Origin of the sequence: Methylotenera sp. L2L1 (genome assembly GCF_000744605.1) — a bacterium.
Taxonomy (GTDB): Bacteria; Pseudomonadota; Gammaproteobacteria; order Burkholderiales; family Methylophilaceae; genus Methylotenera.
In genome coordinates this window covers 460,871-576,213 of the sequence record NZ_JQMG01000001.1, presented here as the reverse complement: position 1 = coordinate 576,213, position 115,343 = coordinate 460,871, and the positions used below count along the sequence as shown (strand labels likewise).

General features: G+C 44.1%; 111 protein-coding genes, 1 tRNA gene and 1 other RNA gene (1 of these 113 cut by a window edge). 76 read left to right on the top strand and 37 right to left on the bottom strand.

Annotated elements, in window-relative coordinates; genetic code table 11:
• Together FG24_RS02745 and FG24_RS02740 are read left to right on the top strand one after the other, a co-directional pair.
• Positions 1 to 127, top strand: the 3' portion of a protein-coding gene (locus FG24_RS02745) for a superoxide dismutase (protein ID WP_036300741.1). Its footprint begins 599 nt before the window's first position; the window shows 127 of its 726 coding nt (coding positions 600-726); the start codon falls outside the window, past its left edge; its stop codon occupies positions 125 to 127.
• A gap of 10 nt (positions 128 to 137) precedes the next feature.
• Positions 138 to 590 (top strand): chromate resistance protein ChrB domain-containing protein, encoded by a 453-nt coding sequence (locus tag FG24_RS02740; RefSeq protein ID WP_036300738.1) that lies wholly within the window; start codon positions 138 to 140, stop codon positions 588 to 590.
• Positions 591 to 1,104: 514 nt separating this feature from the next.
• Here the strand turns inward: FG24_RS02740 and FG24_RS02735 are convergent.
• The 5 genes from FG24_RS02735 to FG24_RS12370 form a co-directional block, all read right to left on the bottom strand.
• Positions 1,105 to 1,632: a DUF3617 domain-containing protein gene (locus tag FG24_RS02735; RefSeq protein ID WP_036300736.1), complete on the bottom strand. Its 528-nt coding sequence runs from the start codon at positions 1,630 to 1,632 to the stop codon at positions 1,105 to 1,107.
• 204 nt (positions 1,633 to 1,836) lie between these two features.
• The gene (locus tag FG24_RS02730; protein WP_235189711.1) at positions 1,837 to 4,701 is read right to left on the bottom strand and encodes a bifunctional diguanylate cyclase/phosphodiesterase; all 2,865 of its coding nucleotides are present in this window, start codon (positions 4,699 to 4,701) and stop codon (positions 1,837 to 1,839) included.
• 30 nt (positions 4,702 to 4,731) lie between these two features.
• Positions 4,732 to 5,919, bottom strand: coding sequence for a hypothetical protein (locus FG24_RS02725; protein WP_051901401.1), 1,188 nt, complete (start codon positions 5,917 to 5,919; stop codon positions 4,732 to 4,734).
• Between the two features lies 1 nt (position 5,920).
• A complete protein-coding gene (locus tag FG24_RS02720; RefSeq protein WP_051901400.1) occupies positions 5,921 to 6,352 on the bottom strand; it encodes a hypothetical protein in 432 nt (143 codons plus the stop codon).
• 236 nt (positions 6,353 to 6,588) lie between these two features.
• The gene (locus FG24_RS12370; protein ID WP_051901399.1) at positions 6,589 to 9,375 is read right to left on the bottom strand and encodes a PAS domain S-box protein; all 2,787 of its coding nucleotides are present in this window, start codon (positions 9,373 to 9,375) and stop codon (positions 6,589 to 6,591) included.
• A gap of 277 nt (positions 9,376 to 9,652) precedes the next feature.
• Between FG24_RS12370 and FG24_RS02710 the strand changes: the two genes are divergently transcribed.
• From FG24_RS02710 to xerD, 23 genes are all read left to right on the top strand, one after another.
• Complete coding sequence (locus FG24_RS02710) at positions 9,653 to 10,165, top strand: MarR family winged helix-turn-helix transcriptional regulator (protein ID WP_036303869.1); 513 nt, start codon at positions 9,653 to 9,655, stop codon at positions 10,163 to 10,165.
• A gap of 24 nt (positions 10,166 to 10,189) precedes the next feature.
• Complete coding sequence (locus FG24_RS02705; protein ID WP_036300735.1) at positions 10,190 to 10,567, top strand: YybH family protein; 378 nt, start codon at positions 10,190 to 10,192, stop codon at positions 10,565 to 10,567.
• 55 nt (positions 10,568 to 10,622) lie between these two features.
• Positions 10,623 to 11,540, top strand: coding sequence for a DMT family transporter (locus tag FG24_RS02700; protein ID WP_036300732.1), 918 nt, complete (start codon positions 10,623 to 10,625; stop codon positions 11,538 to 11,540).
• 136 nt (positions 11,541 to 11,676) lie between these two features.
• A complete protein-coding gene (locus tag FG24_RS02695) occupies positions 11,677 to 12,402 on the top strand; it encodes a YebC/PmpR family DNA-binding transcriptional regulator (RefSeq protein WP_036300730.1) in 726 nt (241 codons plus the stop codon).
• A gap of 32 nt (positions 12,403 to 12,434) precedes the next feature.
• A complete protein-coding gene (gene ruvC / locus FG24_RS02690; RefSeq protein ID WP_036300726.1) occupies positions 12,435 to 13,001 on the top strand; it encodes a crossover junction endodeoxyribonuclease RuvC in 567 nt (188 codons plus the stop codon).
• A 256-nt stretch (positions 13,002 to 13,257) separates the two neighbouring features.
• Entirely contained in the window at positions 13,258 to 13,836 is a 579-nt protein-coding gene (gene ruvA / locus FG24_RS02685) for a Holliday junction branch migration protein RuvA (protein ID WP_036300724.1), read from the top strand.
• Positions 13,837 to 13,929: 93 nt separating this feature from the next.
• Positions 13,930 to 14,985 (top strand): AI-2E family transporter, encoded by a 1,056-nt coding sequence (locus tag FG24_RS02680; RefSeq protein WP_036300722.1) that lies wholly within the window; start codon positions 13,930 to 13,932, stop codon positions 14,983 to 14,985.
• A complete protein-coding gene (gene ruvB / locus FG24_RS02675) occupies positions 14,982 to 16,019 on the top strand; it encodes a Holliday junction branch migration DNA helicase RuvB (RefSeq protein ID WP_036300718.1) in 1,038 nt (345 codons plus the stop codon). Before FG24_RS02680 ends, ruvB begins: the two co-directional genes overlap by 4 nt.
• A gap of 2 nt (positions 16,020 to 16,021) precedes the next feature.
• Positions 16,022 to 16,432 (top strand): tol-pal system-associated acyl-CoA thioesterase, encoded by a 411-nt coding sequence (gene ybgC / locus FG24_RS02670; protein WP_036300715.1) that lies wholly within the window; start codon positions 16,022 to 16,024, stop codon positions 16,430 to 16,432.
• 119 nt (positions 16,433 to 16,551) lie between these two features.
• The gene (gene tolQ / locus FG24_RS02665; protein ID WP_036300713.1) at positions 16,552 to 17,226 is read left to right on the top strand and encodes a protein TolQ; all 675 of its coding nucleotides are present in this window, start codon (positions 16,552 to 16,554) and stop codon (positions 17,224 to 17,226) included.
• A 54-nt stretch (positions 17,227 to 17,280) separates the two neighbouring features.
• Positions 17,281 to 17,676, top strand: a complete 396-nt coding sequence (locus FG24_RS02660) for an ExbD/TolR family protein (RefSeq protein ID WP_036300710.1) — start codon at positions 17,281 to 17,283, stop codon at positions 17,674 to 17,676.
• Positions 17,677 to 17,699: 23 nt separating this feature from the next.
• Complete coding sequence (locus FG24_RS02655) at positions 17,700 to 18,518, top strand: TonB C-terminal domain-containing protein (RefSeq protein WP_036300708.1); 819 nt, start codon at positions 17,700 to 17,702, stop codon at positions 18,516 to 18,518.
• Between the two features lie 103 nt (positions 18,519 to 18,621).
• Positions 18,622 to 19,926: a Tol-Pal system beta propeller repeat protein TolB gene (tolB, locus tag FG24_RS02650; RefSeq protein ID WP_036303867.1), complete on the top strand. Its 1,305-nt coding sequence runs from the start codon at positions 18,622 to 18,624 to the stop codon at positions 19,924 to 19,926.
• A 44-nt stretch (positions 19,927 to 19,970) separates the two neighbouring features.
• Complete coding sequence (locus FG24_RS02645; protein WP_036300706.1) at positions 19,971 to 20,540, top strand: OmpA family protein; 570 nt, start codon at positions 19,971 to 19,973, stop codon at positions 20,538 to 20,540.
• 37 nt (positions 20,541 to 20,577) lie between these two features.
• Entirely contained in the window at positions 20,578 to 21,375 is a 798-nt protein-coding gene (locus FG24_RS02640) for a YbgF trimerization domain-containing protein (protein WP_081880923.1), read from the top strand.
• Between the two features lie 141 nt (positions 21,376 to 21,516).
• Positions 21,517 to 22,155 (top strand): 7-carboxy-7-deazaguanine synthase QueE, encoded by a 639-nt coding sequence (queE, locus tag FG24_RS02635; RefSeq protein ID WP_036300705.1) that lies wholly within the window; start codon positions 21,517 to 21,519, stop codon positions 22,153 to 22,155.
• Positions 22,152 to 22,832, top strand: coding sequence for a 7-cyano-7-deazaguanine synthase QueC (gene queC / locus FG24_RS02630; protein ID WP_036300702.1), 681 nt, complete (start codon positions 22,152 to 22,154; stop codon positions 22,830 to 22,832). The genes queE and queC overlap by 4 nt, the downstream gene beginning before the upstream one ends.
• Positions 22,833 to 22,967: 135 nt before the next feature.
• Positions 22,968 to 23,414: a 30S ribosomal protein S16 gene (gene rpsP, locus FG24_RS02625; RefSeq protein WP_019897173.1), complete on the top strand. Its 447-nt coding sequence runs from the start codon at positions 22,968 to 22,970 to the stop codon at positions 23,412 to 23,414.
• 36 nt (positions 23,415 to 23,450) lie between these two features.
• Positions 23,451 to 24,002, top strand: coding sequence for a ribosome maturation factor RimM (gene rimM, locus FG24_RS02620; protein WP_036300701.1), 552 nt, complete (start codon positions 23,451 to 23,453; stop codon positions 24,000 to 24,002).
• 30 nt (positions 24,003 to 24,032) lie between these two features.
• Entirely contained in the window at positions 24,033 to 24,770 is a 738-nt protein-coding gene (gene trmD / locus FG24_RS02615; RefSeq protein ID WP_036300700.1) for a tRNA (guanosine(37)-N1)-methyltransferase TrmD, read from the top strand.
• A 75-nt stretch (positions 24,771 to 24,845) separates the two neighbouring features.
• Positions 24,846 to 25,241 carry a 50S ribosomal protein L19 gene (gene rplS / locus FG24_RS02610; RefSeq protein WP_019897188.1) on the top strand — a complete coding sequence of 132 codons (396 nt, stop codon included), beginning with the start codon at positions 24,846 to 24,848 and terminating at the stop codon, positions 25,239 to 25,241.
• 162 nt (positions 25,242 to 25,403) lie between these two features.
• Positions 25,404 to 25,937, top strand: a complete 534-nt coding sequence (locus FG24_RS02605; protein WP_081880922.1) for a methylated-DNA--[protein]-cysteine S-methyltransferase — start codon at positions 25,404 to 25,406, stop codon at positions 25,935 to 25,937.
• Positions 25,934 to 26,857 carry a site-specific tyrosine recombinase XerD gene (xerD, locus tag FG24_RS02600; protein WP_036300695.1) on the top strand — a complete coding sequence of 308 codons (924 nt, stop codon included), beginning with the start codon at positions 25,934 to 25,936 and terminating at the stop codon, positions 26,855 to 26,857. The genes FG24_RS02605 and xerD overlap by 4 nt, the downstream gene beginning before the upstream one ends.
• Before the next feature lie 326 nt (positions 26,858 to 27,183).
• Here xerD and FG24_RS12365 read toward each other — a convergent pair whose 3' ends face one another.
• Both FG24_RS12365 and folB read right to left on the bottom strand, forming a co-directional pair.
• Entirely contained in the window at positions 27,184 to 27,837 is a 654-nt protein-coding gene (locus FG24_RS12365; RefSeq protein ID WP_051901398.1) for a hypothetical protein, read from the bottom strand.
• A 27-nt stretch (positions 27,838 to 27,864) separates the two neighbouring features.
• On the bottom strand, positions 27,865 to 28,218 hold the full coding sequence (gene folB / locus FG24_RS02590) for a dihydroneopterin aldolase (protein ID WP_036300693.1): 354 nt from the start codon (positions 28,216 to 28,218) through the stop codon (positions 27,865 to 27,867).
• A 197-nt stretch (positions 28,219 to 28,415) separates the two neighbouring features.
• On the opposite strand from folB, the gene plsY reads away from it, so the two are divergent.
• A complete protein-coding gene (plsY, locus tag FG24_RS02585; protein WP_036300691.1) occupies positions 28,416 to 29,057 on the top strand; it encodes a glycerol-3-phosphate 1-O-acyltransferase PlsY in 642 nt (213 codons plus the stop codon).
• A 76-nt stretch (positions 29,058 to 29,133) separates the two neighbouring features.
• Here plsY and tsaD read toward each other — a convergent pair whose 3' ends face one another.
• The gene (gene tsaD / locus FG24_RS02580) at positions 29,134 to 30,156 is read right to left on the bottom strand and encodes a tRNA (adenosine(37)-N6)-threonylcarbamoyltransferase complex transferase subunit TsaD (RefSeq protein WP_036300689.1); all 1,023 of its coding nucleotides are present in this window, start codon (positions 30,154 to 30,156) and stop codon (positions 29,134 to 29,136) included.
• A 172-nt stretch (positions 30,157 to 30,328) separates the two neighbouring features.
• Here tsaD and rpsU point away from each other — a divergent pair, with 172 nt between their 5' ends.
• From rpsU to FG24_RS02540, 8 genes are all read left to right on the top strand, one after another.
• Positions 30,329 to 30,541 (top strand): 30S ribosomal protein S21, encoded by a 213-nt coding sequence (gene rpsU / locus FG24_RS02575; protein ID WP_015833002.1) that lies wholly within the window; start codon positions 30,329 to 30,331, stop codon positions 30,539 to 30,541.
• Between the two features lie 9 nt (positions 30,542 to 30,550).
• Complete coding sequence (locus tag FG24_RS02570; protein WP_036300687.1) at positions 30,551 to 30,994, top strand: GatB/YqeY domain-containing protein; 444 nt, start codon at positions 30,551 to 30,553, stop codon at positions 30,992 to 30,994.
• Positions 30,995 to 31,116: 122 nt separating this feature from the next.
• The gene (dnaG, locus tag FG24_RS02565; protein WP_036300685.1) at positions 31,117 to 32,856 is read left to right on the top strand and encodes a DNA primase; all 1,740 of its coding nucleotides are present in this window, start codon (positions 31,117 to 31,119) and stop codon (positions 32,854 to 32,856) included.
• Positions 32,857 to 32,949: 93 nt separating this feature from the next.
• Entirely contained in the window at positions 32,950 to 34,887 is a 1,938-nt protein-coding gene (rpoD, locus tag FG24_RS02560) for an RNA polymerase sigma factor RpoD (RefSeq protein WP_036300683.1), read from the top strand.
• 26 nt (positions 34,888 to 34,913) lie between these two features.
• A tRNA-Ile gene (locus tag FG24_RS02555) sits at positions 34,914 to 34,992 on the top strand.
• Between the two features lie 293 nt (positions 34,993 to 35,285).
• Positions 35,286 to 35,840 carry a formaldehyde-activating enzyme gene (gene fae / locus FG24_RS02550; protein ID WP_036300680.1) on the top strand — a complete coding sequence of 185 codons (555 nt, stop codon included), beginning with the start codon at positions 35,286 to 35,288 and terminating at the stop codon, positions 35,838 to 35,840.
• An 841-nt stretch (positions 35,841 to 36,681) separates the two neighbouring features.
• Positions 36,682 to 38,211, top strand: coding sequence for a sensor domain-containing diguanylate cyclase (locus FG24_RS02545; RefSeq protein WP_235189710.1), 1,530 nt, complete (start codon positions 36,682 to 36,684; stop codon positions 38,209 to 38,211).
• A 205-nt stretch (positions 38,212 to 38,416) separates the two neighbouring features.
• Entirely contained in the window at positions 38,417 to 39,541 is a 1,125-nt protein-coding gene (locus tag FG24_RS02540) for a sugar phosphate nucleotidyltransferase (RefSeq protein ID WP_036300675.1), read from the top strand.
• 97 nt (positions 39,542 to 39,638) lie between these two features.
• On the opposite strand, the gene FG24_RS02535 is transcribed toward FG24_RS02540, so the two are convergent.
• The 3 genes from FG24_RS02535 to pip all read right to left on the bottom strand — a co-directional run bounded on the left by FG24_RS02535 (position 39,639) and on the right by pip (position 43,647).
• Positions 39,639 to 41,168 carry a 2OG-Fe(II) oxygenase family protein gene (locus FG24_RS02535; RefSeq protein ID WP_036300672.1) on the bottom strand — a complete coding sequence of 510 codons (1,530 nt, stop codon included), beginning with the start codon at positions 41,166 to 41,168 and terminating at the stop codon, positions 39,639 to 39,641.
• 50 nt (positions 41,169 to 41,218) lie between these two features.
• Positions 41,219 to 42,526, bottom strand: coding sequence for a YhjD/YihY/BrkB family envelope integrity protein (locus tag FG24_RS02530; protein ID WP_036300669.1), 1,308 nt, complete (start codon positions 42,524 to 42,526; stop codon positions 41,219 to 41,221).
• 164 nt (positions 42,527 to 42,690) lie between these two features.
• On the bottom strand, positions 42,691 to 43,647 hold the full coding sequence (gene pip / locus FG24_RS02525) for a prolyl aminopeptidase (protein WP_036300666.1): 957 nt from the start codon (positions 43,645 to 43,647) through the stop codon (positions 42,691 to 42,693).
• 301 nt (positions 43,648 to 43,948) lie between these two features.
• Between pip and FG24_RS02520 the strand changes: the two genes are divergently transcribed.
• The 5 genes from FG24_RS02520 (at position 43,949) to FG24_RS02500 (ending at position 49,872) form a co-directional block, all read left to right on the top strand.
• Entirely contained in the window at positions 43,949 to 45,820 is a 1,872-nt protein-coding gene (locus FG24_RS02520) for a PQQ-binding-like beta-propeller repeat protein (RefSeq protein ID WP_036300663.1), read from the top strand.
• A 444-nt stretch (positions 45,821 to 46,264) separates the two neighbouring features.
• Positions 46,265 to 47,182 (top strand): quinoprotein dehydrogenase-associated putative ABC transporter substrate-binding protein, encoded by a 918-nt coding sequence (locus FG24_RS02515; protein WP_036300659.1) that lies wholly within the window; start codon positions 46,265 to 46,267, stop codon positions 47,180 to 47,182.
• A 131-nt stretch (positions 47,183 to 47,313) separates the two neighbouring features.
• Entirely contained in the window at positions 47,314 to 47,817 is a 504-nt protein-coding gene (locus FG24_RS02510) for a c-type cytochrome (RefSeq protein ID WP_019897225.1), read from the top strand.
• Between the two features lie 102 nt (positions 47,818 to 47,919).
• Positions 47,920 to 48,444, top strand: coding sequence for a c-type cytochrome (locus FG24_RS02505; RefSeq protein WP_036300657.1), 525 nt, complete (start codon positions 47,920 to 47,922; stop codon positions 48,442 to 48,444).
• A gap of 90 nt (positions 48,445 to 48,534) precedes the next feature.
• Entirely contained in the window at positions 48,535 to 49,872 is a 1,338-nt protein-coding gene (locus FG24_RS02500; protein WP_036300655.1) for an NAD(P)/FAD-dependent oxidoreductase, read from the top strand.
• 102 nt (positions 49,873 to 49,974) lie between these two features.
• On the opposite strand, the gene lplT is transcribed toward FG24_RS02500, so the two are convergent.
• From lplT to moaA, 8 genes are all read right to left on the bottom strand, one after another.
• The gene (lplT, locus tag FG24_RS02495; protein ID WP_036303864.1) at positions 49,975 to 51,135 is read right to left on the bottom strand and encodes a lysophospholipid transporter LplT; all 1,161 of its coding nucleotides are present in this window, start codon (positions 51,133 to 51,135) and stop codon (positions 49,975 to 49,977) included.
• A 73-nt stretch (positions 51,136 to 51,208) separates the two neighbouring features.
• A complete protein-coding gene (locus tag FG24_RS02490) occupies positions 51,209 to 52,606 on the bottom strand; it encodes a PhoH family protein (RefSeq protein ID WP_036300652.1) in 1,398 nt (465 codons plus the stop codon).
• 201 nt (positions 52,607 to 52,807) lie between these two features.
• Positions 52,808 to 53,263, bottom strand: a complete 456-nt coding sequence (locus tag FG24_RS02485) for a peroxiredoxin (protein WP_036300650.1) — start codon at positions 53,261 to 53,263, stop codon at positions 52,808 to 52,810.
• 142 nt (positions 53,264 to 53,405) lie between these two features.
• The gene (locus FG24_RS02480) at positions 53,406 to 54,890 is read right to left on the bottom strand and encodes a sensor histidine kinase (RefSeq protein WP_051901397.1); all 1,485 of its coding nucleotides are present in this window, start codon (positions 54,888 to 54,890) and stop codon (positions 53,406 to 53,408) included.
• A 17-nt stretch (positions 54,891 to 54,907) separates the two neighbouring features.
• Positions 54,908 to 55,642: an energy transducer TonB gene (locus FG24_RS02475; protein WP_036300646.1), complete on the bottom strand. Its 735-nt coding sequence runs from the start codon at positions 55,640 to 55,642 to the stop codon at positions 54,908 to 54,910.
• Between the two features lie 164 nt (positions 55,643 to 55,806).
• A complete protein-coding gene (gene moeA, locus FG24_RS02470; RefSeq protein ID WP_036300642.1) occupies positions 55,807 to 57,081 on the bottom strand; it encodes a molybdopterin molybdotransferase MoeA in 1,275 nt (424 codons plus the stop codon).
• Positions 57,082 to 57,176: 95 nt separating this feature from the next.
• Entirely contained in the window at positions 57,177 to 57,773 is a 597-nt protein-coding gene (gene mobA / locus FG24_RS02465) for a molybdenum cofactor guanylyltransferase MobA (protein ID WP_036300641.1), read from the bottom strand.
• The gene (gene moaA, locus FG24_RS02460; RefSeq protein WP_036300639.1) at positions 57,774 to 58,787 is read right to left on the bottom strand and encodes a GTP 3',8-cyclase MoaA; all 1,014 of its coding nucleotides are present in this window, start codon (positions 58,785 to 58,787) and stop codon (positions 57,774 to 57,776) included. It abuts the gene before it with no gap.
• Positions 58,788 to 58,901: 114 nt separating this feature from the next.
• On the opposite strand from moaA, the gene FG24_RS02455 reads away from it, so the two are divergent.
• From FG24_RS02455 to FG24_RS02435, 5 genes are all read left to right on the top strand, one after another.
• Positions 58,902 to 59,384: a formate dehydrogenase subunit gamma gene (locus FG24_RS02455; RefSeq protein ID WP_081880920.1), complete on the top strand. Its 483-nt coding sequence runs from the start codon at positions 58,902 to 58,904 to the stop codon at positions 59,382 to 59,384.
• On the top strand, positions 59,381 to 60,934 hold the full coding sequence (locus FG24_RS02450; RefSeq protein ID WP_036300633.1) for a formate dehydrogenase beta subunit: 1,554 nt from the start codon (positions 59,381 to 59,383) through the stop codon (positions 60,932 to 60,934). Before FG24_RS02455 ends, FG24_RS02450 begins: the two co-directional genes overlap by 4 nt.
• A 9-nt stretch (positions 60,935 to 60,943) precedes the next feature.
• Complete coding sequence (gene fdhF / locus FG24_RS02445; RefSeq protein ID WP_036300631.1) at positions 60,944 to 63,808, top strand: formate dehydrogenase subunit alpha; 2,865 nt, start codon at positions 60,944 to 60,946, stop codon at positions 63,806 to 63,808.
• A 93-nt stretch (positions 63,809 to 63,901) separates the two neighbouring features.
• Positions 63,902 to 64,639 carry a formate dehydrogenase accessory sulfurtransferase FdhD gene (fdhD, locus tag FG24_RS02440; protein ID WP_235189709.1) on the top strand — a complete coding sequence of 246 codons (738 nt, stop codon included), beginning with the start codon at positions 63,902 to 63,904 and terminating at the stop codon, positions 64,637 to 64,639.
• 21 nt (positions 64,640 to 64,660) lie between these two features.
• On the top strand, positions 64,661 to 64,879 hold the full coding sequence (locus tag FG24_RS02435) for a formate dehydrogenase subunit delta (protein ID WP_036300623.1): 219 nt from the start codon (positions 64,661 to 64,663) through the stop codon (positions 64,877 to 64,879).
• 122 nt (positions 64,880 to 65,001) lie between these two features.
• Here the strand turns inward: FG24_RS02435 and FG24_RS02430 are convergent, their stop codons facing one another.
• The 5 genes from FG24_RS02430 to FG24_RS02410 form a co-directional block, all read right to left on the bottom strand.
• Positions 65,002 to 66,654 (bottom strand): ArnT family glycosyltransferase, encoded by a 1,653-nt coding sequence (locus FG24_RS02430; RefSeq protein ID WP_036300620.1) that lies wholly within the window; start codon positions 66,652 to 66,654, stop codon positions 65,002 to 65,004.
• A 144-nt stretch (positions 66,655 to 66,798) separates the two neighbouring features.
• Positions 66,799 to 67,041: a type B 50S ribosomal protein L31 gene (locus FG24_RS02425; RefSeq protein WP_019897248.1), complete on the bottom strand. Its 243-nt coding sequence runs from the start codon at positions 67,039 to 67,041 to the stop codon at positions 66,799 to 66,801.
• Positions 67,042 to 67,160: 119 nt separating this feature from the next.
• The gene (gene rho, locus FG24_RS02420; protein WP_015832965.1) at positions 67,161 to 68,420 is read right to left on the bottom strand and encodes a transcription termination factor Rho; all 1,260 of its coding nucleotides are present in this window, start codon (positions 68,418 to 68,420) and stop codon (positions 67,161 to 67,163) included.
• A gap of 156 nt (positions 68,421 to 68,576) precedes the next feature.
• Positions 68,577 to 68,903: a thioredoxin TrxA gene (trxA, locus tag FG24_RS02415; RefSeq protein ID WP_015832964.1), complete on the bottom strand. Its 327-nt coding sequence runs from the start codon at positions 68,901 to 68,903 to the stop codon at positions 68,577 to 68,579.
• 235 nt (positions 68,904 to 69,138) lie between these two features.
• Entirely contained in the window at positions 69,139 to 70,710 is a 1,572-nt protein-coding gene (locus FG24_RS02410) for a hypothetical protein (RefSeq protein ID WP_036300613.1), read from the bottom strand.
• Positions 70,711 to 70,879: 169 nt separating this feature from the next.
• Between FG24_RS02410 and FG24_RS02405 the strand changes: the two genes are divergently transcribed.
• Positions 70,880 to 71,356 (top strand): TlpA disulfide reductase family protein, encoded by a 477-nt coding sequence (locus tag FG24_RS02405; protein WP_036300611.1) that lies wholly within the window; start codon positions 70,880 to 70,882, stop codon positions 71,354 to 71,356.
• A gap of 76 nt (positions 71,357 to 71,432) precedes the next feature.
• Here FG24_RS02405 and FG24_RS02400 read toward each other — a convergent pair whose 3' ends face one another.
• From FG24_RS02400 to FG24_RS02385, 4 genes are all read right to left on the bottom strand, one after another.
• A complete protein-coding gene (locus FG24_RS02400) occupies positions 71,433 to 71,750 on the bottom strand; it encodes a DUF3579 domain-containing protein (protein WP_036300609.1) in 318 nt (105 codons plus the stop codon).
• A 267-nt stretch (positions 71,751 to 72,017) separates the two neighbouring features.
• Positions 72,018 to 72,587: a BON domain-containing protein gene (locus tag FG24_RS02395; RefSeq protein ID WP_036300608.1), complete on the bottom strand. Its 570-nt coding sequence runs from the start codon at positions 72,585 to 72,587 to the stop codon at positions 72,018 to 72,020.
• Positions 72,588 to 72,656: 69 nt separating this feature from the next.
• Positions 72,657 to 73,016, bottom strand: coding sequence for a YraN family protein (locus tag FG24_RS02390; protein WP_036300606.1), 360 nt, complete (start codon positions 73,014 to 73,016; stop codon positions 72,657 to 72,659).
• A gap of 9 nt (positions 73,017 to 73,025) precedes the next feature.
• The gene (locus FG24_RS02385; RefSeq protein ID WP_036300604.1) at positions 73,026 to 74,648 is read right to left on the bottom strand and encodes a penicillin-binding protein activator; all 1,623 of its coding nucleotides are present in this window, start codon (positions 74,646 to 74,648) and stop codon (positions 73,026 to 73,028) included.
• A gap of 6 nt (positions 74,649 to 74,654) precedes the next feature.
• On the opposite strand from FG24_RS02385, the gene rsmI reads away from it, so the two are divergent.
• The gene (gene rsmI, locus FG24_RS02380) at positions 74,655 to 75,506 is read left to right on the top strand and encodes a 16S rRNA (cytidine(1402)-2'-O)-methyltransferase (protein ID WP_036300600.1); all 852 of its coding nucleotides are present in this window, start codon (positions 74,655 to 74,657) and stop codon (positions 75,504 to 75,506) included.
• Between the two features lie 44 nt (positions 75,507 to 75,550).
• Positions 75,551 to 76,582, top strand: coding sequence for a dihydroorotase (gene pyrC, locus FG24_RS02375; RefSeq protein WP_036303862.1), 1,032 nt, complete (start codon positions 75,551 to 75,553; stop codon positions 76,580 to 76,582).
• A gap of 216 nt (positions 76,583 to 76,798) precedes the next feature.
• On the opposite strand, the gene FG24_RS02370 is transcribed toward pyrC, so the two are convergent.
• Positions 76,799 to 77,032 (bottom strand): VF530 family DNA-binding protein, encoded by a 234-nt coding sequence (locus FG24_RS02370; protein WP_036300596.1) that lies wholly within the window; start codon positions 77,030 to 77,032, stop codon positions 76,799 to 76,801.
• A gap of 108 nt (positions 77,033 to 77,140) precedes the next feature.
• Here FG24_RS02370 and FG24_RS02365 point away from each other — a divergent pair, with 108 nt between their 5' ends.
• The 24 genes from FG24_RS02365 to FG24_RS02255 all read left to right on the top strand — a co-directional run bounded on the left by FG24_RS02365 (position 77,141) and on the right by FG24_RS02255 (position 102,553).
• Entirely contained in the window at positions 77,141 to 77,440 is a 300-nt protein-coding gene (locus tag FG24_RS02365; RefSeq protein WP_036300591.1) for a flagellar basal body protein, read from the top strand.
• 40 nt (positions 77,441 to 77,480) lie between these two features.
• The gene (locus FG24_RS02360; RefSeq protein WP_036300579.1) at positions 77,481 to 77,675 is read left to right on the top strand and encodes a YjfB family protein; all 195 of its coding nucleotides are present in this window, start codon (positions 77,481 to 77,483) and stop codon (positions 77,673 to 77,675) included.
• 289 nt (positions 77,676 to 77,964) lie between these two features.
• An RNA gene (gene rnpB / locus FG24_RS12465) (RNase P RNA component class A) lies at positions 77,965 to 78,338 on the top strand.
• A 726-nt stretch (positions 78,339 to 79,064) separates the two neighbouring features.
• Entirely contained in the window at positions 79,065 to 79,511 is a 447-nt protein-coding gene (gene mraZ / locus FG24_RS02355) for a division/cell wall cluster transcriptional repressor MraZ (protein ID WP_036300574.1), read from the top strand.
• A complete protein-coding gene (gene rsmH, locus FG24_RS02350) occupies positions 79,508 to 80,590 on the top strand; it encodes a 16S rRNA (cytosine(1402)-N(4))-methyltransferase RsmH (protein ID WP_369797024.1) in 1,083 nt (360 codons plus the stop codon). The genes mraZ and rsmH overlap by 4 nt, the downstream gene beginning before the upstream one ends.
• On the top strand, positions 80,587 to 80,901 hold the full coding sequence (gene ftsL, locus FG24_RS02345) for a cell division protein FtsL (RefSeq protein WP_036300572.1): 315 nt from the start codon (positions 80,587 to 80,589) through the stop codon (positions 80,899 to 80,901). The genes rsmH and ftsL overlap by 4 nt, the downstream gene beginning before the upstream one ends.
• Entirely contained in the window at positions 80,901 to 82,625 is a 1,725-nt protein-coding gene (locus FG24_RS02340; protein ID WP_036300570.1) for a peptidoglycan D,D-transpeptidase FtsI family protein, read from the top strand. The genes ftsL and FG24_RS02340 overlap by 1 nt, the downstream gene beginning before the upstream one ends.
• Positions 82,622 to 84,085 (top strand): UDP-N-acetylmuramoyl-L-alanyl-D-glutamate--2,6-diaminopimelate ligase, encoded by a 1,464-nt coding sequence (locus FG24_RS02335; protein ID WP_036300568.1) that lies wholly within the window; start codon positions 82,622 to 82,624, stop codon positions 84,083 to 84,085. Before FG24_RS02340 ends, FG24_RS02335 begins: the two co-directional genes overlap by 4 nt.
• A complete protein-coding gene (locus tag FG24_RS02330; protein ID WP_036300566.1) occupies positions 84,082 to 85,434 on the top strand; it encodes a UDP-N-acetylmuramoyl-tripeptide--D-alanyl-D-alanine ligase in 1,353 nt (450 codons plus the stop codon). The genes FG24_RS02335 and FG24_RS02330 overlap by 4 nt, the downstream gene beginning before the upstream one ends.
• A 19-nt stretch (positions 85,435 to 85,453) precedes the next feature.
• Entirely contained in the window at positions 85,454 to 86,557 is a 1,104-nt protein-coding gene (gene mraY, locus FG24_RS02325; RefSeq protein ID WP_036300560.1) for a phospho-N-acetylmuramoyl-pentapeptide-transferase, read from the top strand.
• 54 nt (positions 86,558 to 86,611) lie between these two features.
• The gene (gene murD, locus FG24_RS02320) at positions 86,612 to 87,970 is read left to right on the top strand and encodes a UDP-N-acetylmuramoyl-L-alanine--D-glutamate ligase (protein ID WP_036300559.1); all 1,359 of its coding nucleotides are present in this window, start codon (positions 86,612 to 86,614) and stop codon (positions 87,968 to 87,970) included.
• Positions 87,967 to 89,130, top strand: coding sequence for a putative lipid II flippase FtsW (gene ftsW / locus FG24_RS02315; RefSeq protein WP_036300558.1), 1,164 nt, complete (start codon positions 87,967 to 87,969; stop codon positions 89,128 to 89,130). The genes murD and ftsW overlap by 4 nt, the downstream gene beginning before the upstream one ends.
• Entirely contained in the window at positions 89,127 to 90,218 is a 1,092-nt protein-coding gene (gene murG / locus FG24_RS02310) for an undecaprenyldiphospho-muramoylpentapeptide beta-N-acetylglucosaminyltransferase (protein ID WP_036300557.1), read from the top strand. The genes ftsW and murG overlap by 4 nt, the downstream gene beginning before the upstream one ends.
• Positions 90,215 to 91,660: a UDP-N-acetylmuramate--L-alanine ligase gene (murC, locus tag FG24_RS02305; RefSeq protein WP_036300556.1), complete on the top strand. Its 1,446-nt coding sequence runs from the start codon at positions 90,215 to 90,217 to the stop codon at positions 91,658 to 91,660. Before murG ends, murC begins: the two co-directional genes overlap by 4 nt.
• Positions 91,657 to 92,547 (top strand): UDP-N-acetylmuramate dehydrogenase, encoded by an 891-nt coding sequence (murB, locus tag FG24_RS02300; protein WP_036300555.1) that lies wholly within the window; start codon positions 91,657 to 91,659, stop codon positions 92,545 to 92,547. Before murC ends, murB begins: the two co-directional genes overlap by 4 nt.
• Positions 92,547 to 93,452, top strand: a complete 906-nt coding sequence (locus FG24_RS02295) for a D-alanine--D-alanine ligase (RefSeq protein ID WP_036300554.1) — start codon at positions 92,547 to 92,549, stop codon at positions 93,450 to 93,452. The genes murB and FG24_RS02295 overlap by 1 nt, the downstream gene beginning before the upstream one ends.
• Positions 93,442 to 94,269 (top strand): cell division protein FtsQ/DivIB, encoded by an 828-nt coding sequence (locus FG24_RS02290; protein WP_036300552.1) that lies wholly within the window; start codon positions 93,442 to 93,444, stop codon positions 94,267 to 94,269. Before FG24_RS02295 ends, FG24_RS02290 begins: the two co-directional genes overlap by 11 nt.
• Positions 94,270 to 94,288: 19 nt before the next feature.
• Positions 94,289 to 95,527, top strand: a complete 1,239-nt coding sequence (gene ftsA, locus FG24_RS02285; RefSeq protein WP_036300550.1) for a cell division protein FtsA — start codon at positions 94,289 to 94,291, stop codon at positions 95,525 to 95,527.
• Positions 95,528 to 95,622: 95 nt separating this feature from the next.
• Complete coding sequence (gene ftsZ, locus FG24_RS02280; protein ID WP_036300547.1) at positions 95,623 to 96,801, top strand: cell division protein FtsZ; 1,179 nt, start codon at positions 95,623 to 95,625, stop codon at positions 96,799 to 96,801.
• A gap of 211 nt (positions 96,802 to 97,012) precedes the next feature.
• The gene (lpxC, locus tag FG24_RS02275; protein WP_036300545.1) at positions 97,013 to 97,942 is read left to right on the top strand and encodes a UDP-3-O-acyl-N-acetylglucosamine deacetylase; all 930 of its coding nucleotides are present in this window, start codon (positions 97,013 to 97,015) and stop codon (positions 97,940 to 97,942) included.
• 67 nt (positions 97,943 to 98,009) lie between these two features.
• Entirely contained in the window at positions 98,010 to 98,192 is a 183-nt protein-coding gene (locus tag FG24_RS02270; protein ID WP_019897288.1) for a hypothetical protein, read from the top strand.
• A complete protein-coding gene (locus FG24_RS02265; RefSeq protein ID WP_036300543.1) occupies positions 98,185 to 100,203 on the top strand; it encodes a transglycosylase SLT domain-containing protein in 2,019 nt (672 codons plus the stop codon). The genes FG24_RS02270 and FG24_RS02265 overlap by 8 nt, the downstream gene beginning before the upstream one ends.
• 140 nt (positions 100,204 to 100,343) lie before the next feature.
• The gene (locus FG24_RS02260; protein WP_036300541.1) at positions 100,344 to 101,291 is read left to right on the top strand and encodes a complex I NDUFA9 subunit family protein; all 948 of its coding nucleotides are present in this window, start codon (positions 100,344 to 100,346) and stop codon (positions 101,289 to 101,291) included.
• Positions 101,292 to 101,344: 53 nt separating this feature from the next.
• Complete coding sequence (locus tag FG24_RS02255) at positions 101,345 to 102,553, top strand: multifunctional CCA addition/repair protein (protein WP_036303859.1); 1,209 nt, start codon at positions 101,345 to 101,347, stop codon at positions 102,551 to 102,553.
• A gap of 95 nt (positions 102,554 to 102,648) precedes the next feature.
• On the opposite strand, the gene FG24_RS02250 is transcribed toward FG24_RS02255, so the two are convergent.
• From FG24_RS02250 to FG24_RS02220, 7 genes are all read right to left on the bottom strand, one after another.
• Positions 102,649 to 102,870 (bottom strand): DUF2788 domain-containing protein, encoded by a 222-nt coding sequence (locus FG24_RS02250; RefSeq protein WP_036300540.1) that lies wholly within the window; start codon positions 102,868 to 102,870, stop codon positions 102,649 to 102,651.
• A 9-nt stretch (positions 102,871 to 102,879) separates the two neighbouring features.
• The gene (locus tag FG24_RS02245; RefSeq protein ID WP_036300528.1) at positions 102,880 to 103,530 is read right to left on the bottom strand and encodes a PIN domain-containing protein; all 651 of its coding nucleotides are present in this window, start codon (positions 103,528 to 103,530) and stop codon (positions 102,880 to 102,882) included.
• Positions 103,531 to 103,541: 11 nt separating this feature from the next.
• Positions 103,542 to 104,099 (bottom strand): nucleoid occlusion factor SlmA, encoded by a 558-nt coding sequence (gene slmA / locus FG24_RS02240; RefSeq protein WP_036300525.1) that lies wholly within the window; start codon positions 104,097 to 104,099, stop codon positions 103,542 to 103,544.
• A gap of 29 nt (positions 104,100 to 104,128) precedes the next feature.
• Entirely contained in the window at positions 104,129 to 104,758 is a 630-nt protein-coding gene (locus FG24_RS02235; protein ID WP_036300522.1) for a pyrimidine 5'-nucleotidase, read from the bottom strand.
• Positions 104,759 to 104,865: 107 nt separating this feature from the next.
• Entirely contained in the window at positions 104,866 to 105,750 is an 885-nt protein-coding gene (argB, locus tag FG24_RS02230) for an acetylglutamate kinase (protein WP_036300521.1), read from the bottom strand.
• A 61-nt stretch (positions 105,751 to 105,811) separates the two neighbouring features.
• Entirely contained in the window at positions 105,812 to 107,428 is a 1,617-nt protein-coding gene (argA, locus tag FG24_RS02225; RefSeq protein ID WP_036300520.1) for an amino-acid N-acetyltransferase, read from the bottom strand.
• A 117-nt stretch (positions 107,429 to 107,545) separates the two neighbouring features.
• Positions 107,546 to 108,058 (bottom strand): class I SAM-dependent methyltransferase, encoded by a 513-nt coding sequence (locus FG24_RS02220; RefSeq protein ID WP_036300519.1) that lies wholly within the window; start codon positions 108,056 to 108,058, stop codon positions 107,546 to 107,548.
• A 135-nt stretch (positions 108,059 to 108,193) separates the two neighbouring features.
• Here FG24_RS02220 and FG24_RS02215 point away from each other — a divergent pair, with 135 nt between their 5' ends.
• Positions 108,194 to 108,577 carry a surface-adhesin E family protein gene (locus FG24_RS02215; RefSeq protein ID WP_036300518.1) on the top strand — a complete coding sequence of 128 codons (384 nt, stop codon included), beginning with the start codon at positions 108,194 to 108,196 and terminating at the stop codon, positions 108,575 to 108,577.
• A gap of 29 nt (positions 108,578 to 108,606) precedes the next feature.
• Here FG24_RS02215 and FG24_RS02210 read toward each other — a convergent pair whose 3' ends face one another.
• Positions 108,607 to 109,353 (bottom strand): 16S rRNA (uracil(1498)-N(3))-methyltransferase, encoded by a 747-nt coding sequence (locus FG24_RS02210; RefSeq protein ID WP_036300511.1) that lies wholly within the window; start codon positions 109,351 to 109,353, stop codon positions 108,607 to 108,609.
• A 102-nt stretch (positions 109,354 to 109,455) separates the two neighbouring features.
• Between FG24_RS02210 and FG24_RS02205 the strand changes: the two genes are divergently transcribed.
• From FG24_RS02205 to tkt, 4 genes are all read left to right on the top strand, one after another.
• Positions 109,456 to 110,022, top strand: coding sequence for a thioredoxin family protein (locus FG24_RS02205; protein ID WP_036300509.1), 567 nt, complete (start codon positions 109,456 to 109,458; stop codon positions 110,020 to 110,022).
• An 8-nt stretch (positions 110,023 to 110,030) separates the two neighbouring features.
• Positions 110,031 to 111,848, top strand: a complete 1,818-nt coding sequence (locus FG24_RS02200; RefSeq protein ID WP_036300507.1) for an AMP-dependent synthetase/ligase — start codon at positions 110,031 to 110,033, stop codon at positions 111,846 to 111,848.
• 118 nt (positions 111,849 to 111,966) lie between these two features.
• On the top strand, positions 111,967 to 113,040 hold the full coding sequence (locus FG24_RS02195) for a Gfo/Idh/MocA family protein (protein ID WP_036300505.1): 1,074 nt from the start codon (positions 111,967 to 111,969) through the stop codon (positions 113,038 to 113,040).
• Positions 113,041 to 113,267: 227 nt separating this feature from the next.
• The gene (gene tkt / locus FG24_RS02190; RefSeq protein WP_036300502.1) at positions 113,268 to 115,253 is read left to right on the top strand and encodes a transketolase; all 1,986 of its coding nucleotides are present in this window, start codon (positions 113,268 to 113,270) and stop codon (positions 115,251 to 115,253) included.
• Positions 115,254 to 115,343 lie beyond the last annotated feature (90 nt).

The following is a 115,343-nucleotide window of genomic DNA, read 5'->3' as shown; positions in this document are numbered from 1 at the left end:
ACTGGATGTATGGGAGCATGCCTATTACCTCAAGTATCAGAATCGTCGGGCTGAATATATAAACAGCTTATTCAGCATTATTAATTGGGGAAATGTTACAGCCAGATTTGATGCAGCCATACGTTAGGAGTTAAGTGATGAAATGGGTTACACGTGAACGTCCAAAAATTGACCGTATTGCTTGCCCTTGGCTGATAGCAAAGTTCATAGACAAAGCACCTGAGTTTTTATATGTACCTAGCAGCGATGTGCTTAAAGTTGCAGAAGTAACAGGAGCGACTCCTTATGACATCCCCAATGTTGAGTTTTCCCATGTTGGTGAACTTTGCAGCTTTGATGCCTTCCTCAAGAAGTACAATCTGAATGACCCTGCATTGCTACAACTTGCAGCGATTGTACGAGGGGCTGACACTTCTAATCTTGACCTTACACCTCAATCAGCAGGGTTGTATGCAATTTCTCTAGGTTTATCGAAAAGCTACTCGGATGACCATGAGATGCTTAAGTATGGGATGGTTATGTATGATGCTTTGTATGCGTGGTGTAAAGATTGTCAACAAGAGTCTCACAATTGGCCACCGACCAGTTAGACTTGATTATTATCATTGCAAGGTAGGCTATGTATGTCTTGGATTGTTACTAATACTTACTAACGGCTGGTGTCGTTGTTCTCGTGTCAGAGGTAGCAAAACGTAGTGACAAGCTTGGAGGATTTGTAGCAGCGCTGCCACTAGTCACGACTCTAACGCTCATCTGGTTGTTTGTTGAGCAACAGCCGCAGGAAAAGATTGCTAATCATGCTTGGTATCAGAATTTACATAAAAAACATCACCTGCCAACTACAATAAACGTTTGCTTAAGCACAAATGACACATTTCTTTCATATTTCTAACATATCACTTTAATATTTTGAAACTAAACTGATGACAAGTTAAATGTATTAAGTAAAGCGAGGTGTGTCATGAGTAGACTGTTGTGGAATATGCTGATTGAGTGCTTAAACTGGGGCTTAGTGGCTATATTGATAGGGTTCTATATCACTGGCATTTTTGCTTAGCGGTCACTGTCTATCAGCGTGACTGATTGTTTTGTTGGATAACCCGATTATTTTGATGTTTTTGTATTTTCACAGCTGTTAGCAAGCCATTTTCCATTCACATTGGCTTGCTCATTCACTGGGGTGTTCTGGATAGACCCGCTAAAATGCGTCACGCCAGAAAAGGTTTCGGCATTTGTAAAACTTCCTTCTGCAGTGCCATTGCCATTTAGTTCGGTGTTCGCACATGTAAATGCCATATGATAGTAATTACCATTCTGTGTCACTTTCTTAACGGAGCATCCAGCCTGATTTTGAACAGCGCCAGGTAGTATTTTTTGTTGAGCCATCTCTTGAGTAATGCAGGTTGTGGATTTTGCCGCACCATTGTTAATTTCCGGCACATCGAAGCCATACTCTTTGGCTAACGCATTTAAGCTATTCATTTGCTCTGCTGGAATCTGTGACGCAAAATTTAAAAGGTCAGAGGTCGTGGTGACTTCCCATAGCCCTGGTTTGATTGAAATGTCTGCGGCGTTTACATGGGCTGCAAAAGACATAGAGGTTAAACTAAGTACAAATAAACAACGACGCATTTAATATCCTATATAAGCAAGTTTTACTATCAGTAAGTTTTACAGTACTGAGAAAGCTTTATCACTACTTAGTTCAGCGTGCCTATCAATCATCTGATTGTATTTGCGCAAGGTGACACAACCAACCTATTAATTTCGGTTCAACTTTTCGATGGCTTGGAAAGGTTATTGCCATGAAGGTGCTGCCATGAGGGCGAGTGGGTATTAGCGTGTGAGGCATTCTTTCAGTCGCGCCTCAAACGCATCAATCGGCAGAGGTCTACCAAATAAGTAGCCTTGATAGCAATAGCAGCCATTATCCAATAGAAGTTGCCTTTGCTCCTCTGTCTCCACCCCTTCGGCGATGACATTCAGGTTTAAGGTATGCGTCATTGCAATAATGGTGCGCACAATCGCTTGGTCGCTTATATTGTTGGTAATTTCATGCACAAAAGACTGGTCAATTTTTAATTGATCAATCGGCAGGCGCTTCAAGTATTGTAAAGATGAATAGCCAGTTCCAAAGTCATCTAAGGAAAACTTGATACCAATCTTTTGCAGAGCATGCATGGTGGCAATCGTTTTATCCAACTCATTCACCAGCATACTTTCGGTGAGTTCTAATTTCAGTAACATAGGGTCGATAGCATTTTTCTTCACAGCCGAGGCTACCTGCGCGACAAAGTTATCTTGCAGAAACTGTTGGGCACTGACATTGACTGATAGCGTTAAATGCTTAGTTTTCGCTGATTTCTTCCATACTTTCAGCTGGGCACAAGCGCTATCTAACACCCATTTTCCTATAGGAACGATCAGCCCAGTTTCTTCTGCGATTGGTATAAATTCATAAGGCGATACCATGCCTCGCTTTGGGTGTTGCCAGCGGATTAAGACCTCTGCACCCAAGGGTGTGCCAGCAGTATCAACCTGAATCTGGTAATACAATACGAACTGCTTAGCGGTGATCGCCTGATTAAGTTCGCGTTCAAGCGTGACATAAGCCGTAAGCCTTTCCTGCATTTGCGGGTCATAGAAGCAGATGCTGTTGTTACCATTGCGCTTCGCTTGGTTGATTGCGATATCTACTTGTTTTAGCAACTCTTCCGTATCTTTATCCAACTCGTTGAATAAGCAGATTCCCACACTTATCGAGTTTTGGTACGAGTGTGTTTGTAGCTGAAACGGCAGGTTAAGCTTTTGTTGAATTTTTCTAACAATACGCTCAACCTGTGCCGCGGATTCAACAGCCTTAGTGCTTAGATTTTCCAGCACCACAATAAACTCATCGCTCCCAATACGGGATACTGTGTCACCTTCACGGATGCAGGATATTAATCTTTTAGACACCTCTTGCAACAATACATCGCCTACTTTATGCCCCAGTGTGTCGTTGATTGATTTGAAGTTATCAAGGTCAATAAAAAGTAGCGCTCCATGCTGGCCGCTGCGGTTGCTGGCACTTAATGCATGTTTCAGTCTATCAATCAATAAGCGTCTGTTTGGTAGGTTCGTTAGTACATCATAGTTTGCAAGATGATGAATCACTTCCTGAGATTTTGTTTGTTCGGTGATATCCATACCCACAGATAAAAGAATAGCTTCACCTTTGATGTCATCCTGAAGGCAGGTATGTCCCCAAGATATATTTCGCGATGTTTGGTCTGATGCAATTAATACGGTTTTATGGGCGTAACTATATAGCTTGCTGCTTGCAACCTCGGTTAATTTACCTTTTAGTGCTGAAAACTCACTTTTCGGTAAATCACTGTACATGAGGTCGCCTGTATTTTTCCCTGTCAGCGTCACTCCAAACTGGTTAATTGATAAAATACGTCCATCTATGCTGGTTGTGGCAATAATGGCTTCAGCTTGATTCAGTAGCTTAGTAGCAAAGTCTTTTTCCTTTGAAACTTCGTTAAAAAGATTGTTCAGTGAAAGGTTCTTTTCAATAACTTCGTGTTCTAGTGATTCGAGCTTATAAGATAAATCGATAGCAGACTGATCCAGTATGTCGACTTCATCTTTTAAGCGGTGAGGGTGTAGTTTTATGTTGGAGCGTAACGCTTGAAATGCTCCTTGCCCTAAGAGCGGAATGGAGGATGCAATTCTGCGCAAGCGTTTTAGTGGAATGCTCAGCAGCACATAAAGTAATGCGAGTATCAGCACCGCCGCAACCATTGCGAATATCATCACCTGTTTGCTGTTCTTTTCTACCACCGCCAAATCATCTGCAATATTCTCGATTACAATCAATTGCATGTTGCCAGTCCAATGTGGAGTATCAAGCTTAACTAAACTGATTTCATATACATTGTCTGCGTCAGAGTAACGTACAGGTTTTTTCGATAGCGCTGAGAATGAGTAAACGTTTGCAACCTGTGTAATGAGTGGAATCAAAAGCTCTGGGCTGGACGCTGCCGCAACACGCATTCCCCATAGGGGATTTTGAATGTTGCTTGAGTCCGATGCAAAAACAATCGCCAAATCGGCATTAGATGTTTTTTTAAATGATAAAACAGCATCCGCCAGCGATGCCCCAATTGAAAATGCGCCGGCAACTTCACCTTTTTGCAATATTGGGGCAAATGCATAAATGCTGCACGTATCGGCACATTCAATTAATCCATTTGAAACTTCTTTATTTAAAATGGTTTCCCAGTTTTTTTTCCATGATTCCGATTGCCATGATCCTTGATGCGAGGATAAGTTGTTATGTACTTCGTCACCCCATGTAGCTATCACATGGCCATCAGGCGCATAGAGCTTGGCGTTATCAACGCCCATGTCTATTTGGAAACTTGACCAGAAACTTTCAAAATAACGGTAAAAAGCTGGGCTGTCATATTTCATGAGCCCATGATTCATATTGATAAAAGTTGGTAGCGTGGCAGCCAACTGCCGAACCCGCTCAACATTCATGCTAATTAAGCCATTAATTTGCTTAGCATGCTTGATTTGCGCTTCTTTTCGAGTCTGCTCAAATTGAAGTAGGAGTTGGTGTTGAAAGTAATATGAGCTGGCAATACTAAGGATTGCAGAAACGCTAAACAGAATAAGCAGTAGTTTCCAGCGTAAACTGAGAAAGCGCATATGATGAGTCACTTGAGTCTGCACAGTATATCAAAACCGCCAAGAACCCATCAACATCAGCATATCCCACTTACGTTCCATGGCGCGTGGATTTGTGTTGTCCAGCGTTGATAGCCATCCCGTTCCATCAATGTGATGCCACTCTCCCCTCACCATAAACGTAGGTGTTACATCATAACGTAGGCCAAGCATCCAGTCTTTTGCAAAGAACGTATGTGCAGGCAAGCCTGTTGCGGCCGAGAGCTTTTTACCATCGCGATCACTTTTGTTATTAAAGCTAGCATCATAGCGGGCCACTGCTTGCAAAGAAGGAGTCAGTTGATAACTACCCTGAACATAATACCCCTCAATCACATTGCTAAAGTTTGGTGCAAAATTTCTTGTAATGGATGACTTCATTTGTGAATACTCTGCTGTCAGCTCCCATTTTTCATTACTGTACTGTGCAGAAATAATTTTTGGATCTAAGTGCTCAAACAAATTTGGGTCAGCCTCATGCGACCTTGCGTTATATTTAAGATCTAAATTCGCAGCACTAAAGGCCAGTCGTAAGCGGTCATCCGGTGTAATGTACATGATACGTATTAAGCGAGAAGGTTTGTCAGACTCCATCTTTCCCGGTTCGTCTTTTCTGAGAAATGTCGCCTCACTACCTCTATCTACGTTGGCATTACCTACTACCATATCAATATTGATGGCGCCTAAACTGCCCTCGCGATTAAGATAGATGCCCACCCCATCAGATGAAAGTGCAAGGCTACGTGCTTTATCAAAGTAAATAGATTGAGGCAATATAATGCTAGGGCGTGTAAATGCAACGTCACGCGTAGGCGTATAAAGACCAAACGGATTCTTGACGCGTCCTAACCTGACGCCGAACTGAGTGGTTTCACTCGCATATGCTGTGTAATCCACTAAAGCGTAATCCAGTAATAAACCTTTTTCGTTGACATTCCCTGCGTCTAATTGAATGACCTGTGAAGAAAACTGCAAATCGGGTCTGGGTCTATATGAAGCGTTGATGCCGATTTCACGGAAGTTGAAACTGATGCTATTAGAGCTATCTCCATAAAAATTATTATCTGTCGTGGACACGATGCCTTGGGTCGCAAAACCGTGAATTTGTACTTTGCCGTTATCAAACTCTAAGGCTCGTAGAGGGGCTGAGCATATGGCGCCTAATATAAGCACTATCCAAATAGCGTAGATTCGTAACATATCAGCGCACCTCAACCATACGTATTTTGATACCATCAATTTTAGCCTTTGGTAGGTAGCCAATCGCCCCTGGGGTGTTGGCAATATTGGTCATCATTTGATCTATATTGGCCACTTCGCGAGGCGCTTGTCCAGTGCCGGAATAAACCTGACGGTCCCAAGCAGAACGGAGTTTATAGGGAAAGGTCTCTAAAATTTCTTTTGCAAAAATGAGGTGGTGTGCGCTTCTGTCAGGTAGTACAAACACAACAACTGGGCTGCCATCAGGCCATTGTCTTGCTTTCATGCTGAATATTTGACGGGAAAAACTGCGTGAGATATGGTTGTCTGCAATATTCTGATTAACAGCTAAAACGATATCCTCGTCACTTGCCGCAACGCTACCGTTAATCAATAACAAAATAGATAAGATAGGAGCTTTATTAAAGATCATTGCTGATTTTAAGCGCGCATATGATGCTTCTAGCTCTTAACTAACACTAGGGTTTTGATTTTGATAAACATAATCGAAATTAACCTTGTTATTATTTTGCAAGTCTTCTATAAGTTTAATATATCCGATACTGATATATTTTGTCTATCAATATCATGACAATTCATGTCGGGAAATTGAGATAATGATGATATCTAATCATTAGTATGAGTAAAAACCTATAGCAACACAGTCCACTATAACTGATTATTTTCACTAAATACTACATTGTTTCGAGAGGACTCTTTAGCTTGATACATGGCCCCGTCAGCTATTTTAATGAGTGCCTCTTTGCTCGTATTGTTTTCCCCTGAAAATAATACAACACCTATGCTGGCTGTGCAGTGATGCACTGCGATGGTTTCCTTGTTTTCATCATTGATTACTTTGATGTAATAAGGCTCAGATAAGCTTGAACGAATTTTTTCAGCAACTATTGCTGCTTGAGATTTTGCTTTTACTTGGTTTGAACTGATTTTTGTAATAATCGCGACAAACTCATCGCCTCCCATGCGAGCCACCGTGTCCATTTCACGCACGCAATTTTTTAAACGATTGGATACTTCAATCAATAATTGGTCGCCGGCTTCATGTCCCAGCGTATCATTCAGCGGTTTAAAGTTATCTAAATCTAAGTAAATCAATGCGCTGTATAGATGGCTACGCTTACTTGCCATCAGTATTTGGTCCATACGGTCTAGTAATAGTCTGCGATTGGGTAGGTCCGTTAGCATGTCATGTAGCGCAAGCTGTTGAATTTTTTCTTCCATTTTCTTACGTTCTGTAATGTCAATGAACGTGGCAATAGCACCTACCATCACTCCTTCTTCAAAAATAGGACGAGACCAATATTCAACGCTGATGGCTTGGCCATCCTTACGCCAAAATACTTCATCAGCACAATGAATCTCTATATTATTTTTATAAGCAGAATAAACCTTACACGTATCAGCTGGGTAGTCACTGCCATCAATGTGCGAATGGTGAATCAGTGTGTGTATGTGCTTGCCGATAATTTCATCGGCATGCTGAAAGCCAAGGATTGTCAGGAACGAGTTGTTCACAAACGTGCAATTTCCGTCAACATCAACGCCGTAGGCGCCTTCTGCCATTGACTGTAGTAGGTTGTTTAGCTGCTCATTTGATTTTTTAAGTGCTGACTGTACTTGTTTCTTTTCTGTAATGTCTACTTTTAGCGCGACGTAATGAGTTGTCTTGCCACTATCATCAAGCACTGGTGAGATGTAAGCTTCTTCGTAATAAATTTCACCATTTTTACGTTTGTTAATAAACTCACCAGTCCAGTTTTGGCCTAGCGCCAGTTTAGACCACATGTCATCATAAACTGATTTATCGGTGAGCCCTGATTGTAAAATTCTAGGGTTCTTCCCAATCACTTCATCTGGGTTGTAACCAGCCTCTTTTGTAAAGGTTGGGTTTACATATTCGATTTTAGACTCAAGATTGGTAATCGCAACAGAGGTAGGGCTTTGCTCAATGGCTGTGGATAATAGGCGTAGTTTAAGTTCATTATTCTTGCGCGCCGTAATGTCATGAGCAATTCCAAAGATGCCAATTAGGTGACCATTGCTATCAATCAAAGGTGCTTTTTTTGTTTCAAACAGGCCATGGTAACCTCCGTCAGCAAAGGTAAGCCATTCTTCATTGACGGTAGTTTTGCCAGCTATCATGGCTTTACGGTCATGATCTCGGAAAAAATCAGCGAGATCCTTATCAACAAAGTCATAATCAGTTTTGCCGATAATATTGGCTTCTGTCGTACCAAAAAAGCGCTCAACCATGGTGTTGCAAGAAATATACACACCGTTTATATCTTTTAGCCAGATGAGGTCTGGAATAGTCTTTAATAAAATTGATAAGTGAGCTTCTCTTTTCTCCAGAGCTTCCAATAGGTTGTTAAAGCTCTCAATCAGTTCGCCAATTTCATTGTGCGTTTCAATCGGTAATGGTTTGTGCGAGCCGCCTGATTTTGATAGTGCAGTTAATTTTTTCACTGTGGCGAACATTGGTGCAAGTTCACGCCTTAACATCCACCAAGTTAAACCTGCCGCAATAAAGGTAATGAAAGTTGCAATCAAAAAGATATGCACTTTTAGTTTTCTAATGGCAGAAAAAGCTTCATGCGTAGGTAATCCGGCAACAATGAACCAATCAGAGATGGGTACTCTTTTCGATGTGATCAGTACTTCCACACCTAATGGGTTAATTGAGATATCGGTTTCATCAAAGCCTGCTACATGTCGATCAGTCAGTGCATTAGCGCCATGTTGGGGTAGTGGCTGCATAATACGGCGCTTATCGGTACCTGTAATCACCAATCTGTTTTTAGCATCTTCCAGCAGTAAGTATCCAGATTTGCCATAATTGTTTTGGAAAATCTTATCTAAGAAATTTGGCTTTCCTAGTGTGGTCACGCCAAGAATAGCGCCTATTGTTTTACCGTCTTTGTTTTTAATCGGGACCACGACATTAAATAGTGGCTCTTTGATTACAGTGCCAATCACAGGTTTGGATATGCTGGACTCTCCTCTTTTCAGAGCAGCTACAACAAACGCTCTCTTAATGTAGCTAACGCCAATTCTATCAACTGACAAAGGGACTGAGGCAATAGCGATACCATTTGCATCAAGGATGAATGCGCCAGCATTGAAGTTGCTTTCAATTGCTACCTGGTTTTCTAATAATGTTTGAAGTTCGGTTTGGTTGCTTAGTGATTTTTGAGCGGCTATTTCAGCAATTTTATTTAAAAGTGCTACGCGACTACTCAATTCTTCGTTAATCTGGCTTGCTAATAAAGACGCAACAGACGACTGCTGATAACCCAGCTCTTTTTCCAAATCTTCATATAGTTTTTGTATATTTAGAAACGAAAGTAGCCATATGCCAATCACAAAAATTGTGATGGTAAATAATGTGACCCTAGTCTTAATAGAGCGAAGGTGAAGAATGCTAAGGCTGGACATGATGAGTTTTTTTATTTTACTTCTTTAGCCATACTACACCTATCAAATATGAATCTAAAGAACAAATCAACCTAAATCCTATAAATAATAGGGGTTTAATTGATATGTGTTCGTAAATTGGCTTTATGTGACTTAAATGTGACATTTTTGTGAATTTTATTTTGATTTTTCTGAGTTGGTGTTAGCGCCAATCTAGCTATCCATCACTTACATTAAGACAAATCTATTTAATAGGGGGCTTGACATAGTTAGCCAGCTAATTATAATGTTCCTAATTATGCTAGAACTTAAAGATTTACCCACGACAGGCGTGCTCCATAAATTTGCTGAACGATATCCCGATGCGGATATCACAGCAGTGTCGAGCTTTTTGCATTTGCTGCGCGTTGCAACCGACTTGTCCATCGCATTGGATACTTGTTTAAGTAAGCATGGTTTGTTGCAGGGGCGCTGGTGGGTGCTTATTTTGCTGATGCGTGAGGATTCTTACACCTCAACACCATCGGTGCTTGCAAATAAAGCTGGTGTCACGCGCGCCACGATGACGGGCTTAATCGATGGTTTAGAGCAAGGCGGTTTGGTCGAGCGTGTATTTACAAAAAGTGATAGGCGCAGTGTGTTGATTCACCTCACTGACGCAGGACAAGCCAAGCTGGATGCTGTGATGCCAGATTACTACCAAAGATTGAGGCTGTGTATGAAAGGTCTCAATGAAGCGCAACGCATCCAATTAGAACAGATGTTAGATTTAATTAATCTAGGCATCCCAGAATTAACCAAGCAAAAGTAATTTATTTGATAATCAGGAGTCATCATGAGCAATATTCAGCAACAAATCAGTGAAATCAATCAAAATTTCGACCATGCATTTAATACCAAAAACTCAGCAGCTATTAGTGCCTTATACGACGCAAGTGCAGTGGTGATGCCAGCGCCAGCAGGTGAGCCGGTGGTGGGTGCTGCGGCAGTTCAATCATTTTTCCAAGGGCTTATTGATGCTGGGGTGATTGAGCATCAGCTAACCTTGCTTGATGCCGTTGAAGATGGCAATCTCGCTTACCAGCGTGGTAAGTGGGCAGGTGCGATGCTTAATGAGCAAGGCGAAAAACAAACCTTTGGTGGTAACGTGCATTTGGTTTATCGCAAACAAACTGAGGGTGGCTGGAAAGCAGTCACGCATATTTGGAACTAAGCAGTTCGCGGAAGTAAACGATTAAGCCATCGAAAATATAAGGCGTAGAAAATATATGGAAAATAGTACAAAAAACACCATTAGTGCATTTGTTGCGCTGATCGTACTCACCATTATTTGGGGCTACAACTGGGTAGTGATGAAAAGTGCCCTGCAATATGCAGGCCCATTTCAATTTGCTGCCTTACGCGTCTTTTTAGGTGCAATTGTATTATTTGTTGTGATCTATGCCACCAAACGACCCTTGGGTCTTAAAGAGTTTCCTACCATGCTGGTATTGGGTTTGTTGCAGACGGTTGGCTTTACAGGCTTATTGGTTTGGGCATTGGTAGAGGGTGGCGCGGGTAAAACTGCCGTACTTACTTACACTATGCCATTTTGGGTGATGCTGTTTGCTTGGCCGATGCTGGGCGAGAAAGTGCAAGGCTGGCAGTGGCTAGCAGTGATCTCTGCTGTGTTCGGCATGCTGCTGATCTTTGACCCTTTGCATATCAAAGCAGATGGCTTCAGTATGTTCTTGGCAATCGTCTCAGGTGTGTCTTGGGCGCTGTCTGCCATTATTTCTAAAAAACTACATCGACGTAGCCCGCATCTGGATTTATTAAATCTGACGGCTTGGCCTATGTTGCTAGGTTCTATTCCGATGGTTGTTGTTGCGTTTATCGTACCTGCTACCCCCATTCAATGGACAGGCTACTTTATCGGCGCTGTATTGTTTAATGTGTTTTTGAGTGGTGCATTGGCTTGGTTATTATGGCTGTATGCCTTGCAGATATTACCTGCTGGTGTGGCCAGCATGGCGTCCATGCTGGCACCAGTGATTGGTGTGCTGGCGGCGTGGGTGCAGTTAAATGAAGTGCCCAATCGTATGGAGTTGATTGGCATGGTATTAATCGCATTATCGTTAGTGATTATTTCTTTTGTCAGCATTAAAAAACACGCCCCTGTTGATCCCGCAATTGGGCAAGAGTAGGGTTGAGTGAATAGAATCTAGGGGTTTAGCACATACAAGCTGTTGACCTTCACTTTTCCCTCATCTAAAAGCCTGTAATTTGGGTAAACGCATGTGATAAAATCTGTCTTATTTAGTTGGAAATTAGGATCTAAACATGGCAGGTCACAGTAAGTGGGCAAATATTCAACACCGCAAAGGTCGCCAAGACGCAAAACGCGGTAAGATTTTTACTAAAATCATCAAAGAAATCACGGTATCAGCACGTCTAGGTGGCGGTGATCCTAATATGAACCCACGGCTACGTGCGGCCGTTGCCTTGGCAAAAGAAGAAAACATGCCATCGGATAACATTACACGTGCGATTAAAAAAGGGACGGGTGAGTTAGAGGGCGTTAGCTACGAAGAAATCCGCTACGAAGGTTACGGTATCAATGGTGCCGCCATCATTATCGATTGCTTAACTGATAATAAACAACGCGCGGTGATGGATGTGCGTCATGCTTTGAGCAAACACGGCGGTAATTTAGGTACCGATGGTTCTGTTGCTTTTATGTTTAAGCACTGCGGCAGCTTGGTGTATGAGCCAGGCACCTCCGAAGATAAGGTGATGGAAGTCGCACTGGAAGCTGGCGCTGAAGATGTGGTAACTAACGATGATGGCAGTATTGAGGTGATTACACCACCAGCTGATTTTGTGGCCATTAAAGAAGCACTTGAGGCCGCGGGTCTCAAGGCGGTGATGGGTGAAGTGACAATGAAACCTGATGCTGAAGTTGTCTTTACCGGTGACGATGCGGTAAAAATGCAGAAAATTCTGGATGCACTGGAAGACTTAGATGATGTGCAAGATGTTTACACATCTGCTGTGATTGAAGAATAAATCTGCATGACTAAAACAACTGGTGGCAGGCTTTGAGCGTTACCCGAATTCTCGGTATCGACCCAGGCTTGCGCCTGACAGGCTTTGGCGTGATTGAAAAAGTAGGTGAGAAAATCACTTACATTGCCAGCGGCACCATCAAAACCGCCAGTGCTAAAAAAAGCAAGGTAGAGGGTGACCCAGAACGTGAAGAGTTGCCAGCACGGCTTAAAATCATCTTAGACGGATTGTTCGAAGTTATCGATACTTATCAGCCTAATCAGGTGGCGATTGAAAAAGTGTTTGTGAACGTTAATCCGCAATCTACTTTGTTGCTTGGGCAGGCACGTGGTGCTGCCATTAGTGCTGCGGTGATTCGCAATTTAAGCGTTGCCGAATACACTGCGCTACAAGTGAAGCAGGCGGTTGTTGGTAATGGTCATGCGCAAAAAGAGCAAGTGCAAGAGATGGTGAAGCGCTTACTCAAGTTGCCCGCTGCACCAAAGCCTGACTCTGCTGATGCGCTTGCTTGTGCAATTTGCCACGCGCATGGCGGTCAGGGCTTGGGTTTGATGGCTACTGCCGGTTTCCGTGTACGAGGCGGTCGGTTGGTTGGGTGAGCACACTGGCATTACGGCCATTTTCAGCGACATTTACTAACGCTCCTTTCTCTGTTGTTCGATAAACAACAACTTCTCTTTCTCCCGAGCCGCTTAATTTTTTGGCTTAGCATGTTTAGTGATATGGTCGCTTGCCGTTAATATGGTTTGTCTCTGGATTAAAATGTCAGTCATCATTTCCAGAGATTAAATCTGCACTTGCTGAGATGTTCAGCCATGCGTTATTGTTTGTTATTATTTAGTTACGGAATGCCCTATGATTGGTCGATTAAGCGGTACCTTGTTAGAAAAAACACCACCTTTGGTTTTAATTGATTGCAATGGCGTGGGGTATGAGTGCGAAGTGCCCATGAGCACTTTTTACAATTTGCCAGCGATTGGTGAAAAAGTGGTCATGCTTACCCACTTTGTGGTGCGGGAAGATGCCCAGTTATTATATGGTTTTGGCACCACTCAAGAACGTGCCACATTTAGGCAGTTACTCAAAGTCAATGGAATTGGCGCTAAGTCTGCACTGTCTATTTTAAGCGGGCTGTCGATTGATGACTTGGTGCAAGCTGTGGCGCTACAAGAGCCAAGTATGCTGACACGCGTACCGGGCGTTGGTAAAAAAACAGCTGAGCGCTTGTTGTTAGAGTTAAAAGACAAGTTTACGATTGATGGTGTAGCCGCCATGAGTGAGCATCAACCGAAATCTGCTACTAGCGATGTGCTTAATGCTTTGTTGGCACTTGGCTATAACGAGCGCGAGGCAGTTGCTGCAGTGAAATTGTTGGATAAAGAAGTGAGTGTGACGGATGGGATTAAACAAGCATTAAAGTTACTTTCAAAGTAGTATGCGTGATGATGCAGGGGCGTGCTGTTCAAGTGCAAATATTGACTAGTGGATACTTGCCAAAATGCCCACTATATTTTTTGAGTATCCAACATGATTAATACAAACCAAATAGCCCGTATCACGTTGATATCGCTACTCATCGTAGGGTGTGCCTTCGTGCTTTATCCGTTTATGCCCGCGATGCTGTTTGCTGCGGTGATCTGTGTGTTTACTTGGCCGTTATACCAACATATATGGCGTTTATTAAGTAAGCGAGATACGCTTGCAGCTGTCACCATGACATTGTTACTGTTATTCGCACTCATCTTGCCAATGGCTTATTTGGCCGTAAACTTGGCGGACTCAGCCACGGTATTGCTTGATGAAGCACAATCAGCTTTACAGAGTTTGCAACCTACGGCACCAGATTGGCTAAAAAGTCTGCCAATCATCGGAGAGCAATTGGCTCAATCTTGGCAACGTGCCCTTGTTAGCCATGAAGAACTCATGCGCTTGCTAGATCACTATTCAGAACCAATCCGAGCATTTTTATTGCAAGCAGTGCAATTGTTCATGGGCGGATTTTTGCAATTGATACTCGTCGTGTTTATTGCTTTCTTTTTTTATAGAGATGGTGCGTATCTAGCCAATATCATCACAGCGATTGTACGTAGACTGGGCGGTGATTTCGGGCAAGAAATGTTAGCTTTGTCGTGCAGTACAGTAAAAGGCGTGATGCTGGGGGTTTTTGGTACGGCGCTGGCACAAGCCAGTGTTGCATTATTTGGGTTTTGGCTGGCGGGTGCGCCGATGCCGATGTTGTTGGCACTAGCTACCTTTTTCTTATCAGTGATTCCAGTCGGGCCGCCGTTAGTATGGGGTGGTGCTTCACTATGGCTGTTTAATCATGGTGATCAAGGGTGGGCAATCTTTTTACTGATTTATGGCCTACTTGTGATTAGCACCGTGGATAATATTATTAAGCCAATTTTAATTAGTCACACATCACGTTTGCCACTACTGCTTGTTGTATTGGGCGTATTGGGCGGAGTGCTGATGTTTGGTTTTATCGGCATTTTTTTAGGGCCAACATTATTAGCGGTTGGTTTAACACTCGTTTCACACTGGATAGCGTTGCAAAATAAGAGAGCAGATGAAGTAGTATGATAGAAACTGATCGTTTAATCGCCCCGGATGTTGTCAGCCCGCAGGAGGAAGCGCTAGAGCGCGCACTTCGCCCCAAGGTGCTGGATGAGTATATCGGGCAAGAAAAAGCGCGAGCGCAACTAGAAATATTTATCAATGCAGCACGTGGACGTAGCGAAGCGCTGGATCATGTATTGCTGTTCGGACCTCCAGGTTTAGGCAAAACAACACTGGCACATATTATTGCCAAAGAAATGGGCGTTAATATGCGTCAAACCTCTGGCCCTGTGCTGGAGCGTGCGGGTGACTTGGCTGCGCTGCTTACCAACCTAGAGCCAAACGATGTGCTGTTCATTGATGAAATACACAGGCTATCCCCGGTGGTAGAGGAGATTTTATATCCGGCAATGGAAGACTACCGCCTTGATATCATGATAGGCGAAGGCCCTGCTGCACGTAGCGTCAGATTAGATTTACCACCATTTACCTTGGTAGGTGCAACCACACGCGCCGGTATGCTCACCAATCCGCTGCGTGACCGCTTTGGCATCGTGTCGAGATTAGAGTTTTATACTTCTGAAGAGTTGGGTCGTATCGTACAGCGTTCCGCAGGCTTGCTTGATGTGGAAATGGTTGATACAGGCGCACTGGAAATTGCGAGACGCTCACGTGGTACGCCACGTATTGCTAACCGCTTATTGCGTCGTGTACGCGATTACGCTCAAGTCAAAGCGGATGGTAAAGTCAGTGCCAGTATTGCAGATGCTGCACTTCAAATGCTGGATGTCGATAAACTTGGCTTTGATGTAATGGATAGAAAATTACTGCTAGCCGTACTGGAGAAATTTGGTGGCGGGCCTGTAGGTTTGGATAACTTGGCTGCCGCGATTGGCGAAGAGCGCGACACAATTGAAGATGTACTGGAGCCGTATTTGATTCAGCAAGGCTTCTTAATGCGCACCCCGCGTGGTCGGGTGGCAACCAGTCAGTCGTATCAACATTTTGGTTTGCCAGTGCCGGGCGTTATCGCTAATGGTGAGTCTTGGCAGGAGTAGCAATGTCTTTAAGTAAGTTTAGTTGGCCTGTGCGTGTGTATTATGAAGACACTGATGCTGGCGGTGTCGTTTATCACTCTAATTATTTAAACTTCATGGAGCGCGCCAGAACCGAGTGGTTGCGTGCATTGGGATTTGAACAAACAACATTGAAAGATGGTCTCGGTATTATTATCGTTGTGCACAGCCTGTCTATTACCTTTAAAAAGCCAGCGTATTTTAATGACATGCTTGAAATCCACTGTGATATCGTTAAAATCGGTCACGGCAGTATTGAGCTGGCACAAACGATCATGCGTGATGGTGCATTGTTGATTAGTGCTCATGTGAAGGCTGCCTTTGTAAACGCCGCAACCTTTAAGCCTGTCGGGATTCCAGCGCACATAAAACAAGCCATGCTTGAAAAAAGTTAGGCTTGAAAAAGTTTAGCCATATTTAATTTGGCAGTATTTGGATTATTCAAAATCATGAGTAGTGCAGTTCATCATTGCAGTACGTCATAAAAAAGCAGTAGATAAAAAGTGGAGAAGTTATGAACGCAAGTAGTGATATGTCCTTTTTTAGCTTGATCGCGGGCGCAAGTTTGCCTGTGCAGCTCGTGATGCTGATTTTAATCATCACCTCATTATTTTCATGGTGGTATATCTTTATTAAAGTAGCTACCGTCAAGCGCGCAGAGCGTGACGCAGAAGATTTCGAGGATACTTTCTGGAGCGGTGGTGACCTTAATAAATTGTACGACGTGATTACTGCTAATCGTCGTAAGCCACAAGGTATGGCAAGTATCTTTGAAGCTGGGTTTAAAGAATACGCGCGTCATAAACAGCAAACGCGTATGGATGTTTCTGATGTGATGGAAGGCTCACGCCGTGCGATGCGCGCAGCTTTTAACCGAGAGATGGATGAGCTTGATGCACACTTACCATTTCTAGCCTCCGTTGGCTCAGTCAGTCCATATATTGGCTTGTTCGGCACCGTATGGGGCATTATGAACGCATTTAGAGGCTTGTCTAATGTCGCGCAAGCAACACTCACCCAAGTAGCACCAGGGATTGCTGAAGCGTTGGTGGCAACTGCAATTGGTTTGTTTGCGGCGATTCCGGCTGTGATTGCATACAACAGATTTGCAAGCTCAGTGGATAGACTTTCAGTGCGTTACGAAAGCTTCATGGAAGAGTTTACTAATATCCTACAACGTAAGTCTTAACATGATGAGTCACTTAGTTATTATGCTAAAACGGTTTTTAATAGGAGTTGCGCGATGAGCAGAACTCGTAAACGCCGCATGATGAATCAAATCAATGTTGTGCCGTATATCGACGTGACCTTGGTTTTGTTGGTTATTTTTATGGTGACAGCACCCATGACTAACCCGGGTGTGGTGGAGTTACCGGGTGCTGGTCAGGCCCTCAGTCAGCCAAAGTTGCCGCCAGTCGTTGTTACCGTTAAGAAAAACGGCAGCATAGAGCTGGATAGCAAAACCATGCAACGTGATGAGATGTTGGTCGCGGTACAAACCACATTAACAAAGTCACCTGAGCGTACAGTGGTGATCGCGGCTGATAAAAACGTTAAATATGAAGATGTGATTGGTGTGATGGATCTGCTCAAAACCAATAAGGTAGACAAAGTTGGCTTGTTACTTAAGCCAATCTAAAGTGTTTAGTTAATTTAACCTCTATGTTACGTCAGCGCGAAAATCCAGACTCATTTAAAGCCGGTATCTTATCGATTACTGTTCACACCATATTGTTGGGTGCCTTGTTGATTTCGTTTAATTGGAAAACAACGCACCCCGTCAGTATTGCAGAGGTTGAGCTGTGGGATAGTCTGCCAGTGGTCAATGTGCCTAAACAGCCCGAACCGGTGGTTACACCAGAACCTGTTGTAAAAGAAACGCCAAAGCCTGAACCCAAGCCAGAGCCGGTAATTGAACCTAAGCCCCAATTGAAAGCAGAGCCAAAACCAGAGCCTGAAATCGCAATTAAGCAAGAAGCACCAAAGAAGCCTGTTAAAAAAGATCCACCTAAAGAGCCGCCTAAAAAAATTGAAAAAGAAGACCCTTTGGCTAAGTTGCAAAAACAACTGATGCAAGATGCCTTAGAAAAGCCTAACAAACCGCCGGTCAATGATGTGTTAAAAAAACTGCAGCAAGAAAGCTTAAGTGATGAAAAAGCATTGGGAGAGCAAAAGAGCAGTGCGGCAAAAGCTGGCGTAGTGGATGAGTTTAAAGCGAAAATACAGGCCAAGATACGTAATAACGTGAATAAATCCCTATGCGGTGATGGCAACCTCGAATTAAAATTTGATATTGCACTGTTGCCTACCGGGGAGTTGGGGGCATCTCCTAAACTCACGAAGTCTAGCGGCAATCCGACATGTGACGAAGCGGTTGAGCGAGCTATTCGAGTGTCAGAACCGTTACCGTTGCCTGAAGATAAAACATTATTCTCACAGTTCCGTACATTAAAGCTGACCTTTCGTCCAAATGACCATTAATACTTAATGGCTAAAATGTAAGCAAGTGTAAATGCTCTGGCATCTATTACAGATTACAGTAAAATTTGATGAACTTTTTAAGACCTCACTGACCATACGCTATATGAAAAAATTGCTTAATTTATTTCAGGCAACGTTGTTGTCTGCAGCCGCAATGATGACATCTGCCATGATGCCATCTATTAGTCACGCCGCATTGGAAATTGAAATTAGCGGCGGTAATGCGCAACAATTGCCTATCGCAATTGTGCCGTTTAATCAGGATAACGTTAAAAACCAAGAAAACCTCGCTAATATTATTAGCGCAGATTTGCGCCGTAGCGGTATGTTTAGGGTGTTGGAAACCGCAGGCGTTGCGAGTAAGCCTAGTGCTATTTCTCAGGTTAAATACAGTGATTGGGCCGCGCTGCAGGCACAGGCGATTGCTGTTGGTAAAATAGAAACCTTGCCTGGTAACCGCCTTAAGGTGAGTTTTCAATTAGGAGATGTGCTCAAACAGACCCAGTTAGCTGGCATGGATTACAACATCGCACCAAATCAATTGCGCATGACTGCACATAAAATAGCTGATGTCATTTATCAAAAGCTTACGGGTGAGTCAGCAATCTTTGCTAGTCGCATTGCTTACATCAATAAATCTAAAGGTCGCTATGCATTGCAAGTGGCGGATGCGGATGGTGTAAACCCACAAACCGTTGTTTCTTCCAATGAGCCGATTATTTCGCCTGCATGGTCGCCAGATGGTAGCAAAATCGCATACGTCTCATTTGAAAAGAAAAAACCGATTATTTTTGTGCAATCACTGATGACAGGTCAGCGCATGACGCTGGCGAGCTTCAAGGGTAATAACAGTGCGCCTGCATGGTCGCCAGATGGCAGTAAGCTCGCCATAGTGTTAACCCATGCTGCCAACTCACAGCTGTATCTGATTAACGCTGACGGCAGTGGTTTGAAGCAGTTGACTAAGAGCAGCGCAATTGATACAGAGCCGGTCTGGTCGCCAGATGCTAGGTGGATATACTTTAGCTCTGATCGAGGCGGTAGTCCGCAAATTTACAAAGTATCATCGATTGGCGGTGATGCACAGCGCGTCACCTTTGATGGTCCTTACAACTTAAGCCCACGTTTTTCGCCAGATGGTAAGTCGCTAGCGATGATTAGAAACGATGGCGGGAAATTCCGCGTCGCTTTACAAAATCTAACGACAGGGCAGGTACAGATCGTTAGCGAAGGCTCTCAAGATGAGTCTCCAAGTTTTGCACCTAATGGGCGTGTGGTACTATACGCCACTAGAACAGCAGGTCGCGGCTCGCTTGCAGCGGTGTCTGCAGATGGTCGCGTGAGGCAGCGTCTGAGTGAGTCAGGCGGCGATATTCGCGAGCCAGCATGGGGCCCGCTACTGAATTAATGTTATGCAATATAGAAAGTTTGTTTTTACTAAAGGAGAAGGTAATGAATAAGGGAATGTTTAATAAAAAAGTTTTAGGTGCTTTAGTGCTGGCAGCAATGTTATCTGCTTGTAAAAGTACACCAATGACAGATAAACCTGCAGGCGTGCAAGATAAAAGCCCAGCTGGTTCATCACAATCTGCTAACGGTTCAGCAGATACTTCTGGTGTTAAAGAAGTTGTGATTGATAGCAATGCTAACAATGGTAATAACCCACTTAAAGATCCAAGCAACATTTTGTCAAAAAGAAATATCTATTTTGACTTTGATAGCGACACAGTACGTGCAGAATTCCGCCCGTTAATCGAAGCGCATGCTAAATACTTGCTTGCTAACAGTAATGCTAAATTAGTATTGCAAGGTAATGCTGATGAGCGCGGTACACGTGAGTACAACGTTTCATTGGGTCAACGTCGTGCAGTATCAGTTAAAAAATCATTTAACTTGTTAGGTGTTCAAGACAAACAAATCGAAACAGTGAGCTTTGGTGAAGAAAAAGCATCAGCAAATTGTGCTGATGAAGCTTGCCATCAATTGAACCGCCGTGTTGATGTTGTTTACGAAAACGACTAATTCTTAGTTACTAATTTTAAAATTACTAAGTTTAAAAATGATGAAAAACCTGATTCTGTCTAGCGTGTTTTTAGCAACGCAATTATTTTCCTTGAGCGGCCACTCGGCATTGTTTGATGACGATGAGGCGCGAAAGAAAATATTGGAAGTTGAGAAAAACTTGCAAAGCCAGAATCAGGCTACGCAATCTGCGCTCCGTGATTTAAAACAATCAAATGAGCAGCGCGATACCGTCACAAGAAATGGTTTGGCTGATATGCAATCGCAGCTAGATGCATTAAAGCAAGAGAATGCAAGGTTGAAAGGCGAGCTAGAAGTCGCTAATCATAAAGTTGAAACCGCACTTCAACGCCAAAAAGATTTATATACAGATATCGATGAGCGCTTACGTAAGCTAGAGTCTGCTCCGGTCGCTGAGGTCGCAGCGCCACCAGCTGTTGCTGAAAAAAATACACAGGAATACCAGTTGCTTGAATTAGCAAACGGCTTGTCAAAAGAATCCAAGCATAAAGATGCTTTTAAAGAGTATGACAAGTTCTTAAAAGACTACCCTGGTAGTAGTCTTGCACCTGAGGCGATGTATGGTTTGGGTTACTCGCAATTTGCTTTGAAGAATTACAAGTCATCTATTGCAACGCAGCAAAAGCTGATGGATACCTACCCGGATAACCCAAAAGTACCTGATGCGATGTTCAATTTGGCAAATAGCCAGATTCAACTCGGATTAGTGCCAGGTGCTAAAAAAACATTGCGTGATTTAGTTGCTAAATTTCCAAACAGTGAGTTGACGCCAACCGCACAAAAACGTCTAAAAGCATTAGAGGCGATTAGATAAGTATTTAAAATAGGTAAGTAACCTAAAAAGTTGTTTGTTCACCTATATTTAGGCAAATAAAGCTTTTAAGTTAAAATAGCGCCAATCTCTGTATTGGCGCTATTTTTTTGCGTTATTAATTGTTAGTGTGCAAAGTATTAGATGAAACTTAAAATCCACGAAATTTTTTACTCGCTGCAAGGTGAGTCCTCGCGTGTGGGCTTGCCTACCGTATTTGTGCGCCTTACTGGGTGTCCAATGCGTTGCGTGTATTGTGATACTGCCTATGCTTTTAGCGGCGGTAGTAATATGGAAATCGATGACATTCTCACTAAAGTTGCTGAGTTTGGCACGCCATATGTCACAGTGACTGGTGGTGAGCCGCTGGCGCAAAAAGATTGTCATGTATTGCTCAAGGCGCTATGCGATCAAGGCTACAGTGTTTCTTTAGAAACTGGCGGTGCTATTGATATTGGGCCCGTTGACGCTCGTGTGTCAGTCATCTTAGATATTAAAACACCAGATTCAGGTGAGCTTAAAAATAATTTGTGGACCAACCTCGCACATCTTAAAAAGACCGATGAGGTGAAGTTCGTGTTATGCAGCCGCGCTGATTATGATTGGGCTAAAGACTTCTTGATGAAAGAGCGGCTAACCGATAAATGCCCAGTATTATTTTCACCAGTCTATAGTCAAGTAGTGCCATCAGACTTGGCTGATTGGGTATTGGCAGATAAGCTTCCTGTGCGTATGCAGTTGCAGTTGCACAAGATATTATGGGGCGAGGTGCCTGGAAAATGACAAAGAAAGCTGTTGTACTCCTGTCAGGCGGGTTGGATTCAGCCACAGTGCTAGCTTATGCTCGAAATCAAGGTTTCGATTGTTACTGTTTAAGTTTGGACTACCATCAACGTCATATTGCTGAATTATATGCAGCTAAAAATATCGCGAAAGTGATGGGCGCCTCTGCACATAAGACTGCGCAGTTAGATTTGTCCCTATTTGGCGGGTCGGCGCTGACTGATGATGCGATTGCTGTGCCAGAAAGTGCGACAGAAGGCATTCCTATTACCTATGTGCCAGCGCGCAATACGATTATGTTATCCCTAGCGCTGGCTTGGGCTGAGGTGTTGCAGGCGCAGGATATTTTTATTGGCGTGAATGCTTTAGATTATTCAGGTTATCCAGATTGCCGTGGCGAGTACGTTAAAGCGTTTCAGGATATGGCTAATCTAGCCACTAAAAGTGCGGTAGAGGGTAAAACCATTACTATTCATGCCCCTTTAATTGATATGACTAAGGCACAAATCGTTAAACTAGGCACAACGTTAGGTGTAGATTACGCCATGACGGTTTCATGCTATCAGGCTGATAGTGAAGGTGAGGCCTGTGGTTTGTGTGACTCGTGCCGCTTGCGTCGCGATGGCTTCTTAGCCGCAGGGTTAGCGGACCCTACACGTTATAAATTGCATCTATAAAGCCAGTTGGTAAGCTATTTAGATATAAATCATCGCTTGATTAATAAATGTAGATAAATAGCTTGCCAAGTGGTGCATAAATAACGTAAAATCCGCGCCTTTCTGCTTTAAATTTTTCAAAAGAGAACAAAGATTATGGTTATTATTCGTTTAGCTCGTGGTGGCGCGAAAAAAACTCCTTTCTACAACGTGGTTGTAGCTGATTCACGCAATCGTCGTGATGGTCGCTTTATTGAGCGTGTTGGTTTTTACAACCCATCAGCTAGTGCAAACGCTGAAGGTTTACGCATTGATTTAGCTCGTGTTACGCATTGGCAAAATAACGGCGCACAATTGTCTGAGACAGTTGCACGTTTAGTTAAATTCCACGCTAAAGGTCCAGAAGCTGCTATTGCTGCTAAAGCAAAAGACGCTGCTAAGGCTGAAGCTGCTAAAGCAAAAGCTGCTGCTGAAGAAGCTGCAAAATTAAAAGCAGCCGCTGACGCTGCTAAGGCAGAAGCTGACGCTCAAGCCGCAGAGGCTGCTGCCGCAGCTAAAGCTGCCGAGGCTGCCGCTGCTGAAACACCAGCTGCTGACGCTTAATTTAAAAAGCTTAGGTAAGTTACCTAAGCAATTAAAATGGCTGTGAATAACATGGTTGTAATGGGGCGCATTGTTGCGCCCTACGGCGTTTATGGTTGGCTTAAAGTGTTGCCAGATACAGAAGCAATTGATGGTCTGTTTGATTATGACACTTGGTGGCTAGGTAAAGGCGACGACTGGCGTGAGATGGTGGTGGAAACTGCTAAACTTCATAATGATGTGATTGTTGTGAAGTTAGAAGGTATCGACGACCGCGATGCTGCTTTTGCATGCAAAGGTAAGCAGATTGCCGTGCCAAGAGCGCAATTGCCAGAGCCTGACGAGAATGAATATTACTGGTCAGACTTAATCGGCTTACGTGTTAAAAACAGCCAAGGTGTTGATTTTGGTTTAATTATTGAAGTGTTTGAAACCGGTGCAAATGATGTGCTTGTGGTAAAACCAGATGTGGTAAAGCCGGATGTAGTGAGCGCAGATGCTGATAAAGAGAAGCCGCAAGAGAGGCTATTGCCATTTGTAGCAACAGTCGTGTTGGAGGTTGATTTAAAAGCTAAAACGATGTTGGTTGATTGGGACGAAGACTTTTAGTCGTTTCGTTAAAATTAAACCATTTAAATCATGGCGTTTAAATTTGATATTGTGACCTTGTTTCCCGAAATGTTTGATGCCATCACTAAGCATGGCATTACAAGTCGGGCGTTACAGCAAGGCATTTATAATGTTGGCTTTTGGAATCCGCGTGATTTTACTAGCGATAATCATAAAACTGTAGATGATAGGCCCTACGGTGGTGGTCCTGGTATGGTGATGCTGGTACAGCCGCTTGAAAAAGCGATTGGTGCAGCAAAAGCAGCCCAGACGTCTGATGATGATCATTGGGTCGTGCATTTGTCGCCCGCAGGAAAACCGCTAACCCATCAGAAAGTGATGGAGTTAAGCAAAAAGCAAGGCTTGGTGTTGCTTGCCAGTCGATATGAAGGTGTCGATCAGCGTTTAATCGATGCTGAAGTAGACGAAGAAATATCGATTGGGGATTATGTATTAAGTGGCGGCGAGTTGCCCGCCATGGCATTGATGGATGCAATCATCCGCCAGTTGCCAGGTGCGTTAGGTGATAGTGATTCTGCGATTGAAGATTCATTTGTAGATGGCTTGTTAGACTGCCCACACTACACTAGGCCAGAAGAATATAACGGCAGACGAGTGCCTGATGTTTTAATGTCAGGTAATCATGCCAAGATTAAACAGTGGCGTTTGAAAATGTCATTGCATAGAACTCGGGATCAACGTCCCGATTTATTGGCCGCAAGGCCGTTGACGAAAGAAGAAGCACGGCTACTAAAAGAACTTGAGTAGAGTTCTGATAAGTAGGAACAAGTTTCTTCACAATTAAAAGGAACTCCGACGGGCAACCGGAAGAGATAAATAAAGATGGCAGATATTATTAAAATGTTGGAAGAGGAAGAAATTGCCCGTTTAGGCAAAACTATTCCTGAATTTGCTCCAGGTGACACTGTAGTGGTTGGCGTAAACGTAGTTGAAGGTACACGTAAACGTGTACAGTCATACGAAGGCGTTGTTATTGCTAAACGTAACCGTGGTTTGAACTCATCATTCATCGTACGTAAAATCTCTTCAGGTGAAGGCGTTGAGCGTACATTCCAAACTTACTCACCATTAATCGCTTCAATCGAATTGAAACGTCGCGGTGATGTACGTCGTGCGAAACTGTACTACCTACGTGAGCGTTCAGGTAAGTCAGCACGTATTAAAGAGAAATTAGTAGCACGTGACAGAGAAGTTCTAGCGCCAGTAGAAAAAGCGTAAAACTTAGTCTGTGTGTAACAGACATTAAAACCCCAATCGATGAAAATCATTGGGGTTTTTTGTTGCCTGTAAATCTAGTTTAGCCAATTACTTATTATCAATGCATATTCATATGCGTTATGTGTGGTTTGCATATGGCTAGCTTTGGTTTAACATAACATGATGAAAACCAATCCTCTTGATGTAAATGATGATGCACTCATTAATGCACCGTTTGGTCAGGTGTATATTGCTGTTCATCAGCAACAGTTAATGATTGAGTTGCTCCCACTGTCGGCCAATGCGCAGCAGTTGCCTGACCATGACAAGGTGACGCTAGAAAAAACATCAACACACCCACTTGTGAACATAGCTTGCCAGCAGGTGATGCAATATTTACAGCAAGCTAGTGTAGCGTTCGGCTTACCTGCTAACCAGCAGGGTACTGCATTCCAACAGCGCGTCTGGCAAGCAATATCCGCCATCCCCTGTGGGCAGACTCGTACTTACACGGAGTTAGCTCAACAAATTGGCTCAGGCCCGCGTGCAGTTGCAAACGCTTGTGGCGCCAATCAGTTACCTTTGCTTGTACCATGTCATCGGGTGGTCGCCAAAAGTGGCTTAGGTGGCTTTATGCAAGGTAAGCGTAATGGCTTGCTGATTAAGCAGTGGCTGTTGCGGCATGAGGGTGTACAGTCATTCAGAGGTTGTAAATGAGTGAGCGCACGCTTGCGCCTGATGATGCAGCGCAAATTGATGTTTTTATTGACCATCTCTGGTTGGAAGATGGTTTGTCTAAAAATACACTGGAAAGCTATCGGCTAGACCTCACTTCGTTTGCGGGTTGGGTATTCACACAAAATAAACAGTTGTTAACTGTAGATAAAGCAGATGTTCAGCAATATCTAGCGGTTAGATTTCCACTAAGTAAACCGCGCAGTATTAGTCGCCTAATCGCCAGTTTAAGACGCTTTTATCGCCACTGCTTACGCGAAAATACAATCAGTGATGACCCTACCGTACAAATTGAGTCACCTAAGTTACCGCGTAGCTTGCCAAAAAGCCTGAATGAAGAAGAGGTGGAGGCCTTACTTAATGCGCCAAACCTGAGTGAGCCAGCGGGGCTGCGAGATAAAGCAATGTTGGAGTTGCTTTATGCCTGTGGCTTGCGTGTGTCGGAGCTGGTTTCAATTAAAACAACGGAAGTGAGTCTTAGTGATAGTGTGGTGCGTGTGACAGGTAAAGGCAGTAAAACACGGTTGGTGCCGATGGGTGAAAACGCAGTAGAGTGGATCTCGCGGTATCTAAAAGATGCGAGGCGTGAAATTATGCAAAACCGTTTATGTGATGCATTGTTTGTTACCAATCGTGGCGATGCAATGACGCGTCAGGCTTTTTGGTACATGATTAAACGTTATGCCTTGTTGGCTGGTATTACCAAGCATATGTCACCACACGTGTTGCGCCATGCATTTGCCACGCATTTGCTCAATCATGGGGCTGATTTAAGGGTGGTGCAGATGCTGTTAGGTCATTCAGATATTTCTACGACGCAGATCTATACGCATGTGGCGCGGGAGCGGTTGAAGCGGTTGCATAGTGTTCACCATCCAAGGGGAAAGTTTTCATGGGAGTGAAGTTGTGAGAAATTTATCGATAATTTCTTTTAGACACATAAAAGCAAAGCTTTACGCCCTTTCAATTTAAGGGAGAGGGTAAGACGGCGGAATTTGAAAAATGTCGGGGGTAGCCCGACAGCTAGTTACTTTCTTTTAACTGCCTGAAAAGAAAGTAACCAAAGAAAACGGCACCCCACACCACGGGCTACGCCTTCCTTGTGCTACTCAACACAAAGGGCAGCAATAGGAAATTCGCCCAACAAAATGTTTGGGCTCAAACAGCCTGTTGCTGGAAACTCCCTTTATGTCAGCGTTGCTCAGCGTGGCGCAAGGGGATAGATCGGTTACGTAATGTCAAACCTATGAATTTTGCAGAATTTTGATATATTTCCAATTTTTAACTTTTTTTCAGGGTATTTATCTCTGATTTGACTAATTCGATTACCACCGAAATCAATAGCTTGTTTTGTATTGCTCATATGCCAAGCATTGTTAATTGCAAAAGCAAATCTATATTCACTTTGATTTTGATAGCTATCAAGTTTCGAGAGGGCAATTTTTTCTGGTAGTGCCCAATCGATAATTGGAGGGTTGTTGATTGAGTAGTAGTTAATATCGCCAAAAATAAGTTGTTTGTCTTTAATGCTTGGGCGTATCGATAGCGCTCCTCGAATGCCTGATATAAATTTCGCAATGTTGGTTATCTCAACGCATACGTTGCTTTTGAAGTTAGTCGCCAATTCACTGCTGAGTTTATTGCTGGTGCAAAATATGAAAATATCATCGGTATTTGTATGTGATTTAAAGGTGGCTTCTGGTAACAAAACTTTTTCACCTGTCTCAGACTTAGTAATCTCTAAACCAGTTGTGGGCTTATACAGTCTCGCTCCTTCAAACATATCTCCCCGGTTTGTATCTTCATAAGCATGAAAGTACGATAAGGAGCGAAATAGCAATTCACCATTTTTTAAAAAGCCATTTAAGTATTTCTCAGGCATGTATTTAAATAAACGGGGCAATTTTAATTAACCCAACTTTCGTTCAATCACTACCCCCAGCGCCTTCAAGCCTGGCAATATCGTAGGTTTAGCCACTTTAATCTTCACGTTAAATGCGTTAAATTCTTTCAATATCAATTGGCATAGGTGCTCCGCAAGTTTTTCTACCAGCTGGAAGCTGTTTTCTTGTAGGGTTTCACGTATACGGCTGACTACTGCGCCGTAGTCGATGGTGTCGTTTACGTCGTCACTTTGGCAGGCGTTGCTGAGGTCGTAGCCGATTTCTATATCTAGGATAATGGTCTGCGGGGTCATGCGTTCCCACTCTGGTACGCCTAGTTTGGTTTGTACTTTAACTTCGCTTAAAAAAATGATGTCCATAAAGCCTTATTTTCTTGTCGTCATTCCCGCGAAGGCGGGAATCCAGTAATATCTTGAATATTAAACCACAATTTATTCGTAGTTGTGGTGTCACAGATAGATTCGCGCCTTTCATGTATGAATAATGTGCTTCAGTGCATATATTCTATGGGGATGCCAAGTACTGGTAGGCGTGAATGATAGTAGAGAGAGTTTAAATGAATGAATTAGGTTTTATTCCTGTCACACTAGTGCCAGTTGTTTGGGTTGTTGCAGCTTATCTGCTTGGCTCAATTGCATTTGGGATTTTAGTCAGTAAGTTATTTGGTTTGCCAGATCCGCGTACGGTTGGTAGCGGTAATATTGGCGCTACAAATGTGGCGCGTAGCGGTAAGAAATCGGCAGCTATTCTGACTTTATTGGGAGATGTGTTTAAAGGGTGGTTTCCTGTGTGGCTGGCATTGCAGTCTGGCATGACGATGTGCGTGGTGAGTCTTGTAGGTTTGGCTGTGTTTTTTGGCCATTTGTACCCGATTTATCATGGTTTTAAAGGTGGTAAAGGTGTTGCAACTGCATTAGGTGTCATGCTGGCTATCTCGCCTATGCTTGCTTTGGCGGCATTGCTAACTTGGGTGGTTGTGTTTGCCGTCTCGCGCTATTCATCACTTGCTGCTTTGGCGGCGGCGGCGTTGGCGCCTGTCTATGCTTGGTTCTTATTGGCAAATGCAGATAATGCGATTGGCGTTTCTGATTACGTGCTGATGGTATTGGTGATGTCTATTTTCTTGATATGGCGCCACAGAAGTAACATCAAAAAGTTGTTGGATGGTACTGAATCAGGGTTTGGTAAAAAGAAATAAAATAATCACGCAGAAAAGTCATTATCACTTAGCTATCGCACCCTCAGTCATCATTCTCTGGTTAAGGGCGTGATGACTAAGGCGCTTGTAGCTCACTCAAATTCCAACGTGGCTTTACGCTAAAGCTATAATTTTTATCTTCATTATCTTGCATAGCTTTCAGGCGCATCGCACCTGCAAATGCAATCATCGCGCCATTGTCGGTACAAAACTCTAAGCGTGGGTAGCTTACTTTGCATAGTTTTCGCTTAGTGGCTGCGTTTAGTTTTTCTCTTAGCTTTGCGTTTGCCCCGACACCGCCAGAAACAATTAAATTGTCTAAGCCGGTTTCTCGTAATGCACTCATACACTTGATAGTAAGCACTTCTGTCACTGCTTCTTGGAACTCGTAAGCGATATCCGCCTTGGTTTCTGCATCCAGCGGTTGGTGTTGGTTCACCAATGTTAGTACTGAGGTTTTTAAGCCGCTAAAGCTAAAGTTTAAATCGCCGCTGTTGAGTAGTGGGCGAGGCAATTTAAAGCGAGGTTTACCAGTTTTTGCTAGGTTCGATAGGGCTGGGCCGCCCGGGTAGCCCAGCCCTAATAATTTTGCAGTTTTATCAAATGCCTCACCTGCGGCATCATCCAACGTGTCGCCAAGCAGTTCATATTGGCCTATCCCATCAACTCGCATCAACTGGCTATGCCCACCAGAAACCAGTAAAGCAACAAATGGGAACGCTGGAGGGTTGTCTTCTAATAAAGGCGCTAATAAATGGCCTTCTAGATGGTGTACGTTAATAGTAGGGATTTGTAGGCTAAACGCAAGTGACTCAGCAAAACTTGTGCCCACGAGTAGTGCGCCAGACAGTCCTGGGCCTTGTGTGTAGGCAATTGCGTCAATATCTTGTAATGTTTTGTTGGCGTCTTTAAGCGCAAGTTCTGTCAGTGGCAGTACGCGGCGAATATGGTCGCGTGATGCAAGCTCAGGCACTACGCCACCATATTCTGCATGCATTTCCACTTGTGAGTGTAGTGCGTGAGATAATAAGCCATTGTCCGTGTCGTATAAGGCGATGCCTGTTTCGTCACACGATGATTCAATGCCTAAAACTAACATTTATTTGGGTCCATTTTTGTCTTAAAGTGCATTTTTATAACACAAAGCTATAAAAGTAATTGAATAAAAGTAATTATACGATTAAAATGGTGGACTTTTCTCAAGTTTATGAGCCTTTGTTTGGCGGACTTGAGCATCACCTAATTAAATTGTTGCAGATAAGAGAGAATAAATGTCTAGTGTACGCGTAAAAGAAAATGAGCCGTTTGACGTTGCTCTACGTCGCTTTAAGCGCCTAATTGAAAAAACTGGTTTATTGAATGATCTTCGCGCTCGCGAATTTTACGAGAAGCCAACTTGGGAACGTAAACGTAAAGCTGCTGCTGCTGTTAAGCGTCAATATCGTCGCTTGATGAAGCAAACTTTACCAGCAAAATTGTACTAAGAAGCTTTCATGTCGTTAAAAGCTCAGATATCTGAGGACATGAAAACCGCGATGCGCGCTAAAGATAGCGTGCGTTTGGGTGCAATACGTTTATTACAAGCGGCTATTAAACAGCGTGAAGTGGATGAGCGTATTGAATTAGATGACAGTAATGTGATTGCTGTGATTGAAAAAATGCTCAAACAGCGTCGGGATTCTATAGCAGCGTATGAGTCAGCTAATCGTCATGATTTAGCTGATGTAGAAAAGTTTGAAGTCACCGTGCTGCAAACTTACTTGCCACAGCAACTGACTGAAGATGAGATTAAAGCCATCTTGGAAAAAGTTGTGGTTGAGTCAGGCGCTGCTGGTATTAAAGACATGGGCAAGGTGATGGCTGAAATTAAGCCATTGGTCGCAGGCCGTGCTGATATGGGTAAAATATCCGGATTGATTAAAACTCGTCTAGGTTAACCCGTAGCGATAAATGCAAGTAGACATTACAAGGAGCGATATGCTCCTTTTTTGTTTTAAAATTACGCTAGAATTGCTAGCAAATTCTATTAACGTAGTTATTTTTAGCTAAAGCTGACACTTTGATACCTGAAAGTTTTATTCAAGAGTTGCTCAATCGCGTTGATATTGTCGATGTGATTGATAAAAGTGTGCCGCTAAAAAAGGCAGGCGCCAATTATTCTGCCTGCTGCCCGTTTCATAACGAAAAATCTCCTAGTTTTACCGTAAGCCCTACCAAGCAGTTTTATCATTGTTTTGGCTGTGGTGCACATGGCACTTCCATTGGTTTTGTGATGGAGTATCAAGGCCTTAGTTTTGTTGATGCGATTCATGATCTAGCCAAAATGGCGGGCATGACCGTGCCGCAAGAGGTGCGCGATAACGACAAGCCGGCGCCTAAAGTGGTCGTTGGCTTGCAAGATGCGTTACAACAGGCGGCCAATTTTTATAAAGCCGAGCTAAAAAAATCCCCGCGTGCTATTGAGTACTTAAAGGCGCGCGGTCTAAGTGGTCAGGTCGCCGCTAAGTTTCAGGTAGGATATGCGCCCGCTGGCTGGCAAAATTTACAAAGCGTTTTTCCGCATTATGAGAATGAGGCATTAACGGTAGCAGGTTTGGTTGTGGAGAATGAGCAAGGTCGTCGTTATGATCGGTTCCGCGACCGCATCATGTTTCCGATTCATGACCAAAAAGGGCAGGTGATTGGCTTTGGCGGCCGTGTTATTAATCCAGAAGATACGCCTAAATATTACAATTCACCAGAAACGCCTTTGTTTCAAAAAGGGCATGAGCTATACGGTTTGTTTTTGGCGCGCAGAGCAATCCGTGATGCAGGCAGAGCCTTAGTGGTAGAAGGTTATATGGATGTGGTAGCGCTAGCGCAATACGGCATTGAGTATGCGGTAGCTGCGCTTGGTACGGCGACAACGCCTTACCATATTACGAAACTGATGCGTCAGGCCGATGAAATAGTATTTTGCTTTGATGGGGACAATGCGGGCCGCACCGCAGCATGGCGCGCAGCAATGAACGCGCTGCCTGCGTTGACTGATGGCTTGAAGCTGTCATTTTTATTTCTTCCAAAAGAGCACGACCCAGACTCTTATGTGCGTGAGTTTGGTAAAGAAAAGTTTGAAGCTGAAATTAAATCGGCAATGCCGTTGTCTCAGTATATTCTGCAGCATTTAAGTGAGAATAATGCCCTGCAAAGTCAGGAAGATCGAGTGCGCTTCCTAAATGAAGCTGAGCCTATCATGCAGCAGATTAATGCACCGCGCAGTGCAATGTATTTGCGTAAGAAGGTTGCTGAGTTAGCGCTGTTGTCGCCTGATGAAATGCAAGTGTTGTTAAAGTTGCCCAATTTGAATAAGGCACCAGTGCAAGCTAAGCCAAAACTGACGCGTACAACGGTGTCACTACAAAAGCGCTTTGGTTTAATGTTGTTGATGCACCCAGCACTAGCGCAAAAAGATGATTTGGATTTGCTTGATGAGCGGGACGATGCAGATGCTTTATTGCGGCAGGTGATTGAAATTTGCCTGATGTATCCCCATTCTAAACCTGCGGTATTATTGCGCGAGTTGGAACGAAAAATCGATGCCGGCGTTCTGCAAGAGTTGCAGCGAGAGTTAACGCTGCTGGATGATACGCTTGATCAGGCGCAAGAAGTTGCAGGTGCTCGTCAGCAGTTGCAGGCAGCACATGCGCAGCGCCAAGGCGCGTCATTATTGGCACGCATTAGCGAAAAACCATTGAGTGCTTTAACGCCCGATGAAATCGCGCTATTGAAATCTGTTGGTAGTAAACCCCAGCCAAAATAAGGCTATATTCTGTTATAATGCGCGGTTACGGTAATCTTATTTATCATGTGTGATGTATGCGTCATGGTAGAGCTAAAATTTTAGAGGTAAGACATGGCAAGACCAAAGAAAAGTGATCAACAAGCTGAAAAAAATGCAGAAGACTACGTTCGTCCAGAACTGCAAGAGGTCAGTGCTGAAGAGCGTCGCATTCGTCTTAAAAGTTTAATCGTATTAGGTAAGGAGCGTGGCTACCTGACTTATGCTGAGATTAACGATCACTTGCCTGATGACGTTCAGGGCTCTGAGCAGATTGACGGCATCATCGGTATGATTAACGACATGGGTATTCAGGTATACGAAGAAACGCCTGATGCTGAAGCGTTGTTGATGTCTGATGCACCTCCAGCCGTGACTGATGATGACGCGGTTGAAGAGGCAGAGCAAGCGCTTGCGACTGTGGACTCTGAGTTTGGCCGTACTACTGACCCTGTGCGTATGTATATGCGTGAGATGGGTACAGTTGATTTGCTTACACGCGAAAGCGAAATTGAGATTGCCCGCCGTATTGAAGATGGCCTCAAGCATATGGTGCAAGCGATTGCTGCTTGTCCTACGACGATTGCCGCTTTGTTGGAAATGGTAGATAAAGTTGAGCGAGATGAATTAAGTGTTGATGATTTAGTCGATGGCTTAATTGATGCTGACATCGGTTTAGACGATGCTATGACAGAAGAATCACCAGAGGAAGAAGAGCCTGAAAGTGATGATGACGATGAAGACGGCGATGAAGATGGTGCAAAAGCCGCTGCTATCTCTGCGGAGGCATTAGCTAAGCTGAAAGAAGAGCTGCTTAAACGTTTTCAAGTAGTGCGTGCAGCACACCAAAAAATGACAGTGATCTTGCCGGTTAAAGGCTCTCAAGACCCTGAATACCTAGCATTGTTGTCAGAAATTTTGGTTGAATTAACAGCATTCCGTTTTTCACCAAAACAAGTAGAAACACTATGTGATCAAGTGCGTGGCCTAGTTGAAACGGTACGTGGTCATGAGCGTAAAGTGCTGGACTTCTGCGTTGAAAAAGCAGGTATGCCACGTCCATACTTCATTAAATCATTCCCTGGTAATGAAAGTAACTTAGCTTGGTTAGAAGAAGAGCTTAAAGCTGACAAGCCATACAATGAAAAACTGGCGCGCTTCAACCACTCAATCTTAGATCAGCAGCAACGTATTATTGATTTGGAAACCAAAGTAGGTATTTCAGCGAAAGAGCTGAAGGAAATCAATAAACAAATGACCACAGGCGAGGCGCGTGCGCGTCGTGCTAAGCGTGAAATGATTGAAGCAAACTTACGTTTGGTGATTTCTATTGCTAAAAAATACACCAACCGTGGCTTGCAGTTCTTGGACTTGATTCAAGAAGGTAATATCGGTTTGATGAAAGCAGTGGATAAATTTGAATACCGCCGTGGTTTCAAATTCTCAACCTATGCAACATGGTGGATTCGTCAGGCGATTACGCGTTCTATCGCTGACCAGGCGCGTACCATCCGTATCCCTGTGCATATGATTGAAACGATTAATAAAATGAATCGTATCAGCCGCCAAATTCTGCAGGAAACTGGTATCGAGCCAGATCCAGCATTGCTGGCTGAGAAAATGGAAATGCCTGAAGACAAGATTCGTAAAATCTTGAAAATCAGCAAAGAGCCAATTTCAATGGAAACGCCAATTGGTGATGATGAAGATTCTCACTTGGGTGACTTTATTGAAGACAGTACGACCTTGGCACCAGTGGATGCAGCAGTTTATGCAAGCTTGCGCGATGCAACAAGTGAAGTGCTGGAATCATTGACACCGCGTGAAGCAAAAGTGTTGCGTATGCGTTTTGGTATTGAAATGAACACAGACCATACGCTAGAAGAAGTAGGTAAGCAATTTGATGTAACGCGTGAGCGTATTAGACAAATTGAAGCGAAGGCGCTACGTAAGTTGCGTCATCCAACTCGTTCAGAAAGATTAAGAAGCTTCTTAGAAACTGGACAAGATTAGTTTAAAATAACGACTTCAAAAGTTTAGGCCCCTTAGCTCATGCTTGGTTAGAGCAGCGGACTCATAATCCGTTGGTACTGTGTTCGACTCACAGAGGGGCCACCAAAACAAAAGGACTTAGAGAAATCTGAGTCCTTTTTTCTTATCAAGACCCTGTGCTCGCTATGACTTATTCCTTTGATGTGGTGTCGGCCACAAAGCTATTTTGCTATGTAGACATTTAGAACTATCTTATTTTAGGTCAGTCTTATTGGTAAGGAGATAGCTTGAGGTAAGTGATTGAATTTAGTCGATAGCTACCCGAATGCTCCTGACTGTAATACCAACTGTAGCTAACGATAATTAATTGATAAATCTTTCAATGTGCTTACTGATAGCAGATGTGAGAGAGGTTTATCATGAACACGATGAAAATAAACAAGGTATTTGTCGGCGAGGCCTTGTATGGTGAAGGCAATGAGGTTGCCCATGTCGACTTAATTATTGGTCCGCGCGGTAGTCCGGCCGAAGTGGCTTTCTGTAATACACTCACCAATCAAAAACGCGGTGTTAATGGTCTATTAGCTGTACTTGCGCCTAATATGATGGCGAAGCCAGCGACAGTGATGTTTAATAAAGTAGATATTAAAAATGCTAAGCAGGCTCTGCAGATGTTCGGCCCAGCTCAGTGTGGCGTTGCAAAAGCCGTAGCTGATAGTGTTAAAGAAGGGTTGATTCCGCTTGATGAAGCAAATGATTTGTTCATTTGTGTAGGGGTGTTTATTCATTGGGATGCTGCTGATGATACTAAAATCCAAGACTGGAATTACGAAGCGACTAAACTTGCTCTTAAGCGCGCAATAAACGAGCTACCTTTGCCCGAAGAGGTCATTATGCAAGATGGCGTGGCGCATCATCCATTAGCGGCGCATGATTATCAAAAAGCAGCTTATGACTTTAGACGTCGTGCTTAATTGTCATAGATGTGCTTGAAGCGGCTGAGTGGATGAACTTCTGAATGGCAGTGATTGGATTTCATGCTTGTGTTATATTGCTTGCAGGATACGTTGGGTGTCTACAATTGTGATAGCTGTGTGTTAGTGTGGTTTGCTAGGCACAGTAATGATGATGTTGACCTATTTGAGGTCTTGGCTACCGAAAGGTAGCTATTTTTTTATATATTAAAGCCTATGGTTAATCATTCTAATCAGCCCGATGCTAAGCAGTGCCTGCAATGCGTTCATTATTTTATTACCTATGAACCACGCTTTCCTTATGGATGCCGAGCATTAAGTTTTAAAAGTAGGCGGCTGCCATGTAATGAGGTGTATGAGGCATCCAATACGAATTGCTTGATGTTTGTGAGCAAGTCAATTTCACAGTAGTTATTCGTGCTTATAATGCGCTATCAGGTGACAATAAAATTATAACTTATTGATATTGAATGGAAAAATTTCTATTGAGTAAGCGATTTAGTCATTGATATATGAGCGAGTCTGTACTTGTTGCGTATTGTATTGGGTGAGTGTTTAATTAGTAATGGCTTATTGAGTCAGCAGTACTTTTTACTGTGGTTTGTCAGAAATGGATGGATGCACACCTTAGGGTGATTGCAAAACTATATTACCGCGCGGATACTTGTTTGCAGGAGCTGTACGTAACCGAGTGTTTGACGTAGTATTGAATGTGCACTTTTTAGTTTTATTTGAGAAGAGTGTATATGCTGTGTTTGTGATTTGTCATGAATAGCGCCCATAGGCAATGTTGATATATTAGTTAACCTTGTCTTAATGTTGGTTTTTTTAGCGGGATATAATGATCGCTAAGGTAAATTCAATTAAACCGATCTCAACCCTAGCTATCTTGATAGCGCTTGCGGTATGGGCGTCACTTTGCTTGATAGCACTGCTTGCAGTAGTTAATCTCAATCTCCGAGATGCAGAAAGAAACTTCACTGAACATGGTGAGGATTATGTAGATAAGCTTAATAGAAGTATGGTGAGTAGCGAAACCGTCTTGAAAGGTTTTTCTGCGCTGTTTGCCGCGATTGGCAATACTAACCCTGAAAAAGTATCGGTATACGTTAAAAGTGTGATTGATACGAATGATCAGATTTTTGCGTTAGAAATCATACAAAAGGTTGCGAAAAAACAGCTGCAAGATTTTATTGTCAGCAGGCGGCTTGGTGGAAATGTCGATTTTACGGTTAAATCATTTTCTTTTGGTGAACACAGGGGATGGATGCCGCCCCAAGATAAGCCGTTTTATTATCCTGTCATATATATGGAATCGCTGTCATCAAGCTCGAAAGAGATTCTTGGTTTAGATGTGTCTAGCGTCCCCTTCCTTGAAAGTGCCGTGACTCAGGCAATTACCCTTCGGCGTCCTGTGGCAAGCCATCCATTCCGATTGATTCAAGGAAATCTTGCCTATGTAGTGTTTTGCCCGATAAAGTCAGAAGACAACATGATTGTTGATATGATTATTGATGCAAGTAGGTTGCAGAGGCCAAGTGATAATTTGATGCGCGATGGCTTTAGCGCAGTTGTTTATCATACGGACTTTACTATACAAGACCCTAAGGGTCATTTGTTTTCAGTGTCTGGACGCGCTAGAAGTGCCATTGAAGTGAAAATTTTCCCAGTATTTAAGCACCAAAAATCATTAGCCACCATGGGGGAGCCTTTTTTAATTTTAATGACTAGGCAGGCTGGTTGGACTGACCTGAGTTTAAAGCTGATTGGATTGATGGCGCTGTTGTCGATGGTGTCTTCGGCAATTTTGTATATTTATTTGTGTTCAATTCAACGTGGTCGACTTGAGCATATTAGTCATCAAAATCTGTTATGGAAACTTGCTAATCAAGATGGACTCACTGGAATTCCTAACCGTATGCTGATGTTAGATCGCCTAGAGCAAGCTTTAGCGGTTAGTGACCGAAATGGCCAGTACGGTGCGGTGATTTTTTTAGATATCGATGATTTTAAAGTACTAAATGATACTAAAGGGCATGACGCTGGGGATTTGCTACTGATTGAAGTTGCTAAGCGGATTAAGCATTGTATTCGCGATGTTGATACGGTGGCTCGTTTAGGCGGGGATGAGTTTATTGTAATTTTAAGTGAGTTAGGTACGGAGTTCGCTGAGTCAAATGCCGCAGCTAATCAGGTTGCAGATAAAATCCAGATGATGGTAGAGCAACCTTGTCGGCTTCAATTGTTTGACTATCAAGTGACCGTTAGTATTGGTATCACGTTGTTTAAAGGCAGTGAAAAAACTATCAATCAATTGCTGAAATCGGCCGATGCTGCAATGTATCAGCAGAAGGCAATGCATCACCAGTAAATGACATAATGTTTTCTTATTTGCTCAGTATAACCCGGTTTTAATTCTATTATTTCATTGATTCTCGTGTGCTTATGTCAAGAACTCTCAAGCTTGCGGGGTGTTGTTTAGTCGGTGGCAATTATCGATAATCAAATCATGCTACGCTGTTGTTTTTTAGGCATAATAGCGCCTGTTGAATAATTAAGCTGAATGTAAGAGAAATATGAAAGCAATGATACTAGGCGCTGGTAAGGGCACAAGAGTCCAGCCGATCACACATGAAATTCCGAAGCCAATGATTCCCTTGGTGAGGAAGCCAGTGATGGAATATCTGATTGAGTTGCTTAAGAAGCATGGGGTTGATCAGATTATGGTAAACACTAGCCACTTGGCGCCCATTATTGAGAATTACTTTAGAGATGGCGAGCAGTTCGGTGTAAGCATGGCCTACTCTTACGAAGGATATGTAGAGTCTGGTGTTGCTATCAGTTCGCCAGTGGGTTCTGCCGGTGGCATGAAAAAGATTCAGGATTTCTCAGGTTTTTTTGATGAGACATTTATTGTGCTCTGTGGTGATGCCTGGATTGATTTGGATATTAGCAAAGCGCTAGAGATTCATCGCCAGAAGAAAGCGATTGCCAGCATTATTATCCGTGAAGTGCCAAATGATGAGGTGTTTAAATACGGCATCGTAGCCCTTGATGAAGATGATCGTATCTTACAGTTCCAAGAAAAGCCGGATCCTAAAGACGCAATTTCCAATCTGGCCAATACCGGTATTTATATCTTTGAACCGGAAATCTTTGACTATATTCCTTCTGGTGTTGCTTATGATATTGGTGGCGAGTTGTTCCCTAAACTGGCACAAGCGCACCTGCCTTTTATCGGTATAAACTTGCCGTTTCAATGGTTAGATATTGGTAATGTGCAGGATGTGTGGACAGTGACCAGCCAGATATTAAATGGTGAAGTGAAGGGCTTTAAGATGCCTGGTCGAGAAGTTAGGCCGGGCGTGCATGTGGGTATTAATTTAAGTGTTGATTTTGATCAGGTGAATATTACGCCGCCGGTTTATATAGGCGGCAGTACGAAAATTGAAGCTGGCGCAACGATTGTGGGCCCCGCTGTATTGGGCGCAAGTTGCGTGGTTGAAACTGGCGCGGTGATTAAAAACTGTATCGTGGAAGATTACACACGGCTGACTAGTCAGGCGAATTTAGAAGGTAAGATTATCTTTGGCAGCAAGTGTATTGACCCGATTATGGATACACAGGTGGACATTGCTGAAGCGCGTTTAGAGTTTATGATTGAAGATGCTCGTAAGCTCGTTGAAACAGATGAGGATTAATTTAAACGGTAAGTAAGTACATACTTTCGCTAACTTGAGGTGTGATTAAACTAGTGGTGTTGAGTCGGCGAAAGTGTGTAGGCTTTATTTAAAAGCGTTAGTAGTTTGATCGTCTAAAAATCTCACCTTGTGGCTTTAAATCAAAGGCAATGCAAATTCGTTCTTCATTTGAGTTGAACGGAATGGTGCGATGAAATAGCGATGATGGGAACAGTACGATGTCACCCACATTAGGTGATGCAACCCCTACTGGAAAATCATCGTGTTTCTGTGGGTAATTGTCACCGTGCAAGCCGTATTCAAAACAGCCCTCTAGCGGGTCTTTTCGATCTTTAGGCAATACTAGATACACCGCGCCACTAATCCAGCCCACTTCATGGATATGGCGATCTACATAACCGGCACGACGTAAGCGTACATACCAAGAGCTGGTAAATTCCAGCTCGTCAGGAAATGACTTAATCAGCTCGCAGTCGGCGCCGGCAAAGCGGTTTTTGTAGTTAATAAATTCTTGTTTAACTAATTCCCCCAGCTTTCTGAAAGATGCCTCTGGGCGCTTAAATAAATTGCCAGCAGATTGTTTGCCATTAATAATCATACCCTGTGCGCGCACTTCAATCGCAGTATTGTCTATATCGTTGAGTAGGTCTTTTAGAAATTGGCTATTCGGTTCGGCAAGTTCTGAGATGCTATTTTGATAAACAAAATCAAAGCCGTTTTTACAAAAATTATAATGGTCTTCTACACCAAAGTTGCGTGCGTAGTGTGAGGATAATGTGGCTAAAAATGGGGCGTCATGTTTTTTGTGCGTACGCACAATTTCATCTAATTTTGTTTTAAAAGCATCAAAATGTTCTGCTTTATAGGTGCAATATAAAGCACGCTCTTGCCAATCATCTAAATGCGATCGTTCAAAATAATCAATGGCTTCATCAAAACGGTTAGCAAGGTATAGAAACTCGCCCATATTGTAATTGGCGCCAGCATGGTCTGTGTTGAGCTTTAGCGTGTCTAAGTAACTTTTCACGGCATCTTCCATATTGCCTTGGTCACGTAAGCACTCGCCAAGATAATTATGTGCGTCAGCATAGTTAGGGAATAAGCGAATCGCATGTTTAAAGTGCTTAATTGCCTCATCCAGTTTGCCTTGGTCACGTAGCGCTGTTCCTATATTGAAGTGACCGCGTGCATCTTCGTGAATATCTAATGCAGTCTGATAGTTCTTGATAGCGTCTTCTAGTAAGCCCTGTTTTTGTAATAGCGTACCTAAGTTGCCATATGCCTCAAAGAAGTTGGATTGCAGTGCAATGGCCTGCTTATAATGACGGCTGGCTGCTTCTAGATTACCAAGGTTTGAAAGTGCAATACCTAAGTTGAAATGTAGGTCGGGCGTGTTCGGTTGGATTGATAGTGCCTTTTTATAGCTGTCGATGGCGGCTTCGGGCTTAGATAAACCGTCTTGGGAAATACCTAAAATTTGATACAAGATAAAAGTGTTAGGGTAGCGCACCACCAGTTTTTTTGCGGCCTGTTCGGCTTCTGCTAGTTTTCCTGAGTTAAATAATTGCAGGACAGGTTGCATTTCCAATTGGCTGGGTTGGGGTGAGAAAGATGCTTGCTTTGCCATGATTCGTCCTAAATGTATATCAAAACCCGTGTGTGGTGGTGAGTGTAAGATTATTCGTCTTGCTGTTGTAGGCGAGCTGCCATTTTTCTCAGAAACTTCATGGCTACCTTAGGTTCGTCTAGTAGCAACGTTTCAATATTGTCGGTATCCATTGTAATGACCTCTGCATTGATGGATCCCACTCTGGCTTCAGCAATGGTTGGAGTATTCGACAACATTGCCATTTCGCCAAAGTATTCGCCAGCATGAACGGTGCGTAATATCTTGCTATGTTTAACGATTTGCACCTCACCTGCCACTAAGTAGTACAGATGGTTAGTGGCTTCGCCATGCTTAAAGATAATGTCATTTTTCTCATACACCTTTCCGTAACGCTGCATCAGTTTTTTCACGTAGTGAGATTCTGTCGCAACACTAGGTTCTGATGACTCGTCAAAAAGTCCCTTGAGTAATAAGACATCTTTTTTTCTTAATGTTGCAATGAGCTCTGTCCCGAGCAAAAATACTGCAAAATTTACATACAGCCAGGTAATCGAAATGAAAAGATTCTTCATGCTTCCAAAAACTGAGCCATAGGATTCGTTCATGGATAAAAACAAGGTAAAGGCTGGTCGCATCAGTAGCCAAAGTATGGCTGTAAATAAAGCGCCAATTAAAATATGCTTGATATATAAGCGTGCAGGAAAGAACACAAAGTAAAAAGCACTGATCAAGAGGGTGGTGAGTCCTAGTGATGTTAATGTTGCTAGCATCTCATATTGTAAGAATCTGCTACTTGCCCCTAAAAAAACAATCACTTTTTCTAGCATTAGCCCTGCAAATGTAAATAAAAAGAATAGTAGTAGCATGCCGACAATGGCAAAAATGTCTTTCACTTTCCTTTTAATAAACGATGGCGCTTCGACTAGGCTAGCAATGCTGTAGAAAGCTGCGCGCATAGCGCCCGCTAAGGGCGTGACTGTCCAAAGGAGTACAAAAAGCCCGACTGCCCCCCATGCGGCTTGATGTTTTGCCGTGCTATACACTTCCGTCATGATGGAATTACTTAATTGAGGAACCAAATTGCTAGTAATAATAGCGAGCTTAACAATTGCATAGTCAGAACTGAAAATGAGCTGGCTAAACAAAAAAAACATGAGTAATACTAAAGGAATCAATGCAAACATCGCATAAAAAGATAACGAGGCAGATAAGCCGAGTGCATTGTGCCGCTGAAAAGCTTTAAACATTTCATGAAATACAAATAATGGTGTGTTGTATCTCTGATTAGCGTAAACCTCGCTAGGCATGCTGATAGCCTTACGCAAATTATCGCGCAAGGCTAAGTTAGATTTTGGACTGAAAGTGATTTTCTTCATACGGTGATACTTAAGATCAAAGCCCTGCGGATGGAGATCATATTCAAATTTCTAATTGCTGGCATTGGGTTATGGCAACCTCTAATATGCTTAATATTGAGAAAGTATAAGTAAAATAGCTGGTAATAATCTTAGCACTATACTTCCTCATAGTGATGCAAGGGTTAGCTTAAATTTTTGAACTTTTCGGTCGCCGCGACCAATGCGGAGGTTGTACCTGACTCCATTGCTGAGTGCCCTGCATCGTCAACTAGGTAGAGCTCTGCTTGCGGCATTGCTCGCTTCAGCTCCCATGCTGTGATTGGCGGGCATACCATGTCATAACGACCTTGAACGATGACAGTTGGAAGGTGAGATAATTTACTGCTTGCCTCAGCCAGTAAATCACGTTCACTGACAAAACACTGATGTTGGATGTAGTGAATCTGTACGCGTGCGCGTGCAAGTTCAACAGCACCGTTTATGGCTTGCTCACTGCTTGGTCTTGGCAGTAAAGTCATTATGCTACTTTCAAATTGATTCCATTGAATGGCAGCAGGGATGCTAATGGCGGTATCGTCTGAGAAAATGAGTTTTTCGTAAGCATTAATAGGATTGTTTCTTGATCCAATAGGTAAAAAATCACACAAAGTTTCCCAAGGTTCTGGATAAAAAGCTTTTACATCGTTCAAAAACCAATTGAGCTCAGTTGTGCGACTTAAAAAGATACCGCGCAAAATTAATCCTGTTACATGTTGCGTATACTTTAATGCGTAAGCAAGCCCAAGTGTGCTGCCCCATGAGCCACCAAATACTAGCCATTGATCAATGCCAAGATTTTTTCTTATTAAATCAATGTCATTAATTAAGTCATCAATTGTATTGTTAACGATAGACCCTAATGGTTTGCTGCGGCCACAGCCGCGCTGATCAATCAGGATAATCTTATAGTAGCTTGGGTCAAAGAAACGGCGTTGTGTTGGATTACATCCGCTGCCTGGGCCGCCGTGTAGGAACACAACAGGCACACCATCAGGGTTTCCGCAAACTTCGTAGTAAACCTCATGCAAGTCATCAACTTTAATCATACTTTGTTTAAATGTATCAAGCTCTGGATACAAGTTGTAGAGATTGGTTTGCATGGATGATTTTTTCTTTCTATTTGATTTTAAATGATATTTTAAGATGTAAGTGTCAAGCGGTGTGGTGCTGACTAGGGATTTTAAGTAATAAGTGTGACTATGTTAAGTTAATTGTAAATAAATTGTAAATAATGTATTGCAATTCATGATTCACTGGTTTATAGTTCTGTTCAAGCACATTTAGTGTGCTACAAATAGTTTCATAAAAGCTAGTAAAAATTTTGAGGAACATCAAAAATTTATTAGTTTTGTTTATGAATCTATTTATTTAAACCTTAGTAGTTTAACTTTGGAGATTAATATGCAAATCAACAAAATCAAGTTAGCACTTGGCTTGGTAGCAGGTATGGCGATGCCTTTAGTAGCATCAGCAGCCGCAGATCAAGAAGCAGCAATGAAAGACGCGAACAACTGGGCTCACCCACGTGGTCAGCACAACAACCAAGGTTACAGTGCATTAGCACAAGTTAACAAAGGTAACGTAAAAAATCTTAAAGCAGCTTGGACATTCGCTACTGGTGTAAACCGTGGTCACGAAGGTTCACCAGTTGTTGTTGGTAACATGATGTATGTACATACAGCATTCCCAAACAACGTATACGCTTTAGATTTAGATAACAACCAAAAAATCGTTTGGTCATATTTCCCAAAACAAGATCCATCAGTACAAGCTGTACTATGTTGCGATAACGTTTCACGTGGTTTAGGCTATGGCGACGGTAAAATCTATCTACAACAAAACGATGGTAACTTGGTAGCTTTAGACGCTAAAACTGGTGCTAAAGTATGGTCAACATTGATCAACGATCCAAAAGTTGGCGCGACAAACACTAACGCTCCACACGTAATCAAAGACAAAGTATTAACAGGTTGTTCAGGTGCTGAATTCGGCGTACGTTGCTTTATCGCTGCATACAACATCAAAGACGGTTCTTTGGCATGGAAAGCATACTCAACAGGTCCTGACGCTGAAATGTTAATCGGTTCAGACTTCAACAAAGATACACCTGAGTACAGTGCATTGTCAGTTTACCAAGACGTAAACGGCGGCAACAAAGAAGGCGGTTCTTTCAAAAAACTTCCTAACGACCAATTGAAAATTGGCGAAAAAGAACTAGGTACACGTACATGGTTGAAACCACAAGCAGTTAAAGATGGTTGGCAACATGGTGGTGGTTCTGTATGGGGCTGGTGGCCGTATGATGCACGTACAAACTTAGTTTACTACGGTACAGGTAACCCATCAGTTTGGAACCCAGATGTACGTCCAGGCGACAACAAATGGTCAATGACTGTATTCGCACGTGACTTAGACACTGGTGTTGCAAAATGGGGCATGCAAATGACTCCACATGACGAGTGGGATTACGACGGTATTAACGAAGTTATCTTGTTCGACAAAGGTGGCAAAACATACGCTTGGCACCATGACCGTAACGGCTTCGCTTACACATGGAATGCACACAACGGTAAATTACAAGCTGCACAAAAAGTTCACCCATTCGTAAACTGGGCAACTGATGTTGACATGAAAACTGGTGTACCAAACAAATTGGCATCAGCTTCTACTCACCAAGACTACAATGCTAAAGGCATCTGCCCAGCTGCATTGGGTACAAAAGACCAACAACCAGCTGCATACTCACCAAAAACTGGTTTAGTATATTCTCCATTGAACCACGTATGTATGACATACGAGCCAGTTGAGTCTAAATACGTTGCTGGTCAACCATGGGTTGGTGCAACATTAACAATGTTCCCAGGTCCTGACGGTGTTATGGGTGGTTTCGCTGCTTATGATCCAATGACAAACAAAAAAGTATGGTACAACAAAGAGAAATTCTCAGCTTGGGGTGGTGCTTTAACTACTGCTACTGACTTAGTGTTCTACGGTACTTTAGATCGTTGGTTCAAAGCTGTTGATGCTAAATCAGGTAAAGAACTTTGGAAATTCCAAGTTGGTTCTGGCGTGATTGGTAATGCATTCACATACGGTCACAAAGGTAAACAACACGTTGGCGTGCTATCAGGTATCGGTGGCTGGGCTGGTGTAGCGATGAACCTTGGTATGACTACTCCAACAGACGCTTTAGGTGCTGCTGGTGGTTATGCAGAACTAGTTAAATACAACGCTGCTCCTGGCGGCGGTGCATTGAACGTGTTCAGCCTATAATTAATTGTTGAAAAACAATAAAATTATTAGCTAATAACGTAAGCTAGTACTAAACGTAGTAAATAAAAACACCCCGACTTGTCGGGGTGTTTTTTTATTGAGCAAGCGTTCAGATATAAATCTTATTAGTAACTATCAACGAACGTTCAATAGGTCCAAGCGTTCGTTTTTCGATTAAGAATGTTTCGATTTCACAGCGTAAGCGGCTTAATTTAACTAAGCTTACTTGGTTGGTTTGTCACTTTGTTAGCAGGTGAGGATGGCGATGAAAATCGGTCATGATTTGTGTCAAATTCATGAAAATCTGCTGTTTCATGGTCAGGCTATCCTGTATAGTCGTATGTCGGTTTTGTGGGTCTTAATAGGTAGAACTTTTAATTAAGTTAATACTCTATTACTAAGCGCGGTGAAGTAGAGGCCGCATTTTTATGATAAGGAATAAAAATGTTTAAAAGAATGAAATTGCTTGGTCTTTTCATAGGTTTTCTTACAGTAGGTAATGTACAAGCTGAAGATTATTACTCTTCAGGCAGGGCTGGTGAAGTACAACGTGTAGATGATGGCACCGAATTTAAAGTCTGTGCAGACCAAGATAACTTACCCTATTCAAATAGCAAATTAGAAGGGTTTGAAAATAAGATTGCTGAAGTGTTGGCGCAAGATTTAAATAAAAAACTGGCTTATACCTTCTGGTACGACAGAATGGGTTTTATTAGAAACACCTTAAGTGCAAAAAAATGCGATGTGATTATGGGCACAACCTCAGATTACGATGCATTGAGAACATCAAAACCTTATTACCGCGCAGGTCATGTGTTTATTTACAAAAAAAGCAGCGGTATGAAAATTACAGGCTGGGATAGTCCTGATCTTAAAAAAGCAACGATTGGTATCGTTGGCCAAAGTCCAGCGACGATTGCATTGAATGATTATGGCTTGATGCCTAATGCAAGACCATATCGCATGCAGCGTGATTTAAACTTGCCACCAAGTTATTTGATTGATGATTTGTTAGCGGGTGAAATCGACGTAGCCATTATGTGGGGTCCAATTGGGGGCTATTTCGCTAAACAATCAAAAGAGCCGTTAGAGGTTGTGATGGTGCCTGACTACGAGTTGGTCAACGCTAAGGGTAAAACTAACTGGAATATTTCAATCGGTGTACGTAAGTCTGATAAAGAGCGCTTAGCGATGATTGAAGGCGCACTGGAAAGAAACAAAGATAAAATTAACAAGATTCTAGATGATTACGGTATTCCACATATGGCTGTTGTTGATGGCGATAGCATTATGAAAGTTTATCGCAAAGGAAAAGAAGTTAATAAAGAAACTCGCGGTGACGCAATCCCAAAAACAGAGTAAAATACGCGCTTATTTTGCGTTGTTAAGTCAACCGATATATAAATAACTACGTTAAATGATCGTACGTTGACGAATGCGCTTAGCATGAATAAGACGTAACTCATTTCATGTGAATTAAATTAGGAGATAACATGTTAGGCAATAAAACTTTAGCGTCAACATTATTAGTTTCTATGTTGGCATTAACAGGTTTAGTATCTGTAAATGTGCAAGCTGCAGACATTAACCTAGTAGCAACGCAAGATGGCGCACCTTTAAATATTAAAAAAGAATTATTTGATACCCCAGAAGCTAAGCAATTCTTAGCAACTGGCAAAAACCCATACATTGGTAATGAAGCTGCTATTAAAGCTGGTAAAAAGAAATTCAACCTATACTCATGTAATGCATGTCATGGTGGCCATGGTGAAGGTGCTATTGCCCCAGGTTTGACAGGCGCTACAATGAAATATGCTAAAAATCTAACAAACAAAGGTATGTTTGAAACGATTTGGCATGGCACTAACGGCGGTATGGGTGCTAAAGGTCTAGGCTTAATGGTTCCGGAAGATCCAACTGAAGGTTTGAAACCTGATGATTTATTAAAAGTGATTGCGTTTATTCGTAGCAATAGCAAAATTAACGGTAATGAATAATTAGTTGTGTTTATCTAATAAAAAACGGTCGCAATCGCGACCGTTTTTTATTACAGCATAAATGCGTTATTATTAAACTTTTTATAATAGATAGAGTGAATGATGAATAAACATTTATTTTTAGTTGCGTTCATTGCAATGCTAGCCGCATGTGGCCAAGACTCTGGATCTAAAGGGGCTGGTGCTTCTGCGGGATCTGATGCAGAAATCAAGATGATTGATTTAGTCACAACCCAAGACGGTTCACCATTAAAAATTGACGCCAAGTTGTTTGATACACCTGCAGCAAAAGAGTTTATTGCCACTGGTAAGAATCCTTATATTGGTGTTGAAGCAGAAATACAAGCGGGTAAAAAGAAGTTTAACTTATATTCATGCGTAGCATGTCATGGTGGCCACGGCGAAGGTGCTGTTGCGCCAGGCTTGCAGGGTCCAAACTTTAAGTATGCAAAAAATGCGACCAATAAAGGTATGTTTGAAACCATTTGGCATGGCACTAACGGTGGCATGGGTGCAAAAGGTTTTGGCCTGATGCAGGCTGATCCACCTGATGGTTTAAAGCCAGATGAAGTATTAAAAGTTATTGCATGGATTCGTAGTAATTCAGCGATCACTGGAAACGAGTAAGTTATATTAAGATATAAAAACGCTTACTGATATTCAGTAAGCGTTTTTTTGTTTTCAGTGTTTAATAAAAGTGAGTGTAGGGAGTGCGCAATGGGTAAAGTGGGAACAGAGCAGCTGCATCGAATCGTCATCGTAGGTGGTGGAGCAGGCGGTTTGGAGTTGGCGACCAAATTAGGTGATAGTTTGGGACGCAAAGGTAAAGCAGAGATTACTTTGGTTGATAAATCAAAGACGCATGTCTGGAAGCCATTGTTGCATGAAATTGCGGCAGGAAGTATGAACCCAGAAAAGCATGAGCTGGTCTATATCGCTCAGGCCCATTGGCATCATTTTAAATTCCGACTTGGCAGCATGGACAGTCTAGATAGAGCTAACAAGGAAATTACAATCGCGCCTAACTATGACGAGGATGGTGTTGAGGTTATCCCACGTCGCACGATTCCGTATGATACTTTGGTGATTGCCGTAGGTAGTACTACCAACGATTTTGGCGTGAAAGGTGCGCGTGAGCACTCTATCGCCCTTGATACTCAAGACCAGGCTGAAAAATTCCATAGGCGCTTACACAACGCATTATTGCGGGCGCAGACTCAGGCGGAGCCGGTACAGGCTGGGCAATTAGAAGTGGTGATTGTTGGTGCTGGTGCAACTGGGGTTGAGCTCTCTGCGGAGTTGCATAATACAACGCGAGAATTAGCCGCTTACGGTCTTGATAAGATTGATCCAGACCGTGATGTGAAAATCTCTTTAATTGAAGCTAGCGATCGTGTATTGCCAGCGCTGCCGGCTAAGCTTTCTAACTCTGTTGATGTTGAATTAAGAAAATTACGCGTGCACTTATATATGGGTGAGCGCGTGACTGAAGTGACCAGCAAAGGCGTGCAAACGCATAGTGGCCGCTTCATTCCATCAGCGTTGGTAGTTTGGGCTGCTGGTATTAAAGCGCCTGATTTCTTGCGTGAAATTGATGGTTTGGCAACTAATCGGATTAACCAGTTAATCGTTAAACCTAGTTTACAAACCACATTAGATGACAATATATTTGCTTTTGGTGATTGTGCTGCATGTCCTTGGGTAGGACATGGTCAGGATGTGACAGTGCCGCCACGTGCGCAATCTGCACATCAGCAGGCGAGCATGTTAGTTAAAACATTAAAATACCGGGTCGCGGGAAAAACAGATTTACCGGAGTTCGCTTACCGGGACTATGGGTCACTCGTTAATTTAGGCAACTATACTACCGTTGGTAATTTGATGGGCGCGTTGTCAGGTGGCAGCTTGTTTATTGAAGGATTGATAGCACGTACGATGTATCAATCACTCTATAAGCTACATTTGATGGCTTTGCACGGATTTTGGAGCATGGCATTACAGACGCTTGCGAGAATGATAGCAAGGCGCACAGAGGCGCATGTAAAACTGCATTAATTATGCTGCAATAAGTAATGCATTGATAAAACGGATGGGCGGATATTGCGCTCATCCGTTTTTATTTGTACGGCAAGTGTATCGCAGGCGATTGTTTGATTATTAATTGAGATACTTGTAGCGTTTGTTGATGGCCATCATACATAAGCTCACAAATACACCAAATATAATCACGATAATATTTATGTGTAGGTTAGCCTTTACCATCAACAAGTAAGCACCTAACATGAGTAAGATGCCGATGTGTTCGTTGAAGTTCTGAACGGCAATTGAGTGGCCAGCACCAATCAGCTCATGCCCACGATGCTGTAGTAATGCATTTAATGGTACTACAAAGAACCCTGCAAGCGCACCGATGACAAACAGCAATATGACAGCTAGCTGCCAATGCTGTACAAAAGCCATGGCGACAACCAGTAAGCCCATGACGATGCCGGCAGGAAGTACTTTGGTTGATTCTTCTAATTTAATATAGCGTGCAGCAACGACAGAGCCTGCCGCAATGCCAACAGCTAGTATCGCCATCAGTTGAGTGGCTTGTTCTAGGCCAAAATTAAGGGCGCTTGCCGCCCAGGCAATGACAACGAGCCGTAATGTAGCGCCAGCACCCCAAAATAATGTTGTGACTGCAAGCGAGACCTGTCCGCGCGTATCTACCCATAAAGCTTTGAATGATTGCCAGAAATCGTAAAGCATGAATACAGGATTTTTCTTTGGTAGTTTGTGATCGATTGGCAGTTTAGGGATGTAAATATTAAATACTGACGCGACCATATACAGTAAGGTGATGATAATCATTGCAAAAGAAGGGTCGTGACTTGCCATGCTACCACCTAGCAACGCGCCTAAAATGATTGCAATGACAGTAGAGCCTTCCATCCAGCCATTAGCGCTGACTAACTTTTCGGGGGGAAGTAGCTCTGTCAATATGCCATATTTAGCTGGTGAGTATGCAGCTGCACCAATACCCACAATGCCATAAGCATACAGCGGCGGCATGCCTACCAACATGGCAAGACTGCCGATGAATTTAATGGCATTGGCAATAAACATCACCCGGCCTTTAGGCAATGCATCAGCAAATGAGCCTACAAAGGGTGCAAGCACAATGTAGGAAATCACAAAAAACTGCTGTAGCAATGGCGTATGCCAATCGGGTGAGTTTATTTGGGCAAGTAGTGCGATAGCCGCGAACAGCAGTGCGTTGTCAGCCAGAGCGGATAAAAACTGTGCGGTGAGTAAGGTGTAAAAACCTTTACACATATGCATTAGAAGTTACCTTTAGTGAAACGTACGTACAGTTCGTCAAGCATAAAATTACACATCATGGATAAGCCTATAAAATTTCCGCAGCAAAGTCAGCCAGACGCGAGCGCTCACCACGCTGTAATGTGATATGACCGTTGTGGTTCCAGCCTTTAAAACGATCAACCACATACGTGAGGCCTGAGCTACCTTCGGTTAAGTAAGGGGTGTCGATTTGTGCAATATTGCCCAAACAAACTACTTTTGTACCAGGCCCTGCGCGGGTAATCAGGGTTTTCATTTGTTTTGGCGTCAAGTTTTGCGCTTCATCAATAATTAAAAACTTATTTAAGAAAGTACGGCCACGCATGAAGTTTAATGATTTAATCTTGATGCGTGTGCGAATCAAGTCTTGGGTTGCAGCGCGACCCCAATCACCAGCCTCTTCATCGCTTTTGTTCAGTACATCCAAGTTGTCTTCTAAAGCACCCATCCATGGCGTCATTTTTTCCTCTTCTGTACCAGGTAAGAAGCCGATGTCTTCACCAACGGGGACAGTAACGCGCGTCATAATGATTTCAGAGTAGATTTTTTTATCCAATACTTGGGTAAGTGCTGCCGCTAATGTTAACAGTGTTTTACCTGTACCTGCTTGTCCTAGTAAAGAGACAAAGTCTACTTCTGGATCCATGAGTAGGTTTAATGCAAAATTTTGCTCGCGGTTACGCGCGGTGATACCCCATACATTATGTTTTGGTATAAGGTGGTCTTTAACAACCTCTAATACCGCAGTGTCTTTCTCAATGTTGCGCACAATAGCATGGAATGGTTTTTCAAACTCGTAATAAACAAACTCATTTACTAAAAATGTTTTGCACAGTGGGCCAGTGAGTCTATAAAACATGCGGCCAGACTCTTGCCACGACTCCATTGCTTTACTGTGCTTATCCCAAAAGTCCGCAGGCAACTCTTTCATGCCACTGTAGAGAATGTCGGTATCTTCTAAAACTTTGTCGTTAAAGTAGTCTTCGGCCAATACGCCCATGGCGCGCGCTTTAATCCGAACATTGATATCTTTACTGACTAGTATGACTTGTCGACTACTGTGCTGTTTTTGTAAGCAGAGGACAACACTGATGATTTGGTTATCTGCTTTGCTGCCAGCTAGCCCAGGTAGATCCAAATGTAGCTGCGTTGTTTGTAGAAACAGGCGGCCGGTAGCTTGCTTGTTACCGTTACGTGATAAAGGGCATCCTAGTTCTAAGTTAGTTAAGTCTGTGCCAACAATTTCTTCTAAACTGCGGCTGACTTGGCGTGCATTACGTGCAACTTCTGTAAGTCCTTTTTTGTTGTTGTCTAGCTCTTCCAATGTGACCATAGGCAGGTAAATGTCGTGCTCTTCAAACCTAAACACTGAAGAAGGGTCATGCATGAGTACATTCGTATCAAGAACAAATAGTTTGGATATGCCAGTATCTTTTTTAGCCATAAAAGACTTTCTAATAGTAATGAATGTAACGGAGTTGAACTAAAATTAAGCAAAAATTGAGTTAAGCAAAATACTTAAAGTTAAGCAAAATTGGGTTAAGTAAAACTTACTAAATGCATATTACGTTGCTTTGAAATGTTTATATTCAATTTTATGTGTCATATCAATCTATTTGCTTACGTGATTGACCAGCTATTAAAACTATAGTGACCCTATAAAGCTTAACACCTCTGCTGCATGGCCATCTACCTTAACACCACGCCATTCTTTAATTAAAACGCCATTTACGTCGATGATAAACGTACTACGTTCAATGCCTCGTACCTGTTTGCCATACATGTTTTTCATTTTGATGACATTAAACAGTGTGCAAGCGACTTCTTCGGTATCGGCTAACAACTCAAAAGGGAAATCAAATTTCGCTTTAAAGTTTTCATGTGACTTTAGGCTGTCACGTGAGATGCCAAATATTTCAGTATTTTTTATTTGGAAATCAGCATAGGCATCTCTGAACTGCATACCTTGCGTTGTACACCCTGGCGTAGAGTCTTTTGGGTAAAAGTAAATAACGAGGTACTTACCTATGAAATCCGAACGTTGGAATGTTTTTCCACTAGTAGCAGGTAATTGGAAATCAGGTACAGGTTGATTAAGCATAAGGTTATTGATCGCTGATATGAAACTTACCTACATTGTTGATAAAAAGCCCCATTAAGGCAAGTCTATATGTCATGTAAATGCGAATAATATTAAAAATATTTGTTTAGTGTTCCATGGTTTTTGCTCCATGGTTTTCTATTTATACAGCGTTGTGATGTGTATTGAGCATTTTTGGAAGAGAAATAATAATCGTGGTGCCACCGCCGTGTCTTGATGTAAATTGTAGTGAGCCGCCTAATACATCACATACTTTGAACGCGAAAGGAATGCCTATGCCTGTGCCAAATCGTTTGGTGGTGGGGGCACTCATTGCGCTGGGGTCGGGTGTGAATGGCATGCCGCTGCCACGATCCATTAAGTATAAATGGAATTCATTCTGTGCAATCTTGAGCGCAACCTCTATGGGGGCGTTTTTACTTGATGCATCAATTGCATTTAGTAGTAAGTTGTAGATGACTTGTTCTAATAGATGATGGTCAGTAAAAATCTCGTCATTATTGCTAGCGTTAGGTTTAGGCCAGCTTGGTAATGAAAGCTGAATGGATTTCTCAGAGATTTTTTGCTGTAATGGTGTTAGGGCACCATTCACAATTTCATGCATGTTGGTATAAGTTGGCTGTGGCTTTAAAGGGTGCAAGTACGCCAGTAATGCGCCGGTCCAGCGCTCTAGTCGATCAACCGTGTTAATAATACCGTTAATTGACTCTTGCGTTTCGGCATTGTTGTTGGGGTCATCCATCACTTGTGCTGTTGCGCGGATGCTCGCAAGCGGGTTACGAATGTTATGGGCGAGCATAGGCACCAATAAGCCTTGAGCTGCTTGTTTTTCGGTACGAATCAAGTTCTCTTGGCTAGTTAATAACTTATCAGCCATTTCGTTAACTGCTTTAGATAAAGAGGCGAGCTCTTCAATATTTTCATCAGGCGCTTTGTGCATTAGGTTGCCAGCGCTGATTTCCGTAGTGGCGTGCAGTAAGCCTTCAATAGGTCTGACGATTGAGCGTTTCAGGAAAAACCGTGAGAATAGTAAAAGTAGAATTGCCAGTATAAGTGGTGTAAATAGTAAGTAATTAGATTTACGTTTGCTGTTTTTGAGTTGCGTATCTAATTCAGCTTGTTTTTGGTTTAGTAGCTGTTCGGTGCTGGCGAGCAATGATTCATAGCGGTTAAATAATCCAGCCTCTAAATCTGTGTTCAATATTTTCTTAAGGTCGTCGCTGCTGAGGTGTGCGTCTTGATCAAATAACGCGGACGTCTCAGAAACAAAGGCCTGATAGCCAGCATGCAAGTCACCAATCGCAGTTTTTTCAGCTTCACCTACTGCAAGTAGTTGTAATTGCTTGAAATGGCCTTCCACAGAAAGTGTAAATTGATTGTATTCGCTTCGCGCTTCTGGGTCGTCTAGGAAATAAGCATCAAACAGCTCTTTTAATTGGCGGTATAGGTCGCCGCGAGTTTGCTGCATTTCTTGAACAAGTGAGTTAATCCGGTTGGATTCTTGGCTTGACTGGTCTTGAAGTTGGATGCCGATTGCACCAATTGAGGCTACTAGAAAGATGAGTAAGATAAAAGCAAGCTCATGGATGAGTAAAAGGTCTTTAAGAGAGGTCTTTTTGTTAGCCACGGCAGTAGGTTGAATGATTATTCGAGTTTAAATGGTACAGGAACAGTAATGGTAAAGTTACTATTCCGCAATGCTTCTGGCGGTGTGGGGAATGGTAAGGCTTTCTCTACCATTTCAAGCGCTTGTTTATCTAACACCTCATAACCGCTGGATTGCGTGATTTTTTTTGATTTAATCTTGCCAGTACCATCTAGTTCAAGCTCAATAATAGTCTCGCCCTGCCAGCCACGCATTTGGGCAATTTTAGGATACTTTTTATGCTTGCTGATTGCGTTCCATAGTGCGTTGCCATATCGACCAGTGGCATTGTCTATCTCTGCTTGGCTAGGCGGAGGAGGTTCTTTGGGTTCAGGCGTAGCTACTGTCTGCGTGGGCACGATGCGTTCTGGTGCGGGTTTTACTGCAATCACTTCTGGCGGTGCTGTAATTGTTGGTGTTTCGACGACTGGCTGGGTTTGTTGAACAATAGGGCTGGGCTTCTCTTTAATAACAGGTTTTGGCTCAGGTTTTAATTTAGGTTGAATTTGAGGTTGTATAACTTCAGGTGGGGGCTGTACTGGTTCGGGTTCTGCAGGAGGTTGTGCCTCTGCTTTTTTAGCTAAACTTATCTCTAATACCTCAGGCTCTTTGACGTCATCAAGTTTCATATTCGGGATGATCAGCGCGAGTAAGCCATGCAACAGTATTGAGCAAACAATAGCCCATACGATTGTATATTCCTTTGGAGAGGGTTGGATTACAGCTGAATTCAAAGAGAAAAAAGACCTAGTGAATAGAGGTTGATTTAAAAATGACACGAAATTATACAACAAGCAACCCTGATTACTAGTGTGCTGTTTTGATTGATTACATTTTGATGATGGTTCACTTTATTCATGAGGCATTTGGTGCTTATTAATCTAAATAAAACAGTGGGTTAAATAATTCCATCCAGCACTTGTACTTGTACCATTGCTCCTGCATCTAAGTTGCCAACAGCATCATCTAGCACGATAAAACAGTTCGCTAAGGACATGGAGCTTAATAAAGCCGAGCCTTGTGCCCCCGTTGGTTTTACACGCCAAGTGCCATCCGTATCAGTAAATAGTATGCCGCGTTGAAACTCTGTGCGACCTGATAGTTTTTTAATTGCTTGCGAGCACTGTACTTGAAACATGGCTAATGGTATAGGGTTGGACTGTCCCATTAGTCTTAGTAGGGCATCACGCACGAACTGATAAAAAGTAACCATGACGGCAACAGGATTACCAGGCAAGCCAAAATAGTGTGCGTTGCCCACTTTGCCATAGGCAAGCGGCCTGCCCGGCTTCATTGCTACTTTCCAAAACATGACCTGGCCATGTTTGGCGAGTAGCAGTTTCATGTAGTCGGCTTCACCCACAGAGACGCCACCACTCGTGATGACTACATCGGCTTGAGTTGAGGCGCTTAGTAAAGTTTCCTCAAGAAGCGTAGGATTATCCGCAATGGCTCCCATGTCGATCACTTCAATACCAAGCCGCGTAAGCATGCCGAAAAGTGTGTAACGATTGCTATCGTATACTTGCCCAGTTTTAAGTGGTTGCCCTACACCTACTAGTTCATCTCCAGTAGAAAAGAATGCTACTTTTAACTTACGATAGGCTTGCACCTCTGCAATCCCTAGCGATGCGATTAAGCCTAAATCTGCGGGGCGCATCAGGTGGCCTTTGGTTAGAACAGATTGCCCTAGTTTTAAATCTTCTCCTGCATAGCGAACATTTGCTTGCGGTTTAGGCGCTTCACTAATGTTAATAAACTCACCATCAGTGACAGTTTTTTCTTGTACCACTACGGTATCGGTACCCGCTGGCATGGCAGCGCCGGTCATGATTCTGACGCATTGCCCATCGCTTACTGTGTCATCAAAGGCTTTCCCGGCAAACGCTGTTCCCACTACTTTTAGGCGCTGTGTCTTAAGGTCGCTGGCTTTTAGTGCGTAACCATCCATTGCCGAATTATCATAGTTGGGTACGTTGGCCGGTGACATGATGTCTGCTGCCAGTACGCGCCCTAAGCTATCACGTAATGCGAGTGTTTCCGTTTCAGATACCGGGTTTAGAAATTGCTGAATATACTCACGGGCTTTGGCTACGTGCATGGCGTTAGGATCGTAATCATCCATGCAGCTAGGGTTGTTGGCTAAGGTTTGGAGAGAGGTGTCGCTAGTCATTTGATGTGTATTGAACGTTAATTGTCTAGTTTACTAAGTTAAAAGAGATGGCTTAGGTCTTGCACGCAAATCGGTAGCATCTTATTGTGCTTGCCCTAATGAGCGGTGCTTTGCGCCAGCTTTGATTCTAGTTTGATAATATCATCTGGGCTATTTAAATTTTCAAATGCGTCATTGTCATCTCCAAAGTCCACTTCTACGTAATGCTGACTTTTTTGCCATGCATGTACTTTTCTGTTGCCTTGAGCTAGAAAATAATCGAGGCTAGGGAGCAGTGTTTTCTTGCATAGACAAAATACAGGGTGATTGTTGCCACCGCAAGTGGCTACGGCAATATCTGCATTGGCTTGCAATAAGCCTGTTTTGAGTTTCTGCACCAAATTAGCAGGCAGTAATGGCGAGTCGCATGGCACAAATAGCACTAAATCATGGCTTGCATGCTTGAGTCCTAGTTGCATCCCCGCCAATGGGCCTGCAAAATCTGAGATTTCATCTTGCAGTACGCGGTAGCCTAGCGTGTTGTAATACGCTAATTCTCGGTTTGCATTAATCATAATTTCATCGACTTGTGGCGTTAGTCTGGCAATGACATGCTGGATAAGAGGCTGGGATTGAAATTGCACCAACCCTTTGTCCACACCACCCATGCGTGTAGCTAGCCCGCCTGCAAGAATGAGCGCTGAGACTGGCACTTAGCCGCCGGTATGTGACATGAACCTTACCACCGCAGGCTTGGCGCGCCGTAAATCGAAATCATGCCCTTTGGGTTTAATGGACATGCTATCAAGGATAGCATGTATCAATGGCTGGTCATCGTCAGGATGGTTGCGTAGCAATGGCATTAGGTCCACTTTGTCTTCTTGGCCCAGGCATAGAAATAGCTCGCCTTTGCAGGTGATGCGTACGCGATTGCATGCCTCACAGAAATTGTGTGAGTGTGGTGAGATAAAGCCGATTTTCGTGTTGCTGTCAGTAACCCGCCAGTAACGCGCAGGGCCGCCTGTGTTGACCGTACTGGCGGTCAGAGCGTACTTGCTTTGCAGGGTTTTTAGGGTTTCTGCATTGCTGACGAAAGTAGATTCCCGTGTATGGTCAACTTCACCTAATGGCATTTCTTCAATAAAAGAAATATCTATAGCTTGTTGAATGGCAAAGTCAACGAGGGCCTGTGCTTCATCGTCGTTGGTGCCGCGCATGAGTACTGTGTTGAGTTTGATATTGTCAAAACCAGCTTGCTTGGCAGCTTGTATGCCGCGCAGTACTTTATCGAGCTCGCCAGTACGGGTGATTTTTTTAAAGCGCTCGCTGTTTAAACTATCCAGGCTGATGTTAATACGCTTAACGCCCGCTTGTTTTAAGCTGGTAGCTTGTTTCTCTAGTTGGCTACCATTGGTAGTAAGCACTAACTCTTTTAGTTTTTCAAGTTTGCCCACTTCTTCAAATAGCCAGAGTGCATTTTTACGTACTAGCGGCTCGCCGCCTGTGATGCGCACCTTGGTTACGCCTAGCTGCACAAATGCTTTTATCAGGCGCAGGCATTCTTCTAAACTGAGTACTTCATCGCGCGGCAGAAAGGTCATTTCTTCGGCCATACAGTAAGTGCATCTAAAGTCGCAGCGGTCTGTGATAGAAAGCCGAATATAGTCAACCTGACGGCCAAATTGGTCGATCAGCTTGTCTGGATAATTGGATGTTGAGTCAGGCACTTTTTAAGTCACGAGTTGTCGTATCTAGTAGGATTTTACATTTCAGTAACATTTTACATTAATATTATAGTAGGATTGTAGTATCGTCATAATAGTTGCTTTGGAGATATTAGCTTGCTTGATTCAAATACACCACTAGTAGATGCTGATGCGTTAATTAGTCGCTTAATTACCGAACATCAACATCGCCCTGGCGCATTGTTACCGTTGTTGCATGCGATTCAAGACAATCTAGGTTATGTGCCTGAGTCTGCCTATCCGCAGATATCAAAAGCATTGGCTTTATCCGTAGCGGAAGTGCACGGCGTGGTTACATTCTACCACCACTTTAGAACACATAAGCCTGGTCGCAATGTAATGCAGATTTGTCGTGCTGAATCATGCCAGTCTATGGGTAGTGAAGCATTAGAAGCGCATGCGAAGAAGTGCCTGAATATTGATTACCACCAAACCACTGCCGATAACGCAATTACACTAGAAGCCGTGTACTGTTTAGGAAACTGTGCATTGTCGCCATCGGTGATGATGAACGATGAGATTTATGGACGAGTGTCTCCGTCTGATTTAGATGCACTGATTGCGGAGGCAAAAGCATGACAACAACGATTTATATTCCACGCGACTCAAGTGCTTTGTCAGTGGGTGCAGAAAAAGTAGCAGTTGCTATTGCCGCAGAAGCAAAAAGCCGTGGTTTGGATGTAGAAATTATCCGTAATGGTTCTCGCGGCCTGTATTGGCTGGAAACCATGGTGGAAGTATCTACTCCTAAAGGCCGTGTTGCTTATGGTCCGGTAAAAGTAAAAGACGTACCTTCACTATTTGACGCTGATTTTATCAATGCAAAACCTCACGCTTTAAGTTTGGGTTTAACAGAAGAAATCGACTGGATTAAAAAACAGCAACGTTTGACGTTTGCACGTGTAGGTGTGACTAACCCGGTGTCGCTGGATGATTACATTGCACATGATGGCTATAAAGGCCTGAAAAATGCACTAAAACTTAGCGGCGCAGAAATTGTTAAAGCTGTGACTGACTCAGGTTTGCGTGGTCGCGGCGGTGCAGCGTTCCCTACCGGGATTAAATGGAACACGGTACTGGGCTGTGCGTCAGAACAGAAATACGTCGTGTGTAATGCCGATGAGGGTGACTCAGGCACATACTCAGACCGAATGATTATGGAAGGCGATCCGTTCGTGTTGATCGAGGGGATGACCATCGCCGGTGTCGCAGTGGGCGCTACACAAGGCTATATTTACCTGCGTTCAGAGTATCCTCACGCATTGGTAGCCTTGAATCAGGCAATTGAGGTAGCAAATAAAGCGGGTTATTTAGGTGATGATGTTTTAGGCAGCGGTAAAGCTTTCCACTTGGAAGTGCGCCGTGCTGCGGGTGCTTATGTCTGTGGTGAAGAAACCTCATTGCTAGAGAGCTTGGAGGGTAAACGTGGTCTGGTACGCTTTAAACCGCCACTACCTGCGATTGAAGGCTTGTTTGGCAAGCCAACGGTTGTTAATAATGTGATTTCACTGGCTTCAGTGCCGATTATTTTAGATAAAGGCGCGCAATATTATGCTGATTACGGCATGGGCCGTTCACGTGGCACGCTACCAATTCAGCTGGCTGGTAATCTTAAACATAATGGCTTGGTAGAGTTAGCGTTTGGTGCAACTTTGCGTGAGTTGCTGTATGACTTTGGCGGCGGCTCTGCGACTGGTAAGCCTATCCGTGCCGTGCAGGTAGGCGGGCCTTTAGGCGCATTTTTGCCTGAGAGCCAGTTTGATACACCTTTAGACTACGAAGAGTTTACTAAAATTTGGGCGGTGCTTGGTCACGGCGGTATTGTTGCATTTGACGATACGGTTGATATGTCAAAAATGGCACGTTATGCCTTTGAGTTCTGTGCGGTTGAGTCTTGTGGCAAATGTACCCCTTGCCGTATTGGTTCAACCCGCGGCGTTGAGGTGATTGATAAAATTCGATCCGGTAAAGACCACGCTAAAAATATTCAATTGGTACGCGATCTAAGTGACACCATGCTGAATGGCTCTTTATGCGCACTTGGTGGCATGACCCCTTATCCTGTACTTAGCGCACTAAATCACTTCCCGCAAGACTTTGGACTACCTGCTGAAACGCAAGCGGGTTAGGAGAGAACAATGGACGAAATTAAATACAATTCGAGCATCGACTACGGAACCCCTAAAAGTCAATCGGCTAAGCAAGTGACGCTGACGATCGATGACAGAGAAATTACAGTGCCTGATGGCGTTTCTATCATGCACGCAGCGGCAGTGGCTGGCGTAATGGTGCCTAAATTATGTGCAACCGATAGCTTGGAGCCGTTTGGTTCATGCCGTTTGTGCTTGGTGGAGATCGAAGGCCGCCGTGGCTACCCAGCATCATGTACCACGCCAGTTGCTGATGGCTTAAAAGTGCATACACAGACGCCAAAGCTTGCTGACATTCGTCGCGGCACCATGGAGCTTTACATTTCAGACCATCCCTTAGATTGCCTCACTTGTGCAACCAACGGTGACTGTGAATTACAAGACATGGCGGGTGCGGTAGGCTTGCGTGAAGTGCGTTATGGTTATGATGGTGAAAATCACCTCAATTCAGTAAAAGACGAAACTAACCCATACTTCACGTTCGACCCGAGTAAATGTATTGTGTGTTCACGTTGCGTACGTGCGTGTGAGGAAACGCAAGGTACATTCGCGCTAACAATTTCAGGCCGAGGTTTTGAATCTAAAGTTTCTGCCGGCAATAAAGACTTCTTGGATTCAGAGTGCGTTTCTTGCGGCGCTTGTGTACAAGCTTGTCCAACAGCAACCTTGATAGAAAAAACAGTGATTGAAGCTGGTACGCCGGAGCATAGCGTCACGACTACCTGTGCATACTGCGGTGTGGGCTGTAGCTTTGACGCGGAAATGAAAGGCGAAGAAGTTGTTCGCATGACGCCAACCAAAGATGGCGGTGCTAACCATGGACACTCATGTGTAAAAGGCCGTTTCGCATGGGGTTATGCAACGCATAAAGACCGCATCACCACACCGATGATTCGTAAGAGTATCAAAGACCCTTGGCAACAAGTGGGCTGGGACGCAGCGATTAACTACGCAGCGAGCGAGCTAACCCGTATTCAGAAACAATATGGCAGCGATGCTATCGGCGGTATTACCTCTTCACGTTGTACTAATGAAGAAGTTTACGTGACGCAAAAGTTGATTCGCGCGGTATTTGGCGTGAACAACGTTGATACGTGTGCGCGTGTTTGCCACAGCCCAACCGGCTATGGTTTAAAACAAACACTGGGTGAATCAGCCGGTACACAAACGTTTGATTCAGTTATGCATTCTGATGTGATTTTCATCATCGGTGCTAACCCAACAGATGGCCACCCTGTATTTGCATCGCAAATGAAGCGTCGTTTACGTGAAGGTGCGAAGCTCATTATTGCTGACCCACGTGAAATTGACTTGGTGGCTAATTCCCCACACATCCGTGCGGATTACCACCTCAAATTGCGTCCAGGTACTAACGTTGCCTTGATTTCAGCATTGGCGCATGTGATTGTGACTGAGGGCTTGGTACAAGAAGCGTTTGTGAAAGAGCGTTGCGAGTGGGATTCATTCGTCGAGTGGCGTGATTTTGTGGCTAAGCCAGAAAACTCACCTGAAGCGCTAGCTGAAGAGTTGGGCGTAGATGCTGAAACCATACGTGCTGCAGCACGTATGTATGCTACAGGTGGCGATGCTGCGATTTACTATGGCCTAGGTGTGACCGAGCATAGCCAAGGTTCTACCACAGTGATGGGTATTGCTAACTTGGCTATGGCAACTGCTAATATCGGCCGTGAAGGTGTGGGTGTTAACCCATTGCGCGGTCAAAATAACGTGCAAGGTTCATGCGATATGGGTTCTATGCCGCATGAGTTCCCAGGTTACCGTCACGTGGCAGACGATGCGACACGTGCCTTGTTTGAATCAGCTTGGGGCAGGCCTTTAAGCAAAGAACCAGGCTTACGTATTCCAAACATGCTGGACGAAGCTAGCGAAGGTAACTTCAAAGGGCTGTATTGTGTTGGTGAAGATATTGTGCAGTCAGACCCGAACACCCAGCACGTCACACACGCTTTAGAAAATATGGAGTGCGTGATTGTTCAAGATTTGTTCCTGAACGAAACAGCCATGTTTGCGCACGTGTTTTTCCCAGGGGCTTCATTCTTAGAGAAGAGTGGTACATTTACCAATGCTGAACGCCGTATTTCACCGGTGCGTAGAGTGATGCGTCCAAAAAATGGTTATGAAGATTGGGAAGTGACCACTAAATTATCTGAAGCATTAGGTTACCCAATGCAATACAACCACGCTTCAGAAATTATGGATGAGATTGCTGCGTTAACGCCTACATTCCGTGGTGTAAGCTTCAAGAAACTGGATGAAGTGGGTAGCGTACAGTGGCCATGTGATGATGAGCATCCAGACGGCACACCAATCATGCATATTGACGAGTTTGTGCGTGGTAAAGGTAAGTTCTTTGTTACCCAATACGTGCCAACGACAGAAAAAGTGAATGCTAAATTCCCATTGATTCTGACGACAGGTCGTATTTTGTCTCAATACAACGTAGGTGCGCAAACACGTAGAACTCAAAACACTGCATGGCATCCTGAAGATATCCTTGAGATTCACCCACATGACGCAGAAGAGCGCGGTGTGAAAGAGGGTGACTGGGTCGGTATTGCGAGCCGTGCGGGTGAAACCGTATTGCGCGCTAAAATTACAGAGCGTGTACAGGTTGGTGTTGTTTATACAACATTCCACCACCCTGAGTCAGGCGCTAACGTGATTACCACTGACAACTCAGACTGGGCAACCAACTGTCCTGAGTTTAAAGTAACCGCGGTACAAGTGTCACGTGTTAGTCAGTTGTCTGATTGGCAAAAACACTACAAGACCTTTAGTGAAGCGCAAATTGCTTTTGCCGGTAAAAAAGCAGAAGCAGTAAAAGTTAGTTAGGAGTTTAGGCTGTCTTTAATATTAGATGCATCTACCAGTCAGTTCGAGGTTGAGCAGTGGCAAGATGGAAAGCTACAGCTAGCCTCGGATTGCTTGGCAGAAGAAACGCCGGTTGCATTAGTTTATAACGGTGTTTCTCATGCTGTCATGTTGGCAACAGCCCAAGACTTAGATGATTTTGCATTGGGTTTTTCGCTATCTGAAGGCATTGTCGAGAGTGCTAGCGAGTTATACGATATCGATGTTCAAGTGCGAGATAATGGTATTGAGTTGCATTGTGAGATTGCGACCGAACGTTTTGTGCAGTTGAAAGAGCGGCGCCGTACATTAGCAGGTAAGACTGGTTGTGGTTTGTGTGGTGCAGAAAGTTTGGCTCAGGCCGTACGTTACCCTCAGCGCTTAATGTCTCAATCTGCATTTGCTGCGGAAAGTATTATGCGCGCATTACACGCTATGCAAGCAAGGCAGGTGTTGCAGCAGCAAACAGGCGCAACGCATGCTAGCGCATACGCGTTGGCTGATGGCACATTGAGTATTGTGCGTGAAGATGTTGGTCGACATAACGCGCTTGATAAACTTGTTGGTGCGCTTGAAAAAAGTAGTGTCAAGTCTGAGCTTGCTCGAGATGGTTTTATTATCACCACGAGTCGTGCCAGTTTTGAGATGGTGCAGAAAACAGCTAGTGCTGGCGTCAGTTTGTTGGTTGCCGTATCAGCGCCCACAGGATTGGCTGTACGTGTAGCAAAAGAATGTGGCTTAACTTTACTAGGTTTTGCGCGCGAGAATAGGTATGTAGCTTATAGTCACGGCGAAAGAATTTTGAAACAATAAGAGATAGAAAAGTTAGAGTATATGGATATCCAACGTTTAATTTCAATGGCGAATCAGATCGGTGATTTTTACGAGTCTTATCCGAATCAGAGTCATGCTCAGGAAGACATTGCCGGGCATCTCAATCGCTTTTGGGCGTTACCGATGCGTAAGCAAATTGCAGAGTATGTGAATGTTCAGGGTGGAGTAGGGTTGCATCTAAAAGTTCAGAGCGCAATCAAAGCGCACTTGCAGTTGTAAGCCTAAGCCCATTTGCAGTTATAAACACTTTAGTATGCATTGACTTGGGTGCTCATCCAAAAACTGCTGACATAAGGATGCAGTTTTTGGATAAGGAAAGCAGCTAATACAGGTCGACTTTTTTATTGCTGACGCTGATAAAGTCTAAAGCTTTCTTTTCTGTCAGCAGATCTTTTTCCTTGCCAGATTAACTTCCATTCGTCCGCTGGTTGCATTCTTGTTAAGCCTCTTTCATCTTGAATCAGATAAAAGTCACAGTTAGCCGATTGGGAGCTACCGAGAGACTCTAGTTGAAGATTAGTGTAGTAGTGTAATAGCAGTCGTTGTGACTGCCCAATATTAAGGCTGTTAATGCAAGAGGTGCTGCTCGGCATCGATTCCTGCAGGCTTTTAAATACTGGCATATAGCTTTTCGCGCTATCGATCCATGGTAGCCATAGCGTCATCAGCAAGCCCCATCCAAACGTCATGCCTACAGCCCAGTTAGTCACCGCAGCACGGTTGCTTTGTCTCGCTCTTACACATGTGAAAATCCAGATGCTAGTGATAGTGATAGCAAGCGTTAGGCTGATAATGCTTAGGTCGGCATTGTCGGAGCCAGATAAAAACTGCATGCGCTCTTTGATTTTGCTAGGATAGCCCGCCACCATTGCAAACCAGCCAAGCCAGATGAGTGCACCTGCTAAACCAAATAAAGAGATGCCAAACCAGTTTAGGGCTGATGCAGCGCCACGTTTCAGATGGTCAACGCTACCAGCACCAAGTGCAACTAGTGGTAATAGCAAGGTTAGTGCGTTGATGTCCCTATTATCGGCACCTGCACCTAGCGCAATTAAGCTGCAAATAAAGAAAACAAGCATCAGCTGAAATCTTGGTTTCCCGAGCAGTTGCAGGCGGTAGCGCCATAGACTCCACAATGCTAAGGGTAAGGCAGGCCATGCATACCAGATGAGTATTTTAAAAAAGTAAACATAGTTATAGTGATTGAAGTTGGTTAACTCAGCCTTAAGCCATGCGTGAAATAAGCCAGGAAAATATAATATAAAAGGAACTAGCCATAAAGCGACAAAAGGAATTGCGACCAAAAGTGCAGTGCTGAAAAATATTGCAAAACTCTTTGTGCGCCAGTGACTAAAGGTCAGTCCTAACAATACCCCTGTACCGATTAAAATAAGTGCTGGTAATAATCCTTTGGACAAAAATCCCACTGCAATTGCAGCGCCCAACAGCACACTTGCCCTCCATGGTCTGCGCTTTGACAGTGCAAATGCATAAAAACCTGTTGCAGTGCTAGTGAGCGTAGCGACTTCGGCATTGAGGCTGTGAGCATTTAAAATAAGGCCGATAGTCCCTATCATGATAAATGTCGCGTAGCGACCTACACCGCGAGTCCACAGTTCGCGACCAGCCATGCCTACCATCAATAATGTAATAGACATCCAGAATGCATTAATGAGGCGAGCACCGTCGTGCATATCCAGCCATGGACTGAATAGCTTGGCACTACCTGCAGCAGAGAGGTGGTAGAGCGGGGGTAAATCTAACAGTGTTTGGTTGGCAGCTAAAGGTGCAATTAAATGACCGTTGTCTAGAATGTCCTTAACGATGCTGATGCTACTCGTTTCTAATGGCTTCCATGGTGTGTGGCCGATAAGGCCAAGAAAAATCCAAATAATAGATAAGAGGATGAGTAATTGTGATTTTGCGTTCTCACCTATGCGTGCGCGAGGTGTAGACATATTGCCTTGCCAGTCGTGATCAAGTTGGAAGCGCATATTGATTAGCTCGGTATCTGCATCATTGAGGTGTGCTCATTTTATATGAGCAAGAGAGTTGGATAAACATCATACTAAAACAAAAGGCAGCCTAAGCTGCCTTTTGATGAACGATAATCTGCAAGCAGGTTCGTAACTTTTTGATTACATACCGTATTTTTTACGGAATTTATCAACACGGCCAGCCGTATCAAGAATCATTTGTTTACCAGTGTAAAACGGGTGTGATTTTGAAGATACTTCAATTTTAACCAATGGGTACTCTTTACCATCAGTCCACTTAATTGTGTCTCTTGCGTGGATAGTAGAGCGAGTTAAAAAAGTAAAGTCAGCACCAATGTCTTGAAACACAACTTCACGGTATTCTGGATGAATTCCATCTTTCATAATAATAGCCTCTTATTGATTGCCGAACGATACGGCATATGTTGCAAATTTTTGCGATAACTCAGCATTATATTTACATTGCTGACGCTATGCAAGAAAAATTGTTTGGTGTAAAGGAGTTAGCCTCTACGCATACTGTCAAAAAAATCCGCATTGTTTTTAGTTGACTTGATTTTGTCCAACAAGAACTCCATCGCTTCAAGGTCATCCATCGGATAGAGTAGTTTGCGTAATACCCAGATTTTTTGTAGTACATCTTTTTCGATTAGCAACTCTTCACGACGTGTGCCAGATTTATTGACGTTGATTGCTGGGTACTGGCGTTTTTCTGCCATGCGGCGATCAAGATGAATCTCCATGTTGCCGGTACCTTTAAACTCTTCATAGATAACGTCATCCATGCGTGAGCCGGTATCAACCAGCGCAGTAGCAATAATGGTGAGTGAGCCACCTTCTTCAACATTTCTAGCTGCACCAAAGAATCTTTTAGGGCGTTGCAATGCGTTGGCATCCACGCCACCAGTAAGCACTTTGCCTGATGATGGGATGACAGTGTTGTATGCGCGCGCTAGGCGCGTGATAGAGTCTAGTAAGATCACTACATCTTTTTTATGCTCAACCAAACGTTTGGCTTTTTCCAGCACCATTTCGGCAACTTGCACGTGGCGTGTCGCTGGCTCGTCAAACGTAGAAGCAACCACTTCGCCTTTGACTGAGCGTGTCATTTCTGTCACTTCTTCAGGACGTTCATCGATGAGCAGTACGATTAAAATTACATCAGGATGGTTGGCGGTAATGGCATGAGCAATGTTTTGCATCATCACCGTTTTGCCGCTTTTCGGGCTGGCAACCAGCAGGCCACGTTGACCTTTACCAATTGGCGCAATCATATCGATGACGCGGCTAGTAATGTTTTCCGCACCTTTGATATCACGCTCTAGCGTAAGTGGAATGGTAGGGAATAAAGGCGTTAAGTTTTCAAACAGAATTTTATGTTTGGTGTTTTCAGGCGCCTCGCCATTCACCATGTCCACTTTAACTAAAGCAAAGTAACGCTCGCCATCTTTAGGGATGCGAATTTCACCTTGAATACTGTCGCCAGTATGTAAATTAAAGCGGCGAATCTGAGATGGTGAGACGTAAATATCGTCAGGACCTGCTAAATAAGAGGTGTCTGGTGATCTTAAAAAGCCAAAGCCATCTTGTAAAACTTCTAAAGTGCCATCTCCAAAAATGCTTTCACCCTTTTTTGCCTTATTTTTTAGAATGGCAAAAATTAAATCTTGTTTTCGCATGCGGCTGGCATTGTCGATTTCGTTGGCAATGGCCATTTCTACTAATTCTGTAACGGGTAGATGTTTGAGGTCTGATAGATGCATGAGGTCTCGCTAGAACAAGATGTGTGTAGAGATAATGTAAGGCTTTAGATTTAAATGCCAGAGGCTAAGTTTTTGTTGCCTGAAGGGGGTGGTGCTTGGTTTTAAAGCTTTACGTGTTTAAAACCAAGCGCTTGATTTATGCTAAGCGTAATGGGTTTAGATGTTGCTGTCAATAAAAGCTGTTAGTTGCGATTTAGATAGCGCACCAACTTTAGTTGCTTCTACGTTACCATTTTTAAATAACATGAGTGTAGGAATACCACGAATGCCATATTTAGGTGGTGTTTGTTGGTTGTCATCAATGTTTAGTTTAGCAACTTTGATACGGCCAGCATATTCTTTTGAAATCTCATCAAGAATTGGTGCAATCATTTTGCATGGGCCACACCACTCTGCCCAGTAGTCTACTAGCACTGGAATTTGCGATTGTAGAACATCTTGTTCAAAACTTGCATCGCTAAGGTGTGTGATGTGTTCGCTCATAGAAAAAACCTTTAAATTGAATATGACTAATAATACTTGAAAATGTGTATCGTAACGAAAAAAAATGTTTTAGTGAAGTCTAAATGATGCCCAGTAAGATTTAAATTTTATATTATTTCGTGGTGTAGTAAATGTTGAGAGGTGCCGTAAGTGGTTGAATGTGATTTGAATCGCAACTCATCGCATGTCATAAACCATTTCTATCATGAGATAGATTGTTACAGTTAGCCTACGTTCACTTAATGACATTGAATTGAATGCGCTCAACGTCATGGGTTCTTTCTATTAACTTATTAAGCGCAACCTGCTCAGTTTTTTGATTGCACGTAAATGTCAGTTGGCGACCGTTGATATAAGTGCCTCTTGGAGCAATGATCGTTGCTGCTTGTTTTACGGCTGTAATTTCTGGCAGTACTAGGATGTTATTGTTGGTACTGTGCTGAAATATCTTTGCGATTGCACTGTCTGCATAAGGTGCAATCAACTGAATTCCGATATCTAGGCGATCTCTTGTGCCACAATTGGCCCATTTTACAAAGCCTATTGACCATTGTTGTTCGTGCTTTCCTCTGAGTGCAACCAACCCACCAACTTTAATGTTTTTTTCGGCATTGTGGTAGCGTCTAATCGATATGCCGGTTGCGCTGATGTTTAATATTTTCCAGCGTGACGGTGTGACGTGAGTAGCGTTAAGGGCTAAGTTACTGCTGTCGGTGCTAGCCTTCGTAGCATTAATGATGTTGTGAATATCGTCCATGCCTGCAACGAGCTCAATGTCGCCATTTTTAGCTGAGCGACTAAAAACACGTTTAGGTGAGATGCCCCAGTTTGTAATGAGGTATGCAAGTAGTTCCATATAGTCATTATGGTTTGCATCTGCACTAATGCTGCCATTGACAGGGATAGTGCGATTTTGAAGCTTATTAAGGTCTTCATGAATATCGCGAATAAGGTCTATGGTGTGCAGCAGTAGCTCTGAGTCTGGATTAGGTGCAGATTTCTGCTTGCTGTACGGGGTTGGGGGAGCATCTGATGTTAAATTGATAATGAAAGCACCCGAGCTGTTTTCTAAAGGTTCGATAGCGGTGACTCTTGCGGTGCTAACATGGTGTGCTAAGTAATCTGCAATTGCACTGATGTCTTGCTGTATTAAGTGATGTGGCTGCGACAAGCTCATGAGTAGCGTGTGCTTGTAAGTGTCTTCTATTGAAGTCAGTAAATGTGCGTAGGTTTTAGTTTTTAATTGAGCCGAATCATCTTGAATGTTCGTATGCATGATGCCAAGTTTAGCGGCGCAAAAGTAGAGTTGATGTAAGTCGCTCCAAATATGATTGGGCGGGGTCAGATAAGTTTGATAGTGAACTAATGCGTGTTGCGCGATGGCATGCATGGCGCGCTGAATAGCGATAGCTGAGTTTTTATCTGTGCGTAATTTGATGAGTTGGTTCTGTAAGTCGATTAATATAAGTTTGTAGCCGTAGCCAAGTTCTAACCATAGTGATTCACAAGCCAGCGCGGCAGATTTTGCTTTGTCTTCGAGAGGTAGCGTCGCATTGATGTAGTCTGATGCAAGTGCGTTTGTTGTGTTGATGATTAGGGTGCGATAGCAGTCTAATGCTTGCATCCTTTGGTTGGGAGAAACTTTCTGACGATTAAGTGTTTCCAACTCATTGTGTAAATGCGTGGCAATATCAACGGGGTCTTGTGTATTAAGTTCTTGTAACAGTTGGTGTATTTTCTGAGGGCGTGTTTCGGCAATAAATACTGGATGTTCTAGCAATACTGGAATGTTGAGGTTTAATGCCATATTATTTTTTTTGCAATCAATTTATGTGTGTGGATGATTGTATGATATTGCTTATGTGAAGATTAGTATAAACAATACGTTACGAATAGCATACATCTAAAAAAATGTTTTTGCTAGTTTGTATATTCTTGATTGATAAATAGTATGTTGCTGTTTTTATGGTGGATTTATGAATAAGTTTTTATTAGGTTTGTTGATGTTGCTACTGAGTTGCTTCTCGTATGCTGATGTGGCTGCGAAACCTAATTTTTTACTTAAGGATATGGCGGGAGTTCAACATCAACTTTCTCAGTACAAAGGGAAGTGGGTATTAGTGAATTATTGGGCGACGTGGTGTCCGCCATGTCTGGAAGAGGTGCCTGATCTGGTTAATTTGTATGACCAGCATCAACAAAAGGACCTTGTCGTGTTAGGTGTGGTGTTTGACTATAAAGACGTGAAAGAGGTTAATGAGTATGTGGACGACATGCTGATGTCTTATCCGATTGTGCTGGGTGATGATAGCGTTATTGAGCAGATTGGTGCGGCGGATGTGATGCCAACCACTTTTATTTACAACCCGAAGGGCAAGTTGGTGAAAATAAAGCGCGGTGTTGTGACGAAGTTGTATGTAGAAAATCTAATGAAGTCTGGCAACGCGCGTTGAGGGTTGCTAAGTTGTGATAACCTTGTGCACACTTTTATTGAGATGTGCACAAGGTTTTGTGCTGAGTAATCTTTAGCTAGTGTGGCACAGGGATACTGTTGCCATTGCTATCAAGTACGTTTAGCTGGTTTTCGTCTGCAAAATGCATCAGTTGTGCGTAACCTTCTGGGTTGACTGTTTTTAGTTTTAAATCTACAGCTAAGCAACGTACACCATTGACTACGCGTGGTTTTAAGTATGGTGAGTATTTTAGCTTGCGATCTTCACCAAAGGTTGCGTAGGTGCTACACATGCGGTCTACCCAGTCACTAGGGCGGAATGGTTTACCTGCACGCGTGTTACCTTCGATGATAACTTCAAGTTGCTCTTGAGCATTTGTGTGTTCTGTAGTCATTTAATATTTACCAGTGATTGTGCTGTATTCGCAGCGTAATAATTACTTACATTATAACATTGCCTGCCATGATGAAAATGCGACTTGTTTCAAAAGCTTGGGAATAATCGAGAGGCTTTTGTAGTTGCTGATGGGTGTTCATCATTGGATGTATCGATAAATTCGCCACTAAATAATAACCAAATTAAATAATTTTAGTGGCGAGTTTGATGTAATGGTGAGCTTGCACAGTTGAGTGCACTTGCTCACCAAGTTTATTGCGATGGCTTAAGGCATGTATTCGAATACTTTTACTACGGTAGTCACGCCGCTTACATTGCGTGCGATTTCTACTGCAGCATCGGCTTCTTTTTGTGTGACATAACCTAGTAGGTAAACAATGCTATTTTCAGTCACGACTTTAACGTGATTGGCGCTAAAGCGATTCTCAGTTACAAATTGTGTTTTAATTTTTGACGTCAGGAAAGAGTCATTTGCGCGTGCGCTTAATGATGTTTTAGGCCCAATGACTACTTCATTGGTTAGGCTACGTACGCTCTCTGTGGCTAGAATAATGTTGCCAGCCTGCGTTTTTGCATTTTCATTAGGCACTTCACCAGATAACAGTACATTGCCTTTAAAGCTAGTGACATTGACGTGCGCCTCTTCACCTAAGGTATCGTGAATTTTTTTAACGGTTTTTAGTTCAATATTTTGATCTTCAACATAAATGCCTGAAGTGCGTCTATCTGCTGCCATGACACCTGTTGCTGCTGCGCCGCCCACAATAACCGGTACGCAAGCGCTGATTTGAGAGGCTAATGCTAGTGCGGCAAATAGTTTAATGGGTAGTTTCATAATGAACGTCCTTTGATGGATTGGTGATTTAATTCGGATTGATGATTAAAATTAGAGTTTAGCTGTAGTTTAGAAGGCATCTTTTATCCATTCTACTGCGGTTGTATCGAGCGCATGCATTAAAATTGCGTCAAAACGACATGCGCTATCGCCATGTGTTTGTAAATAAAGTTCTGCAGTACGACTAAGTTTTTGTTGTTTGCTGGGGGTGATGCTCATGCCAGCACCTCCAAATTTCGCATTGCTTCGTAAGCGCACCTCAATAAACACGAGTGTTTTTCCATCACGCATGATGAGATCAATCTCACCATGTACGCAGCGGTAATTCTTTTCTAATAGTGTAAGTCCGTTCTTTTGCAGAAAAGTTGCAGCTAGTTGTTCGGCTGCCTGACCTTCTGTAATATGTTTTGCTTGTGGTTTTTCGGACATACCTTAGCTTTATTGCTCTTTCGTAATGCCTTCATAGCTAAATCTGGCCATTGATGGCTGGCGTGTAACTTTGCCATGCATCACGCTGATTTTTCCAGTTAGTCCATTCAGAATAACTTCTTTTTCGCGAGACTGCTGCGTGGCAATCAGTATGGGTAATGCGTCCACACCTAATGCATACCAGCGCAATAAATCGTTCGAATTTAGTTGAGCAATGATGTCTTGGTGCATGGAGAGTTCTGCATTAGATTGTAATAAAAATGGAATCTCTACAAAGCGTACTGCATTTAATGCAGGGTCAGGCGATGTTTCATGTAAGTTGGAAAATGCGACGGTAGGTGTACCTACATTAAGGTATGGTTTGATGGTGCGTGCATCAGCGGCTGACATCGCTAAAAGTACCATATCGTTGGTTTTTTCGCTGATTTTTGTTTGGATATCAAGCAAGCTTGGGTCGCTGGCTGTGATGTGTTGTGGCAATGTGATGATATTGAAGGTGCGGTGATCTTCATTCAAGTTAAATGCTTTTTGCCATGCACTGTTGAAGTATTTGAGTCGTTCTGCTGAGCTTTCGTCCTCAGTTGTAAGAATCGCAACCCGGCTAATCCCATTGTTAAAGGCAAATTTAACAATTTGCTCGGCTTCGTCGTGTAAGTGCAGGCCTAGGGTTAGCGTTTGGTGGGTGCGTGCTTGATGTTTAACTGGTTCAGCTTCATCAGCGTCTTGCTCAAACTGTAGCACGATGAGGTAAGGGTTCACTAGCGGTGTCTCTGCCTCGATGGCGGATACGTTTTGTTCGGTATGGTCTGTTTCATCATTGGTCGATGCATGGACATGAATAGTGTTGTTTAGTCCATGATGTGAAAGTGCTGAGTGTAGCCCTAACTTAAATGCCTCAGCTCTGGCACTATCTGCATCAGAAGCTGGCTTGTAGCTAATTACAATATCATCGGCTGATGGTAGCTTGAGCGTTTGTACTGCGTTTTGTATTTGCAAGGTGTTGGAGAAGGTGAGGGCAGGATGATCTTGATAGCTGGTTTGCCAGGTTTTTAGGCTATTGTTCAGATCTTGATGTTTTGCGGCCAAGGCTAAATCAACCCAGCCTTGAAAGTGTTCGTCAGTGTTGTTGCCGCGGATAGCTAGCAGCTCATTTTGATTGAGTTTGGTGAGTAAGCCCCATATTTGCTCATGGTTTAAAGCGATAGCATTTTTTTGTAGTGTTGCTGGTGTTGTTGATAGGGCGGTATCAACCTGTAATAAATGTACTAAGGTTTGCTCTGAATTTTGTAATTGCGCAAAAGCATTTGCCAAGTATTGATGTAAGCTGATTTTTGCCTCTGCCGTGAATTGTGTTTCGGACTGTAGGGGCAATAGTAGCTGCAGCGCTTGGTCTAGCGCTTGCTTGTGATAGGCAATCTCACCTTGTAATAGTTTGGCGTAGGGCGAGCTGCTTGGTATTTTTGCCAATGCAACCATGGCGCATGCAGTATTGGCCTGTTTAAGGCAGGTTTCGCCTGCTAAAAACTGCACTTCAGCTTTATTGCTGGATGTAGTGATTTGCCCTGCGGCTAAATTTAAACTGCCAAAAAGCAGGCATGTTGCTAAAATGATGTTTATTAAATTATTGGTCATTAAATTTTGTATCCTATAGGCATATTATATGTTGTCGCAACGCCAATTGGAAATCTGCAAGATATTACCTTGCGAGCGTTGGATACACTGAAGGCAGTTGATGCGATTGCAGCGGAAGACACGCGCCATACCTCTGGCTTGCTCAGCCATTTTGGTATTAGCAAGAAGCTGATTGCAGTGCATGAGCATAACGAGCACCAATCCGCAGAAAAACTATTATCACAACTCAATGCTGGTGAGAGTATTGCGCTGGTGACCGATGCTGGCACGCCTGGCATTAGCGACCCAGGTGCTGTGGTGGTGGACCTAGTGCGTAAAGCTGGGGTGAAAGTGGTGCCAGTGCCTGGTGTGAGTGCCGTGATTACAGCGCTGTCGGCTAGCGGTATCGTGCAAAATGGATTTTTGTTTCATGGCTTTTTGCCTGCAAGCGGCGCCGCGCGGCGTAAGGCGTTAGAGGCACTAAAAACACAAACTGTGACATTGGTCATTTATGAAGCACCGCATCGCATTGTAGATAGCATTACCGATATGTGTGCGGTGTTGGGTGGCGAGCGGCGCATTACTTTCGCACGTGAGCTGACTAAAACGTTTGAAACGATTTACAGTTGTGGACTCTCAGATGCAGTCGCTTGGCTGGAAGCTGATACTAATCAGCAACGCGGGGAGTTTGTGCTGCTAATAGAGGCTGCCGCCACTAAAGACGCGGAAGAAATGCCTGAAGAGGCTGTGCGCATATTAAAGTTGTTGTTGGCAGAATTGCCGCTTAAGCAGGCGGTGAAGCTGGCCACAGAAATTACCCATGAAAAAAAGAATGTTTTATACGATTTTGCACTACAGTTAAAACAGCAATCTGAATAACCATCCGTACTATTGAATCAGAGCTATTGAATATGAATAATCCTATGCAGTCACTTACCATTGCACGCCCAGATGATTGGCACTTACATTTAAGAGACGGCGGCGCGCTCAAAGCGGTGTTGCCAGATACGGCAAGACAGTTTGCGCGTGCGATTGTGATGCCTAACTTGCGCCCACCAGTGACAACCACTGCGCTGGCGATTGAGTATCGTGAGCGCATTTTAAATGCGCTACCAGTAGGGGCAAGCTTTGAACCGTTGATGACCTTATATCTCACCGATAAAACGACTGCCGAAGAAGTTGAGCGTGCTAAAGCCAGTGGTATCGTGCATGGGGTGAAACTTTACCCTGCTGGTGCCACTACTAACAGTGACTCTGGTGTGACCAATTTGGGACACTGTGTTAAGGCGCTGGAGGCGATGGAGAAGCTTGGCATGCCTCTGCTGACGCATGCTGAAGTGACCGATAGTGATGTTGATGTGTTTGATCGCGAGCGTGTGTTTATTGAACGCAATATGATTCCGTTGCTTAATCGATTTCCGAACTTAAGAGTAGTGTTTGAGCATATTACCACTCAAGATGCCGCTGATTTTGTATCGCAGGCACCAAGCAATGTGGCGGCAACAATTACCGCACACCATTTGTTGATGAATCGTAATGATATGTTTAAAGGTGGGATTCAGCCGCATCATTATTGTTTACCAATTTTGAAGCGAGAAGAACACCGTGTTGCTTTAGTAAAAGCTGCGACTTCAGGGAATCCTAAGTTTTTCTTGGGTACAGATAGTGCACCGCATGCTAGACATACTAAAGAGGCTGCGTGTGGATGTGCTGGTATGTATACAGCACATACTGCAATGGAGCTATATGCAGAAGCGTTTGAAGCAGCTGGCGCTTTAGATAAATTGGAGGCTTTTGCAAGCTTTTATGGTGCGGACTTTTATGGTTTAGCTCGTAATGCAGAGCAGGTCACCTTGGTTAAACAAAGTTGGAAGGTGCCAAGTAGCTTGCCGTATGAGGGTGATGTGTTAGTGCCATTGAAAGCGGATCAAATGTTGGCTTGGAAGATGATCTAACATCTTCTTTTACCTTTGGCTATCACTGAGGGACGATGCCTAATTATTTGAGTGATAGCTAATCAGTACATATCTTATAAAAATCTGAAAATCATCAAGAATATTCGACTTCTTGATGACTTTTATTTCATATGTCTTTAATGGTCAGCTTTATTGCTCGTCTCACTAGCCGCCGCTTCTATTCTATTTCTTGATACGAATGCAGATGGTTTTGGATTAGCGTAATTTGGAATCTTGAATCGACACTAAGTAGAGGCTTTCCACTTTATCGCGTGCCCATTGGGTTTTGCGTAAGAATTTCAGGCTTGATTTAATGCTGGGGTCATTGCTAAAGCAATTCACCTGAATGCGTTCTGCAAGCCCCTCCCATCCATAATAATCTACCAAGTACGTCACAATGGCTTCTAAAGTGATGCCATGTAATGGGTTGTTGTGCTGAGTGTTTGTCATAAGTGTGTTTATAACATTATTCACCGAAATTTATGTATAAGTATATTGATTGACAGTGTTAAAACTACTTGGTAGTGTAGGCTTAATCTGTTGAATTGAATTCAAATTATGAATGTAAACACCTCATTATCTGGCATGTATACTGCGCAAACTCGCTTAGACGTTGCTGCGAACAATATTGCCAATCTCGGTACGGATGGCTTTACAAGAAAAGAAGTCGTTCAGGCAGATCTGTCTGAAGGCGGTACTAAAGTTGCAGATGTTAGAAATGCTGCGCAGTCTGGCAATAATTTAGAAGCCGATATGGTTGAGCAAATTAAAGCCAGAAATACATACATGACTAATTTATCCGTATTTAAGTCTAATAATGATATGTTGATGGGCACTATTATTGATATTAGTGCTTAATTGGTCATTCGGTTGTTGTGTTTGAAGTGCGGAGGTTTGTATGGATGTATCAGGAATCGCAACGGCAGCATCTAATCTTGCGCAGTACAAAACAGCAAGCGATGTGCAATTGGCCGTGTTTAAAAAGGCTATCGATATCAGTGCTCAAAACTCGTTGCAGCTTATTCAAGCAGCCACACAATCTTTACCTAATAACCCGCCAAATCTTGGCAATGTCATTGATACTTTCGCTTAGCTAAAATTTTTAGTTTTTCTGTCGGTTTGCCTTTTTTTACCTAACTCCCCTGGGTTATGCTTATTCTGTTGTTTTCACTGCACCTTCATTCAGTCTGTAAATAAGAAACCAGCTGTTAAATATGGCAGTTTCAAATAGTATGTTTTAAAGGTTGAAGTGCAAATATTACACTTCAAAACTTTTATCCTCTTTTGCGTTGCTTATGCCTAATACTATTCGGCTTTTTTTGGGCTGGCTTTGTCCTGTAATAAACTCGGCTAGGTGGCTTGCAGCATGTTAAAATACATTTGAAGCTGGCTAGACAGTCGCCGTTCACATTTAACTTGCCAGTTTACTGGCTTAGTTGAATGGAGACGCTCCTCGTGGGCTCTCTTAGTGGAGGGAGGAAAGTCCGGGCTGCATAGAGCGGGATGACGGTTAACGGCCGTCCGCTGAAAGCCGCAAGGTATAAGGCGAGGAATAGGGCCACAGAGACGAGCGTATTAAGTTACGGTGAAACGCGGTAACCTCCATTCGCAGCAAGACCAAATAGGCTGGTATTGGCGTGGCTCGCGCTGCCAGCGGGTAGGTTGCTTGAGCGTGCAAGTAATTGTACGCCTAGATGAATGACTGTCATGCGTTGTAAAACGCAAACAGAACCCGGCTTATCGGCCAGCTTCACTGTTTCGCGTGTGAATAATGAGCTTTCGCGCTTCCGCTTAGGGCTTTAGCCATTTAGTGGAGTGGTGATGCCCTTTACAGGCTTTGTATCAAGATAGTCAATTTTTTATTTCCATTGAGCAAATGCATTTTTAAAATGTACTTTGCATCATCATATTTGTTGATATTTTCCATGGTGTGCAATTTTTTAATGCGTATTTCAGGTCTGCGTGTCATGTTCTGAGTCATAATTTCTATCTTTAAATTTATCCCCCTGAGTTGCTGTGGTCTTGGTCTGTTGCCGCCCTCGTGCAAAATCTGCTTAATTTATAATCAAAGTACCCAATTTTTTACGCCTTAATTACAATTCAAACGCTTTCGCAACTATTCTAATAATCTACATTCACACAGTTTCGTATGTGCTTAATTTATAACGAATTTATTTTTATCATAAAAATGCGCTAAGTCATTGACCTATAAAGAAAAAATAGCAAAAAACCGCTTGCATTGCATAATTTTTTTATCTATAGTGCATATTAGTGGGGAAAAGTGGGGTTTTGTGGGGAATTGCTCATTGGTCTGTCGTTGTACAAGAGGTGTTGGATGGGGTTGTAAGTATTAGCTCGTTAGATAACTACTAAGGGTTATTTGATTGGTAAGGCGTTTGGATGAGGTTGGGCAGTTCCCCATTTTTTATATTAGAAATTGTTTGTTTAGGCTCGATAGGGCTTTAAGGGAAATAACAAGCGTATGTTTCGTGGTGCTACATCATTAAGTTTGGATGCCAAGAGCAGGCTCGCTGTGCCAACAAAGCACAGAGAAGCATTGCAGCTTGAGTGTGCCGGCAATTTGGTGTTAACTGCGCACCCTCATCGTTGTTTGTTGTTATATCCGCAGCCAGCTTGGGAGCCAATTCAAGCGAAAATGATGGCGTTATCATCGTTTGATAAACAATCTAGTGCTTTACAGAGGTTGTTAGTCGGTTTTGCTGAAGACATTAGCTTGGATAGTGCAGGCCGTTTGCTGGTGTCGCCAGTGTTGCGTGATTTTGCTGGTTTAGATAAAGAAGTGATGTTGGTTGGCCAAGGTAGTCATTTTGAATTATGGAGCATGACCGCTTGGCGTGCCCAGCTAGAGCAAGTAATGCAAAGTGATGGTTTTGCAATGCCCGCAGAATTAGAGGGATTTTCGCTGTGATTAAGGGCGTGAACAGCGCGCCCACCAAAGCATCATTGTCTTCAAAAAAAGCGTCTTCAAAAAACGCTGATAAGTTAGAAAAGTACCCACAAGAAGTGTCAGCATCAAATTCAAATCAAGATCAAAGCATGGGAGGTGAGGCTTCTTCTGCAGGCGCACACATTACTGTGTTGCTGAATGAGGCTGTGCATGCTTTAGACATTAAACCAAATGGCATCTATGTGGATGGAACGTTTGGTCGTGGTGGTCATTCCAGAAAAATTTTAGCGCAGTTGACTGATGGCGGACGTTTGATTGCCTTTGACCGTGACTTAAGTGCGATTGAGTCAGGTAAGGCAATTGATGACCCGCGTTTTACGCTGGTGCATAGTCACTTTGCCGCCATGCAAGCGCGTTTAGCTGAATTGGGTGTGCATCATGTGGATGGGATTCTTTTGGATCTTGGCATTTCGTCGCCACAAATTGATGAGGCTAACCGTGGATTTAGTTTTAGGTACGATGCGCCGCTTGATATGCGCATGGATCAAAGTAGTGGTGAAACAGCGGCAGAATTTCTTGGCCGTACAACAGAGCAGCAATTAGCGGAGGTTATAAAAAATTATGGTGAAGAACGGTTTGCTAAGTCGATTGCAAGGGCGATTATTGCGGAGCGCAATGACGGGCGTCCCATCACCACTACTGGGCAGCTTACCCAGATCGTGGCAGGTGCAGTCACGCGCTTCGAGCCAGGGCAGAACCCTGCAACGCGCACATTTCAAGCTTTACGGATTTTCGTCAATAAGGAGCTTGAGGAATTATCGTTAACCATGCCGCAATGCATTAACTTGCTGGCGCCACAGGGTAGGCTTGCGGTAATTAGTTTTCACTCGCTTGAAGATCGTATGGTAAAGCAGTTTATTCGCGGTCAGGAAGATCGTGATGACTTACCAGCAAACTTTCCAGTGCGTGCTGCTGACTTGCCTCAACCTAGATTGAAAAGTGTGGGGAAAGCAGTGAAGCCTAGTGATGCTGAGGTGAAGGCTAATCCTCGTTCACGCAGTGCAGTGCTACGTGTGGCGGAGAGGACGTCGGTTGTATGACGCGCCTTAATCTCATTTTATTTTTTGCTTTAATGTTTTCGTCATTGGGGCTGGTTAATGCGCAGCACCAAGCGCGTAAATTGTACATAGAGTTGGAGCATTTGAACCAAACTGAAAAACAGTACAACCAAGAGTATGGCCAGTTGCAATTGGAGCAGAGCACTTGGGCGATGCATTCACGCATTGAGCAAATTGCAGCGCAGCAATTGCAAATGCAGGTGCCTGATGCGAAAAGGATACAAGTGGTGAGTTTGGTCGCGCGATTGCCGTTAATTCAGTCTACTAATCTGAAAAATGAGGTGGCGCCTTAATGTCTATGCACGCACCTTTAGTGATTGTGAAGCTGCCAGCATGGCGTCGTCGCCTATTGCTGGTGCTCGTGTTGCTAGGGTTTGCCGCGTTGCTGGGCAGAGGTGTGTATTTGCAAAGCTTTCATAAGCGCTTTTTGCAAGAAAAAGGCGATGCACGTTATAGCCGTACTTTAGTGTTGCCTTCTCAGCGCGGAAAGATTACGGATCGTTACGGTGAGCTGTTGGCAATTAGCTCTCCAGTAGAGTCGGTGTGGGCGAATCCATCAGATGTGCAAATTACTGCAAGCCAAACCAAAAAATTAGCTGATTTGTTAGGTTTAAAAAAAGCGTCTGTAGATAAGAAGTTGGCCAACAATACGCGTGAGTTTGTGTATTTAAAGCGCCGCGTTTCACCGGAGTTGGCCGCTGAGATCATGCAGCTTGGTATTTCTGGCGTGTATCTGCAACGTGAATATAAACGTTATTACCCTGCGGGTGATGTGACTGCTCATTTAGTGGGCTTTACGGATATTGATGATAAAGGCCAAGAGGGCTTTGAACTGGCAATGAATGATGCGCTGTCAGGCAAAAACGGTAGCCGCAAAGTGATTAAAGACCGTGCCGGTCGCATCATTGAGGATTTAGAGGCAGTTAAGGTGCCACAAGATGGCGCTGATATCACTTTATCGATTGATCGCAGAATTCAGTATTTAGCACATCGTGAGCTGACAAAAGCGGTTGATAAGTTTAAAGCAAATGCAGGCGCGGCGATTGTGCTGGACGCGAAAACAGGTGAAGTGTTGGCAATGGTGAATGTGCCGACATATAACCCAAATAACCCTGTGAACATTCAAGGTAAAACACGTAATCGTGCGATTACTGACATTTTTGAGCCGGGCTCAACCATGAAAACTGTGACTGCTGCGGCTGCATTAGAGGCTGGAAAATTTACCCCGGATACTGTGATTCAGACTGCACCTGGTTATATGAGTATAGGTCCCGCAACAATACATGATGCACATCCACATGGCGCGATGACGGTGTCGGAAGTGATTCAGAAATCTTCAAACGTTGGTGCTGTGAAAATGGCGCTTTCGCTTGAGCCTCAGTATCTATGGGGTGTGTTTAATTTAATCGGCTTTGGTTCAAAAACGCGTATTGGTTTTCCGGGAGAGGTTTCTGGAAAGTTACGTGATTACAAAATTTGGCGACCTATTGAGCAGGCGACGATGTCTTACGGTCATGGTATCAGTGTGACGTTGTTGCAAATGGCACGGGCGTATACCGTGTTTGCAAATGACGGAGAGTTGAAGCCGGTTTCTTTATTGAAATTAAAAGATGCGCCGGTGGGTACGCAGGTGTTTAGTGCAAAAACTGCAAATGAAGTGAAAGATATGCTGGAGTTGGTTGTTTTGCCAGGGGGCACAGCACTGAGGGCACAGGTCCTAGGCTATCGTGTGGCGGGCAAAACTGGTACTACGCATAAGCTTGGCGATCATGGCTATGAAAAGAATAAGTATGTAGGTTCGTTTGTAGGGATGGCGCCAGCGTCTAACCCGCGTTTGATTATGGCGGTAATGATTGATGATCCAAGTAGCGGTGAGTATTTTGGCGGCACGGTTGCAGCACCAGTGTTTAGTGCGGTGATGGCAGATGCGCTACGTATGTTATCTGTGCCACAGGATGCGCCTAATAACAACGTAGTGATTCCTAGTGGTGTTGAAGATGTGAAGGAAAGCATATGACCTTACTCACATCATTTAATCAGTCATTTACCTTAGTGACCGCAGATAGCCGACAAGTTGTGCCTGGCGCTTTATTTTTGGCGTATCCGGGTGTGCATAGTGATGGCCGCAAATATATTGCACAGGCGGTTGCCGCGGGTGCTAGTGCTGTACTTTGGGAAAACCAAGATTTTGTCTGGGATGCGGCAATCAAGGTGGCTAACCTTGGTGTGAGTCAATTGAAAAAACAAGTGGCACAGATTGCTGCTGAGTTTTATCAATATCCATCGCGCAATTTGGATGTGATAGGCGTGACCGGTACCAATGGTAAAACCTCAGTGAGCCAATGGATTGCTCAGGCAATGCAGGCTTTGGGTAAGAAAACAGCAGTCATCGGCACTATTGGCAGTGGCTTTGCCGATGCCGGTGGTAACGGCTTAGTCGAAACCAGTAACACCACACCTGATGCGATTTTGCTGCAAAAAATGTTGGCGGATTATGCCAATCAAGGTGCAGAAGCAGTGGCGATGGAGGTTTCATCACATGGATTAGATCAAGGCCGTGTGAGTGCGATTGAATTTGATTATGCCGTATTTACTAACCTGACACGTGATCATTTGGATTATCACGTGACTATGGATGCGTATGCCAGTGCGAAGCGGAAGTTGTTTGATTGGCCAAATTTACATACCGCAGTTGTGAATGCGGATGATGATTTTGGCAAAGAGATGGCGGAATCGTTGCGTGTAAATAGTAAGTCATTGCTGACTTACGGTTTGATGCATGGTGATGTGCGTGCGGACACGCTGACGTTGGGCGCTAACGGAATCAGCATGCAGGTGACTACACCTCAAGGCGCCGCAGTGCTGAGTGCACCAGTGCTGGGACGTTTTAACGCCTATAACTTGCTGGCAGTGCTAGCAACCTTATTGGCGCGCCAAGTGCCGTTAAATGATGCGGTAGCTGCGATTGCGCAGATCAAACCTGTGGCTGGCCGTATGCAGCAATTTGGCGGTGATGATAAGCCGCTGGTGGTGGTGGATTATGCACATACGCCTGATGCGCTGGAGAATGTGTTGGTGAGCTTGCGTGAGCAAGCACAAGGCAAGTTAATTTGCGTATTTGGCTGCGGTGGCGATCGTGATACAGGTAAGCGTCCGTTGATGGGTGCGATTGCCGAAAAATATGCGCACCATGTGGTAGTGACTAGCGACAATCCGCGCAATGAAAACCCTGCCTTGATTATTGAGCAAGTCGTTAACGGTATGACGGTGTTACCAAGCATTGCACCTGACCGTGCGATTGCGATTCAGCAGGCAATTAAGTTTGCGAATAAAGATGATGTTGTGTTGCTGGCGGGCAAAGGGCATGAGGACTATCAGGAAATTGGCGGTGTAAGAACGCCGTTTAGCGATATCACCGTGGCACAGGCTGCGTTATTGCATTGGGTGCCTAATCAGGCAATGGCGGTGGGTCAATGATGATGCTATCAGAAGCAGCAATGGCATTAGGCGTACAGCATGTGGGCGCTGATGTGCAATTTACCTCTGTGGGTAGTGACAGCCGCAATATTGTGGCTGGCCAGTTATTTGTGGCGCTTAAAGGTGCGAACTTTGATGGAAATACCTTTGCACAAGAGGCTTTAAAGCTAGGTGCAGTTGCAGTGTTGGTTTCTGATGAGACAGTAAAAGCTGAACCGCGGCTAGTAGTTGCAGATACAAGGTTGGCATTAGGAGAGTTGGCTAAATACTGGCGTGGAAAGTTTAACGTTCCTGTTGTTGCTGTTACCGGAAGTAACGGCAAGACCACCACTAAGGAAATGCTGACTGCTATTTTGAGCATCGCTAGCCAAGGTCGAGAGTATGTACATGCGACCTATGGCAACTTGAATAACGATATTGGTTTGCCGCTGACTTTGCTCAAAATGAATCAAAGTCATCAATGTACCGTGCTGGAAATGGGCATGAATCATTTGGGTGAAATTGACTATTTAACACATATTGCCAAACCTGATGTGGCGTTAATTAATAACGCTGGTATTGCACATATTGGTGAGTTGGGCTCGCGTGACAATATCGCCAAGGCTAAGGGTGAGATTTTTGCAGGATTAAAGCATGGCGGCGTCGCTGTGATTAATGCAGATAGTGACTATGCTGGGTATTGGAAGTCACTTAATCCGCAAAGAAAAATAGTGACATTTGGCCTGAATAAAGAGGCAAATGTAAGTGCACACTATCAGGCAGGTGAAGGTTTTAGCTTGATGACACTACTTACGCCAGTTGGTGAACTAAGCGTTAAGTTGAATGTACAAGGCGAACACAATATCAGTAATGCCTTAGCAGCAAGTGCAGCCGCTTATGCATTAGGTATTTCAATTGAAGATATTGGGCGTGGTTTGGAAAGTTTTGCCGGTGTGTATGGCCGTTTAGAGCGCAAGGCGGGAGCCAACGGAGCTGTCGTGATTGATGATACGTATAACGCCAACCCTGACTCGATGAAAGCTGCAATAAATGTACTTACAATGCTTAGCGGCAAAAAGGTACTAGTGCTGGGCGATATGGGGGAGTTAGGTCCAGATGCCGAAGTGATGCATACAGAAATTGGGGCTTATGCCAAGGCCGCAGGCTTAACCACACTTTATTGTTTAGGTGATTTAAGTGCCGCAACCGTGCGCAGCTTCGGACAAGGTGCCGAGCATTTTAGCTCACCACAAGACATTGCCCAGGCTGTACTGCCACAACTTGAGACAGGTACCACTGTGTTGGTAAAAGGTTCGCGTTTTATGCAAATGGAGCGTGTCGTGAATTTGTTAGTAGAAAACAAGAAGTAGGCGAATTAGGAGATAAAGGATGTTACTCGAACTAGCACAATGGTTAGCACAAGACATACGTGGATTTAATGTATTTAACTACATTACCTTGCGTGCGGTTTTGGCTACGCTTACTGCTTTAGTGATTTCATTGACGATAGGGCCAACCTTAATTCGTAAATTGACCCAATATAAAGTGGGGCAAGCCGTGCGTGATGATGGCCCACAAACACATTTGATTAAAGCTGGTACGCCAACCATGGGTGGCGCATTGATATTGGTGTCGATAGCGATATCAACCTTGTTATGGGCTGATTTAAGTAATCGATTTGTTTGGGTAGTGCTATTTACGACACTAGGTTTTGGCATTATTGGCTGGGTGGATGACTGGCGCAAAGTGGTACATCGCAACCCTAAAGGCTTATCTGCTAAAGAAAAATATTTCTGGCAGTCGGTGGTTGGTTTAAGTGTTGCTGTGTTCTTACAGCAAACAGCTGTTACACCAGCAGAAACGACGTTGCTGATTCCATTCTTTAAGAGCCTAACCATTCCGCTGAGTGGTTTAGCATTTATTGTGCTGACTTACCTGGTAGTGGTGGGTAGCAGTAACGCAGTAAACCTCACCGATGGTCTTGATGGTTTAGCGATTATGCCAACGGTGATGGTGGCAGGTGCGCTGGCGATTTTTGCGTATGTGACTGGTCACTTATATTTTTCTAAATACTTAAGCATTGCTTACGTACCGGGCGCAGGTGAATTGACCGTGTTCTGTGCTGCGATGGTGGGCGCAGGCTTAGGCTTTCTTTGGTTTAACGCTTATCCAGCAGAAGTATTTATGGGTGATGTAGGTGCGTTAGCGTTAGGCGCAGCGTTGGGTATTGTGGCGGTAGTGGTACGTCAGGAAATCATTTTGTTCATTATGGGCGGCGTATTTGTGATGGAAACCTTATCGGTAGCGGCACAGGTGACTTACTTTAAATACACCAAACATAAAACTGGTACTGGTAAGCGCATCTTTTTGATGGCGCCATTGCATCATCATTATGAGCAAAAAGGCTGGAAAGAGACACAGGTAGTAGTGCGTTTCTGGATCATCAGCATGATGCTGGTGTTGATTGGCTTAGCTAGTTTAAAAATTAGGTAACAAGTCTGAAAATAAGGTAATTAGTCTGAAATTAGATAATTAGTAAAGTTGAACATGCAAATTGCGTTAAAAGACAAAAATGTATTAGTGCTTGGCCTCGGGGATACCGGGCTATCTGCATTGCGCTGGCTACATAGCCAAGGCGCACGTTTGTCTGTGGCCGACACGCGCGTAGTGCCACCGGGTATTGACGCATTAAAAACAGAGCTGCCTGCAACGGTGGTTTATACCGGTGCATTGAAGCCTGAAGTGTTTAACGCTGTTGATCTAGTAGTAATTAGCCCAGGTGTGGCGTTGAGTGAGCCTGAAATTCAGGCCGCAATTCGTCGTGGTGTGACGGTAGTGGGCGACGTTGAGCTGTTTGCACAATACCGCCCAGGTAGTGCCAAACTGATTGCGATTACCGGCGCTAATGGCAAAACCACAGTGACCACCTTAGTTGGTGAAATGTGCAAGGCTGCTGGGCTACAAACAATTGTAGCAGGCAACATCGGTTTGCCAGTACTTGATACTTTAAGTATGGAAACACCAGATGTTTACGTGCTGGAGCTTTCAAGCTTTCAGTTGGAAACAACGAACAGTTTGCTGGCAGATGCCGCTACCATGTTGAATCTATCAGAAGACCATATGGATAGATACGACAGCATGCAAAGCTATGCCGTTGCTAAAGCGCATATTTTTTACCATGCAAAATTGCAGGTGCTCAATCGTGATGACGCATGGAGCATGATGATGTCTCGCGCTAAGTTGGCACAAGTGACGTTTGGCTTGGATGCAGCAGACGATGAGCAAAGCTATGGTATTAGACAAGTAGATGGTGAAGCTTGGCTTAGCTATGGCACGCAAGACCTGATGAACGTAAGCGATCTAAAAATCGCTGGTTTGCACAATGCAAGTAATGCGCTGGCTGCCATTGCACTTTGCCGTGGTATTGGCTTGGACTTTGCGCCAATTATTCAGACTTTATACAACTTCAAAGGTTTGCCGCACCGTGTGGAGTGGGTTGCCAATATTGATGATGTTGATTATTACGATGACTCCAAAGGCACTAACGTAGGGGCAACCTGCGCAGCTTTATCTGGCTTATCACAAAAGGTCGTGTTGATTGCAGGTGGTGATGGCAAGGGGCAAGATTTCTCGCCACTTAAAGAGGCAGTGAGTGCTAACGCACGGGCTGTGGTGTTGATTGGTCGCGATGCGCCATTAATCGATGCTGAACTGTTGTCGACTAATGTGCCGTTGTACCATGCCGCAGATTTGCCTGAGGCGGTGACGATTGCAAGAAAACTCGCGCAAGTGGGCGATGCAGTACTGCTATCTCCAGCGTGTGCTAGCTTTGATATGTTTAAAAACTATGTGCATCGCGCAGAAGTATTTGTTGCAGCAGTGAAGCGTATGGAGCAAGCCGCATGATCACCACTATGCTAAATCGTGACCGTATTAACTCCCCTAGCTACGATCAAAGTTTGCTATGGGTGACGTTGATTTTGCTCGGTATTGGTTTAGTGATGGTGTATTCAGCATCGATTGCGATTGCAGAATCAGATAAGGCGCTTGGCTATAACAGTAGCTATTACTTGGTGCGCCAAACGATATTCTTGATCGTGAGCTTAACCGCGGGGTTTGTTGCATTTAACGTACCGATGGCCTGGTGGCAAAAAATGGCGCCGTATTTATTTCTATTAGGTCTGGCATTGTTGGTATTAGTGTTAATCCCAGGTGTTGGCAAGGTGGTAGGCGGCAGTCGCCGTTGGTTATCTTTGTTTGTGATTAACTTGCAGCCCTCTGAGTTTATGAAGCTATTTGCCGCCATGTACGTGGCAGATTACACCGTACGTAAAGCTGCGGTGATGGATAGCTTTACCAAAGGCTTTATGCCAATGCTGTTTGTGATGTTGCTGGTTGGCGGCCTGTTGCTAAACGAGCCTGACTTTGGTGCGTTTGCTGTGATTGCCGCGATTTCAATTTCCATTTTGTGGCTAGGCGGTATTAACGCACGAATTTTTGGCGGTTTGATTGTGTTACTAGTGGTTGGCTTTGTGTTCCTGATTTGGAGTTCACCGTATCGCTTAGAACGTGTGATTGGTTTTATGGACCCATGGGCAGACCCATATGGTAAAGGATACCAACTCTCACATGCATTGATCGCATTTGGTCGCGGTGAGTGGTTTGGCGTGGGCTTGGGTGCCAGTGTAGAGAAGTTACTTTATCTGCCAGAAGCGCATACCGACTTTTTATTAGCGGTGATTGCTGAGGAGTTAGGCTTTATTGGTGTGCTGACAGTGATTGGTTTGTTTGTATGGATATTAATGCGTGCGTTTGGCATTGCTAAAGAAGCGATTGAAAATGAACGTTACTTCTCAGCTTTGTTGGCACAGGGTTTAGGCGTTTGGATTGGTGTGCAAAGCATTATCAATATGGGTGTGAACATGGGGCTATTGCCAACCAAGGGTTTGACGCTGCCTTTAATGTCGTTTGGCGGTAGTGGCATTTTGGCTAATTGCATCGCCCTTGCCATATTGCTACGTATTGATTTTGAAAACCGCCGTCTACAAAAAGGGCTGCCAGCATGAGTAAGGCAACAACTAAAACTTTGATGGTAATGGCCGGTGGTACTGGCGGACATGTCTATCCTGCTATGGCAGTGGCTGATACTTTGAAAAGCGAAGGCTGGAACATTGTTTGGCTATGCACTCAAGGTGGCATGGAAAATAAACTGATTGCGGATAAAGCTTACGATAAAGCCATGATTACCATGCAAGGTGTGCGTGGCAATGGCCTGTTGGGCTGGTTGTTATTGCCAGTGAAGTTGGTAAAAGCATTTAGACAGAGCCTGACGGCGTTAAATCAGTATCAGCCAGATGTGGTGCTAGGCATGGGTGGTTTTGCGGCGTTTCCTGGTGGATTGATGGCGAAATTGCAAGGTCGGCCATTGGTGATACATGAGCAAAACTCGGTGGCTGGATTAACGAATAAAGTGTTGGCAAAAGTAGCTACCAAGATTTTGGCTGCATTTCCTTCGGCGTTTGGAGACCAGGCATTACTAGTGGGTAATCCAGTGCGTGCGGATATTGCTGCGATAGCCGCACCAACGCAACGCTTTGCAAGCAGAGTCGATGCGTTGAGGTTGTTGATTGTGGGCGGTAGCTTAGGTGCGCAAGCGTTGAATGAGGTGATTCCGCAAGCATTGGCAAAACTACCAGCAGACCAGCGTCCGCAAGTCGTACACCAAGCAGGCGTGAAGCATATTGAAGTGCTTCAACATAATTATAAACAAGCAGGCGTAGAAGCTGATGCGCGTGCTTATATCGACGATATGGCAGCCATGTATGCGTGGGCAGATTTTGTGATTTGCCGTTCAGGTGCGTTAACCGTGGCTGAGGTTTCCACTGCAGGGTTGGGTTCATTGATGGTGCCATTCCCTTTTGCGGTAGACGACCACCAAACAGGTAACGCCCAATACCTAGCAGATGCAGGCGCCACGGTATTGGTGCAACAAGAAGAATTGAGTGTAGAGAAGTTGACGAAGCTATTAAAAGAACTGAACCGTGAAAAATGCCTGGAAATGGCTAAAAAAGCACGCGCATTAGGCAAACCAGAAGCCACCGCCGATGTTGCAAAAATTTGCGTACAAATGGCAGAGCTAGGAGGTGCAAAATGAAACATAAAGTAAAGAATATCCATTTTGTTGGGATAGGCGGCTCAGGCATGAGCGGGATTGCTGAAGTTCTAATTAACTTGGACTTTAGCGTCAGTGGTTCTGATTTGGCCTCCAATGCAACGACCAAGCGCTTGGCTACCTTTGGCGCAACCGTTTACCAAGGCCATGAAGCCGGAAACGTGAAAGATGCGGATGTGGTTGTGGTGTCATCTGCGGTAAATGAGGCTAACCCTGAAGTTAAAGCCGCACGCGAGAAAAAGATTCCAGTCGTGCCACGTGCGCTGATGCTTGCTGAGCTGATGCGCTTTAAACAGGGTATTGCGGTGGCTGGCACGCATGGCAAAACGACAACGACTAGTTTAATCGCCAGTATTTTGGCAGAAGCGGGCATGGACCCAACGTTTGTGATTGGCGGCAAGTTAGAAGCTGCCAATGCCAATGCCAAATTGGGCACAGGTGAATATATTGTTGCTGAGGCGGATGAGTCTGACGCTTCATTCTTACACCTAACACCTGTGATGGCGGTGGTCACCAATATTGACCAAGACCATATGGATACCTATGAACACAGTTTTGAAAAACTCAAAAGTGCGTTTGTAGAGTTTTTACAGCAATTGCCGTTTTGGGGCATGGCTGTGGTGTGTGTAGATGATGTCAATATTCGCGAGATATTGCCGCGCGTGACTAAGCCGGTGATGACCTATGGTCTTAGCGAAGATGCGCGCATCCGCGCTAAGAATGTACGTGCCGATGATGGCAAGATGCACTTTACCGTACAACGTATTAACGGTGTGACCACAGAGTTTGATGTGACCTTGAATTTACCGGGCAATCACTATGTATTAAATGCGTTGGCCGCGATTGCCATTGCAAGCGAATTGAATGTGCCGGATGCCGCCATTATTAAAGCGTTAAAAGAATTTAAGGGTGTGGGTAGACGTTTTGAACGCTACGGCGAGGTGCCAGCAACACCACGTAATGAAACCAGCCATGGCACATTTACCTTGATTGATGATTATGGACACCATCCGGTAGAAATGCAGGCCGTGATAGCAGCTGCGCGCGGCGCCTTCCCAAACAGACGTTTGGTGATGGCATTCCAGCCACATCGTTATACGCGTACTAGGGATTGTTTTGAAGACTTTGTAAAAGTACTGTCTAGCGCTGATGTTGTGTTGCTAACAGAGGTGTACTCAGCGGGTGAAGCCGCAATTGTTGCTGCAGATACACGTTCGCTGATACGCGCGATTCGTGTTGCTGGCAAGGTAGAGCCTTTGTTTGTAGAAACAACAGATGAATTGCCGCAGGCGATTTTAGATATTGCACGTGCTGATGATGTAGTGATTGTGATGGGTGCAGGCTCGATAGGTCAGGTTGCATTAAAGACTAAAGAATTGCAGTTGGGTAAGGCATCGCAATCAAAAGGAGTGGCTGCTGCATGACTCAGCATACGGGAAAACTCCTTCTAAACGAGCCTATGGCACGCTATACCAGTTGGCGCGTAGGTGGCCGTGCAGATCAATTTTATATTCCAGCAGATTTGGAAGACTTAAGTAAGTTCTTAAAAAGTCTGGATGAGGCTGAACCTGTTTATTTTATAGGCTTGGGTTCGAATTTATTAGTGCGAGATGGTGGTGTGCGCGGCACTGTAGTGTTAATGCATAACGTGTTAACTGCACTGCAAATGGATGGCGAGGCTGTATACGCAGAAGCTGGTGTGACTTGTGCCAAATTAGCAAAATTTTGCGCTAAAGAAGCTAGGCAAGGCGCTGAATTTTTTGCAGGGATTCCAGGCACCTTAGGTGGCGCACTTGCCATGAACGCAGGGTGTTATGGCAGTGAAACATGGAATGTAGTGAAGCGAGTAACGACGATTAATAAACGAGGTGAGCTTAATACTCGCGATGCAGCTGCGTTTATTCCGAGCTATCGACATATTGATATGCCGGTATCTGATGAATGGTTTGTGGCGGCATGGTTGAGATTAGAACATGGAGACGCGCAAGAGTCGGCGCAGAAGATCAAAGCATTGCTGGCAAAACGTCTCGCTGCTCAGCCATTGAATCAACCCAGTGCTGGCTCCACTTTCAGGAATCCACCAGGTGATTTTGCGGCAAGGTTGATAGAAGCAAGCGGCTTAAAAGGCTACATCATTGGTGGGGCACAAGTGTCAGAAAAGCATGCCAATTTTATTGTCAATATAGGCGGGGCAAATGCCTTGGATATTGAACTGCTAATCCAGCATATGCGAGAGACAGTATTGGAAAAACATGGAGTTGCACTGCAACAAGAAGTTAAAGTGCTAGGCGAATTAGAGGTAAGAGAATAATGCAGGATTTTGGAAAAGTAGCAGTGTTGTTAGGTGGTAAATCTGGCGAACGTGAAGTTTCGCTTAAAAGCGGCACGGCTGTGCTTGCCGCATTGCAAAGACAAGGTGTTGATGCCCATGCGTTTGACCCAGCAACACGTCCATTACATGATTTGGAGTCGTTTGATTTAGCCATGATTTCATTACATGGACGTTTTGGTGAAGATGGTGCAATGCAAGGCGCTTTAGAGCTATTAGGCATTCCATACACTGGCAGTGGTGTGATGGCATCGGCGATTGGTATGGATAAATGGCGCACCAAAATGATGTGGTCAGCAGCCGGGGTGAGTACGCCAGCATTTGAAGTGGTGACTGCAGACTCTGATTTTGATGCGATTGAGAAAAAACTAGGTTTACCTTTGTTTGTAAAACCAGCCAATGAAGGCTCCAGTATTGGGATTAGTAAAGTAAAACAAGCTGGTGAGCTTAAAGCCGCATATGAGTTGGCAGCTAAATCTGATCCGTTAGTGATTGCTGAGCAGTTTGTCGGTGGTGGTGAATACACCGTGGGCATTTTGGGCAATCAAGCACTGCCGATTGTGCGCATTGTGCCAAAAAATGAGTTTTATGATTTTGAAGCTAAATATTTGCGTGATGACACCGAGTACAGATGTCCATCTGGCTTGAGCGCAGAAAAAGAAGCGCTTATTCAGCAAGAGGCATTGCTTGCGTTTAATACGGTAGGTTGCCAAGGCTGGGGTCGTGTAGATTTTTTAATGGATGAAGCTGGCAACCATTACTTTTTAGAGATCAACACTAGCCCAGGGATGACAGACCATAGTTTGGTGCCGATGGCAGCAAAAGCAGCAGGCATTAGCTTTGATGAGTTAGTGGTGAAAATATTGAGGTTAGCGCATGTGGGATAGGCCTGCATTACTCAACTGGATAGCAAACCTACTGTACGCATTGAGTATGGTGGCGGTGTTGTATGCAGTGGTGTATGTAGTGGTGCATTTACCGATTTTTCCACTGCGTGAAGTGAAGGTGGATGGAGAGTTGCACCATGTAAGCCGTGAGCAGGTGAAACTGATTGTAGCGAAGCATTTAAAAGGTAATTTTTTTACGCTGGATTTGATTAATGCACGTGATGCGTTTGAAAAATTACCTTGGGCCCGCAATGTGAGTGTACGTCGTCGCTGGCCAGATAAGTTAGAAGTGGTGATTGAAGAGCATCAAGCGCTTGCGCGTTGGGGTAACACTGCATTGGTGAACAAGCAGGGAGAGCTGTTTCATGCGGCCTCTAGTAGTGATTTGCCAGTATTTTATGGACCAGACAATGGCGTGATTGAAGTGGCATCACAATACGATGCTTTAAGCCAAGTACTGAAAACCGCTAAGTTGGATGTCGCTACGTTAGCGTTGACGCCTAGACGCGCATGGCAGATTACGACGACAAACGGCATTGTGCTGGAATTGGGCAGAGTAGAAATGCAAGCAAGGTTAGAGAAGTTTGCCAATATTTATAGCAGTACATTGGTTGGCTTGAATAAAAAAATTGCATATGTAGATTTGCGTTATCCAAGTGGTTTTGCGGTGCGTAGGCCTACAGAGGCGATTAATACAGAAAAAGTTGCGAGTATTGCAAAAGACAATAAAGCGGCAGATGGCGCCAGTACAAAGCCAGCTGACACAAAAAGCATTAAAAGCGAAGCAATGAAAAAACGCACGGGAACCGTGACCTAATTCACGGAAGGGATGAAGAATGAGCAGAATTAAAGAAGATAAGAATTTGATTGTAGGCTTGGATATCGGCACATCTAAAATTGTGGCGATTGTTGCCGAGTTACAGCCAGAAGGTACCTTGAAGGTGATTGGTTTAGGTCAGCACGTGTCACGCGGTCTTAAAAAAGGCGTGGTGGTGAATATCGAATCTACCATGCAGTCAATTCAGCGCGCATTGGAAGAAGCTGAGTTGATGGCCGATTGCAAAATCAATAATGTCTATACCGGCATTGCTGGCAGCCATATCAAGAGCCTGAACTCACACGGCATGGTGAAGATTAAAGATGCTGAGGTCTCACAAATGGATGTAGACCGTGTGATTGAAACTGCACGTGCCATTGCATTACCAGCAGACCAGCAGATTCTGCATATCCTTACCCAAGAATTCATTATCGACGGTCAAGAAGACGTGCGCGAGCCATTAGGCATGAGCGGTATGAAGTTAGAGGTGAAAGTGCATATTGTGACAGGCGCAGTTGCTGCTGCGCAGAACATTGTGAAATGCATTAAGCGTTGCGGTATTGAAGTGAGCGATTTGATTTTGCAGCCTTTGGCTTCAAGCCTTGCGGTACTGACCGAAGATGAGAAAGAGCTGGGCGTGTGCTTGGTGGATATCGGTGGCGGTACTACCGATATCGCAGTATTTAAGCAAGGTGCCATTCGTCATACCGCGGTAGTGCCGATTGCTGGTGACCAGATGACCAATGACGTGGCGGTGGCTTTCCGCACACCAACCCAGTCAGCGGAAGACATCAAGATTAAGCACGGTTGTGCATTACGCCAACTAGCAGACCCACGTGAAGTGGTTGAAGTGCCGGGTGTAGACGGTCGTGATCCACGTCAGTTATCTGTGCAAACCCTGGCTGAGGTACTAGAGCCGCGCGTGGTTGAGCTTTATGAATTAGTGCTAAATGAGCTACGCCGTAGCGGTATGGAAGACATGATTGCATCAGGCATCGTGATCACTGGCGGTTCAGCCATGATGCGCGGCATGGTGGAGTTGGGTGAAGAAATATTCCATATGCCAGTACGTTTAGGCATGCCACGTTATGTAGGCGGTTTATCAGAAGTCGTAAGCAATCCACGCTATGCCACAGGCGTAGGTTTGGTGTTGATGGGCAAGCAGCAGTTAGAGCGGCATATAAGTGGACAGATGGAATCAAGCTCATTCGGACGCATTTTAGAAAGAATGAAAAGCTGGTTCCAAGGTAACTTTTAAAAGGTAATTGGTAAGTAGTAGGTAAGTGTTTAGCAGTGAAAAGTAGTAAGGCAGAAGTAATCGTTAAGTAAACGCTAAAAAGAGGAGGCAATAAAATGTTTGAGATTATGGAAAAAAATTCCCAAGAAGCCGTGATTAAGGTGATTGGTGTTGGTGGTTGCGGCGGCAACGCAGTTGCACACATGATTGAAAAAAATGTGGGCGGTGTTGAATTCATTTGCGCAAATACTGATATGCAAGCTTTGAAAAAGAGCCAAGCAAAAACAGTATTGCAAATTGGCGAGGCAATGACCCGTGGTTTAGGCGCAGGTGCAAAACCTGAAGTAGGTCGTGAAGCTGCATTAGAGGACCGCGATGCAATTGCAGAATTGATTGATGGCGCGGATATGCTGTTTATCACTGCTGGTATGGGTGGCGGTACTGGTACCGGCGCTGCACCAGTGATTGCACAAATCGCTAAAGAAATGGGTATCTTAACGGTTGCAGTAGTGACTAAGCCTTTTTCATTCGAAGGCAAACGCACTAAAGTTGCATCTGATGGTCTAGATGAATTATCAAAGTATGTGGATTCACTGATTGTGATTCCTAACGAAAAATTGATGGAAGTATTGGGCGAAGATGTACCGTTCCTAGAAGCATTTAGAGCAGCTAACGATGTGTTGCACAATGCGGTATCAGGCATTGCTGAAATCATCAATTGCGCAGGTATGGTGAACGTAGACTTTGCTGATGTACGCACTGTGATGTCTGAAATGGGCATGGCAATGATGGGTTCAGCATTGGCAACAGGCCCTGATCGTGCACGTATTGCAGCTGAGCAAGCCGTGGCAAGCCCGTTGCTTGAAGATGTCAACTTAGCAAATGCACGTGGCGTTTTAGTGAATATCACCACTTCAAGTGCTTTCAAAATGAAAGAATACTATGATGTGATGAACACGATTAAAGCATTCACAGCTGAAGATGCAACCGTGATTGTAGGTAACGTGTTTGACGACAGCATGGGTGATGGTTTGCGTGTCACCATGGTGGCAACAGGCTTGACTGGCGCGCAACGCCGTCAGCAAAAACCTGAGTTACGTGTAATGCCACAACAAGTCGTGCGTGATGGCACCACTAACCAACCGATTTTTGTTGGTAATGCAAACATCGCTACAGATGATGAAGCGCCAGCAGTATTTGGCTCAAATAGCCGTCGTGCGCAAGTTGAAGCGATGAAAATGTCAGGGGTTGAAGAATACGATATCCCAGCATTTTTACGTAAACAAGCTGACTAAGTGACATTGCGCTAAGGGTTGGAGTAGATAAGGCAATATAGCCAGCGAAATGCTGTCGCCTTGAATTATGTTATTATTTAATTGATTCGTAAGGCAAATAGTTGAGTTTTAATGGTTGGCTAGGCTTTGGTAGCTTTTAAGCACACTGTCCTACAATTTATTGCACTGGAACTTACTGCACTAGAACTTAGAAAATGGAAATAGATTAGGCATGTTAAAGCAACGTACACTTAAAAAAGCGATAAGCGCCACAGGCGTTGGGTTGCACAATGGCGAAAAGGTTACTCTTACCCTCCGCCCAGCTGCACCTGATACTGGTATTGTTTTCAAACGGGTTGATCTGCCTCAACCTAATGAAATCTTGGCCACTCCTGGCGTAGTGCATGACACAAGAATGTGCTCTGCGCTGGAGTCCAATGGCGCGCGCGTTGCTACTGTAGAGCATGTGATGTCTGCACTTGCCGGTTTGGGTATAGACAATGTGTATGTCGAGGTTGATGCTTCTGAAATCCCAATTATGGATGGAAGCTCAGGTCCTTTTGTATTTTTATTGCAAGAAGCGGGTGTGGTTGAACAAGCGGCTGCTAAAAAATTCATACGGATCAAAAAGACAGTAGAAGTTAAAGAAGGTGATAAATGGGTCAGATTTGAGCCTTATCACGGCTTTAAAATTGACTTTACCATTAATTTTAATCATCCAGTATTCGAGCATTCTGGCAACAATGTCAAAATAGATTTTGCTGCCGATTCTTATATTAAAGAAATCAGTCGTGCACGTACATTTGGCTTTATGCACGAGGTTGAGTATTTACGTTCTAATGGTTTAGCACGTGGCGGTAGTCTAGATAATGCGATTGTGCTGGATGAGTACCGTGTTTTAAATGCAGATGGATTGCGTTATGACGATGAGTTTGTTAAACATAAAGTATTAGACGCAATTGGTGATTTATACATGTTGGGTCATCCAATATTGGGGGCTTTTTATGCCTATAAGTCAGGACATTCATTAAATAATCAATTGTTGCGCGCGCTCATGCAAGATGAAACTGCATGGGAATATACAACTTTTGAGAAGCAAGAAGATGCGCCAGCTACCTTCTTGTCTCAGCCTGCACAATTGCAGGCTAACCCTATATATTAGAATAGTTAAACAAAAGTCACGGCTTACGCAGTTAAGTAAGATTAGTGATTAATAAGAGGAGGCGTATATGTTAATGATTCGCCTGATATTCGTTCTATTAGTGATTACCGCCATGGTGTTACTAGGCTTGTATTTGTTATCAAGCGACAAGAAATACCTGCATTACTTCAAACAAACCATTAAATATACGTTCTTTTTGGTCATCGTTACCGCTGTATTCTTTGTGCTGCGGCGTATCCTTTATGTTTAGTTTCTTCACAAAACGATTAGACCTATTTCCATCGCGGTATATTCGTCAGCTTTGGTTAGCTGCGTTGTTGCTGTCAGGTAATGTCGCTGCAATGTCAGACCAAGACTTGTTCGAGCACGCACGTGACGCCTACGCTAAAAGAAATGAACTAGCATTGGCAGAAGATGTAAGCCAGCTTAATGACCAGCAGTATATATTGGCGCCTTATGCGGCTTACTGGCTAATGTTACTTAGGTTGGACCAAGCTGATAGTGCGGAAGTAGACGCGTTTATTACGCAATATGCCGATATGGCTTTTGTGGATCGTTTGCGTGGTGAGTGGCTAAAAAAATTAGGTAAAAAGCAGGAGTGGACATTATTTCTGGAGCATTACCCACACTTCAAGCGTGCTGATACCGCAGTTGAGTGCTATGCCTTGTATGGGAAAAGTCAGCTTGAGCATCAGGATGTGGCAGCGCAAGTTAAAAGAATCTGGTTAAGCTCTGCAGACCTACCAAGTAGTTGTACACCATTGTTTGATGCAATGCAGCAGGCTGGTGCGTTGAGCAATAGCGATATCTGGGCAAGGTTAAGGCTAGCCTTGCATGATGGGAAGTTAAATGTTGCTAAGAGCATTATTGCTCGCTTGCCATCATTTGATAAGAATAATCTCGAACTGTTGGATGTAGCAAATCAAACACCTAAGCTGTTGCTTACCAATAAAACAGTGAATGTGAAAATTAACAACAAGAAAGCTGTTTTAAAGACGCCTTCGTTTAAGGCAAAAGATGACATAGAAGTTAACCTGTATGCACTTGATGTGTTAGCGCGTAGCAATATCGATGATGCTGTGGCGGTTAATTTACAAATTCAGCAGCAATGGTCTGCGCCTGATGCTGCGTTTGCATGGGGGCGAATTGCTTACCATGCCGCGCGTAACCATCATCCCCAAGCGCTTGAGTATTATGCAAAGGCACATGAAGTTTCGTTAGATAAAGAACAGTTGGCATGGATGGCACGCGCGGCTATGCGTGCCCAAAACTGGGACGTATTGTTAGATGCGATTGGCCGAATGAGCGCAGAGCAACAGCAGGAAGGTGCTTGGCGTTATTGGAAGGGGCGTGCCTTAAAGGAAAAGGCTGTATTGGTTGAGGCTAATAAAATCTTGGGCCCACTATCTACCGAGCGGCACTATTATGGATGGCTTGCGCTAGAGGAGTTGGGCAGTGTGGTGAACAGCCCACAACTGCAATATACCCCAACTGAACTAGAGGTGACTGCCATCGCCAGCCAGCCAGCGATTAAGCGAGCATTTGAGTTGCAAAAACTGGATATGCGTTGGGAGGCTAAAGCGGAGTGGGTGTGGGCAACCCGTGATTTTGACGATAAGCAGCTGCTGGCTGCGGCAGAATATGCGCAGCGTCAGAAATGGTACGATGTGGCAATCAGTACTGCAGACAATACTAAGCAGTTGCATGACTTTAATTTACGTTATCCAATACCATATCGTGATTTATTTCGAGCAGCCGCTGTGAACGAAAATGTAGATGAAGCTTGGATTTATGGCTTAACCCGCCAAGAAAGCAGATTCATGCATTATGCAAAATCTGGCGTAGGTGCCTCTGGTTTAATGCAACTAATGCCAGCGACTGCCAAATGGGCAGCTCAACGTATGGGTTTAAGTGATTACAGTCATGAGATGATTCACGATTTAAAGTTTAACGTTGGCATTGGCACTTACTACATGCGTTATACCCTAGAGGTGATGAATGGTCAGGCGGTAATGGCAACGGCAGCTTATAACGCCGGCCCGAGTCGTGCGCGGCGCTGGGTAGCAGATGAGCCATTAGAGGCTGCTATTTACGTTGAAACTATCCCTTTTGGTGAAACCAGAAGCTATGTACAAAAAGTGATGGCAAACGCGCAGATCTACGCACCAAGGTTAGGTCTCCCTGTACAAAGTTTAAAAGCAAGAATGGGCACGGTGCCTGGGCGCATCAAGTCGGAAGTGATTTTGGCAGATGTCGAGTAGGGATTAAGCACATGATCGGTGTGCCGTTAATTTGGATGAGTGTTAGAGTTAGCTAATAATCAAGCCATTGCTATATCATCAGGATTTAGCGGGTCAATGGCGATGTTTTAGTGTGAAATCGGGAAGTTAAAAGGGTAGTCATGCAATTAAAAAGAATATGTGTGTTGGGTGGTTCTGGGTTTGTCGGTAGCGCTATCATCGCTAAGTTGGACGCGGCAGGATATGAGGTAACAGTGTTAACGCGCAGAAGAGAGTCTGCCAAGCATCTATTTTTGTTACCTAATGTGAATGTGGTTGAGTGTAATGTGTTGGATTATCATGCGCTTAATACTGTGTTGAGAGGTGTCGATGCCGTCATTAACTTGATTGGCATTTTGCATCAGAGCCGTCGTTTAAGCTTTAATACTATCCATCATCAGTTACCAGCACAGCTCGCAAAGATATGTGCTGATTTAGGCATCAAACGTCTTATTCAGATGAGTAGCTTACGTGCGGATGAACATGCACCAAGTCAATATTTGCGCTCCAAAGCGGCAGGTGAAGCGGCGTTGAACGCGCTACACGATAAAATCAATATCACCATATTCAGGCCTTCTATTATTTTTGGGCGTGGTGACAAATTTACTAATCTGTTTGCAACGCTGATTAAATTACTACCAGTGGTGTTACTAGCAAAACCGAATGCTAAGTTTCAGCCTATTTGGGTAGAGGATGTTGCCAGCTGTTTTGTGAATAGCTTAGAAAATACGCATACCTATGGTCAAACTTATGAGTTGGCTGGCCCAAAAGTATATACATTCCGGGAGCTACTGCAGCAAATCATGCAAGCCTTATCAGTTAAGCGACCTATCATTGGTTTAAATAATACACTTTCGTATTTACAGGCTTTAATGATGGAGTTTCTACCGATTAAGTTAATGTCACGTGACAATATCAAGTCAATGGAAGTGGATAGTGTTAGTCAGTCTCCACTGCCTGCGATTTTAGCAGTAGAGCCAAGTGCGCTAGAGGCGGTGTTACCAGAATACTTGGTAGATCGCACCGCGCGTGGTGCGTATGACCGTTTCCGTAGCGCAGCGGCACGTTAACTTAGGCTTATTAACTTGGGCCCGTTAACTTAGGTAAAGTAATGGACAAAGTAATGCAAACCTACATTGTTGGTGGTGCAGTCCGTGACGAGTTGCTAGGCTATCCTATCAAAGATAAAGACTATGTCGTTGTCGGTAGTACGCCTGAGCAAATGGTGGCCGCAGGCTTTAGGCCTGTCGGTAAGGATTTCCCTGTGTTTTTACACCCTAAAACACAGGCGGAATACGCACTGGCACGCACTGAGCGTAAAACTGCAAAAGGCTATAAAGGGTTTGTCGTACATGCATCGCCAGAAATCACATTAGAGCAAGATCTGGGAAGACGTGACTTAACGGTGAATGCTATCGCAAAAAATGAGGCGGGAGAGCTTGTCGACCCGTTTCATGGTCTCGATGATATTAAGTCAAAAACATTACGTCACGTCAGTGATGCTTTTGTGGAAGATCCGGTACGTATCCTGCGTATTGCACGATTTTCTGCACGTTTGGCAGATTTTATGATTGCACCAGAAACCCTAAGCCTAATGCAGCAGATGGTAGCGGCTGGTGAGGTGGATGCCCTAGTGGCAGAGCGTGTATGGCAAGAGCTGGCTAAAGGCTTAATGGAAAAAAAGCCTGCACGTATGTTTGAAGTGCTGCGTGCGTGCGGTGCCTTAAAGAGGATTATTCCAGAGTTGGATAGGCTTTGGGGAGTTCCACAGCCACCTCAGTATCACCCTGAGGTTGATACGGGCGTCCATGTCATGCTGGTGCTTGATTATGCAGCACAGCAAGCCTTTTCGCTGCCAGTGCGTTTTGCTGCCTTAATGCACGACCTTGGCAAAGGAACTACCCCTAAAGAAATTCTACCGCGCCATATTGGGCATGAAGAGCGCGGGGCGCATTTGGTGAAAGATGTATGTAAACGCTTACGGGTGCCGAATGACTGTAAAGAGCTAGCAGTGATGGTGGCTAAGTTCCACGGCAAGTTATACCAGTCATTAGAAATGCGCCCTAGTACCTTGTTAGAGTTTTTAGTCCAGTTAGATGCAATTAGACAACCAGAAAGATTCAATGAGTTTCTACTAGCCTGTGAGGCAGATTCGCGTGGCAGAACTGGGTTTGAGAACTGCCCCGCGCCAGCAGCAGATTTAATGCGCAAAGTATTAGATGCCGCATTAAGTATTGACGCGGGTGCCATCGCCAGTAAGCAAAGTGGCGTGGAGAAAATCAAGCTTGCGATTTTTGAGGCAAGGGTTGAGGCGATAAAGCGCGTACTTTAAAGCTACATCTAGCTTTGTTGCTAATACATATGGCTGATGCTAGAAGTTAAGCTCGTCACTATTTTTTTGGTCAGAACATGATGGTTATTTAAGAATTAAATACCAAGCGTGTTTTGGATAAAGTATTTAGCTACGTAACCAACCAGCCCGAAAGTTAAGCCAAGAAATAAAACAAATGCACCAAACTTACCTGCTTTTGACTCCCAAGCCAAATGCCCAACAATAAACAGCATCAGCAGCATTAAACCACCTACACCAAATGTCATGCCGAATTCGGTGATTTGCGCTTCAGTAAAACCAAAAATTGTACCTTCCAATGTGTACTCCTAATTTTTGCAATTAACCGATGAAGGCAGGTTGTAGCTAGCATTTTGGTCTTCAATAGTTAAATATTTCATGGTTAACAATTCGTTGATAGTGTTTTCAACAGTTTTTTTAGATATATTTTTACCAAGCTTAGCTTGGAGTGTCGTGGTTAGCGTTTTTAGTTTTCTTGGTTTGGAGGCTTTTAGGCCGATTAAGTGCTTAATCGCTAACTTTCCATTTTCACTCAAAGGCTTTGCATCAGCAACTTTGTTGGTTGATTTAGAGGTAACTGCAAAGCAAGGCATTGCTTCTATTGACTCAGAGCGTGCTGATAGGGTTTTTATTGATTTCAAATGCGTAATTAATGTGTCAAAACCCTTATCTTTAGAGATTATATGGAAAAAGCCATTTGGGTCATGCGCAACAATCTTTCCTAAGTAGAACGCAATATGGAAATCTAATGCATTTCCCCCTGCCTTCTCTAACCTTACGTATTTAGCTCGAGGGCCTAATTTTTCTTTTGACAAAACAAACTCAGTAGATAGTTTTGTATTATTCACACCTAGAAATACTGTCACTTCAAACTGCTCGTTAGACAAAAGTGAAAGAGACTTTATTTGTACATTCTCGTAATCGATAAGTACATAATTCTTTTTGAGTTGTTCTGCCATTTACTTACTACCTACAATAGATTAGGTAACTGCTGCTCAATAAATTCTGTAGGTTTACGTTTGAAGCCACTCTTCGCATATTGGTTCCAGCGGCCAATAATGTAACAAATAATTAAATTTGCTTGTGCCTCTGCATCGTGCTTGTGGCCAGTTTGCGTTTCAGCAATGCGTAAACATTGCTTCAGTGTGACTTCAATGCGGTCATAAAGTTGGTTGATGCGCAGTTGTAGTTTGTCATCTTCATTGACTAATGCATCACCAATCAGCACGCGCGTCATGCCTGAGTTTTTTTCTGCAAATACCATGAGCATGGTCACAATGCGTTGTATTTGTCTGAGGCCTTCAGGCTCTTCAGCACTAATTTTATTAATCAGGCCAAAAATGGTTTCTTCAATAAACAGAATCAAACCTTCAAACATTTGTGCCTTATTAGCAAAGTGGCGGTACAGTGCAGCTTCGCTCACTTCTAATTTTGATGCTAATGATGCGGTGGTGATTTTCTCTCTTTTAGGAGATTCCAGCATCTTTGCCAAAGTTTCTAAAATTTGTTGTTTACGTTCGCCTGCCATGTGATTTTCCTAACAAATGATTTTTTTAATTATAGCTTAATGTGAGTAAGTGCTAACACTGAGGGTAGTCGATAATCTACAAAATTTGGTTTATGTAGCTTTTTAGATATCCAAATTGTTTTCATGCCTAGGCGTTTGGCGGTCATGAGTGCAGGGAGGCTGTCTTCTAACATCACGCAGTCGCTCGCTTTGGCGTTAATGGTTTTGAGTAAGCGTTGAAAGCCTCGGGCGGATGGTTTTGCATGAAATTGCGTAGATTCCACACTAAAAACAATCTCAAACACATCTGCAATCCCTAGTAGCTCAAGTACCCGAATCGCATAACTTCGTGGTGCATTAGTAAATACTAACTTACGGCCGGAGAGCGAATTTAACATGTGTTTCAGTCGCTTGGTTTGAACCACCATGTCGGGTAAGGTGGTCAAGCGGTGTGTTTCATGTAAAAAATGATGCGGGTTTGTCCCATGGTGCCGCATGAGACCCTTGAGGGTGGCGCCGTAAATGCGCCAGTAATGTTGGCGCAACGCATGCGCCTCGGGTTCGCTCATGGAAAGTTCATCCATGATGTACTGTGTCATGCTGCGGTTCATGACAGGGAAGATATGCGCACTGGCATTGTGCAGTGTGTCGTCTAGGTCAAAAATCCAGATTCTACTCATGCTTGGCGCTAATCGCTTATGTGAATCGGCACAGATCGCGTGGCGGTATCTTTATGCGCCACGCATGCTCAAGGTTAAGTGCTTGAGTTATTGATCTGTGCCTGATTTTATTTTGCTTTGATCAGCGTGCCCACACCTTCGTCTGTTAATACTTCTAACAGTAAGGCATGCTCAACACGGCCATCAATAATATGTACGGCTTTTACACCGCTGCGCGCTGCATCTAACGCAGAGCTGATTTTAGGTAACATGCCGCCTGATAGCGTGCCATCTGCCACCATGTCGTCAATTTGCCTTGGGGTTAAGCCAGTGAGTAGTTCACCATTTTTATCTAGCACGCCTGGGGTATTCGTGAGCAGAATCAATTTCTCGGCATTAAGTATTTCTGCAAGCTTGCCTGCTACTACGTCTGCATTGATGTTGTAAGTTTCGCCATCAACTCCTACGCCAATCGGCGCAACCACAGGGATAAAGTCACCAGTGTCTAAGAAGTTGATGATGCTAGGGTCAATGGCTGAAATTTCGCCCACTTGCCCAATATCAATCATTTTGGTGGCGTCATCTTTATCTGCAATTAAGAGCTTGTGTGCATGAATGAAATTACCATCTTGCCCAGTTAAACCGACTGCTTTACCACCGTTGCGGTTAATTAAATTCACAATCTCTTTATTTACTTGTCCACCAAGCACCATTTCAACCACATCCATGGTTTCTTCATCGGTAACGCGCATGCCTTGGATAAACTCACCTTTTTTGCCTAGTTTATCTAGCATTTCATTAATTTGTGGGCCGCCGCCATGCACTACAACAGGGTTCATGCCCACTAGTTTTAGCAGTACTACGTCTTTGGCAAAGCACTCTTTTAAGTGCTCATCTGTCATCGCGTTGCCACCGTATTTAATGACAATGGTTTTGTCAAAAAAACGTTTGATGTAAGGTAACGCTTCAGCTAGCGTCTTTGCTTTTTTTGCAGCAGTTGATTGGTTTAGCATGAGTTTCCCGTGAGCTTAAATTTTGGTCAATTTAGTTTCCGTCATTGTAACCAAAATTTGTTTACAATGTTTTGCTAAACACCTTAGATTTACGTTGGTAATTGTAAAGTTTTTGTTTTTCCGCTGGCAGTTTTTCAACGCCTTGTTCAGTGAAGCCGCGTTCCAAAAACCAATGTTCAGTACGTGTGGTGAGGCAGAATAAACTTTCAAGTCCGCACTGTTTGGCTACATTGGCGCAGTAATAAAATAACTTATCACCGCGGCCACCACCACGGTATGCAGGGTCTATGGCTAGGCATGCAAATTCAGCGGTCTTTTCTGATTCAAACGGGTAAAGTGCTGCGCAACCAATAATGCGGTTGTCGTGCTCCATGATATGAAAATGGTCAATTTCCATTTCTAGCCGCTCACGACCGCGACGTACTAAAATACCATCGTTCTCTAGGGGTTCAATTAACTTTAGGATGCCGCCTACATCATCAATGTTGGCTTGGCGCATACTTTCTAAGCTGAGTTCGGTCACCATGGTGCCGATACCGTCAAGTGTAAACAGCTCTTGAATAATGGCGCCATCAATGTGGCGGCTAATCATATGAGTTCTTGCGACCCCCTGTTCACAGGCGCGTACCGCTGCGGGTAGATAATAGGTTACGTCTTCAGAGATGTTGATCGCTTGCTCAGTTTCTCGTACATTTCTTAATAGATTTTTAGCTTTCTCTGCTGTCATCTCGCGCAGTAGCTCGCCGCGTAAATTATGCACACCTTCTGAGTCCATTAAGAAAATGAGCTTATCTGCATCTAGCGCAATCGCGGTACTCACTGCTACGTCTTCTAAGCTTAAATTGAATGCCTCACCTGTGGGTGAATAGCCAAGTGGCGATAGTAATACCATCTCGTTGTCGTCTAAGCGTTTTTGAATACCAATCGCATCTACTTTACGCACTTCGCCTGTGTGCTGAAGGTCTACACCATCATGCACGCCCAGTGGTTTTGCTGTGACAAAGTTGCCGCTCGCCACGCGGATGTCTGCGCCTGCCATTGGCGAGTTGGCAATGCCCATTGATAGTAAGGCTTCAATCTCTACACGAATTGCACCATTGGCTTCTTTTACTGCTTCCATCGCAGCATCATCCGTCACGCGTAATCCGTTGTGAAATAGTGGGGCGATGCTGTCACGCTTAAGCCGCTGCTCAATTTGCGGGCGCGAGCCATGTACAAGCACTAATCTCACTTCTAGGCTGGCTAATAAGTTTAGGTCATGTGAGAGTGAAATAAACTGTTGGTCACTCACCACCTCACCACCAAAGGCAATCACAAATGTCCGTCCTCCAAAGGCATGGATGTATGGCGTAGCTGAGCGAAACCACTGCACAAAATCTTTAGCGCTGGCGCTGTTAACGGATTCCGCTTGTTTGGCTAAGTACGTGGAGGGTTGCTCATTGACTTGGTTTTTATTGGTGAGGTGTGGTGTTGTCGTGGCATCGCTCTCTGCGTAAAGATTCGCAGGTGTTGTTTCTAGCGCTGATGCGATTTTGCGTAGCAATGACTCTGAAACGCCTAGTTCGCCGCGCTCGATACGAGACAGATTGCCAGCATCGGCATCAATTTTGGAGGCAAGTTGTTGTAGTGTTAAGTTGAGTGATTTGCGTTTGCTGCGAATGCAATGACCAAGTGACATGATTAAACACCAGTTAATTTGTAATGTTTACATTAATATAGATTAAAATTGTAATTAATACAATTTAAACGTGTGTTTAATGCGTAAGTCATATCGTAGCTGGTAATTGTTACATAGTTAAGAATCCCTTTTCGCACAAATACGTTGTATCACTGCTGGTCTTGGTTCCTGCTCTTCACCTTGTTCAAAATCAATAATACTGAGCAACGGTGTGTAAGTGTTAAGTAGCTCATCTGGCAATAAAAGAAAGTCTGGGTTGCTCGGTTTGCCGTAGCGCTCATTGCCGCTCATGAATGTTTCGTAGATGAGTATGCCGCCAGAGTTGAGTAAGTCAGCTAGCAGTTTCAGTAGTGGTCTGTGCAGGTAGCGACTAACGATAATGCCATCGTAAGTGTGTGTGAATTTTGGCAGTTCGCCAGTTTCAAGATCAAGCATCAAAACGTTGATATTCTCGATATCTTTCATGTGTGAAGTTGCGATTGGGTCGCGGTCTATTGCATCAACTTGATAACCTTGCTGTGCCAGCCAAATGGCATGACGTCCTTTACCGCATGCGAGGTCTAGCACGCGACCGTTGCTTTTAATGAGTGGTGCAAACTTCATGATCCATGGCGAAGGATTTTCTTGCATGTTGAGCCTTAAGTGATGAGGTGTCGCTTAATTAAGCTTTACGTGTTGTTTAGTATAAATGTGATGCAGTGAACAGTGTTTATCCGATAAACTCTAGTGGCAAAATTGCAATCTACATCATGCTTAGGGTAAACAATGAATAAATTTTTAATGATTTTAGTGTTAGCGCTTATCTCAGGCAAAGCTTTTGCTGAGTGGACAATGATTCAAACAAACGAAAATGGCAATATGTTGATTGATTTCGAGACACTTCAGAAAGACGAAAATTTAATCACAGTTTCAACCTTAAATGACTATTATGTGCAGCAGCCAAAAGGTGAGATGTCATCTGAATGGCTGGAGTTACACGATTGTAGAAACAAGCAGTTCAAAGCACTCTCCATTAAATACTATGCGGAAAATATGGCAAAAGGCAGCATTTTGGCCAATTATCACTTACCAGAAGCAGAAACTGCATGGTCGGCGGTGGTGCCTTATAGCATCGGTGAAGTGAAAGCCAACGTAATATGCAGTCGCTAGCAGTCGCCATAATCAATCGTGATGGCTTGCTAAAAGTCACCCCATACCAGTTGCATGGCGGCAATCGCCGTTAAAGCAGCAGTTTCTGTACGTAAAATTCGCGGGCCAAGTACGATGGATTGAAAATGATGCGACGTTGCAAGGGCTATCTCTTCTTGGCTCAGGCCTCCTTCCGCCCCAATCAGCAACTGTATCTCACCATTTGGTTGTTGAATCTCCGTTAAACGTTTTGCACCAATCGGATTAAGTAAGATGCGTGTAGTGTCTGTACCTTTACTTGTGCTTGGGTTTTGACTAAACCAATTTTCGAGTGACATCGGCGTCAATACTTGGGGCACATAGGCGCGTCCAGATTGCTCACATGCGGAAATTGCAATGTTTTGCCAATGTTCGGTGCGTTTTTCCGCACGTTCGGCAGATAGCTTTACTACGCTACGCTTACTGGTGATAGGTTGAATATTTTTCACGCCAAGCTCCACCGCTTTTTGAATGGTAAAGTCCATCCTATCTCCGCTGGAAATCGCCTGTAGTAAAGTGATTTTGAGTGGGGATTCGTTATGCACTTCATTTGCATGGGTAATAATGGCGCTTACGCTATTTTTCTTAACGGTAGTCAATGTGCAGTCGTAATTACGCCCATCACCGTTAAACAAAATCGCATGGTCTCCTTCAGCCAGACGTAGCGCACGCGTTGCGTGGGCGGCAGCACTTTCTGAAAGTTGAACAGTCTCGTTGAGTACCAAAGGCGAGTTGGTGTAAAAGCGCAAATTAGCCATAAAGCGGGTGACTCCAAAAGTAAAGCAAGAAATAAAACAAAAGTGATAATATAAACATTAACGTTGTCAGAGTAATAAGTATAACGAAATAAGGAGAATAAGATGGTCAGCTTAAATCCCCCCGTATGTAATTTTGGTCAGCCTGCTGTGGATTTTAATTTATTGGGTGTAGACGGTAAGCGATACACGCTGGCAAATAGTGCAGGTAAAAATGGATTGTTAGTGATGTTTATCTGTAACCACTGCCCTTATGTTAAAGCAATCAAAACACGCTTGGTTGATGATTGCCGTGAACTGTTAAAGTATGGTATTAACACTATTGCGATACAAAGTAATGATACCGAAAACTATCCTGAAGACTCTTACGAACGCATGATGGAAGAGGCTAAATTATTCAACTTTCCGTTCCCTTATGTGTTGGATGAGACGCAGGAAGTGGCTAAAGCCTATGGTGCGGTGTGTACTCCGGATTTCTTTGGTTTTAATGCAGACCTGGAGTTGCAGTATCGTGGGCGGTTTGATGCAGCTGGTCGCCGTCAGTCAGATGAAAATCACCCGAGGGATTTATTTAACGCAATGAAGCTGATTGCTGAAACCGGAGAGGGCCCTAAAGAGCAAATAGCAAGTATCGGCTGCAGTATTAAGTGGTTCCCGCAGGAGTCCATTTAAAAGCCGGCATGAATCAGTGCGTTGTGGATTACATTTCACCTGAGGCTGTATTCACACTAGACGGCTTGTTTCATGAGCGGATTAGGCGCTCGCCGTACCATATCGCGTATCGCTATTTTGATGATGAGGCGGGCGATTGGCGCGAGATAGCCTGGTTATCCGCCATGCAGCAGGCAGTTAGCTGGCAGCAGGCGTTGTTAGGCGAGAGCTTGGCGATTGGCGACCGCGTTGCCATTATGCTTAAAAATTGCCCGAGTTGGGTGATGTTTGACCAAGCTGCCTTGGGGCTGGGTTTGGTCACGGTTCCACTTTATGTTTCCGACCGGGCGGAAAATATCGCACATGTGCTGCAAGACTCTGGTGCTAAATTATTGCTGGTAAATAGCGCCAGTGATTGGCAGGCGGTTCATGCACTGGGTGTTGATTTCAAAAGCTTGCAGCGCGTGGTTGTCTGCAAGCCTGTGCCAGGCGATGGCGATCAGCGCATACGTAGTCTAGGCGCATGGCTGCCGGTTGCCGATGCGCAGAATGAGTTTCAGCACCGCGTATCGGACGCGAACGCGCTAGCAACCATCATTTACACATCAGGCACAACCGGTAAGCCTAAGGGTGTGATGCTCACGCACCGTAACCTCATGCAGAATGCTTGGGACTCGTTACACTACTTCGCTGTTTACCCGCATGATGTGTTTCTCTCGTTTTTGCCGTTGTCGCATGCGCTGGAGCGGATGGCGGGATATTGTTTGCCGATGATGTCTGGCGCTAGCGTAGCGTTTGCGCGCTCTGTGCAGCAGTTGCAGGATGATTTGCTTAACGTACGCCCCACCATTATCGTTACCGTGCCGCGTATCTTTGAGCGGATTCAGCTTGGGTTACGCAGTAAGTTGGAAGCTGGGCCGGCTTTTGCGGTGCGTTTGTTTGCGTTGGCGGTGGATGTGGGCTATAGCCGCTTTGAGTACACGCAGGGGCGGGCCAAGTGGAAATGGCGACATTTGTTATGGTCAATCTTAAAGCGCTTGGTTGCCAGTAAATTGCAGGCGCGTTTAGGTGGACGCTTGCGCTTGGCGGTGGCGGGCGGTGCCGCGTTATCGGCCGATAGTGCGCGCACTTTTATTGGTTTGGGTGTGCCCATCGTTCAGGGTTATGGGCTGACTGAAACTAGCCCGGTGATTAGCGTAAATAAGGCCGAGAGTAATGTGCCTAGCAGCGTGGGGCATGCTTTACCCAGTGTGCAGGTGCGTTTGGATGCGTCCGGTGGTTTAGAAGTGCGCGGCCCTAACGTGATGCAAGGTTATTGGAATAACCCGGATGCAAGCAACGCTACATTTACCACTGATGGCTGGCTAAAAACTGGGGATGTGGCAAACATTGACCCGACTGGCCGCATTACCATTACTGGCCGCATTAAAGAAATTATCGTATTGTCCAATGGCGAGAAAGTGCCGCCTACCGATATTGAAGCTGCAATAATGGCAGACCCCTTGTTTGAGCAGGTGATGTTGGTTGGTGAGGGTAGGCCGTATTTAGGTTTGCTGGCGGTGGTGAATCAGGATAGATGGCTGGAGTTGGCGCAAAAGCATAATTTACCTGGTGCCTGGCCGGAAGGGTTGGATGAGCGTCAGGCAAGTGCTTTGGCTCTTGCGCGGGTGGCGGCGCAGATGAAGTCATTTCCCGGTTATGCCAAAGTGAGAAAGATTGTTTTGCTGTCTACTCCGTGGAGCATAGAGAATGGCCTACTTACGCCCACCTTGAAAGTTAAGCGGCACCTTGTTTTGCAGCAGTATGCTACGCAGTATGAAAAGCTCTACCAAGGCTTTAAGTTTTAATTGCAAGCTTTGCTTGGGCAAGCGAAGGTATGTAAGTGGAGATATGCTTTATAGTGCGCATGGCAGTAGGCTAGGGGCGCGAATTTTAAGTTGATTTGATGAGAGTAAAGGATAAGTTGTGACGCAGACCGTGACTGAACAGAGAAAATTACGTTGGGGTATATTAGGGGCTGCGCGCGTTAATGAGCGTTTGCTACCGGCGATTACCGAAGCATCTAATGCCCAGTTGGTGGCGATTGCCAGCCGCCGCGTGGGTGCGGCTAAGGCTACCTTGCAAAAATACGCACCGTGTCATGCGGGTGAAGTGCAATGTTATGACGAGATGGACGCACTGATTAATGATGCTAATGTAGAGGCAGTTTACTGTCCCATGGCCAATAATGAGCATGCCGAGTGGGCACTCAAGGCAATCAATGCCGGCAAGCATGTGTTGATTGAAAAGCCTATGGCGCTTACTGTCGCTGATATTGAGAGAATTGAACAAGCAGCGCTAAAGAATAATGTAAAAGTGATGGAAGGCTTTATGTATCGCTTCCATCCACAACATGCGCGTATCCAAGAGATTGTTGCATCAGGCCTCATCGGTGATGTGCTATCCACACGCGCCAGCTATTCATTTTTAATGCGTCCAGCGCGTATGTACCGCATTGCCAGTGGTGTGGCGCAAGGCGGCGGCGCGATGTGGGATATTGGCCCTTATGCAATCCACTCTTTACGTTGGGTGATGGGGTTGGGTGTTGGTGTAAATAGTGCGAAGCCGGTAGAGCCAAAATCAGTGATGGCACATGCTAAATTAAATGAGGTGGGTGCGGATATTGTGACTAGCGGCGTGCTGGATTTTGGTTGCGACGCAGAAGGGCGTGCACTATTCGGTCATTTTGATGTGAGTTTCGAGCGCTCGCGTAAATCAGAGTATGAAATCATCGGCACTAAAGGCTGGGTGAAATGCCACGCCGCATGGGTGTTTCAGAATGATGTGCCGGTTATTTCATGGGCAACAGAAGATGGAAAATATGCCGAAGAACGCTTTGCACCAAGTAACCACTTTAATCTGGAAATTGAACACTTTAGCGATTGTGTGTTGAACAATAAGCCAACGCATTTAACTTTTTCTGATGCTAAAGCAAACTGTCAGGCGATAGAGGCAGCGCTGCAGTCTGTTGCGAATCAGCATCTAGTGAAAATCGGTTAAATCTAGCGCTTGTTTTTCGTCAGCATTTTGAAAGTGGGGCTTTGTTGAAAGTCACCACTTTTCTTACGTTGTACTTGCCGAAAAGCGCTATCTAAGCAATAATTTAGCTTTCACGTAAAAGCAGTTAAATTTACTGTATTTTTGAAAACTTCAATTAAGGTTTATGAGGTTTTGCGCAAAACGCTATCTTTATAAGTCCTCAAGTATTAATCATTAGGGAGAAAACAATGGCAACACGTAAAGACCTAGCTAATGCAATTCGTGCGTTATCTATGGATGCAGTGCAAAAAGCTAACTCAGGCCACCCAGGTGCGCCTATGGGTATGGCTGAAATCGCAGAGGTATTGTGGAATCACCACTTGCGTCACAATCCAACAAATCCAAACTGGGCTGATCGTGACCGCTTTGTGCTCTCTAACGGCCATGGCTCAATGTTGATCTACTCATTGTTGCATCTAACAGGCTACGACTTGCCTATGGATGAAATCAAAACATTCCGTCAATTGCATTCAAAATGTGCTGGTCACCCAGAGTACAGCTATGCACCGGGCATTGAAACAACAACAGGTCCATTAGGTCAAGGTATCACCAACGCAGTTGGTTTTGCAATGGCTGAAAAGTTAATGGCTAACCAATTCAACAAACCAGGTCACGATATCGTTGACCACTACACATACTGCTTCTTAGGTGACGGCTGTATGATGGAAGGTGTATCACACGAAGCTTGTGCTTTAGCTGGTACATGGGGCTTAGGTAAATTGGTTGCATTCTGGGACGACAACGGTATCTCTATCGATGGTCACATTGAAGGCTGGTACACAGACGACACAGTTAAACGCTTTGAAGCTTACGGCTGGCACGTTCAATCAGTAGACGGTCATGATTCTGACGCGATCGATGCAGCAGTTAAAGCGGCTAAAGCAGTTACAGACAAACCATCATTGATCTGCTGTAAAACAATCATCGGCATGGGTTCACCAAACAAATCTGGTTCACATGATTGCCACGGTTCTGCATTAGGTTTGGAAGAAGTTGCTGCTACTCGCGCTAACATCGGCTGGCCACATGAGCCATTTGTTATTCCTGCTGACGTTTACGCTGGCTGGGATCAAAAAGCTAAAGGCGCTTCATCAGAAGCAGCTTGGAACGAAAAATTTGCTGCATACGCTGCTGCATTCCCAGCTGAAGCTGCAGAGTTCAAGCGCCGTATGGCAGGTGACTTACCAGCTAACTGGAAAGAAGCAACTGATGCATTCATCACTGCAACTAACGAAAAAGCAGAAGGTGTTGCAACTCGTAAAGCTTCACAAAATGCTATTACTGCACTAGCACCAGTATTGCCAGAGTTCTTAGGCGGTTCTGCTGACTTAACAGGATCTAACCTGACTGCAGCTGCAAGTTTCAAACACGTATCTGGTAAAGAGCCAGGTAACTACATCTCTTACGGTGTACGTGAGTTCGGTATGTTTGCAATCATGAACGGTATGGCATTGCACGGTGGTCTATTACCATTCGGCGGTACATTCCACATGTTCTCAGACTACGCTAAGAGCGCATTGCGTATGGCTGCATTGATGAAACAACGTACGATCGCTGTTTTATCACATGACTCTATCGGCCAAGGTGAAGATGGTCCTACTCACCAACCAATTGAAAACACATCAGGTTTACGTTACATTCCTAACATGGATGTATGGCGTCCAGGTAGTTCAACAGAAACTGCTGTTGCTTGGGTAGCTGCGGTTGAGCGTAAAAATGGTCCATCTAGCTTGGTATTAAGCCGTCAAAACGTTGCTGGTATCAAACATGATGCAGCGCAGTTAGATTTAATGCGTAAGGGTGCTTATGTGTTCTCTGACGTAGCTGGTAAAGCAGACGTTATCATCATCGCTAACGGTTCAGAGTTAGAGTTGGCTGTTAAAGCGGCTGCTGAATTGAATGCTGCTGGTACTAAAGTACGTGTAGTTTCAATGCCATCAACAAACGTATTTGACCGTCAAGACAAAGCATACAAAGACAGCGTGTTAACTCCAGGTGTTAAACGTGTAGCGGTTGAAGCTGCTCACTCAGACTTCTGGCGTAAATATGTAGGTCTTGAAGGCGCTGTAGTTGGTATCGATACATTTGGTGAATCTGCACCTGGCGGTACATTAATGAAGCACTTTGGCTTTACAGTTGAAAACGTAGTTGCAACTGTTAAATCGGTGCTTTAATTCGCTAGTGTGACCAAGCGGTATCAGTTTGTAAGTTTGGTCAGTTAGTATAAAAAGGCACCTCAACATTGGGGTGCCTTAATTTTTTAT

Coding starts and splice junctions, on each gene's coding strand:
- FG24_RS02740 (WP_036300738.1), top strand. CDS start 138: ATGAAATGGGTTACACGTGAACGTCCAAAAATTGACCGTATTGCTTGC.
- FG24_RS02735 (WP_036300736.1), bottom strand. CDS start 1,632: ATGCGTCGTTGTTTATTTGTACTTAGTTTAACCTCTATGTCTTTTGCA.
- FG24_RS02730 (WP_235189711.1), bottom strand. CDS start 4,701: ATGCGCTTTCTCAGTTTACGCTGGAAACTACTGCTTATTCTGTTTAGC.
- FG24_RS02725 (WP_051901401.1), bottom strand. CDS start 5,919: ATGTTACGAATCTACGCTATTTGGATAGTGCTTATATTAGGCGCCATA.
- FG24_RS02720 (WP_051901400.1), bottom strand. CDS start 6,352: ATGATCTTTAATAAAGCTCCTATCTTATCTATTTTGTTATTGATTAAC.
- FG24_RS12370 (WP_051901399.1), bottom strand. CDS start 9,375: ATGTCCAGCCTTAGCATTCTTCACCTTCGCTCTATTAAGACTAGGGTC.
- FG24_RS02710 (WP_036303869.1), top strand. CDS start 9,653: ATGCTAGAACTTAAAGATTTACCCACGACAGGCGTGCTCCATAAATTT.
- FG24_RS02705 (WP_036300735.1), top strand. CDS start 10,190: ATGAGCAATATTCAGCAACAAATCAGTGAAATCAATCAAAATTTCGAC.
- FG24_RS02700 (WP_036300732.1), top strand. CDS start 10,623: ATGGAAAATAGTACAAAAAACACCATTAGTGCATTTGTTGCGCTGATC.
- FG24_RS02695 (WP_036300730.1), top strand. CDS start 11,677: ATGGCAGGTCACAGTAAGTGGGCAAATATTCAACACCGCAAAGGTCGC.
- ruvA (WP_036300724.1), top strand. CDS start 13,258: ATGATTGGTCGATTAAGCGGTACCTTGTTAGAAAAAACACCACCTTTG.
- FG24_RS02680 (WP_036300722.1), top strand. CDS start 13,930: ATGATTAATACAAACCAAATAGCCCGTATCACGTTGATATCGCTACTC.
- ruvB (WP_036300718.1), top strand. CDS start 14,982: ATGATAGAAACTGATCGTTTAATCGCCCCGGATGTTGTCAGCCCGCAG.
- ybgC (WP_036300715.1), top strand. CDS start 16,022: ATGTCTTTAAGTAAGTTTAGTTGGCCTGTGCGTGTGTATTATGAAGAC.
- tolQ (WP_036300713.1), top strand. CDS start 16,552: ATGAACGCAAGTAGTGATATGTCCTTTTTTAGCTTGATCGCGGGCGCA.
- FG24_RS02660 (WP_036300710.1), top strand. CDS start 17,281: ATGAGCAGAACTCGTAAACGCCGCATGATGAATCAAATCAATGTTGTG.
- FG24_RS02655 (WP_036300708.1), top strand. CDS start 17,700: ATGTTACGTCAGCGCGAAAATCCAGACTCATTTAAAGCCGGTATCTTA.
- tolB (WP_036303867.1), top strand. CDS start 18,622: ATGAAAAAATTGCTTAATTTATTTCAGGCAACGTTGTTGTCTGCAGCC.
- FG24_RS02645 (WP_036300706.1), top strand. CDS start 19,971: ATGAATAAGGGAATGTTTAATAAAAAAGTTTTAGGTGCTTTAGTGCTG.
- FG24_RS02640 (WP_081880923.1), top strand. CDS start 20,578: ATGATGAAAAACCTGATTCTGTCTAGCGTGTTTTTAGCAACGCAATTA.
- queE (WP_036300705.1), top strand. CDS start 21,517: ATGAAACTTAAAATCCACGAAATTTTTTACTCGCTGCAAGGTGAGTCC.
- queC (WP_036300702.1), top strand. CDS start 22,152: ATGACAAAGAAAGCTGTTGTACTCCTGTCAGGCGGGTTGGATTCAGCC.
- rpsP (WP_019897173.1), top strand. CDS start 22,968: ATGGTTATTATTCGTTTAGCTCGTGGTGGCGCGAAAAAAACTCCTTTC.
- rimM (WP_036300701.1), top strand. CDS start 23,451: ATGGCTGTGAATAACATGGTTGTAATGGGGCGCATTGTTGCGCCCTAC.
- trmD (WP_036300700.1), top strand. CDS start 24,033: ATGGCGTTTAAATTTGATATTGTGACCTTGTTTCCCGAAATGTTTGAT.
- rplS (WP_019897188.1), top strand. CDS start 24,846: ATGGCAGATATTATTAAAATGTTGGAAGAGGAAGAAATTGCCCGTTTA.
- FG24_RS02605 (WP_081880922.1), top strand. CDS start 25,404: ATGAAAACCAATCCTCTTGATGTAAATGATGATGCACTCATTAATGCA.
- xerD (WP_036300695.1), top strand. CDS start 25,934: ATGAGTGAGCGCACGCTTGCGCCTGATGATGCAGCGCAAATTGATGTT.
- FG24_RS12365 (WP_051901398.1), bottom strand. CDS start 27,837: ATGCCTGAGAAATACTTAAATGGCTTTTTAAAAAATGGTGAATTGCTA.
- folB (WP_036300693.1), bottom strand. CDS start 28,218: ATGGACATCATTTTTTTAAGCGAAGTTAAAGTACAAACCAAACTAGGC.
- plsY (WP_036300691.1), top strand. CDS start 28,416: ATGAATGAATTAGGTTTTATTCCTGTCACACTAGTGCCAGTTGTTTGG.
- tsaD (WP_036300689.1), bottom strand. CDS start 30,156: ATGTTAGTTTTAGGCATTGAATCATCGTGTGACGAAACAGGCATCGCC.
- rpsU (WP_015833002.1), top strand. CDS start 30,329: ATGTCTAGTGTACGCGTAAAAGAAAATGAGCCGTTTGACGTTGCTCTA.
- FG24_RS02570 (WP_036300687.1), top strand. CDS start 30,551: ATGTCGTTAAAAGCTCAGATATCTGAGGACATGAAAACCGCGATGCGC.
- rpoD (WP_036300683.1), top strand. CDS start 32,950: ATGGCAAGACCAAAGAAAAGTGATCAACAAGCTGAAAAAAATGCAGAA.
- fae (WP_036300680.1), top strand. CDS start 35,286: ATGAACACGATGAAAATAAACAAGGTATTTGTCGGCGAGGCCTTGTAT.
- FG24_RS02545 (WP_235189710.1), top strand. CDS start 36,682: ATGATCGCTAAGGTAAATTCAATTAAACCGATCTCAACCCTAGCTATC.
- FG24_RS02540 (WP_036300675.1), top strand. CDS start 38,417: ATGAAAGCAATGATACTAGGCGCTGGTAAGGGCACAAGAGTCCAGCCG.
- FG24_RS02535 (WP_036300672.1), bottom strand. CDS start 41,168: ATGGCAAAGCAAGCATCTTTCTCACCCCAACCCAGCCAATTGGAAATG.
- FG24_RS02530 (WP_036300669.1), bottom strand. CDS start 42,526: ATGAAGAAAATCACTTTCAGTCCAAAATCTAACTTAGCCTTGCGCGAT.
- pip (WP_036300666.1), bottom strand. CDS start 43,647: ATGCAAACCAATCTCTACAACTTGTATCCAGAGCTTGATACATTTAAA.
- FG24_RS02520 (WP_036300663.1), top strand. CDS start 43,949: ATGCAAATCAACAAAATCAAGTTAGCACTTGGCTTGGTAGCAGGTATG.
- FG24_RS02515 (WP_036300659.1), top strand. CDS start 46,265: ATGTTTAAAAGAATGAAATTGCTTGGTCTTTTCATAGGTTTTCTTACA.
- FG24_RS02510 (WP_019897225.1), top strand. CDS start 47,314: ATGTTAGGCAATAAAACTTTAGCGTCAACATTATTAGTTTCTATGTTG.
- FG24_RS02505 (WP_036300657.1), top strand. CDS start 47,920: ATGAATAAACATTTATTTTTAGTTGCGTTCATTGCAATGCTAGCCGCA.
- FG24_RS02500 (WP_036300655.1), top strand. CDS start 48,535: ATGGGTAAAGTGGGAACAGAGCAGCTGCATCGAATCGTCATCGTAGGT.
- lplT (WP_036303864.1), bottom strand. CDS start 51,135: ATGTGTAAAGGTTTTTACACCTTACTCACCGCACAGTTTTTATCCGCT.
- FG24_RS02490 (WP_036300652.1), bottom strand. CDS start 52,606: ATGGCTAAAAAAGATACTGGCATATCCAAACTATTTGTTCTTGATACG.
- FG24_RS02485 (WP_036300650.1), bottom strand. CDS start 53,263: ATGCTTAATCAACCTGTACCTGATTTCCAATTACCTGCTACTAGTGGA.
- moeA (WP_036300642.1), bottom strand. CDS start 57,081: ATGACTAGCGACACCTCTCTCCAAACCTTAGCCAACAACCCTAGCTGC.
- FG24_RS02450 (WP_036300633.1), top strand. CDS start 59,381: ATGACAACAACGATTTATATTCCACGCGACTCAAGTGCTTTGTCAGTG.
- fdhF (WP_036300631.1), top strand. CDS start 60,944: ATGGACGAAATTAAATACAATTCGAGCATCGACTACGGAACCCCTAAA.
- FG24_RS02435 (WP_036300623.1), top strand. CDS start 64,661: ATGGATATCCAACGTTTAATTTCAATGGCGAATCAGATCGGTGATTTT.
- FG24_RS02430 (WP_036300620.1), bottom strand. CDS start 66,654: ATGCGCTTCCAACTTGATCACGACTGGCAAGGCAATATGTCTACACCT.
- FG24_RS02425 (WP_019897248.1), bottom strand. CDS start 67,041: ATGAAAGATGGAATTCATCCAGAATACCGTGAAGTTGTGTTTCAAGAC.
- rho (WP_015832965.1), bottom strand. CDS start 68,420: ATGCATCTATCAGACCTCAAACATCTACCCGTTACAGAATTAGTAGAA.
- trxA (WP_015832964.1), bottom strand. CDS start 68,903: ATGAGCGAACACATCACACACCTTAGCGATGCAAGTTTTGAACAAGAT.
- FG24_RS02410 (WP_036300613.1), bottom strand. CDS start 70,710: ATGGCATTAAACCTCAACATTCCAGTATTGCTAGAACATCCAGTATTT.
- FG24_RS02405 (WP_036300611.1), top strand. CDS start 70,880: ATGAATAAGTTTTTATTAGGTTTGTTGATGTTGCTACTGAGTTGCTTC.
- FG24_RS02400 (WP_036300609.1), bottom strand. CDS start 71,750: ATGACTACAGAACACACAAATGCTCAAGAGCAACTTGAAGTTATCATC.
- FG24_RS02395 (WP_036300608.1), bottom strand. CDS start 72,587: ATGAAACTACCCATTAAACTATTTGCCGCACTAGCATTAGCCTCTCAA.
- FG24_RS02390 (WP_036300606.1), bottom strand. CDS start 73,016: ATGTCCGAAAAACCACAAGCAAAACATATTACAGAAGGTCAGGCAGCC.
- FG24_RS02385 (WP_036300604.1), bottom strand. CDS start 74,648: ATGACCAATAATTTAATAAACATCATTTTAGCAACATGCCTGCTTTTT.
- pyrC (WP_036303862.1), top strand. CDS start 75,551: ATGCAGTCACTTACCATTGCACGCCCAGATGATTGGCACTTACATTTA.
- FG24_RS02370 (WP_036300596.1), bottom strand. CDS start 77,032: ATGACAAACACTCAGCACAACAACCCATTACATGGCATCACTTTAGAA.
- FG24_RS02365 (WP_036300591.1), top strand. CDS start 77,141: ATGAATGTAAACACCTCATTATCTGGCATGTATACTGCGCAAACTCGC.
- FG24_RS02360 (WP_036300579.1), top strand. CDS start 77,481: ATGGATGTATCAGGAATCGCAACGGCAGCATCTAATCTTGCGCAGTAC.
- mraZ (WP_036300574.1), top strand. CDS start 79,065: ATGTTTCGTGGTGCTACATCATTAAGTTTGGATGCCAAGAGCAGGCTC.
- ftsL (WP_036300572.1), top strand. CDS start 80,587: ATGACGCGCCTTAATCTCATTTTATTTTTTGCTTTAATGTTTTCGTCA.
- FG24_RS02340 (WP_036300570.1), top strand. CDS start 80,901: ATGTCTATGCACGCACCTTTAGTGATTGTGAAGCTGCCAGCATGGCGT.
- FG24_RS02335 (WP_036300568.1), top strand. CDS start 82,622: ATGACCTTACTCACATCATTTAATCAGTCATTTACCTTAGTGACCGCA.
- FG24_RS02330 (WP_036300566.1), top strand. CDS start 84,082: ATGATGATGCTATCAGAAGCAGCAATGGCATTAGGCGTACAGCATGTG.
- mraY (WP_036300560.1), top strand. CDS start 85,454: ATGTTACTCGAACTAGCACAATGGTTAGCACAAGACATACGTGGATTT.
- murD (WP_036300559.1), top strand. CDS start 86,612: ATGCAAATTGCGTTAAAAGACAAAAATGTATTAGTGCTTGGCCTCGGG.
- ftsW (WP_036300558.1), top strand. CDS start 87,967: ATGATCACCACTATGCTAAATCGTGACCGTATTAACTCCCCTAGCTAC.
- murG (WP_036300557.1), top strand. CDS start 89,127: ATGAGTAAGGCAACAACTAAAACTTTGATGGTAATGGCCGGTGGTACT.
- murC (WP_036300556.1), top strand. CDS start 90,215: ATGAAACATAAAGTAAAGAATATCCATTTTGTTGGGATAGGCGGCTCA.
- murB (WP_036300555.1), top strand. CDS start 91,657: ATGACTCAGCATACGGGAAAACTCCTTCTAAACGAGCCTATGGCACGC.
- FG24_RS02295 (WP_036300554.1), top strand. CDS start 92,547: ATGCAGGATTTTGGAAAAGTAGCAGTGTTGTTAGGTGGTAAATCTGGC.
- FG24_RS02290 (WP_036300552.1), top strand. CDS start 93,442: ATGTGGGATAGGCCTGCATTACTCAACTGGATAGCAAACCTACTGTAC.
- ftsA (WP_036300550.1), top strand. CDS start 94,289: ATGAGCAGAATTAAAGAAGATAAGAATTTGATTGTAGGCTTGGATATC.
- ftsZ (WP_036300547.1), top strand. CDS start 95,623: ATGTTTGAGATTATGGAAAAAAATTCCCAAGAAGCCGTGATTAAGGTG.
- lpxC (WP_036300545.1), top strand. CDS start 97,013: ATGTTAAAGCAACGTACACTTAAAAAAGCGATAAGCGCCACAGGCGTT.
- FG24_RS02270 (WP_019897288.1), top strand. CDS start 98,010: ATGTTAATGATTCGCCTGATATTCGTTCTATTAGTGATTACCGCCATG.
- FG24_RS02265 (WP_036300543.1), top strand. CDS start 98,185: ATGTTTAGTTTCTTCACAAAACGATTAGACCTATTTCCATCGCGGTAT.
- FG24_RS02260 (WP_036300541.1), top strand. CDS start 100,344: ATGCAATTAAAAAGAATATGTGTGTTGGGTGGTTCTGGGTTTGTCGGT.
- FG24_RS02255 (WP_036303859.1), top strand. CDS start 101,345: ATGCAAACCTACATTGTTGGTGGTGCAGTCCGTGACGAGTTGCTAGGC.
- FG24_RS02245 (WP_036300528.1), bottom strand. CDS start 103,530: ATGGCAGAACAACTCAAAAAGAATTATGTACTTATCGATTACGAGAAT.
- slmA (WP_036300525.1), bottom strand. CDS start 104,099: ATGGCAGGCGAACGTAAACAACAAATTTTAGAAACTTTGGCAAAGATG.
- FG24_RS02235 (WP_036300522.1), bottom strand. CDS start 104,758: ATGAGTAGAATCTGGATTTTTGACCTAGACGACACACTGCACAATGCC.
- argB (WP_036300521.1), bottom strand. CDS start 105,750: ATGCTAAACCAATCAACTGCTGCAAAAAAAGCAAAGACGCTAGCTGAA.
- argA (WP_036300520.1), bottom strand. CDS start 107,428: ATGTCACTTGGTCATTGCATTCGCAGCAAACGCAAATCACTCAACTTA.
- FG24_RS02220 (WP_036300519.1), bottom strand. CDS start 108,058: ATGCAAGAAAATCCTTCGCCATGGATCATGAAGTTTGCACCACTCATT.
- FG24_RS02215 (WP_036300518.1), top strand. CDS start 108,194: ATGAATAAATTTTTAATGATTTTAGTGTTAGCGCTTATCTCAGGCAAA.
- FG24_RS02210 (WP_036300511.1), bottom strand. CDS start 109,353: ATGGCTAATTTGCGCTTTTACACCAACTCGCCTTTGGTACTCAACGAG.
- FG24_RS02205 (WP_036300509.1), top strand. CDS start 109,456: ATGGTCAGCTTAAATCCCCCCGTATGTAATTTTGGTCAGCCTGCTGTG.
- FG24_RS02200 (WP_036300507.1), top strand. CDS start 110,031: ATGAATCAGTGCGTTGTGGATTACATTTCACCTGAGGCTGTATTCACA.
- tkt (WP_036300502.1), top strand. CDS start 113,268: ATGGCAACACGTAAAGACCTAGCTAATGCAATTCGTGCGTTATCTATG.